This is a genomic window from Variovorax sp. J2L1-78, from assembly GCF_030317205.1.
Classification (GTDB): Bacteria; Pseudomonadota; Gammaproteobacteria; order Burkholderiales; family Burkholderiaceae_C; genus Variovorax; species Variovorax arabinosiphilus.
Genome location: NZ_JASZYB010000001.1, coordinates 2633620 through 2741574, shown reverse-complemented (window position 1 = coordinate 2741574; position 107955 = coordinate 2633620). Strand labels below are relative to the sequence as shown.

General features: G+C 68.9%; 115 protein-coding genes and 4 tRNA genes (2 of these 119 cut by a window edge). 61 read left to right on the top strand and 58 right to left on the bottom strand.

Translation table 11 applies throughout. From position 1 onward, the window contains the following. From pcaF to QTH86_RS13095, 4 genes are all read left to right on the top strand, one after another. Positions 1-420, top strand: the 3' end of a protein-coding gene (pcaF, locus tag QTH86_RS13110) for a 3-oxoadipyl-CoA thiolase (protein ID WP_286649155.1). 789 nt of this gene lie to the left of the window's left edge; only the last 420 of its 1209 coding nucleotides appear in the window; its start codon lies beyond the left edge, outside the window; the stop codon is at positions 418-420. Positions 421-472: 52 nt separating this feature from the next. Continuing rightward, positions 473-1201, top strand: coding sequence for an SDR family NAD(P)-dependent oxidoreductase (locus QTH86_RS13105; protein WP_286649154.1), 729 nt, complete (start codon positions 473-475; stop codon positions 1199-1201). Positions 1202-1360: 159 nt separating this feature from the next. Beyond that, positions 1361-2353 (top strand): Bug family tripartite tricarboxylate transporter substrate binding protein, encoded by a 993-nt coding sequence (locus tag QTH86_RS13100; protein ID WP_286649153.1) that lies wholly within the window; start codon positions 1361-1363, stop codon positions 2351-2353. 65 nt (positions 2354-2418) lie between these two features. Next, positions 2419-3180, top strand: coding sequence for a sulfite exporter TauE/SafE family protein (locus QTH86_RS13095; protein WP_286649152.1), 762 nt, complete (start codon positions 2419-2421; stop codon positions 3178-3180). 13 nt (positions 3181-3193) lie between these two features. Here QTH86_RS13095 and QTH86_RS13090 read toward each other — a convergent pair whose 3' ends face one another. The 7 genes from QTH86_RS13090 to QTH86_RS13060 are packed head-to-tail and all read right to left on the bottom strand — an operon-like array spanning position 3194 to position 11761. Continuing rightward, positions 3194-3709, bottom strand: a complete 516-nt coding sequence (locus QTH86_RS13090; protein WP_286649151.1) for a MarR family winged helix-turn-helix transcriptional regulator — start codon at positions 3707-3709, stop codon at positions 3194-3196. A gap of 11 nt (positions 3710-3720) precedes the next feature. After that, a complete protein-coding gene (locus QTH86_RS13085; RefSeq protein WP_286649150.1) occupies positions 3721-5451 on the bottom strand; it encodes an acyl-CoA dehydrogenase family protein in 1731 nt (576 codons plus the stop codon). Positions 5452-5469: 18 nt separating this feature from the next. After that, a complete protein-coding gene (locus QTH86_RS13080; RefSeq protein ID WP_286649149.1) occupies positions 5470-6459 on the bottom strand; it encodes a tripartite tricarboxylate transporter substrate-binding protein in 990 nt (329 codons plus the stop codon). A 24-nt stretch (positions 6460-6483) separates the two neighbouring features. Next, positions 6484-8208, bottom strand: coding sequence for a tannase/feruloyl esterase family alpha/beta hydrolase (locus tag QTH86_RS13075; protein WP_286649148.1), 1725 nt, complete (start codon positions 8206-8208; stop codon positions 6484-6486). A 46-nt stretch (positions 8209-8254) separates the two neighbouring features. Beyond that, positions 8255-9028, bottom strand: coding sequence for an SDR family NAD(P)-dependent oxidoreductase (locus tag QTH86_RS13070; protein WP_286649147.1), 774 nt, complete (start codon positions 9026-9028; stop codon positions 8255-8257). Between the two features lie 31 nt (positions 9029-9059). After that, positions 9060-10958, bottom strand: a complete 1899-nt coding sequence (locus tag QTH86_RS13065) for a feruloyl-CoA synthase (protein WP_286649351.1) — start codon at positions 10956-10958, stop codon at positions 9060-9062. Positions 10959-10987: 29 nt separating this feature from the next. Then, positions 10988-11761, bottom strand: coding sequence for a crotonase/enoyl-CoA hydratase family protein (locus QTH86_RS13060; RefSeq protein ID WP_286649145.1), 774 nt, complete (start codon positions 11759-11761; stop codon positions 10988-10990). A 102-nt stretch (positions 11762-11863) separates the two neighbouring features. Between QTH86_RS13060 and QTH86_RS13055 the strand changes: the two genes are divergently transcribed. Continuing rightward, positions 11864-12727 carry an amidohydrolase family protein gene (locus QTH86_RS13055; RefSeq protein ID WP_286649144.1) on the top strand — a complete coding sequence of 288 codons (864 nt, stop codon included), beginning with the start codon at positions 11864-11866 and terminating at the stop codon, positions 12725-12727. 15 nt (positions 12728-12742) lie between these two features. Here the strand turns inward: QTH86_RS13055 and kefC are convergent, their stop codons facing one another. The 4 genes from kefC to QTH86_RS13035 form a co-directional block, all read right to left on the bottom strand. After that, positions 12743-14572: a glutathione-regulated potassium-efflux system protein KefC gene (gene kefC / locus QTH86_RS13050; protein ID WP_286649143.1), complete on the bottom strand. Its 1830-nt coding sequence runs from the start codon at positions 14570-14572 to the stop codon at positions 12743-12745. A 1-nt stretch (position 14573) separates the two neighbouring features. Beyond that, positions 14574-15278 carry a glutathione-regulated potassium-efflux system oxidoreductase KefF gene (kefF, locus tag QTH86_RS13045; RefSeq protein WP_286649142.1) on the bottom strand — a complete coding sequence of 235 codons (705 nt, stop codon included), beginning with the start codon at positions 15276-15278 and terminating at the stop codon, positions 14574-14576. A 65-nt stretch (positions 15279-15343) separates the two neighbouring features. Continuing rightward, entirely contained in the window at positions 15344-16165 is an 822-nt protein-coding gene (locus QTH86_RS13040; protein WP_286649141.1) for an NHL repeat-containing protein, read from the bottom strand. Then, positions 16162-16542 (bottom strand): carboxymuconolactone decarboxylase family protein, encoded by a 381-nt coding sequence (locus tag QTH86_RS13035; RefSeq protein WP_286649140.1) that lies wholly within the window; start codon positions 16540-16542, stop codon positions 16162-16164. Before QTH86_RS13035 ends, QTH86_RS13040 begins: the two co-directional genes overlap by 4 nt. Positions 16543-16630: 88 nt before the next feature. On the opposite strand from QTH86_RS13035, the gene QTH86_RS13030 reads away from it, so the two are divergent. Together QTH86_RS13030 and QTH86_RS13025 are read left to right on the top strand one after the other, a co-directional pair. Beyond that, the gene (locus QTH86_RS13030) at positions 16631-17548 is read left to right on the top strand and encodes a LysR family transcriptional regulator (RefSeq protein WP_286649139.1); all 918 of its coding nucleotides are present in this window, start codon (positions 16631-16633) and stop codon (positions 17546-17548) included. A gap of 12 nt (positions 17549-17560) precedes the next feature. Beyond that, positions 17561-18019 carry a MaoC family dehydratase gene (locus QTH86_RS13025; protein ID WP_286649138.1) on the top strand — a complete coding sequence of 153 codons (459 nt, stop codon included), beginning with the start codon at positions 17561-17563 and terminating at the stop codon, positions 18017-18019. Between the two features lie 264 nt (positions 18020-18283). On the opposite strand, the gene QTH86_RS13020 is transcribed toward QTH86_RS13025, so the two are convergent. Then, positions 18284-18745 carry a tRNA (cytidine(34)-2'-O)-methyltransferase gene (locus QTH86_RS13020; protein WP_286644274.1) on the bottom strand — a complete coding sequence of 154 codons (462 nt, stop codon included), beginning with the start codon at positions 18743-18745 and terminating at the stop codon, positions 18284-18286. A 13-nt stretch (positions 18746-18758) separates the two neighbouring features. Further along, positions 18759-19517 (bottom strand): ComF family protein, encoded by a 759-nt coding sequence (locus tag QTH86_RS13015; protein WP_286644275.1) that lies wholly within the window; start codon positions 19515-19517, stop codon positions 18759-18761. Positions 19518-19540: 23 nt separating this feature from the next. On the opposite strand from QTH86_RS13015, the gene QTH86_RS13010 reads away from it, so the two are divergent. The 8 genes from QTH86_RS13010 to QTH86_RS12975 all read left to right on the top strand — a co-directional run bounded on the left by QTH86_RS13010 (position 19541) and on the right by QTH86_RS12975 (position 25908). Then, the gene (locus tag QTH86_RS13010) at positions 19541-20455 is read left to right on the top strand and encodes a class I SAM-dependent methyltransferase (RefSeq protein ID WP_286644276.1); all 915 of its coding nucleotides are present in this window, start codon (positions 19541-19543) and stop codon (positions 20453-20455) included. 139 nt (positions 20456-20594) lie between these two features. Further along, the gene (locus tag QTH86_RS13005; RefSeq protein WP_286644277.1) at positions 20595-21071 is read left to right on the top strand and encodes a DUF2244 domain-containing protein; all 477 of its coding nucleotides are present in this window, start codon (positions 20595-20597) and stop codon (positions 21069-21071) included. A 61-nt stretch (positions 21072-21132) separates the two neighbouring features. Further along, entirely contained in the window at positions 21133-22314 is a 1182-nt protein-coding gene (gene coxB, locus QTH86_RS13000; protein ID WP_286644278.1) for a cytochrome c oxidase subunit II, read from the top strand. A gap of 46 nt (positions 22315-22360) precedes the next feature. Beyond that, entirely contained in the window at positions 22361-23992 is a 1632-nt protein-coding gene (gene ctaD / locus QTH86_RS12995; RefSeq protein WP_286644279.1) for a cytochrome c oxidase subunit I, read from the top strand. A gap of 22 nt (positions 23993-24014) precedes the next feature. Then, positions 24015-24125: a cytochrome oxidase small assembly protein gene (locus QTH86_RS12990; protein ID WP_286644280.1), complete on the top strand. Its 111-nt coding sequence runs from the start codon at positions 24015-24017 to the stop codon at positions 24123-24125. 1 nt (position 24126) lies between these two features. Continuing rightward, complete coding sequence (locus QTH86_RS12985) at positions 24127-24750, top strand: cytochrome c oxidase assembly protein (protein WP_286644281.1); 624 nt, start codon at positions 24127-24129, stop codon at positions 24748-24750. 11 nt (positions 24751-24761) lie between these two features. Then, on the top strand, positions 24762-24974 hold the full coding sequence (locus tag QTH86_RS12980) for a DUF2970 domain-containing protein (protein WP_286644282.1): 213 nt from the start codon (positions 24762-24764) through the stop codon (positions 24972-24974). A gap of 52 nt (positions 24975-25026) precedes the next feature. Further along, entirely contained in the window at positions 25027-25908 is an 882-nt protein-coding gene (locus tag QTH86_RS12975) for a cytochrome c oxidase subunit 3 (protein ID WP_286644283.1), read from the top strand. 80 nt (positions 25909-25988) lie between these two features. Here QTH86_RS12975 and QTH86_RS12970 read toward each other — a convergent pair whose 3' ends face one another. Beyond that, entirely contained in the window at positions 25989-26210 is a 222-nt protein-coding gene (locus tag QTH86_RS12970) for a twin transmembrane helix small protein (protein WP_286644284.1), read from the bottom strand. A gap of 36 nt (positions 26211-26246) precedes the next feature. Here QTH86_RS12970 and QTH86_RS12965 point away from each other — a divergent pair, with 36 nt between their 5' ends. Genes QTH86_RS12965 through QTH86_RS12945 form a run of 5 tightly spaced genes read left to right on the top strand, consistent with a single transcriptional unit; the run spans position 26247 to position 30493 of the window. Beyond that, positions 26247-27092 carry an SURF1 family protein gene (locus QTH86_RS12965; RefSeq protein WP_444813763.1) on the top strand — a complete coding sequence of 282 codons (846 nt, stop codon included), beginning with the start codon at positions 26247-26249 and terminating at the stop codon, positions 27090-27092. Further along, the gene (locus QTH86_RS12960) at positions 27079-27759 is read left to right on the top strand and encodes an SCO family protein (protein WP_286644286.1); all 681 of its coding nucleotides are present in this window, start codon (positions 27079-27081) and stop codon (positions 27757-27759) included. Before QTH86_RS12965 ends, QTH86_RS12960 begins: the two co-directional genes overlap by 14 nt. A gap of 6 nt (positions 27760-27765) precedes the next feature. Continuing rightward, the gene (locus tag QTH86_RS12955) at positions 27766-28968 is read left to right on the top strand and encodes a COX15/CtaA family protein (RefSeq protein WP_286644287.1); all 1203 of its coding nucleotides are present in this window, start codon (positions 27766-27768) and stop codon (positions 28966-28968) included. Continuing rightward, on the top strand, positions 28965-29879 hold the full coding sequence (gene cyoE / locus QTH86_RS12950) for a heme o synthase (RefSeq protein ID WP_286644288.1): 915 nt from the start codon (positions 28965-28967) through the stop codon (positions 29877-29879). The genes QTH86_RS12955 and cyoE overlap by 4 nt, the downstream gene beginning before the upstream one ends. 17 nt (positions 29880-29896) lie before the next feature. Next, entirely contained in the window at positions 29897-30493 is a 597-nt protein-coding gene (locus tag QTH86_RS12945) for an SCO family protein (protein WP_286644289.1), read from the top strand. Positions 30494-30649: 156 nt separating this feature from the next. Here QTH86_RS12945 and rpoH read toward each other — a convergent pair whose 3' ends face one another. Continuing rightward, a complete protein-coding gene (rpoH, locus tag QTH86_RS12940; RefSeq protein ID WP_286644290.1) occupies positions 30650-31594 on the bottom strand; it encodes an RNA polymerase sigma factor RpoH in 945 nt (314 codons plus the stop codon). A 246-nt stretch (positions 31595-31840) separates the two neighbouring features. Between rpoH and QTH86_RS12935 the strand changes: the two genes are divergently transcribed. Further along, positions 31841-32230 (top strand): FHA domain-containing protein, encoded by a 390-nt coding sequence (locus QTH86_RS12935; RefSeq protein ID WP_286644291.1) that lies wholly within the window; start codon positions 31841-31843, stop codon positions 32228-32230. Here the strand turns inward: QTH86_RS12935 and ftsY are convergent, their stop codons facing one another. Next, entirely contained in the window at positions 32231-33454 is a 1224-nt protein-coding gene (gene ftsY, locus QTH86_RS12930; protein WP_286644292.1) for a signal recognition particle-docking protein FtsY, read from the bottom strand. A gap of 29 nt (positions 33455-33483) precedes the next feature. Here ftsY and QTH86_RS12925 point away from each other — a divergent pair, with 29 nt between their 5' ends. From QTH86_RS12925 to QTH86_RS12890, 8 genes are all read left to right on the top strand, one after another. Continuing rightward, positions 33484-34947 (top strand): M16 family metallopeptidase, encoded by a 1464-nt coding sequence (locus tag QTH86_RS12925; protein ID WP_286644293.1) that lies wholly within the window; start codon positions 33484-33486, stop codon positions 34945-34947. Positions 34948-34958: 11 nt separating this feature from the next. Further along, complete coding sequence (locus tag QTH86_RS12920) at positions 34959-36305, top strand: M16 family metallopeptidase (RefSeq protein WP_286644294.1); 1347 nt, start codon at positions 34959-34961, stop codon at positions 36303-36305. Between the two features lie 34 nt (positions 36306-36339). Beyond that, positions 36340-37002: an RsmD family RNA methyltransferase gene (locus QTH86_RS12915; RefSeq protein ID WP_286644295.1), complete on the top strand. Its 663-nt coding sequence runs from the start codon at positions 36340-36342 to the stop codon at positions 37000-37002. 39 nt (positions 37003-37041) lie between these two features. Continuing rightward, positions 37042-37542, top strand: a complete 501-nt coding sequence (coaD, locus tag QTH86_RS12910) for a pantetheine-phosphate adenylyltransferase (protein ID WP_286644296.1) — start codon at positions 37042-37044, stop codon at positions 37540-37542. Then, positions 37539-38189, top strand: coding sequence for a 5-oxoprolinase subunit PxpB (gene pxpB / locus QTH86_RS12905; RefSeq protein WP_286644297.1), 651 nt, complete (start codon positions 37539-37541; stop codon positions 38187-38189). The genes coaD and pxpB overlap by 4 nt, the downstream gene beginning before the upstream one ends. Next, on the top strand, positions 38186-39238 hold the full coding sequence (locus QTH86_RS12900) for a 5-oxoprolinase subunit C family protein (RefSeq protein ID WP_286644298.1): 1053 nt from the start codon (positions 38186-38188) through the stop codon (positions 39236-39238). Before pxpB ends, QTH86_RS12900 begins: the two co-directional genes overlap by 4 nt. A gap of 4 nt (positions 39239-39242) precedes the next feature. Beyond that, positions 39243-39983 carry a 5-oxoprolinase subunit PxpA gene (gene pxpA, locus QTH86_RS12895; protein ID WP_286644299.1) on the top strand — a complete coding sequence of 247 codons (741 nt, stop codon included), beginning with the start codon at positions 39243-39245 and terminating at the stop codon, positions 39981-39983. Between the two features lie 160 nt (positions 39984-40143). Then, a complete protein-coding gene (locus QTH86_RS12890) occupies positions 40144-40389 on the top strand; it encodes a hypothetical protein (protein WP_286644300.1) in 246 nt (81 codons plus the stop codon). Positions 40390-40391: 2 nt separating this feature from the next. Here QTH86_RS12890 and QTH86_RS12885 read toward each other — a convergent pair whose 3' ends face one another. Then, entirely contained in the window at positions 40392-41099 is a 708-nt protein-coding gene (locus QTH86_RS12885; protein ID WP_286644301.1) for an alpha/beta fold hydrolase, read from the bottom strand. A gap of 59 nt (positions 41100-41158) precedes the next feature. Here QTH86_RS12885 and QTH86_RS12880 point away from each other — a divergent pair, with 59 nt between their 5' ends. Continuing rightward, a complete protein-coding gene (locus QTH86_RS12880) occupies positions 41159-41842 on the top strand; it encodes a histidine phosphatase family protein (RefSeq protein ID WP_286644302.1) in 684 nt (227 codons plus the stop codon). 217 nt (positions 41843-42059) lie between these two features. Here QTH86_RS12880 and QTH86_RS12875 read toward each other — a convergent pair whose 3' ends face one another. The 8 genes from QTH86_RS12875 to QTH86_RS12840 all read right to left on the bottom strand — a co-directional run bounded on the left by QTH86_RS12875 (position 42060) and on the right by QTH86_RS12840 (position 48858). Continuing rightward, entirely contained in the window at positions 42060-42794 is a 735-nt protein-coding gene (locus QTH86_RS12875; RefSeq protein WP_286644303.1) for a GntR family transcriptional regulator, read from the bottom strand. Beyond that, positions 42766-43605 (bottom strand): ABC transporter ATP-binding protein, encoded by an 840-nt coding sequence (locus QTH86_RS12870; protein ID WP_286644304.1) that lies wholly within the window; start codon positions 43603-43605, stop codon positions 42766-42768. The genes QTH86_RS12875 and QTH86_RS12870 overlap by 29 nt, the downstream gene beginning before the upstream one ends. Before the next feature lie 5 nt (positions 43606-43610). Further along, complete coding sequence (locus tag QTH86_RS12865; protein ID WP_286644305.1) at positions 43611-44375, bottom strand: ABC transporter permease; 765 nt, start codon at positions 44373-44375, stop codon at positions 43611-43613. Then, a complete protein-coding gene (locus QTH86_RS12860) occupies positions 44372-45052 on the bottom strand; it encodes an isochorismatase family protein (RefSeq protein WP_286644306.1) in 681 nt (226 codons plus the stop codon). Before QTH86_RS12860 ends, QTH86_RS12865 begins: the two co-directional genes overlap by 4 nt. Continuing rightward, a complete protein-coding gene (locus QTH86_RS12855; RefSeq protein WP_286644307.1) occupies positions 45052-46170 on the bottom strand; it encodes an ABC transporter substrate-binding protein in 1119 nt (372 codons plus the stop codon). Before QTH86_RS12855 ends, QTH86_RS12860 begins: the two co-directional genes overlap by 1 nt. A gap of 132 nt (positions 46171-46302) precedes the next feature. Continuing rightward, on the bottom strand, positions 46303-46998 hold the full coding sequence (locus tag QTH86_RS12850; RefSeq protein WP_286644308.1) for a phosphoribosyltransferase: 696 nt from the start codon (positions 46996-46998) through the stop codon (positions 46303-46305). A gap of 48 nt (positions 46999-47046) precedes the next feature. Beyond that, on the bottom strand, positions 47047-48396 hold the full coding sequence (locus QTH86_RS12845; protein ID WP_286644309.1) for a tetratricopeptide repeat protein: 1350 nt from the start codon (positions 48394-48396) through the stop codon (positions 47047-47049). A 63-nt stretch (positions 48397-48459) separates the two neighbouring features. Next, a complete protein-coding gene (locus QTH86_RS12840) occupies positions 48460-48858 on the bottom strand; it encodes a tautomerase family protein (protein ID WP_286644310.1) in 399 nt (132 codons plus the stop codon). A gap of 106 nt (positions 48859-48964) precedes the next feature. Here QTH86_RS12840 and QTH86_RS12835 point away from each other — a divergent pair, with 106 nt between their 5' ends. Then, the gene (locus QTH86_RS12835) at positions 48965-49819 is read left to right on the top strand and encodes a LysR family transcriptional regulator (RefSeq protein ID WP_286644311.1); all 855 of its coding nucleotides are present in this window, start codon (positions 48965-48967) and stop codon (positions 49817-49819) included. A 170-nt stretch (positions 49820-49989) separates the two neighbouring features. On the opposite strand, the gene QTH86_RS12830 is transcribed toward QTH86_RS12835, so the two are convergent. The 5 genes from QTH86_RS12830 to QTH86_RS12810 form a co-directional block, all read right to left on the bottom strand. Next, positions 49990-51480 carry an ABC transporter substrate-binding protein gene (locus tag QTH86_RS12830; protein WP_286644312.1) on the bottom strand — a complete coding sequence of 497 codons (1491 nt, stop codon included), beginning with the start codon at positions 51478-51480 and terminating at the stop codon, positions 49990-49992. Positions 51481-51545: 65 nt separating this feature from the next. Next, positions 51546-52373 carry an ATP-binding cassette domain-containing protein gene (locus QTH86_RS12825; protein ID WP_286644313.1) on the bottom strand — a complete coding sequence of 276 codons (828 nt, stop codon included), beginning with the start codon at positions 52371-52373 and terminating at the stop codon, positions 51546-51548. Beyond that, positions 52370-53359: an ABC transporter ATP-binding protein gene (locus QTH86_RS12820; RefSeq protein WP_286644314.1), complete on the bottom strand. Its 990-nt coding sequence runs from the start codon at positions 53357-53359 to the stop codon at positions 52370-52372. The genes QTH86_RS12825 and QTH86_RS12820 overlap by 4 nt, the downstream gene beginning before the upstream one ends. A gap of 90 nt (positions 53360-53449) precedes the next feature. Beyond that, complete coding sequence (locus tag QTH86_RS12815; RefSeq protein WP_286644315.1) at positions 53450-54331, bottom strand: ABC transporter permease; 882 nt, start codon at positions 54329-54331, stop codon at positions 53450-53452. Between the two features lie 94 nt (positions 54332-54425). After that, on the bottom strand, positions 54426-55376 hold the full coding sequence (locus QTH86_RS12810) for an ABC transporter permease (RefSeq protein ID WP_286644316.1): 951 nt from the start codon (positions 55374-55376) through the stop codon (positions 54426-54428). Between the two features lie 62 nt (positions 55377-55438). Between QTH86_RS12810 and QTH86_RS12805 the strand changes: the two genes are divergently transcribed. Beyond that, the gene (locus QTH86_RS12805; RefSeq protein WP_286644317.1) at positions 55439-55735 is read left to right on the top strand and encodes a YfhL family 4Fe-4S dicluster ferredoxin; all 297 of its coding nucleotides are present in this window, start codon (positions 55439-55441) and stop codon (positions 55733-55735) included. Here QTH86_RS12805 and QTH86_RS12800 read toward each other — a convergent pair. From QTH86_RS12800 to QTH86_RS12765, 8 genes are all read right to left on the bottom strand, one after another. Beyond that, complete coding sequence (locus QTH86_RS12800) at positions 55732-56166, bottom strand: hypothetical protein (protein WP_286644318.1); 435 nt, start codon at positions 56164-56166, stop codon at positions 55732-55734. The genes QTH86_RS12805 and QTH86_RS12800 overlap by 4 nt on opposite strands. A 42-nt stretch (positions 56167-56208) precedes the next feature. After that, positions 56209-56844: an aminoacyl-tRNA hydrolase gene (gene pth, locus QTH86_RS12795; RefSeq protein WP_286644319.1), complete on the bottom strand. Its 636-nt coding sequence runs from the start codon at positions 56842-56844 to the stop codon at positions 56209-56211. 78 nt (positions 56845-56922) lie between these two features. Continuing rightward, positions 56923-57600 carry a 50S ribosomal protein L25/general stress protein Ctc gene (locus QTH86_RS12790; protein WP_286644320.1) on the bottom strand — a complete coding sequence of 226 codons (678 nt, stop codon included), beginning with the start codon at positions 57598-57600 and terminating at the stop codon, positions 56923-56925. 125 nt (positions 57601-57725) lie between these two features. After that, positions 57726-58700, bottom strand: coding sequence for a ribose-phosphate pyrophosphokinase (locus QTH86_RS12785; protein WP_286644321.1), 975 nt, complete (start codon positions 58698-58700; stop codon positions 57726-57728). A 169-nt stretch (positions 58701-58869) separates the two neighbouring features. Next, a tRNA-Gln gene (locus QTH86_RS12780) sits at positions 58870-58946 on the bottom strand. Between the two features lie 74 nt (positions 58947-59020). Further along, the gene (gene ispE / locus QTH86_RS12775) at positions 59021-59869 is read right to left on the bottom strand and encodes a 4-(cytidine 5'-diphospho)-2-C-methyl-D-erythritol kinase (protein WP_286644322.1); all 849 of its coding nucleotides are present in this window, start codon (positions 59867-59869) and stop codon (positions 59021-59023) included. After that, positions 59866-60366 carry a lipoprotein insertase outer membrane protein LolB gene (locus tag QTH86_RS12770; protein ID WP_286644323.1) on the bottom strand — a complete coding sequence of 167 codons (501 nt, stop codon included), beginning with the start codon at positions 60364-60366 and terminating at the stop codon, positions 59866-59868. Before QTH86_RS12770 ends, ispE begins: the two co-directional genes overlap by 4 nt. Then, positions 60363-62201 (bottom strand): tetratricopeptide repeat protein, encoded by a 1839-nt coding sequence (locus tag QTH86_RS12765; RefSeq protein WP_286644324.1) that lies wholly within the window; start codon positions 62199-62201, stop codon positions 60363-60365. Before QTH86_RS12765 ends, QTH86_RS12770 begins: the two co-directional genes overlap by 4 nt. An 86-nt stretch (positions 62202-62287) precedes the next feature. Here QTH86_RS12765 and mutM point away from each other — a divergent pair, with 86 nt between their 5' ends. From mutM to mutY, 3 genes are all read left to right on the top strand, one after another. Continuing rightward, entirely contained in the window at positions 62288-63103 is an 816-nt protein-coding gene (gene mutM / locus QTH86_RS12760; RefSeq protein WP_286644325.1) for a bifunctional DNA-formamidopyrimidine glycosylase/DNA-(apurinic or apyrimidinic site) lyase, read from the top strand. Positions 63104-63181: 78 nt separating this feature from the next. Continuing rightward, a complete protein-coding gene (locus QTH86_RS12755; protein WP_286644326.1) occupies positions 63182-65134 on the top strand; it encodes a dynamin family protein in 1953 nt (650 codons plus the stop codon). Between the two features lie 25 nt (positions 65135-65159). Continuing rightward, positions 65160-66209 (top strand): A/G-specific adenine glycosylase, encoded by a 1050-nt coding sequence (gene mutY, locus QTH86_RS12750; RefSeq protein ID WP_286646707.1) that lies wholly within the window; start codon positions 65160-65162, stop codon positions 66207-66209. On the opposite strand, the gene rapZ is transcribed toward mutY, so the two are convergent. The 3 genes from rapZ to QTH86_RS12735 are packed head-to-tail and all read right to left on the bottom strand — an operon-like array spanning position 66206 to position 69701. Then, positions 66206-67126 carry an RNase adapter RapZ gene (gene rapZ / locus QTH86_RS12745; protein WP_286644327.1) on the bottom strand — a complete coding sequence of 307 codons (921 nt, stop codon included), beginning with the start codon at positions 67124-67126 and terminating at the stop codon, positions 66206-66208. The two genes, mutY and rapZ, sit on opposite strands and share 4 nt — an antisense overlap. Continuing rightward, positions 67123-68802 (bottom strand): DNA repair protein RecN, encoded by a 1680-nt coding sequence (gene recN / locus QTH86_RS12740; protein WP_286644328.1) that lies wholly within the window; start codon positions 68800-68802, stop codon positions 67123-67125. Before recN ends, rapZ begins: the two co-directional genes overlap by 4 nt. Then, the gene (locus QTH86_RS12735) at positions 68802-69701 is read right to left on the bottom strand and encodes an NAD kinase (RefSeq protein ID WP_286644329.1); all 900 of its coding nucleotides are present in this window, start codon (positions 69699-69701) and stop codon (positions 68802-68804) included. Before QTH86_RS12735 ends, recN begins: the two co-directional genes overlap by 1 nt. Positions 69702-69729: 28 nt before the next feature. Between QTH86_RS12735 and hrcA the strand changes: the two genes are divergently transcribed. From hrcA to greB, 4 genes are all read left to right on the top strand, one after another. Next, positions 69730-70737 carry a heat-inducible transcriptional repressor HrcA gene (hrcA, locus tag QTH86_RS12730; protein WP_286644330.1) on the top strand — a complete coding sequence of 336 codons (1008 nt, stop codon included), beginning with the start codon at positions 69730-69732 and terminating at the stop codon, positions 70735-70737. Between the two features lie 27 nt (positions 70738-70764). After that, a tRNA-Ile gene (locus QTH86_RS12725) sits at positions 70765-70841 on the top strand. A 59-nt stretch (positions 70842-70900) separates the two neighbouring features. Next, positions 70901-70977: transfer RNA gene (locus QTH86_RS12720), tRNA-Arg, on the top strand. A 70-nt stretch (positions 70978-71047) separates the two neighbouring features. Continuing rightward, on the top strand, positions 71048-71614 hold the full coding sequence (gene greB / locus QTH86_RS12715; protein WP_286644331.1) for a transcription elongation factor GreB: 567 nt from the start codon (positions 71048-71050) through the stop codon (positions 71612-71614). Here greB and QTH86_RS12710 read toward each other — a convergent pair whose 3' ends face one another. The 4 genes from QTH86_RS12710 to QTH86_RS12695 all read right to left on the bottom strand — a co-directional run bounded on the left by QTH86_RS12710 (position 71615) and on the right by QTH86_RS12695 (position 75740). After that, positions 71615-73870: a RelA/SpoT family protein gene (locus tag QTH86_RS12710; RefSeq protein ID WP_286644332.1), complete on the bottom strand. Its 2256-nt coding sequence runs from the start codon at positions 73868-73870 to the stop codon at positions 71615-71617. It lies immediately after the preceding gene. A gap of 92 nt (positions 73871-73962) precedes the next feature. After that, positions 73963-74166 carry a DNA-directed RNA polymerase subunit omega gene (gene rpoZ, locus QTH86_RS12705; protein WP_021009011.1) on the bottom strand — a complete coding sequence of 68 codons (204 nt, stop codon included), beginning with the start codon at positions 74164-74166 and terminating at the stop codon, positions 73963-73965. 30 nt (positions 74167-74196) lie between these two features. Continuing rightward, positions 74197-74817 (bottom strand): guanylate kinase, encoded by a 621-nt coding sequence (gmk, locus tag QTH86_RS12700; protein ID WP_286644333.1) that lies wholly within the window; start codon positions 74815-74817, stop codon positions 74197-74199. 8 nt (positions 74818-74825) lie between these two features. Continuing rightward, positions 74826-75740 carry a YicC/YloC family endoribonuclease gene (locus QTH86_RS12695; protein ID WP_286644334.1) on the bottom strand — a complete coding sequence of 305 codons (915 nt, stop codon included), beginning with the start codon at positions 75738-75740 and terminating at the stop codon, positions 74826-74828. A 90-nt stretch (positions 75741-75830) separates the two neighbouring features. Here QTH86_RS12695 and QTH86_RS12690 point away from each other — a divergent pair, with 90 nt between their 5' ends. The 6 genes from QTH86_RS12690 to QTH86_RS12665 all read left to right on the top strand — a co-directional run bounded on the left by QTH86_RS12690 (position 75831) and on the right by QTH86_RS12665 (position 80531). Continuing rightward, positions 75831-76838 (top strand): serine/threonine protein kinase, encoded by a 1008-nt coding sequence (locus QTH86_RS12690; protein ID WP_286644335.1) that lies wholly within the window; start codon positions 75831-75833, stop codon positions 76836-76838. After that, positions 76835-77740 (top strand): PP2C family protein-serine/threonine phosphatase, encoded by a 906-nt coding sequence (locus tag QTH86_RS12685; protein ID WP_286644336.1) that lies wholly within the window; start codon positions 76835-76837, stop codon positions 77738-77740. Before QTH86_RS12690 ends, QTH86_RS12685 begins: the two co-directional genes overlap by 4 nt. Before the next feature lie 30 nt (positions 77741-77770). After that, entirely contained in the window at positions 77771-78499 is a 729-nt protein-coding gene (gene rph / locus QTH86_RS12680; RefSeq protein ID WP_286644337.1) for a ribonuclease PH, read from the top strand. 26 nt (positions 78500-78525) lie between these two features. Beyond that, a complete protein-coding gene (gene rdgB, locus QTH86_RS12675; RefSeq protein WP_286644338.1) occupies positions 78526-79125 on the top strand; it encodes an RdgB/HAM1 family non-canonical purine NTP pyrophosphatase in 600 nt (199 codons plus the stop codon). Continuing rightward, positions 79122-80369, top strand: coding sequence for a radical SAM family heme chaperone HemW (gene hemW / locus QTH86_RS12670; RefSeq protein ID WP_286644339.1), 1248 nt, complete (start codon positions 79122-79124; stop codon positions 80367-80369). Before rdgB ends, hemW begins: the two co-directional genes overlap by 4 nt. 77 nt (positions 80370-80446) lie before the next feature. Further along, positions 80447-80531 (top strand) — tRNA-Ser (locus QTH86_RS12665). 468 nt (positions 80532-80999) lie between these two features. On the opposite strand, the gene QTH86_RS12660 is transcribed toward QTH86_RS12665, so the two are convergent. The 4 genes from QTH86_RS12660 to QTH86_RS12645 all read right to left on the bottom strand — a co-directional run bounded on the left by QTH86_RS12660 (position 81000) and on the right by QTH86_RS12645 (position 83914). Then, positions 81000-81269: a hypothetical protein gene (locus QTH86_RS12660; protein WP_286644340.1), complete on the bottom strand. Its 270-nt coding sequence runs from the start codon at positions 81267-81269 to the stop codon at positions 81000-81002. A 2-nt stretch (positions 81270-81271) separates the two neighbouring features. Continuing rightward, positions 81272-81457, bottom strand: coding sequence for a DUF3606 domain-containing protein (locus QTH86_RS12655; protein WP_286644341.1), 186 nt, complete (start codon positions 81455-81457; stop codon positions 81272-81274). A 201-nt stretch (positions 81458-81658) separates the two neighbouring features. Next, a complete protein-coding gene (locus tag QTH86_RS12650; RefSeq protein ID WP_286644342.1) occupies positions 81659-82645 on the bottom strand; it encodes a Bug family tripartite tricarboxylate transporter substrate binding protein in 987 nt (328 codons plus the stop codon). Between the two features lie 42 nt (positions 82646-82687). Then, positions 82688-83914: a M20 aminoacylase family protein gene (locus tag QTH86_RS12645; protein WP_286644343.1), complete on the bottom strand. Its 1227-nt coding sequence runs from the start codon at positions 83912-83914 to the stop codon at positions 82688-82690. Between the two features lie 153 nt (positions 83915-84067). Here QTH86_RS12645 and QTH86_RS12640 point away from each other — a divergent pair, with 153 nt between their 5' ends. Beyond that, positions 84068-85102, top strand: coding sequence for a LysR family transcriptional regulator (locus QTH86_RS12640; RefSeq protein ID WP_286644344.1), 1035 nt, complete (start codon positions 84068-84070; stop codon positions 85100-85102). 19 nt (positions 85103-85121) lie between these two features. Here the strand turns inward: QTH86_RS12640 and QTH86_RS12635 are convergent, their stop codons facing one another. Beyond that, a complete protein-coding gene (locus QTH86_RS12635) occupies positions 85122-86843 on the bottom strand; it encodes an EAL domain-containing protein (RefSeq protein ID WP_286644345.1) in 1722 nt (573 codons plus the stop codon). 271 nt (positions 86844-87114) lie between these two features. On the opposite strand from QTH86_RS12635, the gene QTH86_RS12630 reads away from it, so the two are divergent. Further along, entirely contained in the window at positions 87115-87342 is a 228-nt protein-coding gene (locus QTH86_RS12630; protein WP_286644346.1) for a hypothetical protein, read from the top strand. A gap of 163 nt (positions 87343-87505) precedes the next feature. On the opposite strand, the gene QTH86_RS12625 is transcribed toward QTH86_RS12630, so the two are convergent. Beyond that, positions 87506-87652, bottom strand: a complete 147-nt coding sequence (locus QTH86_RS12625) for a hypothetical protein (RefSeq protein ID WP_286644347.1) — start codon at positions 87650-87652, stop codon at positions 87506-87508. A 104-nt stretch (positions 87653-87756) separates the two neighbouring features. Here QTH86_RS12625 and QTH86_RS12620 point away from each other — a divergent pair, with 104 nt between their 5' ends. Then, on the top strand, positions 87757-88005 hold the full coding sequence (locus tag QTH86_RS12620) for a hypothetical protein (protein WP_286644348.1): 249 nt from the start codon (positions 87757-87759) through the stop codon (positions 88003-88005). An 8-nt stretch (positions 88006-88013) separates the two neighbouring features. On the opposite strand, the gene QTH86_RS12615 is transcribed toward QTH86_RS12620, so the two are convergent. Continuing rightward, positions 88014-88538 (bottom strand): chemotaxis protein CheW, encoded by a 525-nt coding sequence (locus QTH86_RS12615; protein WP_286644349.1) that lies wholly within the window; start codon positions 88536-88538, stop codon positions 88014-88016. Positions 88539-88717: 179 nt separating this feature from the next. Here QTH86_RS12615 and QTH86_RS12610 point away from each other — a divergent pair, with 179 nt between their 5' ends. Continuing rightward, entirely contained in the window at positions 88718-89713 is a 996-nt protein-coding gene (locus tag QTH86_RS12610; RefSeq protein ID WP_286644350.1) for a Bug family tripartite tricarboxylate transporter substrate binding protein, read from the top strand. A gap of 7 nt (positions 89714-89720) precedes the next feature. Here the strand turns inward: QTH86_RS12610 and QTH86_RS12605 are convergent, their stop codons facing one another. Next, entirely contained in the window at positions 89721-90200 is a 480-nt protein-coding gene (locus tag QTH86_RS12605; RefSeq protein WP_286644351.1) for an antitoxin Xre/MbcA/ParS toxin-binding domain-containing protein, read from the bottom strand. A gap of 253 nt (positions 90201-90453) precedes the next feature. On the opposite strand from QTH86_RS12605, the gene QTH86_RS12600 reads away from it, so the two are divergent. From QTH86_RS12600 to paoC, 4 genes are all read left to right on the top strand, one after another. Beyond that, complete coding sequence (locus QTH86_RS12600) at positions 90454-92082, top strand: hypothetical protein (protein ID WP_286644352.1); 1629 nt, start codon at positions 90454-90456, stop codon at positions 92080-92082. 139 nt (positions 92083-92221) lie between these two features. Next, complete coding sequence (gene paoA / locus QTH86_RS12595; protein WP_286644353.1) at positions 92222-92872, top strand: aldehyde dehydrogenase iron-sulfur subunit PaoA; 651 nt, start codon at positions 92222-92224, stop codon at positions 92870-92872. Next, positions 92869-93825 carry an FAD binding domain-containing protein gene (locus tag QTH86_RS12590; protein ID WP_286644354.1) on the top strand — a complete coding sequence of 319 codons (957 nt, stop codon included), beginning with the start codon at positions 92869-92871 and terminating at the stop codon, positions 93823-93825. Before paoA ends, QTH86_RS12590 begins: the two co-directional genes overlap by 4 nt. After that, entirely contained in the window at positions 93822-96017 is a 2196-nt protein-coding gene (paoC, locus tag QTH86_RS12585; protein WP_286644355.1) for an aldehyde oxidoreductase molybdenum-binding subunit PaoC, read from the top strand. The genes QTH86_RS12590 and paoC overlap by 4 nt, the downstream gene beginning before the upstream one ends. Positions 96018-96058: 41 nt before the next feature. On the opposite strand, the gene QTH86_RS12580 is transcribed toward paoC, so the two are convergent. The 3 genes from QTH86_RS12580 to QTH86_RS12570 form a co-directional block, all read right to left on the bottom strand. Continuing rightward, positions 96059-96346, bottom strand: a complete 288-nt coding sequence (locus QTH86_RS12580) for a hypothetical protein (RefSeq protein WP_286644356.1) — start codon at positions 96344-96346, stop codon at positions 96059-96061. 161 nt (positions 96347-96507) lie between these two features. Continuing rightward, positions 96508-97413 (bottom strand): RibD family protein, encoded by a 906-nt coding sequence (locus tag QTH86_RS12575; RefSeq protein ID WP_286649352.1) that lies wholly within the window; start codon positions 97411-97413, stop codon positions 96508-96510. A gap of 177 nt (positions 97414-97590) precedes the next feature. After that, complete coding sequence (locus QTH86_RS12570; RefSeq protein WP_286644358.1) at positions 97591-97944, bottom strand: HPF/RaiA family ribosome-associated protein; 354 nt, start codon at positions 97942-97944, stop codon at positions 97591-97593. Between the two features lie 303 nt (positions 97945-98247). Here QTH86_RS12570 and QTH86_RS12565 point away from each other — a divergent pair, with 303 nt between their 5' ends. The 3 genes from QTH86_RS12565 to QTH86_RS12555 are packed head-to-tail and all read left to right on the top strand — an operon-like array spanning position 98248 to position 100622. Then, positions 98248-99114, top strand: a complete 867-nt coding sequence (locus QTH86_RS12565) for a methionine ABC transporter ATP-binding protein (RefSeq protein WP_286644359.1) — start codon at positions 98248-98250, stop codon at positions 99112-99114. Further along, entirely contained in the window at positions 99107-99769 is a 663-nt protein-coding gene (locus QTH86_RS12560; RefSeq protein WP_286644360.1) for a methionine ABC transporter permease, read from the top strand. Before QTH86_RS12565 ends, QTH86_RS12560 begins: the two co-directional genes overlap by 8 nt. A 28-nt stretch (positions 99770-99797) precedes the next feature. Next, the gene (locus QTH86_RS12555; RefSeq protein WP_286644361.1) at positions 99798-100622 is read left to right on the top strand and encodes a MetQ/NlpA family ABC transporter substrate-binding protein; all 825 of its coding nucleotides are present in this window, start codon (positions 99798-99800) and stop codon (positions 100620-100622) included. A 28-nt stretch (positions 100623-100650) separates the two neighbouring features. On the opposite strand, the gene QTH86_RS12550 is transcribed toward QTH86_RS12555, so the two are convergent. After that, positions 100651-100902, bottom strand: coding sequence for a hypothetical protein (locus tag QTH86_RS12550; RefSeq protein WP_286644362.1), 252 nt, complete (start codon positions 100900-100902; stop codon positions 100651-100653). A gap of 268 nt (positions 100903-101170) precedes the next feature. Between QTH86_RS12550 and QTH86_RS12545 the strand changes: the two genes are divergently transcribed. The 5 genes from QTH86_RS12545 to QTH86_RS12525 all read left to right on the top strand — a co-directional run bounded on the left by QTH86_RS12545 (position 101171) and on the right by QTH86_RS12525 (position 107528). Continuing rightward, complete coding sequence (locus tag QTH86_RS12545) at positions 101171-102172, top strand: ferritin-like domain-containing protein (protein ID WP_286644363.1); 1002 nt, start codon at positions 101171-101173, stop codon at positions 102170-102172. A gap of 159 nt (positions 102173-102331) precedes the next feature. Next, a complete protein-coding gene (locus QTH86_RS12540) occupies positions 102332-102835 on the top strand; it encodes a sigma-70 family RNA polymerase sigma factor (protein ID WP_286644364.1) in 504 nt (167 codons plus the stop codon). Further along, entirely contained in the window at positions 102832-103836 is a 1005-nt protein-coding gene (locus QTH86_RS12535; RefSeq protein ID WP_286644365.1) for a FecR domain-containing protein, read from the top strand. The genes QTH86_RS12540 and QTH86_RS12535 overlap by 4 nt, the downstream gene beginning before the upstream one ends. 114 nt (positions 103837-103950) lie before the next feature. Then, positions 103951-106497, top strand: coding sequence for a TonB-dependent siderophore receptor (locus QTH86_RS12530; RefSeq protein WP_286644366.1), 2547 nt, complete (start codon positions 103951-103953; stop codon positions 106495-106497). An 80-nt stretch (positions 106498-106577) separates the two neighbouring features. Beyond that, positions 106578-107528, top strand: coding sequence for a LysR family transcriptional regulator (locus QTH86_RS12525; RefSeq protein WP_286644367.1), 951 nt, complete (start codon positions 106578-106580; stop codon positions 107526-107528). 1 nt (position 107529) lies between these two features. Here QTH86_RS12525 and QTH86_RS12520 read toward each other — a convergent pair whose 3' ends face one another. Further along, positions 107530-107955, bottom strand: the 3' portion of a protein-coding gene (locus QTH86_RS12520; RefSeq protein WP_286644368.1) for a thiamine pyrophosphate-binding protein. 1236 nt of this gene lie beyond the right edge of the window; only the last 426 of its 1662 coding nucleotides appear in the window; its start codon lies off the right edge, out of view; it ends in the stop codon at positions 107530-107532.

Here is a 107955-nt window from a genome sequence, read left to right as displayed (position 1 = left end):
TTGCTGCTGGCCGACGAAGCCAGCGCCGCCCGGCACGGCCTGACGCCGCGCGCCCGCGTGGTCGGCATGGCCACCGCTGGCGTCGCGCCGCGCGTGATGGGCATCGGCCCGGCGCCCGCCACGCAGAAGGTGCTGGCGCTGACGGGCCTCACGATCGACCAGATGGACGTGATCGAGCTCAACGAAGCCTTCGCGGCCCAGGGCCTCGCGGTGCTGCGCCTGCTGGGCCTCAAGGACGACGACGCCCGCGTGAACATCAACGGCGGTGCCATCGCGCTGGGCCACCCGCTGGGTGCCAGCGGTGCGCGCCTGGCGACCACCGCCATCAACCAGCTGCACAAGCAGGGCGGCCGCTACGCGCTGTGCACGATGTGCATCGGCGTCGGCCAGGGCATCGCGCTGATCCTCGAGCGCGTCTGATCCGCGTTCTTCCCCGGGGCCGCGGTGCGGCCCGCTTGAAGTGAAAGTGTCTATGAGTCCACAAGAAGTCGCCCTGGTCACGGGTGGCAGCTCCGGCATCGGCCGGGCCACCTGCGAGGCGCTGCTGGCGCAAGGCCGCACCGTCGTCAACCTCGACTACAACAAGCCGGACTGGAGCCATGCCAACCTGGTGTCGTTCCAGGCCGACCTGACGAAGGAAGCCGAGACGCAGGCAATCGCACAGCAGATCACCTCGACCTATGCCGTCACGGCGCTGGTCAACAATGCGGGCGCCACGCGCCCCGGCACGATCGACACCGCGACGATGGCCGACCTCGACTATGTCGTGGGCCTGCACTTCAAGGCCAGCATGATCCTGATCCAGGCCGCGCTGCCGGCGCTGCGCGCGTCGGGCCACGGCCGCATCGTGAACGTGTCGTCGCGCGCGGCGCTGGGCAAGCCCGAGCGCATCGTCTATTCGGCCACCAAGGCCGGCCTGATCGGCCTCACGCGCACGTTGGCGATGGAACTCGGCGGCGACCAGATCACGGTGAATGCCGTGGCGCCGGGCCCGATCGCGACCGAGCTGTTCCGCAAGAGCAACCCCGAAGGCGCGCCGCAGACCAAACGCATCATCGACAGCATCGTCGTGAAGCGTCTGGGCACGGCCGACGACGTGGCGCGCGCCACGATGTTCTTCCTGTCGCCGGACAACGGCTTCGTCACCGGACAGGTGCTCTACGTGTGCGGCGGCACGACGCTGGGCGTCGCGCCGATCTGAACGGTCCGGGCTCCTGTCCCCTCCGCAGGCGAACTTTTCGCCAATTTTTTCAGGCGCAGCCCTCAAGTTCTCAGGGTAAGTGCCGATATAGAACCTGTTTCGTCCGCTTCGCTCCAGGCGCATGACCGCCTGTGTTTCCATCTTTTCCGAGGATTTCCCATGTCTGCACTGAATCGCCGTACCTTCGCGCTCGCCACCGTGGCTGTCGCCAGCGCGTTGTCGCTGGCCCCCCTGGCCGCCCAGGCCCAGGCTGCCTTCCCGAGCAAGCCGATCACGATCATCGTGCCGTTCTCGGCCGGTGGCACCACCGACATCCTGGCCCGCGTGGTCGGCCAATTCATGAGCACCGACCTCGGCCAGCCGGTGGTGGTGGACAACCGCGCCGGTGCCGGCGGCAACATCGGTGGCCAGGCCGCGGCACGCGCCACGCCCGACGGCTACACGATCTTCATGGGCACGGTGGGCACGCACGCCATCAACCAGGCGCTCTACAAGAAGATGCCTTTCGACCCGATCAAGGACTTCGCCCCGCTGTCGCGCGTGGCGATGGTGCCGAACCTGCTGGTGGCCAACCCGTCGCAGCCGTACAAGAACGTCAAGGAACTGATCGCCTATGCCAAGGCCAATCCGGGCAAGGTGAACTTCGGTTCGTCGGGCGCCGGCAGCTCCATCCACCTGTCGGGTGAACTGTTCAAGCAGATGGCCGGCGTCGACATGCAGCACGTGCCGTACCGCGGCAGCGCGCCGGCGGTGTCCGACCTGCTGGGCGGCCAGATCTCGATCATGTTCGACAACATGCCCTCGGCCATTCCGCACGTGAAGGGCGGCAAGCTGCGTCCCCTGGCCGTGACGACCGCCAAGCGCTCGCCGGCCCTGCCGGACGTGCCGACCATCGCCGAATCCGGCGTGCCCGGCTACGAAGCGACCTCGTGGTTCGGCCTGCTGGCCCCGGCCGGCACGCCGGCACCGGTCATCGCCAAGCTCAACGCGTCGATCCTCAAGGCGCTGGCCAATCCGGAAGTGAAGAAGAAGCTGGCCGAGCAGGGCGCCGAGGCCGCCGGCGAGAAGCCGGAGCAGTTCGCCGCCTTCATCGCAGCCGAGACCGCCAAGTGGGGCAAGGTCGTGAAGGAGTCCGGCGCGACCGCCGACTGAGCTTCTCGATCTGAGCGTGTGAGCGGACGGGGGAGAATCCCCGGCTTTGTCCGAGAGACCGAGCCTTGACCTTCCCCGTCATCACCGACCCGTTCTTCTACGCGGTCGCCGTTCCCGCCGTGCTGTTGCTCGGCATCAGCAAGAGCGGCTTCGGCGCCGGCTTCGGCTCGCTGGCGGTGCCCATGATGGCGCTGGCCGTGACCGTGCCGCAGGCCGCGGCCATTCTGATGCCGGTGCTGCTGATGATGGACCTGTTGGGCATCGCGGCCTTCCGCAAGGATTTCGACCGCCGCCTGCTGGCCTTCCTCATCCCCTGCAGCCTGGTCGGCGTGCTGCTCGGCGCCTTGCTGTTCCGTGTGCTGTCGGCGCATCTGGTGTCCGGCATCGTCGGCGTCTTCACGCTGCTCTTCCTGGCGCAGCACCTCGTCTTCCCGCCCAAGCCCGGCGACGCGCCGCCGCCGCGCGCGGTCGGCGCCGTGCTGACGGCACTCTCCGGCTTCACCAGCTTCATCGCGCATGCGGGCGGCCCGCCGCTCAACGCGTACCTGATCCCGCTGCGCCTCACGCCCGTGGCCTTCACCGCCACCGTGGCCTACCTGTTCTTCGTGGTCAACCTGGCCAAGTGGGTGCCGTACGCGTGGCTCGGCCTCATCGACCTGCGCAACATGGCGACCTCGCTGATGCTGCTGCCGATCGCGCCGCTGGGCGTGTGGATCGGCATCCGCATCGCGCGGCGCATCAACCCCCTGTGGTTCTACCGCTTCGTCTACTTCGGCATGCTGCTGGCCGGGTTGAAGCTGGTCTGGGACGGCTTTATCGCACCCTGAGCGGCGGTGCGCTTCATAGATAAATCTTCTGCAGCAGGCGGATCAGCGTGTCGCGTTCGCGTTCGGTCAGGCGCGCGCTGGCGTCCTGCTCGAGCTGGATGACGGCTTCTTCCGCCTGGGCCACCAGCTGGTGGCCGGCCGGGGTGAGGTGCAGGCCGAGCGCGCGGCGGTCGTGCGGATGGGGCCGGCGCTCGATGAGGCCGCGCCGGTCCATGTCGGCGACGATGTTGACGAAGTTGGGCGGCAGGATGTCCAGCGTCGCGCACAGCTGGCGCGAGGTGGCGCCGGGGTTGTGTTCCAGCAGCGAGAGCACCGAGAAGTCGACCGGCTTCATGCCGTAGACCGCCATGCGTTCGGCGAAGGTGGCGCTGATCACCAGGTACGCGCGGCGGGCGTTGTAGCCCACCAAGCCCTCGAGCACGCGGGTGTCGAGCGGCTCGGGCCCGGCGCTGCCATTCGGTGCGGTGGTCGTGTGGGCTGGGGAAGCGAGGGAAGCAGCGCGCTTGCGCGGGCGGGGTGCGGTGGCCATCGGCCCCGAGCCTAGCGCATCGCCCCGGCCTGCTGCGCGATCGTCTCTTCGCAGGCGCGCTTGACGATGCCGGCCCGCATCTCGAACTCCGGCAGCACCCAGCGCCGGAAGGCCGCGGCCGCGCGGGCATGGCCCTCGTCCGCGCCCGGTGCCTGCTCGATGCGCGCCCAGGCCCAGGCCAGCATCGCGAGCATCACCAGCCGCAGGTAGTCGTCGGCCACCTCGTAGGCCAGGCGCGGGCGGGCGTGGGCGGCCATGGCGAGCTGGGTGGTGAGGTAGCGCAGCTGCGCCAGGCGGCGCTGCACGTCGGCATCGGCGTCGCGCGAGGCGTCGAGTTCATTGCGCAGCGCGAGCAGCGTCGCGGCCAGGCCGGCGCCGGCGTCCGGCAGCACCTTGCGCACCAGCAGGTCGATGGCCTGGATCTCGTTGGTGCCCTCGTAGATCATCGTCACGCGCGCGTCGCGCACGATCTGCTCGATGCCCCACTCGCGCACATAGCCGTGCCCCCCGAAGACCTGCAGGCAGGCGCTGGCGCCGTCGAAGGCCTGCTGCGTGCAGGCGGCCTTGAGCACCGGCGTCACCAGGTTGCACCAGCGCTGCGCGGCCTCGCGGGCGGCGGCGTCGGCGCCATGGCGGGCGATGTCCAGCTGCATCGCGGTGCGGTAGGCGATGAGGCGGGCGCCGTCGATCCAGGCGCGCTGGGTGTCGAGCACGCGCGCGACGGCGGGGTGCTCGACGATCAGGCTGGCTGCGTCGCCGGTCGCGCCGGGTGCCCGCATCTGGCGCCGCTCATGGGCATACGCGTCGGCCTTCTGCCAAGCGGCGTCGAGCAGGCCGATGCCCTGCAGCGCCACATGCAGCCGGGCGGAATTCATCATCACGAACATGGCGGCCAGGCCGCGGCCGGGCTCGCCCACCAGCCAGCCGGTGGCGCCGTCGAAGCGCAGGACGCAGGTCGGGCTGCCGTGCAGGCCCATCTTCTCTTCGATGCGCTCGCAGTGCACCGCGTTGCGCGTGCCGTCGTCCAGTTGCTTGGGCACGAGTGCCAGCGACAGCCCCTTGGGGCCGGCCGGCGCCTGTACTTCAGATCCTTGCAGGCGGCACAGCACCAGGTGCACGATGTTGTCGGTCAGATCGTGTTCGCCGCCGGAGATGAAGATTTTGGTGCCGGTCACGCGCACGCTGCCGTCGGCCTGCGGCTCGGCGCGGGTGCGCACCTGGCCCAGGTCGCTGCCGGCATGCGCTTCGGTCAGGCACATGGTGGCCAGCCATTCGCCGCTGGCGATCTTCGGCAGGTAGCGCTGCTTGAGCGCCTCGCTGCCGTGGTGGCGCAGGCATTCGAAAGCGCCGTGGAGCAGGCCCGGCGCCATGGTGAAGCCGTGGTTGGCGGCGGCCAGCCATTCGTACAGCACCGCCTCCAGCACCGCGGGCAGGCCCTGGCCGCCGTCGTCGACCGGCACGGCGAGGCCGGGCCAGCCGCCGGCCACGAAGGCGCGGTAGGCCTCGGGGAAGCCGGGCGGCGTCTGCACCGCGCCGCCTTCCAGCCGGCAGCCGACTTCGTCGCCGGTGCGCTGCAGCGGCGCGACGATGTCCGCGACGAAGGTGGCCGCCTGGTCCAGCACCTGGCCCTGCAGTTCGGCGTCGACCTCGGCGAAGGGCGGCAGCGCGGCCAGCTGGCGCGGCGCGTCCAGCACGGCCTCGAGCAGGAAGCGGGTCTCTTCGGTGGAGGGGCGGTAGTTCATCGTGGCGGTGCGGCGGTTTCAGGACTCGGCGGTGAAGCCGATCTGCTTGACCAGCGGCGCCCAGCGCTCGAATTCCGCCTTCTGGTCGGCGGCCATCTCCTGGGCGCTGCTGGGGTGTGCCAGCAGGCCGACCAGCGCGAGCGAATCGATCACCGCCTTGTCCTTGAGCGCCTGGTGGATGGCGGCGTTGGCATTGGCCAGCGTGGCCGCGGGGGTGCGGGCCGGCGCATAGAAGCCGAACCATTCTTCCGACGTGACGTCGGGGTAACCCAGTTCGGTGAAGGTCGGCACGTCGGGCAGGTAGGGCGAGCGCTGCCTGCCCGAGGTGGCCAGCACCCGCACGCGGCCGGCCTTCATGTACTGCAGGTAGTCACCGCTCGGGTTCATCGCGGCCGACACCTGGCCGCCGACCAGGTCGGTGATGCTGGGCACGGTGCCGCGGTAGGGCACGTGACGCAGCGGCACGCCGGCGCGCAGGCCGAGCAGGGCGCCCAGCAGGTGCGGCATCGAGCCGGCCCCGGGCGAACCGTAGTTGGCCTTGTCCGGGTTCGCCTTGGCCCAGGCCAGGAAGTCCTTGAGCGTCTTCACTTCGGCCGGCACCGCCGGGCCCACCGCCAGGCCATGGAACATCACCGCGCCGATCGAGACCTGGGTCACGTCGTCCGGCTTGTAGCTCAGCTTGGGGTAGATGTGCGGGTACACGGCCAATGCCGAGACCGGCGCCAGTGCCAGCACCGAGCCGTCGGCCGGCGAGGCCTTGAGCGTCTCGATCGCGATGCGGCCGCCGGCGCCCGGCTTGTTCTCGACCACGCCCGGGTTCTTGGTGTACGCCGTGCCGGCCAGCTTCTCGGCCACGCGGCGGGCCACGCTGTCGCCGGCACTGCCGGGCGGGAAGCCGTAGAGGATCTTCACCTGGTCGAGACCCTGGGCCAGCGCCGAGAACGGGGCCAGCGCGCCGAGGGCGGCGGCGCTGCCGAGGGTGTGGAGGAAGTGGCGACGATGTGGCATGGCGTTGTCTCCTGGGTGAATGGCTCAGCGGCAGCTGAAGCTGGCGGCGTCTTCCAGACTGCCCACGCCGTTGTAGCGGGCGACCTGCGGATAGGGGCACAGGGGACGACTGCGGTTGGGCGCCCAACTCGCCGGCACGTCGGCATTGACGCCGCCGGCGTTGCCGGCACCGCGCGCGGTGGCGAGCACGCGTTCGGGCGCCTGCCCTTGCTCGACCCAGCTCACCAGGGCGCTCAGCATGTCGAACTGCTCGGTGGCCGGGCCGCCGCTGCAATGGTTCATGCCCGGCACCAGGTAGAGCCGCGCGAAGTTGGCGGCATCACCTGCGTTGTCGGCGCGCAGCTTCTGGTACCAGTCGACGCTGTCGTCGCTGGAGAAGATCGGGTCGGATGTGCCGTGGTAGACCATGAGCTTCGCGCCGCGCTGCTTCAGCGCCGGCAGCTTGCCGTAATTGGGCGGCGTCATGAAGGAGAGCGCGTTCTCGGTGTAGACCGCGTCGGTCGCCTGGATCTTCGTGAGCAGGCTGTCCAGGTTGCTGGTGAGCGAGAAGGCCGGCCCGTTGAAGCCGGTCGGGTTCTCCGGTGGCACCTGCCACACGAACGCGACCGCGCCCGAATCGAGGTTCAGCGAGTTGGCGAACTTCCAGCCGGCCCAGCCGTTCGTCGCCAGGCCCGCGTCGTAGGGGAAGCTGGCATAGATCGTCTTGCCGCTGCCGGTGATCGCGCCCTGGAACAGGCGCGCGATGCTGTTCTTCTGCGCGGCGCTGAGGCAGCTGCCGTCGCGCGTGCCGCTGCAGGTCGGCACGTCGCGCGCCAGGTCGAAGCTGGCCTGGCAGGCGGCGGTGTCCTGCACCAGCCCGTCGGCGGCGCCATCGAGCGCATCACAGCGGGCCAGCACCGCCTGGCTCACCAGCGTGCGCTCGGCGACGGTGAAGCCGGTGGCCGGATCACCGGGCGTGGTGGCGAGGGCGTTGTAGGCCTGCGCACCGGCGATGTTCGCGATGGCCGCCAGCGGCAGGCGGGTGCCGGGGTTGCCCGCCAGCACGCCGTCGTACTGGTCGGCGTAGCGGGACGCGGCGACCATCGCATGGCGGCCGCCGTTGGAACAGCCACCGATGTAAGAGCGATCGGGTGCCTTGCCATACGCGGCCTGGATCGCGCCCTTGGCCATCGGCGTGAGCGTGCCGACGGCGCGGTAGCCGTAGTCGAGGCGGGCCTGCGGATCGAGGCCGAAGAAGGGGCCGAGCGCGCCGGCATGGCCTGCGTCCGAGCTCAGCACCGCGAAGCCCATGTTCAGCGCGTTGTTCAGCGGACCGCCGCCGCCGATGCCGCCGCTGGCGACGCCGATGCTGCCGTCGAGCCCGCCGTTGGCCTGGTAGAAGAAGCGGCCGTTCCAGTTGCGCGGCAGGCGCATCTCGAAGCCGATGGCATAGCTGCGGCCGTCGACCGCGCTCACCCGGTCGTTCATGCGGCCCGTCACGCGGCAATGCTCGCCGACGTCCTGGCCGGCGATCTTGAGCGTGCCGGCCGGCACCAGCGCGGCGGCCGTCACCGTGGTGGCTGCGAAGTTGAACTGGCTCGCGAGTTCGGCGCATTTCTGCAGGCTCGCCGGGGTAGCGGCGGACAGTCGCGGCAATGGCTCCGCCGCCGAGGAACTGCCGCCATCCGAGCCGCCGCCGCAGGCCGCGAGCAGCAGCAGCGGCGAGGCGGAAGCCCACTGACGCAGGCGCGAAAAACGATCGATCGTCATGGCTGTGTCTCCTTCTGTGGATGGATGGGGGGTGGCCCCGCTGCGGTCAGCGCGGCGCCATGCGCAGCGCGCCGTCGAGGCGGATCACCTCGCCGTTGAGGTGCCCGTTGGTCACGATGTGGCAGGCCAGCTCGGCGAACTCCGACGGCTTGCCCAGCCGCGGCGGAAAGGGGATCGATGCCGCCAGCGACTGCTGCACCGGCTCGGGCAGCTCGAGCAGCAGTGGCGTGGCGAAGATGCCCGGCGCCACGGTGCACACGCGGATGCCGTGCTGCGCCAGGTCACGCGCCATCGGCAGCGTCATGCCGACCAGGCCGCCCTTCGACGCGCTGTAGGCCTGCTGGCCGACCTGGCCGTCGAAGGCCGCGACCGAGGCGGTGAACACCATCACGCCGCGCCCTTCGCCATCCTTGCCGTCCAGCGGGTCGAGCTTCGCGCAGCGCGCCGCGAACAGGCGGCTCATGTTGTAGGTGCCGATCAGGTTGACCGTGATCACCTTGGAGAAGTCCTCCAGCGGCGCCGCGCTGCCGTCCTTGCCGACGATGCGCTTGGCGCTGCCGATGCCCGCCACGTTCATCAGGATGCGCGCGGGCCCGTGCGCCGCGGCGGCGGCCTCGAGCGCGGCCTCGACGCTCGCGGTGTCGGTGATGTCGCAGGCATGGGCGCTGCCACCGATGTCGGCGGCCACCTGCCGCGCGCGGTCGATGTTGCGGTCGAGCACCGCCACCTTCGCGCCCAGCCGGGCCAGTTCGCGGGCCGTGGCTTCGCCCAGGCCCGAGGCGCCACCGGTCACCAGGGCGGCTTGTCCGTCGATCTTCATGGTCTCGTCTCCTTCGTCGGGTCGGGGTGGGTCACTGCCACTGCGGCTTCAGGGTGAAGGGCAGGGCGTCGGTGTGCAGCGCCTGCACCTGCGCATCGCGGTGCTGGAGCACGGCGCGCTGGTTGATGGAACCCTTGTCGGTGACCTCGCCCTTGTCGATCGACGGCGGCTCCGCCACCAGTGCCGCGCGGGCGATGCGGTTCGCGCTGCCGGTGGCGTCGGCCGCCAGCCGGTCGAGCACCTTCTGGAAGTGCAGCTGCACCGCCGGGCTGTCCACCACCGCACGCATGGGCGCGTCGGCGGGCAGGCCGGCGAGCTCGCGCACCGCCTGGGTCGGGAAGATCAGCGCGCCGACTTCCTTCAGGTTGATGCCGGTGAGCACCGCGTCCTGCACGTAGGGCGCACCGAAGGCGATGATCTTGGCGCGCAGCGGCCCGACGCTCACGAAGGTGCCGGTGGCGAGCTTGAAGTCTTCCGCGATGCGGCCGTCGAAGCGCAGGCCCAGGTGGATGTCGGTCGGGTCGATCCATGTCACGGCGTCGCCGGTGCGGAAGAAGCCTTCCTCGTCGAAGGCCTCGTGCGTGGCCTCGGGCAGGCGCCAGTAGCCCGGCGTCACGTTCGGGCCGCGGTAGCGGATCTCGGTCTTGCCGTCCACCGGCACCAGCTTGATCTCCATGCCGGCCGTGGGCAGCCCCAGGTCGCCGGTGCGCACTTCGGGGCGGGTGATGTACAGGCCGAAGGGGCCGGATTCGGTCATGCCCAGCCCGGTGCCGATGACCAGGCGTTCGCCGAGCTCGGCTTCCTGGATGCGGTGCAGGTCGTCCCACAGCGATTGCGGCAGCGCGGCGCCGGCGTAGAAGAACAGCTTGCAGCGCGACAGCAGCGTCTTGCGCAGGACGGCGTCCTCGGCCATCGCCTGGGTGATGTACTCGAAGCCGGTGGGCACGTTGAAGTAGACGGTGGGCGCGATCTCGCGCAGGTTGCGCAGCGTCTCGGCGATGCCGTTCGGCGTCGGCCGGCCGTCGTCGATGTAGAGCGTGCCGCCGTTGTCCAGCACGATGCCCACGTTGTGGTTGCCGCCGAAGGTGTGGTTCCAGGGCAGCCAGTCGACCAGCACCGGCGGTTCGTCGCCGAGCGCGGGGATCGACGCGCGCAGCTGCGCTTGGTTGGCGCACCACATCCGGTGCGTGTTGATGACGGCCTTCGGGTTCTTGGTGGAGCCGGAGGTGAAGAGGAACTTGGTGATGGTGCCGGGGTGCGTCGCGTGCATCGCGGCTTCGACCGCCGACGTCGGCTCGGTGGCGATCAGTTCGCCCAGCGGGGTGACGGCACGGCCTTCGAGCGTGCCGCTGCTCATCACCACCTCGACCTCCGGTGCCACGGTGGCGGCGATGGCGTTGGCATAGCGCGTGTCGGTGGCGAACACCAGGCCGGGTGTCAGCGTCGCCATCACGTGGCGCAGCTTCTCGAAGTCCTTGCTGACCAGCGAGTAGGGTGGCGACACCGGGCAGTAGGGGATACCGACGTAGAGGCAGCCGAGCGCCAGCATCGCGTGCTCCAGGCTGTTCTCGCTCAGCAGGGCCACCGGCCGCTCGGGCGAGAGTCCGCGCTGCAGCAGGGCCTGGCCGATGGCGCGCGCGGTGTGCAGCGCCTCGCGGTAGCTGATGCGGACCCAGTCGCCGCTGCTGCCGTCGGCATTGCGCGCCCGGCGTGCGACGAAGGTGCGATCGGGCGCCACCGCGGCCCAGTGCACCAGGCGCTCGGTCATGCGGTGGGCATAGGCGCCGAGCGGCTGGTCGGCCTGCAGGTACTGCACGCCGCCGTCGCCCTCGCGCAGCACCCCCCGGGTGATGCCGAACGCAAGTGGCCGATAGCGGGGTGCGCCAACACCGGCGGCTGCCGTGGTCGGCATTTTGGTTGTCTCCGGCATGTTCTTCTCCTGCGGTTTGTGAAGCGGGCTCAGCCCTTGGCGACCTTGGCGGCCTTGCCTTCGAGGAAGGCCCGGACGCGGGCCTTCGCTTCGGGCGCGTCCTGCGCGATGCCGGCCATCAGCGCTTCGGTGAAGTAGCCGTGGTCGGCCGGCTGGTCGGCGATGCGGGGCAGCGCATGCATCAGCGCGTAGTTGGTGAGCGGCGCGTTGGTGGCGATGCGCTGGGCCAGTTCCACCGCCTTGTCCAGCGCGGCGCCTTCGGCGACCAGGTACTGCGCGAAGCCGACGCGCTCGCCGTCCTCGGCGTTGTAGACGCGCCCGGTCATCATCATGTCGGTCATGCGGGCCACGCCGATCAGGCGCGGGATGCGCACCGAGCCACCGCCGCCCACGAAGATGCCGCGGCTGCCTTCGGGCAGAGCGTAGAAAGTGCTCGCATCGGCCACGCGGATGTGGCAGGCACTGGCCAGTTCGAGCCCGCCGCCGACCACCGCGCCGTGCAGGGCGGCCACCACCGGCACCGGCCCGTGCTGGATGCTCTCGAGCGCGTCGTGCCACATGCGCGAATGGCGCAGGCCGGCGCCGGCGTCGCGCTCGCTCAGCTCCGACAGGTCGAGCCCGGCGCAGAAGTGCGGGCCCTCCCCGTCGATGACGGCCGCGCGCACCGTGTCGGGTAGGTTCTGGAAGGCGTCGCGCAGCGCCAGGATGAGCCCGTCGTTCAGCGCGTTGCGCTTGGCGGGGCGCGTCAGGCGGATGATGGCGATATCACCTTGGTGATCGATGCGAAGGTCTGTGTTCGTCATGATTGCGTTCCCGAGTTGCATCGATTATGGTTATGAAAAATAACCAATTCAACCGCCGCACGTCCGCCAGCGGTCGGTGTTTACCCGAACCGGAGACACAGCATGGACATCGCCAACCTCGTCGCCATCGACACCCACACGCACGCCGAAGTGAGCTGCTGGAACCCCTTCGACAACTACGGCGAGGAATACGACCGCGCGGCCGACAAGTACTTCCGTTCGAGCAAGCGGCCCACCATACAGGAGAGCATCGACTACTACCGCGAACGCAAGATCGGCTTCGTGATGTTCGGCGTCGATGCCGAGAGCAACCTCGGCCGGCGCCGCATCCCGAACGAGGAGATCGCCGAGGCCGCGCAGAAGAACCCCGACGTGATGATCGCGTTCGGCAGCGTCGATCCGCACAAGGGCAAGATGGGCGCACGCGAGGTGCGGCGCCTGATCGAAGAGCACGGCGTGCGCGGCTTCAAGTTCCACCCGACGGTGCAGGGCTACCACCCCTACGACAGGATGGCCTGGCCGCTCTACGAAGTGATCGCCGAGCACAAGCTGCCGGCCGTCTTCCACACCGGCCACAGCGGCATCGGCTCGGGCATGCGCTGCGGCGGCGGGCTGCGGCTGGAGTACAGCAACCCCATGCACCTGGACGACGTCGCCATCGACTTCCCCGACATGCAGATCATCATGGCGCATCCCAGCTTCCCCTGGCAGGACGAGGCGCTGTCGGTGGCCACGCACAAGCCCAACGTCTGGATCGACCTGTCGGGCTGGAGCCCGAAGTACTTCCCCAAGCAGCTCGTGCAATACGCCAACACGCTGCTGAAGGACCGCATCCTGTTCGGCAGCGACTACCCGCTCATCACGCCCGACCGCTGGATGAAGGACTTCCTCGAGGCCGGCTTCAAGCCCGAGGTGATGCCCGGCATCCTGAAGGACAACGCGGTCCGGCTGCTGGGCCTGAAGTAGCCCCGCCACGCGCGGTCAGTCGTCGGCGCGGTCCCAGTCGCTGCGCACGCGCTTTTGCCGCTCCTCGCGTTCCCGCGCCATCTGCTCGGCGAACTGCTGGCGGCCTTCCTTCGCGACGGCGATGAGCTTGGCGCGGTCCTTGTAGTGCGGATAGCCGTCGGCCGTGAGCTTGATGTTCCGCTGGCGGAAGCGCATGGCCGATTCGCGTGCCTCGTGCGCCGGCCAGCCCAGCACCTCGAGCACCGACCGGGCGCTGCGCAGCGACGACTCGAACAGCTCGCGCTCGATGAACTCGACCTTGCGGTCCTGCAGCTGGTAGAGGTGGCCGACATTGCGCGCCCGCGCGACCAGCCGTGCCTGCGGGAAGTGTTCGCGCACCAGATCGACGATCTCGAGCGACTGTTCCACGTCGTCCACGGCCACCACCACGGTGAGCGCGGTCGCGGCGCCCGCGGTGCGCAACACGTCGAGCCGGGTCGCGTCGCCGTAGAACACGCGGAAGCCGAATTCGCGCAGGCCGGCCACCGTGTCGGGGTCGTGGTCGAGCACCGTGACCTTGATGCCCTGAGCGCTGACCAAGCGGCCGACGATCTGCCCGTAGCGGCCGAAGCCGCAGATCAGCACCTTGGGCTCCTGCTGCTCGGAGATCTCCTCCATCGCCGGCGCGCTCGACCGGCTGTAGCGCGGCAGCACGTACTTATCGATCAGCACCAGCAGCAGCGGCGAGATCAGCATCGACAGCGCGACCGCGCCGATGAGGAAGGACGCCACGCCCGGCGGCAGCACGTTCGGCCCGGCCGCCTGGAACACCACGAAGGCGAACTCGCCGCCCTGCGCCAGCAGCAGCGTGAAGACCGGCCGCTGCTGGTAGGGCACCTCCATCGCCTTCGCCAGGGCGTAGATGACGCCGAACTTCAGCACCAGGAAACCCGCCACCACCAGCGCCATCAACCCCGGCTGCGCCATCAGCACGCCGAAGTCGATACTCATGCCGACCGCGATGAAGAAGAGGCCCAGCAGCAGGCCCTTGAAGGGCTCGATGTCGGTCTCGAGCTCGCGCCGGTACTCGCTCTCGGCCAGCAGCACGCCGGCGAGGAAGGCACCGAGCGCCATCGACAGGCCGACCAGCTGCATCAGCGCCGCGATCGCCACCACCAGCAGCAGGGCCGTGGCGGTGAAGATCTCGGGCGTGTTGCTGCGCGCGATCCAGCGCAGCAGGGGGCGCAGCAGCAGCCGGCCGCCCAGCACGATGCCGGCGATCACGCCGACGATCTTGGCGGCCTCGAAGGCACGTTGCGCGTTGCCGATGGGCTCGTGCGCATCGCCCACGGCCAGCAGCGGCAGCAGCGCGAGGATCGGGATCGCCGCCACGTCCTGGAACAAGAGGATCGAGAAGCCGGCCTGCCCGCTGGCGGTGCGCAGCAGGTTGCGTTCGCCGAAGACCTGCAGCGCGATGGCGGTGGACGACAGCGCCAGCCCCAGCGCCGCGACCAGCGCCACGCGCCAGCTCGCGCCGGCCAGGTAGCCCACGGCGAACAGCACCGCGGCGCAGGCCACGACCTGCGCCGTGCCCCAGCCGAAGATCGGCCGTCGCAGGTTCCACAGGCGGGCGGGCTCGAGCTCGAGACCGACCAGGAAGAGCATCAGCACGACGCCGAACTCGGCGAAGTGCAGCACCTCTTCGACGCTGGACACCAGCCCCAGGCCCCACGGGCCGATGGCGATGCCGGCCGCGAGGTAGCCGATGATGGAACCGAGGCCGAGTGCCTTGGACAGCGGCACCACCAGTACGGCGGCGCCCAGGTAGATCAGGCTGCTGGTGAGCCAGGCAGGTGCGTGGCCCATGTCAGCGGGCCTCGCTGCTGGCGGTGGCGCGCGCGATGGCGTCGCTCATCGAACGATAGAGGCTCGGGCCTTCTTCGGCGGTAGGCGGCCGGTCTTCCGACGGCACGCTGCAGGTCGGGCAGTCCTCGAGCGCGTCCATCTCCGGCCAATCCGGGTAGCTGGCGAGGCGCTGGGCGAAGGTGTCGACGTGCGCGTCGACCTCCGAAGCGCTCGCGCTGCGCGCGCCGTGCAGGATCAGCGGCGGCAGGAAACGCATGCCGCACAGCACGGCGGTCTGCTCGTAGGGCGGCAGGAAGGCGTCGAAGAAATAGCGGTTGTAGCTCGACGGGTGGTAGCTTTCCTCGGGGCCGCCGGTGGTGGCCGCCAGCCACAGGTCCTTGCCCGCGAGCGCGTTGCCGCCGGCGCCGTAGGCCCAGCCGTAGCGCAGCACGTCGTCGAGCCAGAGCTTCTGCAGCGGCGGCATCGAGTACCACTGGATCGGATGCATCAGCACCAGCAGGTCGGCGCGCGCCAGACGCTCGCGCTCGGCGTCGGCGTCGATGGCGTAGTCGGGGTAGCTGGCGTAGAGGTCATTCACGTCGACTCCATCGACCTCCCGCGCGGCCGCCAGCAGGCGGCGGTTCACGCGTGACTCGCGCCAGTGCGGATGGGCGCCGATCAGGTAGATGCGGGGCCCCTCGGTGCCCGTGTGTGTTGTTGTCGTCATCCCGCGAACATAGCGCAGCGCGGGCGGGTTTGCGCTGCGGGCGCCGTGTTGTCGCTTCTACGCGGTCATGGCCGGTGGATCCGGAACGCCGCGTTGGCTCCCCACGTCGCCACCACCAGGCCGCCATCCGGGGCGAGCGCCAGACCCACCGGGCTGCTCAGCCCGTCCGCAATCACCGTACGAACGCCTCGCCGGTCGACGCGGCTGACGGTGGTCCCGCCGTAGTCCACGACATAGACGGCGTCCGCGCCCGCCGCGACGATGCCCGGGCCGGGGCTGCGCAGGTCGGCGTTGATCGTCCTGGCCTTCCGCCCGCCGGACACCAGGGCGATGCCGCCGGCGATGTTGCTGACCAGCAGATCGCCACCAGGCAGTTCGACAGCACCGACCGGTGTCTGCAGGCCTTCGGCGGCGACCTCCATGCTTCCGTCCGGATGCGCGGCAAGAATCTGGTGCGTCCGCCGGTTGGCGATCAGCAGGCGACCCCGCGCATCGAAGGACAGCCCGGCAGGCGTTGCCAGCCCGCGCACGAAGACCGCCTTGTCGCCGTTCGGTGCGAAACGCCACACCAGGTCGTCGTTGTAGGAGGCGACGTAGACATCTCCCTTGCACGAGATGGCCAGCCCCGAGGGGCCGCTGAGCCCGCTGGCGAAGACCGTCTGCTCGCCCTTGGGGGTGAAGCGCATCACGGTGCCCGCAGACCAGTTCGCCACATAGAGGTTCCCGCCCGCGTCGTAGGCCATGCCGACCGGCGCGCTGAGTCCTGCATGGCTTGCCGTGCGGTCCAGCGTCCACATGCCATCCGGTCGCGCCTGGGCGAAGGCTGGCTGACCCTGCGCCGTCACCATGAAAAGCGCCAAGCCGACGGCGTGGAGGTTCCGCTTCATGCCGGCGCCTCGTGGGAGAAGATTTCCTTGGCCGCAAACAGGCCGTTGAGCGCGGCGGGAAAGCCGGCATAGACGGCCATCTGCATGATGACTTCGACGATCTCCTGCGGAGTGCAGCCGACGTTGCGGGCGCCGTGGATATGCACCTTGAGCTGCGGCGCAGCGTTTCCCATGGCCGTGAGCGCGGCCACCACGGCGAGTTCGCGCACCTTCAGGTCGAGCCCCGGCCTCGAGTAGATGTCGCCGAACGGAAACTCGATGATCAGCCGTGCGAAGTCGGGGGCGATGTCCTTGAGGCTTTCGATGACGTTCTCGCCCGCCTGGCCATCGACCTCCTTGAGCTTTGCCCAACCCCGTGCATACCGTTCGTCATTCATGAATCTGCCTTTCGTCGCTGTGGATCGGCGTCACTCTACGAGGGGCTCGTCAACGCCTCCAATACCTTTTGTGTGATACCTTTTCGGTATGAATGGATCGATCGACCTGCGACAGTTCCGGTACTTCCTGGCGGTCAGCGAGGAGCTCAACGTTGGGCGGGCCGCGGCGCGCTTGCACATCTCTCAACCACCGTTGAGCCGGCAGATTCGTCAGTTGGAGGAGCAGCTCGGCGTCGAGCTGTTCGTGCGGACCCAGACCGGCGTGACGCTGACGAAGGCAGGGGTCGCATTTCTGCCTGAAGTCAGGCGGACGCTGGCGCAGGCGCGCAAGGCCGTGGCGGTCGCGAAGGCGGCGCAAGGTGCCGAGCGTGGCCAGTTCGTCGTGGGCTACACGACGGTGTTCGATCGAAGCGCCATTCCCGATGTGACCGGGCCCTTGCAGCAGGGCTTTCCGAGCTGGCGGATCGTCACCCAGGGCAGACACTCCATCCGCCTCGTGCGAGACATCAAGAACGGCGCGATGGACGTGGCCTTCATCGGCTTGCACACCGAGACCCGAGGTCTCGAGGTCGAGACACTGCGCGAGGAGCCGGTCATCGTCGCGCTGCCCGCCAGCCACCCCCTGGCGCACAAGCGCCGGCTCGGGTTCGACGACCTTCGCGGGGAGTCGATCTTCCGGTTCGAGCGTCGGCTGAATCCGGGCTTCTACGACCACTGCCAGGCGTTCTTCGAACGGATCGATTTCAAGCCCCGCACGATTCCGGAACCCGACGACCACCACATCCTGCTGGGCCTCATCGCCGAGGGGCGAGGCATCGCGTTCATCTCTGCCTCGCTGCAGAACGTCAAACGCAAAGGGGTTGTCTTCCGACCGCTCAAGGAAGAGGCAGGGCCGCTGACCAGCGGGATCGCCGTGGTCTATGCGGCCGGCGACCCCTCACCCATCCTGGCGCAGTTCCTGGAACTCGTGAGAGCCTCGGTGCATGTCGGCCGCATTCGGTGCTAAGGTCTTGGCGACATGAAAAAGACCTTCCAGACCCTTCAGGATCTGGCCGCCTGTGTCGGCCAGGAAGTGGCGGTCAGCGACTGGATCGAGATCACCCAGGCCCAGGTGAACCAGTTCGCCGATGCCACGGGCGACCACCAGTGGATCCACGTCGACGTGGCGCGTGCCAAGGCCGGCCCCTTCGGCGCGCCGATCGCGCACGGCTTTCTCACGCTGTCGCTGCTGCCGAAGTTCTACGAGAACGCGTTCGAGGTGGTCGAGTCGCGCATGGGCGTGAACTACGGACTGAACCGGGTGCGCTTCATGGCGCCGGTGCCGGTGGGCAGCCGACTGCGCGGGCGCATGAAGCTGCTGTCGGCGGAGCCGATCGACGGCGACGGCCTGCAGATGGTCTGGGAAACCACGATCGAGCTCGAGGGCGCGGCCAAGCCGGCCTGCGTGGCCGAATCGGTGGTGCGGCGCTACCGCTAGGGCCTGTTAACGCTATTCCCGGAGATTGCGTTGCCCGGCCCAGGAGCTGGATGCAAGGCGCCCGGGCGCAGCAAGGCTGAAGCCTTGCAAGCGCGGGCAACGCCGTAGACGGCCCCTGGGCCGGGCAACCCGAAGGGAAGGCATGCCCAGGCCGGCCACTCGGCGTTGCGCTCCTTGCATGTGCCGACGCACATGCGGCGTCACGCGCCTTGATTGGCCCGCCTGGGCATGCCTTCGCAACTCCGGAAATAGCGTTAACAGGCCCTAGGCGAAGCCGTTCTGGCGCCAGGCCTCGAACACCGTCACCGCGACGGCGTTCGACAAATTGAGGCTGCGCTGGCCGTCGCGCATCGGCAGTCGCAGGCGCTGCAGCGGGTCGAAGCGCTCGCGCAGCTCGGGCGCGAGGCCGCGGGTTTCCGAACCGAAGACCAGCCAGTCGCCCGCCGCGAAGGCCACGTCGTGTACCGGGCGGCTGCCGCGCGTCGTGAGGGCGAACATCCGATCGGCTGCCGGCGCTTCGGTCTCGAGCAATGCGGCCCAGCTGGCGTGGCGCCGCACCTCGGCGTACTCGTGGTAGTCGAGGCCGGCACGGCGCAGCAGCTTGTCGTCCATCGAGAAACCCAGCGGCTCGACCAGATGCAGCGTGCAGCCGGTGTTGGCCGCCAGGCGGATCACGTTGCCGGTGTTGGGAGGAATCTCGGGCTCGACCAGGACGATGTGGAACATCGGCCGATTGTCCCTAATGTCCCTCGTGCCGTTCGCCCGGCGGATCGGTGCGGGCCAGCACCAGCGCGGTGACGTGCGCCGCGCCGGCCGTCTTGAGCACCTGGGCGGCCGTGAAGGCCGACGCGCCGCTGGTCATCACGTCGTCGACCAGCAGGACATGGCGGCCGCGCACTGCCGCCGCGCGCAGCGGCTCGAGGGCGAAGGCGCCGCGCAGGTTGCGCAGCCGCTCGGCGCGCCCGAGACCGCTCTGGGCTGGCGTGTCGCGCGTGCGCAGCAGCAGCGCCGCCTCGGTCTTGCCGGGCGCCAGCCGGCGCGCCAGTTCGAGCGCCTGGTTGAAGCCGCGCTGGCGCAGCCGCGCGGTCGACAGCGGCATCGGCAGCACGAGGTCGGCCTGCTCCACCGCGGGCTCGGCCCACGGCATGCTGCGCATCAGCATCGCGAAGGGCGCGGCCCAGCCGGCGTGGCCCTGGAACTTGAACTCGCCGATCGGGCCGGGCCAGGGCCAGGCATAGGTGCAGGCGGCCAGGCAGGCGTCCAGCGGCGGCGGGTGGCGCACGCATTCGCCGCAGCGCGCCACGCCGGCCGGCACGGGCAGGGCACAGGTCGTGCAGCGTGGTGTCGGCGGGGCGAAGCGCGCCACGCAGGCGTCGCACACCGGTTGCGAGGGCCAGGCGCGGCAGACCGCGCACTGGCTCGGCAGGCGGTCGAGGAGCGACGAGAAAAGGGACGGAAGAAAGGACGGTAAAGGCCGTGCAGCCGAGCCGAAGCGCATGGCTCAATATACTGAGCTTCTCCATGTCCAACGATCCCGTTCAGCGCCCGCCGACCATCGATCCTCCGGCCGCCGCGCGCTGGGCCGGCCTGCCACCGGGCGCCGCTTCGCCCTGGCTGCACGAGGAAGTCGGGCGCCGCATGGAAGACCGGCTGCAATGGATCACCGCCCGGCCCAAGCGCTGGGCCGACTGGTCGCCCTTGCGCGGCGGGCGCGAGGCGCATGCGCTGGTAGCGCGGCGCTACGGCCAGGCCGTGCCCTATGTGATCGAGCCGTCCGATGCACTGGCGGCGCCCACGGCCGAGGCACTGGGCGCGCCCTGGTGGAGCGCGCGGCGCTGGCAGGGGGCTCGGGCGCGCTTCGATGCACCGCCGGAAGAGGGCGTTGACATGCTCTGGGCCAACATGGCCCTGCACATGGCGGCGGATCCGCAGACACTGATCGCGACCTGGCACCGGCACCTGGCCACCGATGGCTTCCTGATGTTCTCCTGCCTCGGGCCGGACACCCTCGCCGAACTGCGGGCGCTGTACGCGCGCTTGGGCTGGCCGCCGGCCTGCCACCAGTTCACCGACATGCACGACTGGGGCGACATGCTGGTGGGTGCCGGCTTCGCCGAGCCGATCATGGACATGGAGCGCATCGTGCTGACCTGGGCCACGCCCGAGGCCGCACTGGCCGAGCTGCGCGACCTCGGGCGCAACCTGCACCCCGGGCGCTTCCCCGGCCTGCGGGGGCGGCACTGGCAGGGCGAACTGCGCGCCGCACTGGCGGCCTCGGCCACGCCGTCCGAACCCGGCAGCCCACCCCGGATCTCGATGACCTTCGAGATCATCTACGGCCATGCCTTCAAGCCGCCGCCGCGCGTTGCGCTGTCCGGCGAAAGCGCGGTTTCGTTGCGTCAGATGCGCGAGATGCTGCAACGTGGGCGACCTTGACCCAGGTCAATGCCTGCAACCGAACCGCTACAATCCGCCGCTGCGTGAACTCCCGGGGCTTTTCCCGCGATCGGCACCTGTCGAACCCTGGTAAATCGGGCTCGGCGTGTGTCGATGAACCGATCTGCCGAACTCGTCCGTGTCGAATTTCGTGTTTCGTTTTGCCACCGTCTCAGGCCAGAGCATCCACTGGTTCCTGAAGCGCAACTGTTCGGTCACGCCGAGCCAGTTGGGGTGGCTCTACGCGTCGCTGTGCGTGGTATCGCTCGGCGTCGGCACGGTGTTCTGGCTGCATGGCGCACCGATGGTGCTGCCGTTCGCCTGGATCGAGCTCGTGGCGGTCGGCTTCGCCTTCGTGCTGTACGCCCGGCATGCGACCGACGGAGAGCGGATCGCGTTGCAGGGTGGGCGGCTGGTGGTCGAACTGGAAAACGGCGGGCACTACGAGCGCACGGAATTTTTGCCGCACCAGGTGCGGATCGAACCTCAGGCCAGCGACCGGTCGCTGATCGAGGTGTCAGGACAGGGTCGGTCGGTCAAGGTGGGGCGCTATGTACGCCCGGAATTGCGGGCGGCGCTGGCACGCGAGATTCGGATGGCACTGCGTGGCGCCTGAGCGGCACGCGGCCGGCGAGGCAGACCGCTGGGTTCAACGGACACATGAAAAAGTAAACACGATGAAGAGCAATTGGCGCACGAAGTTCAAGCCCGCACAGGTGTTGCTGGCAGCCGGCACAGCCTTCAACGGCATGGCCCATGCCGTTCAGGATCTGCCGGGTGGTCCGACGGTGCGTCAACTCAACATGCCGGTCGGCGTGACCAAGATCGCCCAGGAGCAGCACTTCCTGCACACGGTCATGATGATCCTGTGCACCGTGATCTTCATCGCCGTGTTCGCGGTCATGTTCTATTCGATCTGGAAGCACCGTAAGTCGGTGGGCCACAAGGCGGCCAACTTCCATGAATCGGTGGTGGTCGAGGTCATCTGGACCATCGTGCCCTTCCTCATCGTCATCCTGATGGCGCTGCCGGCCACCAAGGTGCTGGTCGCCCAGAAGGACACCACCAACGCCGACCTCACCGTCAAGGCCACGGGTTACCAGTGGAAGTGGGGCTACGACTACATCAAGGGCGAGGGCGAGGGCCTGGGCTTCATCTCGACGCTCGACAGCTCCCACCGGGCCATGTCCGACGCGGGTGCCAAGGGCGAGATTCCCGTGGACTACCTCTTCAAGGTCGACAACCCGCTCGTGGTGCCGGTCGACAAGAAGATCCGCGTCATCACGACGGCCAACGACGTGATCCACGCCTTCGCCGTGCCGCAGTTCGGCATCAAGCAGGACGCGATACCCGGCTTCGTGCGCGACACCTGGTTCCGCGCCGAGAAGGTCGGCGACTACTACGGCCAGTGCCAGGAACTGTGCGGCAAGGAACACGCCTACATGCCGATCCACGTGAAGGTGGTCTCGGCCGCCGACTACACGGCCTGGGTCGACACCAAGCGCAAGGAAGCCGCCGCCAAGCAGGACGATCCGAACAAGGTCTGGGCGCTGCCCGAGATCATGGCCCGTGGCGAGAAGGTCTATGCGGCCAACTGCGCCGCCTGCCACCAGGCCAACGGCAAGGGTGCCGGCCCGATCAAGCCGCTCGACGGCTCGGCCAAGGTGCTCGACGCGGACCACACGATCCAGATCGACGTGCTCCTCAAGGGCCAGAACAACGGTGCGATGCCCTCCTGGAAACAACTGAGCGACACCGACCTCGCCGCCGTGGCCAGCTTCACCAAGAACAGCTGGTCGAACAAGACCGGCCAGCTGGTGCAGCCGGCCGAGGTCAAGGCCGAACGGGCCAAGCTGTAAAAGAGGCCGCAGGCCCCGCGACGAAGCAATTGCAAGGAACATCGACATGAGTGCAGTCCTCGACCCCCACGGTCACGCCTCCGGCGACCACGCGCACGACGACCATCACGGCGCGCCCACCGGCTGGCGCCGCTGGCTCTTCGCGACGAACCACAAAGACATCGGCACGCTGTACCTGCTGTTCTCGTTCACCATGCTGATGGTGGGCGGGGTGCTCGCGCTGCTGATCCGCGCCGAGCTGTTCCAGCCCGGCCTGCAATTGGTGAACCCCGAGCTCTTCAACCAGTTCACCACCATGCACGGCCTGATCATGGTGTTCGGCGCGATCATGCCGGCCTTCGTGGGCTTCGCGAACTGGATGATCCCGCTGCAGATCGGTGCGTCCGACATGGCCTTCGCACGGATGAACAACTTCAGCTTCTGGCTGATGATCCCCGCGGCCATCATGCTGGTCGCGTCCTTCTTCATGCCCGGCGGCGCACCGGCGGCCGGCTGGACGCTCTACGCACCGCTGACCCTGCAGATGGGCCCGTCGATGGACGCCGGCATCTTCGCGATGCACATCCTGGGTGCCAGCTCGATCATGGGCTCGATCAACATCATCGTGACCATCCTCAACATGCGCGCCCCCGGCATGACGCTGATGAAGATGCCGATGTTCTGCTGGACCTGGCTCATCACCGCCTACCTGCTGATCGCCGTGATGCCGGTGCTCGCCGGCGCCATCACCATGACGCTGACCGACCGCCACTTCGGCACCAGCTTCTTCAACCCCGCCGGCGGCGGCGACCCGGTGATGTACCAGCACATCTTCTGGTTCTTCGGCCACCCCGAGGTCTACATCATGATCTTGCCGGCCTTCGGCATCATCAGCCAGATCGTGCCGGCCTTCGCCCGCAAGAAGCTCTTCGGCTATGCCTCGATGGTGTACGCCACCTCGTCGATCGCCATCCTGAGCTTCATCGTCTGGGCACACCACATGTTCACCACCGGCATGCCGGTGACCGGACAGTTGTTCTTCATGTACGCCACGATGCTCATCGCCGTGCCCACGGCCGTGAAGATCTTCAACTGGGTCGCCACGATGTGGCAGGGCTCGATGACCTTCGAGACGCCGATGCTGTTCGCTGTCGGCTTCATCTTCGTGTTCACCATGGGCGGCTTCACCGGCCTGATCCTGGCCGTGGCACCGATCGACATCCAGCTGCAGGACACCTACTACGTGGTGGCCCACTTCCACTACGTGCTGGTGGCCGGCTCGCTCTACGCGATGTTCGCCGGCTTCTACTACTGGTGCCCGAAGTGGACCGGCGTGATGTACAACGAGACGCGCGGCAAGATCCATTTCTGGTGGTCGCTGATCTCCTTCAACATCACCTTCTTCCCGATGCACTTCCTGGGGCTGGCCGGCATGCCGCGCCGCTACGCCGATTACCCGATGCAGTTCGCCGACTTCAATGCGGTGGCCTCGGTCGGCGCCTTCGGCTTCGGTCTGGCCCAGGTCTATTTCTTCTTCTTCATCGTGCTGCCCGCGATGCGCGGCCAGGGCGCGCCCGCCTCGGCCAAGCCGTGGGAAGCGGCCGAAGGCCTCGAATGGGAAGTGCCGTCGCCGGCGCCTTTCCACACCTTCGAGACGCCGCCGCGCCTGGACCCGACCGCCACCAAGGTGATCGGCTGATCGGCCGAATGCTGGAGCTGCGATGACACCGGAACAGAAGAAGAACAACCGACGCATGGGGCTCACGCTGGCTTCCATCGCGGTGCTGTTCTTCATCGGATTCTTCGTCCGCATGGCGTGGATCGGTGTCTAGCATGGGCATCGGCCAACGCATCCGCCGCGAGAACGTCCGCATGGTCGGCAAGCTGGCCGTGGTGGCCGCGGGCATGTTCGCGTTCGGCTATGCGCTGGTGCCGCTGTACCGCGCCATCTGCGAGATGACGGGCATCAACATCCTCGCGCTGTCCGAGCTCGAGGTGCCGGGCGGCGCGTCGGGCGGCAAGAACGTGCGCGTGCCCGACAACACCCAGGTCGACATCAGTCGCACCATCACGGTCGAGTTCGACGCCAACGTGCGCGGCCTGTGGGACTTCAAGCCCGCACAGCGTTCGATGCAGGTGCACCCCGGTCAACTGAACACGGTGATGTACGAATTCCAGAACGTGCAGAACCGCCGGATGGCCGCGCAGGCCATCCCGAGCTACGCGCCGCAGCAGGCGGCGCCCTACTTCAACAAGCTCGAATGCTTCTGCTTCAACCAGTACACCCTGGATGCGGGCGAGAAGAAGCAATGGCCGGTCGCCTTCGTGATCGACCCCAAGATTTCCAAGGACGTGAAGACCATCACGCTGTCGTACACCTTCTTCGAGGTGGGTGGCAAGACGCCGGCGGCACCGACGGCGTCGGTCGCGCCGCTGGTGGCGGAGCCGCGTTCGTGATGGCCACTGAGATGCCGGACACCCCCGAAGAGCCCCGCAAGGGCTCGCTGTGGCGCACCCTCAAGGCCGTGGCCTGGGGCTTCTTCGGCGTTCGCAAGAACAGCGACTACCAGGAAGACATCGCCAGGCTGACACCGCTGCACATCGTGATCGTCGGCCTGGTCGCGGTGGCCTGCTTCGTCGGCGCGCTGATCCTGCTGGTGAAGTACGTCGTCGCCGCCTGACCGCCACGCCATTGCCCAACGAAACGACAAAAGAGAAAAAGCAGGAGCTGATATGAGTTCAACCACCCACGGCACCACGCCCTACTACTTCGTGCCCGGGCCGTCGCGCCACCCGATCATGGCGGCCATCGGCTTGTTCTTCGTGATCCTGGGGGCGGGTCAGTGGATCAACGACCACCAGTGGGGTGCCTACTCGCTGGCCTTCGGCCTGCTGTGGTGGTGGGCTGTGCTCTTCCAGTGGTTCCGCGAGGCCATCGGCGAGAGCGAGAGCGGCCAGTACAGCCACAAGATCGACCTGTCCTACCGCTGGAGCATGAGCTGGTTCATCTTCTCGGAGGTGATGTTCTTCGGCGCCTTCTTCACGGCCCTGTGGTGGACGCGCACCCACGCGCTGCCGGCGCTCGGCAGCCTCGACAACGCGCTGCTGTGGCCCGACTTCAAGGCCGTGTGGCCCAGCGTCGCCGCCGGCGTGACCGGTTCGCCGGCCGACATCGTCGAACCCTTCCAGACCGTCGGCCCGTTCTGGCTGCCGACCATCAACACCGCCCTGCTGCTGAGCTCGGGCGTGACGCTGACCATCGCCCACCACGCGCTGCGTGCCGGCCACCGGGCCCAGTGCATCCGCTTCATGTGGCTCACCGTCTTGCTGGGCATCGTCTTCCTGAGCGTGCAGGGCTACGAGTACTACCACCTCTACACCGAGCTGAACCTCAAGCTCAGCTCGGGTGCCTACGGCTCGACCTTCTTCATGCTGACCGGCTTCCACGGCCTGCACGTGTTCGTCGGCATGCTGATGCTGCTGTTCATCACGCTGCGCCTGCAGAAGGGCCACTTCACGCCCGAGCGCCACTTCGGCTTCGAGGGCGCGGCCTGGTACTGGCACTTCGTCGACGTGGTGTGGCTCGGCCTGTACTTCCTGGTCTATTGGCTTTGAGCGAAGCACCGACCGGCACCCAAAAAAAGCGCCGCAAGGCGCTTTTTTCATGGCGCTCGTGGACCTGGAACGAGCACGATCTACTTGCCGACGGGAAGCCCGCCGGGCTGGATGTAGCCCAGCTTCCAAGCGAGCAGCACGCACAGGAACAAAAGCACCGACAGGCCGATCCGAATGGTGAGCGCGCGCACCATGCCGCCGCTCTTGGCGCGGCCGTCCCGCCCGTCCTTGAGCATGAAGAACAGCGCCCAGCCCAGGCTGGCCAGGATGCCCGCGAACGCCAGGGCGAGGATGTATTTCATGAAGCCCATTATCGGCCGCCAGGGCAGGCCGACGTGATGCGGGAAACCTTGCGTCCCGCGTCACCGTCATTGTCGAAGTCGCGCCGCCGCGGGCGCTTCTGGATCGTCACGCTGGCCGCGCTGCTCACGCTGGCGGCGACCGTGTCGCTCGGCCGCTGGCAGCTGTCGCGGGCCGCGCAGAAGGAAGCGCTGCAGGCCGAGATCGAAGCCCAGCGGCAACGCCCGGCGCTCGACCAGGAGGCCTTCCTCGCGATCGACAAGCCGGCCGACGCACTGCACCGCCCGGTGCACCTGCGCGGGCTGTGGCTCGCCGACCAGACCGTCTACCTCGACAACCGCCAGATGCACGGCGTACCGGGCTTCTACGTGCTGACGCCCTTCGCGCTCGAAGGCAGCGAACAGACGGTGATGATCCAGCGCGGATGGGTCCAGCGCAATTTCAACGACCGGGCCCAGCTGATGCCGGTGGAGACGCCGGCTGGCCTCGTCGAGGTGACCGGGCGCATCGCGCCGCCACCCGCGCACCTGCTGGAACTCGGCAAGCCCGCCGCGCCAGCGTCCGCCCCCGCATCCGCACCGGAAGGCACGCCGGCCGGCGAGGCCGCGCAGCCTGCCGTGGGGTCTTCGCCCATCCGGCAGAATCTGGACCTCGAAGCGTTCCGCAGCGAGACCCGTCTGCCCTTGCGCACCGACCTCACGCTCCAGCAGATCGGCGCGGCCTCCGAAGGCCTGCAGCGCGACTGGCCGGCGCCCGCGCTGGGGGTCGACAAGCACTATGGCTATGCATTCCAGTGGTTCGGCCTCGCGGCCCTCGTCGTCATCCTCTATGTCTGGTTCCAATTCATCGCACCCCGGCGCAAGCCCCGCCATGGCGAACGCTGACGAGCCGCTGGGTCTGACGGTGCACTCGATGCCGTCACCGAACCAGGCGCTCGACGGCAGCGAAGGCCGCCGCACCGCGATCGGCCGCTGGAAGATGATCGCCGTGATGCTGTGCTGCGCCGCGCCGGTCATCGCCTCGTACTTCACCTATTACGTGATCCGCCCGGAAGGCAAGCGCGTCTATGGCGAGCTGATCGACCCGCAGCGGCCGCTGCCGGCCACGAGCGCGATCGCACGCGACGGCACGCCGACCACGCTGCGCGCGCTCAAGGGCCAGTGGCTGCTGATGACGGTGGCCGATGCCGCCTGCGATGCGCTGTGCGAGCGGCAGCTGTACCTGCAGCGCCAGCTGCGCGAAAGCCTGGGCCGCGAGAAGGACCGCCTCGACCGCGTCTGGCTGGTGAGCGACGACGCCCCGGTGCCGCACCGGCTCGACAACGGCCTGCATGGCGCGACCGTGCTGCGCGTGCCCGCGGCCCAGATCGCCCAGTGGCTTGCGCCCGCCGCCGGCCATACGCTGGCCGAGCATTTCTACGTGGTCGATCCGCTGGGCAACTGGATGATGCGTTTCCCGGCGCGCATGGACACCGAAGGCGCCGGCCGCGCCAAGCGCGACCTCGACCGGCTGCTGCGCGCATCCGCCTCCTGGGACGAAGCCGGCCGCTAGCACGTCATGGAAAGCCAGTCCCTCTACGACCTGACCCCCATCGCCTGGCTCATGGCCATGGGCGTGCTGATCGCGCTCGGGCCGCTGGTCTGGGTGTGGCGCCGCCATGTGGGCGCCGGGCCGGCCCGTCGCCTGCACGCGCTGACCGTGCTCACGCTCTTCCTGACCTTCGACCTCACCCTGTTCGGCGCCTTCACCCGCCTGACCGACTCCGGCTTGGGCTGCCCCGACTGGCCCGGCTGCTACGGCAACGCCAGCCCGCTCGGCGCGCGCCACGAGATCGCCATGGCGCAGTCGGCCCAGCCGTCCGGCCCGGTCACGCACAGCAAGGCCTGGGTCGAGATGGTGCACCGTTACCTGGCGACCGGCGTCGGTGTGCTGATCCTCAGCCTGGCGGTGGCGACCTGGGTGGTGCGGCGTCGGCAACGCAAGCTGCCGGCGCGTGCGCAGGCTGCGGGCGACCCGGCCGCGCTCAGCGCCTGGTGGCCCGCGACCACGCTGGTGTGGGTGTGCCTGCAGGGCGCATTCGGCGCGCTCACGGTCACGCTCAAGCTGTTCCCGGCCATCGTCACGCTGCACCTGCTCGGCGCCATCGTGCTGCTGGCGTTGCTGTGCATCCAGGCCGTGCGCTACCGGCAGTCGGCCGCGGCGCGCGGCCCGGTGGCCATCGCGTCGCCGCTGCGCACGCTGCTCGTCGCCACGACCGCGCTGCTGGTGCTGCAGATCGCCCTGGGCGGCTGGGTCAGCACCAACTACGCGGTGCTGGCCTGCACACAGTTCCCGACCTGCCAGGGCAGCTGGTGGCCACCGATGAACTTCAGCCAGGGCTTCCAGATCTGGCGCGAGCTCGGCGTGGATGCCGGCGGCACGCCGATCGAGTTCGCCGCGCTCACCGCCATCCATTACGTCCACCGGCTGATGGCCTACGTCGTGTTCGTCGCGCTCGGCGTGCTCGCCTGGCGCCTGCGCCGCATCCCGTCGCTGCAGCCCCAGGCGCGCTGGCTGGCCGGCCTCGCGCTGCTCCAGCTCGCGACCGGCCTGGGCAACGTGCTGCTCGGCTGGCCGCTGGCTGCGGCCGTGCTGCACACCGGTGGCGCCGCCGCTCTGGCGGTGGTGCTGACCTGGACGCTGTGCGAAAGCCGCCGCGCCCCCCGCGAAGCCGCCGTGCGCACGCCCGGCACCGCTTCGGGCAGGATGGGGGCCGCATGAGCCGACCGCTTCCCGCCACCTCGCCCGCGAGCGCCAGCACCGCCAGCGTGCTGCGCCAGTTCTACGCGCTCACCAAGCCGCGCGTGGTGCAGCTCATCGTCTTCTGCGCGCTGATCGGCATGGTGCTGGCCGTCCCCGGCGTGCCGGGCTGGGCGGACGTGCAGCGCGGGCTGCTCGGCTGCATCGGCATCTGGCTCGTGGCCGGCGCCGCCGCCGCCTTCAACTGCCTGGTCGAGAAGGGCATCGATGCCAAGATGAAGCGCACCGCCTGGCGCCCGACGGCGCGCGGCCAGTTGAGCGACCGCCAGGCGCTCATCTTCTCGGCGGTGCTCTGCGCCGCGGGCTCCGCATTGCTGTGGTTCACGGTCAACCCGCTGACCATGTGGCTCACCTTCGCCACCTTCGTCGGCTACGCGGTGGTCTACACCGTCATCCTGAAGCCGCTGACGCCGCAGAACATCGTGATCGGCGGCGCCTCGGGCGCGATGCCGCCGGTGCTCGGCTGGGCCGCGATGACCGGCGACGTCGGCCCCGAGGCGCTGATCCTCTTTCTCATCATCTTCCTGTGGACGCCGCCGCACTTCTGGGCCCTGGCGCTCTACCGCGTCGAGGACTACCGCAAGGCCGGCCTGCCGATGCTGCCCGTGACGCACGGCAACGAATTCACGCGGCTGCAGGTGCTGCTCTACACCTTCATCCTGTTCGCCGCCTGCCTGATGCCCTTCATCTACGGCATGAGCGGCTGGCTGTACCTGGCGGTGGCGGTCGCGGTGAGCATCGGCTTCAGCGGCTACGCCTTCGCGCTGTGGCGCCACTATTCCGACGCGCTGGCGCGCAAGACCTTCCGCTTCTCCCTGATCCACCTGAGCGTGCTGTTCGCGGCGCTGCTGGTCGATCATTACCTCTACTGATCTCGATGGGCGCACGCATGAACAAGCGCGATTTCCTCCGACTGGCCGGCGCATCGGCTGCGGCGGCTGCCATGGCCGGCTGCACCGACCCCAAGCCCAGCTTCAACGCCGTCGACATGACCGGCGCCGATTACGCCAAAAACTTCGCCCTGAAGGATGCCGACGGCAAGGAGCGCACGCTCGCCGACTTCAAGGGCAAGGTCGTGGTCCTGTTCTTCGGCTACGCCCAGTGTCCCGACGTCTGCCCCACCACCATGACCGAGATGGCGCAGGTCAAGCAGCAGCTCGGCAAGGACGGCGACAAGCTGCAGGTGTTGTTCGTCACCGTCGACCCCGATCGCGACACGCCCGAAGTCATGAAGGCCTACATGGGCGCCTTCGACCCCGCCTTCGTCGCGCTGATCCCCACGCAGGACCAGCTCGCGGCCATGGCCAAGGACTACAAGGCCTACTACAAGAAGGTCGACGGCAAGACGCCGACGAGCTACTCGATGGACCACTCCGCCGCCAGCTACATCTACGACACGCAGGGCCGGTTGCGCCTCTACGCGCGCTACGGTGCCGGCGTCGCGCCGATGGTGGCCGACGTCCAGGCGCTCATCAAGCAGGGCTGAGCCGATCGGCGCGCCATGAAAAAGAGCCCCCACGTTCACTCACTGCGTGTAGCTCTCGGCCCCCCGAGGGGGCGCTTCATGCCTTGGGGCGGCCCGGCGGCATGAAAAAAGCCCGGTGCATGCACCGGGCTTTTTCGTTGGGAAGTGCGCTCAGGCTCAGGCGTAGTCGGCCAGTGCCTTCTTCATCTTCTTCATCGCCGCGACCTCGATCTGGCGGATGCGCTCGGCCGAGACGCCGTAGTCAGCCGCCAGTTCGTGCAGCGTCATGCCGCCCGAGCCGTCGTCGTTGACCTTGAGCCAGCGCTCTTCGACGATGCGGCGGCTGCGGTCGTCCAACGCTTCGAGCGCGGTCGAGATGCCATCGCTCGACAGCCGGTCGCGCTGGCGCGACTCGAGCTGGGCGGTCGGCTCCTGCGTGGCGTCGGCCAGGTAGGCGATCGGGCCGAAGGCCTCGTCGCCATCGTCGGACGGGCTCGGGTCGAGCAGCACGTCGCCACCGGACAGCCGCATCTCCATCTCGAGCACTTCCTCGCGCTTGACGTTGAGCTTCTCGGCCATCTGCGTGACCTGGCTGTCGGTCAGCGTCGCGCGGTGCGTGTCGCCATCGGCGGCGGCATCGTCGGCCTTGAAACCCTGCTTCATCGAGCGCAGGTTGAAGAACAGCTTGCGCTGGGCCTTGGTCGTCGCGACCTTGACCATGCGCCAGTTCTTCAGGATGTACTCATGGATCTCCGCCTTGATCCAGTGCATGGCGTAGCTCACCAGCCGCACGCCCTGGTCGGGGTCGAAGCGCTTGACGGCCTTCATCAGGCCGATGTTGCCTTCCTGGATCAGGTCGCCGTGCGGCAGCCCGTAGCCCAGGTACTGGCGAGAGATCGAGACGACCAGGCGCAGGTGCGACAGCACCAGCGCGCCCGCGGATTCGAGGTCGTTGTGGTCGCGCAGACGGCGAGCGAAGCCCTGCTCTTCTTCGAGCGTGAGCATCGGCAAGCGGTTGGCGGCCGAAATATAGGCGTCCAAGTTGCCCAGCGGCGGCACCATCGACCACGGGTTGGCGACGGCGAGTTGGTGGGTCGTAGAGGCTCCAGACAGACTTGTCATTGGGGAAACTCCTTTGTTCATCGACATATTAGCACTCGGTTAGAGGGAGTGCTAAGGCAAGGGTTCCCCAACGGTGAGGGCCAAAACCGGCATCGAATTGTTCACGAAAGTTCTCATTTTTGAGGCGTTTCACAGTTCGACGGGCTCCGTCAATCAATTGTGGCTGAAAAATGGCGGCCGGCGCGACCGGTGGTGCGCCAGCGCCCGCAGAGGCGTTTTTTCCAGCAGCAAGGGAGTTCGTCAGCCATGCCACGCCTCATCATCCTGTCCAAGGCCGGGACCCCCCGGCAGATCAACCTGGCCGAGGGCCGGACCACCATCGGTCGAACAGACCGGAATACCCTGGTGCTCGACAGCCCCCTGGTCAGCCGGGCCCATGCGGCGATCGACGTCGTCGGCACCTCCGTCACGGTGACCGACCTGCGCAGCAGCAATGGCACGCTGGTGAACGGCCGCAAGATCGGCGTGCATCCGCTGAAGAACCGCGAGGTGCTGGAGATCGGCGATGTGCAGCTGCGCTTCCTCTCGGTGGTGGAGGCGGCACGGGACGCCGAGCCGCTCCGTCTGGCGCCGCGGACGGATTTTTCGCCCTTCGACGAAACCGCCTACCCGCGCACCATCTTCCCGCGCCGCTGATCAGCCGAGCAGGGCCTGCGCGAACTCGCGCGCGTCGAAGGTCTCGAGGTCTTCCAGCTTCTCGCCCACGCCGATGAAGTAGACCGGGATCGGCCGCTCGCGGGCGATGGCACACAGCACGCCGCCCTTGGCCGTGCCGTCGAGCTTGGTGACGATCAACCCGGTCAGGCCCAGCGTTTCGTCGAAGGCCTTGACCTGCGCCAGCGCGTTCTGGCCGGTGTTGCCGTCGATCACCAGCAGCACCTCGTGCGGCGCGGTGGCGTCGGCCTTGGTGACCACACGCTTGATCTTCTTGAGCTCGTCCATCAGGTGCAGCTGCGTCGGCAGCCGGCCGGCGGTGTCGACCAGCACCACATCCTTGCCGCGCGCCCGGCCGGCATTGACGGCATCGAAGCTCACCGACGCCGGGTCGCCGCCCTCGTTGCTCACGATCTCGACCGTGTTGCGGTCGGCCCAGACCAGCAGCTGCTCGCGCGCCGCCGCCCGGAAGGTGTCGGCCGCGGCCAGCAGCACCGACGCGCCTTCGTTCGCCAGGTGCTTGGTGAGCTTGCCGATGGAGGTGGTCTTGCCGGCACCGTTGACGCCAGCCACCATGATCACGGTCGGCGTGTACTGGCCGATGACCAATGGCTTTTCCAGCGGGCGCAGCAGGTCGGTGATGGCCTCGGCGAGCAGGCGACGCACCTGCTGCGCGTCGGTCGCCATCTGGCGTTTGACGCGACCGCGCAGGTCCTCGAGCAGGAACTCCGTCGCTTTCACGCCGGTGTCGGCCATCAGCAGGGCGGCTTCCAGTTCTTCGTAGAGCGCCTCGTCGATCTGCGCGTTGACGAACACCGCCTGGATGCCGGTGCCGGTCTTTCGCAGGCCGGTCTTGAGCTTGTCGAGCCAGCCGGTGCGCGACGGGGCAGGGGGCGCGATGACGGGCGCAGGGGCCGGCACTGCCACGGGGGCCGGTGTCGGGATCGACGGGGGTGTCGCCACGGGGGGCGTGGGCGGCACGACCGGTGCTGGCACAGGCACAGGCGGTAGCGAGGGCGCAGGAGGCGCGGTCGGTGCAGGCGGCGCCTCGCCCCGGAACCAGCTCGACGGCGAGAACATCGACTTGGCGGGCGGCGGTGCCACGGGCACCTCGACGGCTGGCGCTGGCGCCGGAGCAGGCGCGACAGGGGCATCGACCGGCGGTGGGGCGGCCTCGGCCGGCTTTTTCTTGAAGAAACTGAACATCAGATGGTTTTTACAATCCGACCCATTCTATGAAACACCCCTCGCCACGCCGCACAGCGTCCGGTGCGGTGCTGACCCTGGCGCTCGTCGCGCCATGGACGCTCCCCGCCCTGGCCCAAACGCTCCCGACTCCCGCCCCCTCCACCGCCGACGCCCGCGCACCTGTGGCCGGTGCGTCGACCCAGGCGCGCCAGTTCACCCTGTCGAACGGCATGACGCTGATCGTTCAGCCCGACCGCCGCTCGCCCACCGCCGTCCACATGGTGTGGGTGCGGGTCGGCTCGATGGACGAGGTCGACGGCACCTCCGGCGTGGCGCACGCCCTGGAACACATGATGTTCAAGGGCACCAAGCACATCAAGCCGGGCGAGTTCTCGCGCCAGGTCGCAGCCCTGGGCGGGCAGGAGAACGCCTTCACCACGCGCGACTACACCGGCTACTACCAGCAGATCCCCAACGGCAAGCTGGAAGACGTCATGAAGCTCGAGGCCGACCGCTTCGCCGACAACCAGTGGCCCGATGTCGAATTCCAGCGCGAGATCGAGGTGGTCAAGGAAGAGCGCCGCATGCGCACCGAAGACCAGCCGCGCGCGCTGCTGGGCGAGCAGCAGAGCGCGGCCGTCTTCGTCGCGTCGCCGTACCGCCGGCCGGTGGTCGGCTGGATGAGCGACCTCGACGCCATGACGGCCGACGATGTGCGCAGCTTCCACCGCCAGTGGTACGTGCCGGCCAACGCGGCGGTCGTGGTCGCGGGCGATGTCGACATCGAGCGCGTGCGTGCGCTGGCCGAGAAGTACTACGGCCGCATCCCGGCCCGCGCCGTGCCGGCGCGCAAGCCGCGGACCGAGCCCGAGCAGCGTGGCATCCGCCGCATCGAGTTCAAGGCGCCGGCCGAGCAGTCCTACGTGTCGCTCGCCTTCCGCGCGCCGCGGCTGGAAAGCCTCGACGGCGAGAGCGACGTCTGGGCGCTGGTCGTGCTGTCGGCCCTGCTCGACGGCTACCCTGGCGCGCGGCTCGACCGGGCGCTGACGCAGGGGCCCGACCGCGTCGCCGACGAAGCGGGCTCGTACGCCGGCCTCACCGGCCGCGGGCCGCAGCTCTTCGAGCTCGACGGCGTGCCGGCCGCCGGCAAGACGCCCGAGGCGGTCGAGGCCGCACTGCGCGCCGAAGTCGCCCGCGTGGCCCGCGACGGCGTTGGCGCGGCCGAGCTGGCCCGCGTCAAGACGCAATGGGTCGCCAGCCAGACCTACAAGCTCGATTCGGTGATGGCGCAGGGCCGCGAGCTCGGCGCGAACTGGGTGCAGGGCCTGCCGCTGGACGCCAGCGCCCGGATCGTCGCGCAATTGCAGAAGGTCACGGCCGCGCAGGTGCAGGCCGTCGCCGCGAAGTACTTCGGCGACGACCAGCTCACGGTCGCGACGCTGCGGCCGCTGCCGCCCGAAAAGAATCCGCGCCCGCGCGGCTTCAACACCCCCGCCGGACCGCTGCGCTGAAAGACCGCCCCATGCTGACCCTGAAGAAGATCGCCGGCGGTGCCGTCATCGCGAGCACCGCCCTGCTGGCTGCGCTGAGCGCGCAGGCCGCCATCCCCATCCAGCACTGGACGCTGGCCAACGGCGCCAAGGTGTACCTCGCGGCCACCGACGCGCTGCCGATCGTCGACGTGCAGATCGACGTCGACGCCGGCAGTCGGCGCGACCCGGCCGCGCAGGCCGGCCTGGCCAGCGCCAGCGCGGGCATGGTCGAGAAGGGCGTGCGCGCGAGCGACGCCGGCCCTGCGCTCGACGAGAACGCGCTCGGTGAAGCCTGGGCCGACCTGGGCGCGAGCTTCGGCGCGGGCGCGGGTGCCGAGCGCACCAGCTTCTCGCTGCGCTCGCTGTCCGACCCGGCGCTGCTCGACCGCGCCGTGGCCCTCGCCGCGCGCGAGATCGGCGAGCCCTCGTTCCCTGCCGACGTGTGGCAGCGCGAGCGCGAGCAGATCAACGCCGCGCTGAAGGAGGCGAACACCAAGCCCGGCACCGTCAGCGCCCGCACCTTCTCGCAGGCGGTGTACGGCACGCATCCCTACGGCCAGGAGACGACCGAGGCGACGCTCGCGAAGATCGACGTCGAGACGATGCGCACGCGCTACGCGCAGCTGATCCTGCCGTGTCGCGCCAAGGTGAGCATCGTTGGCGCCGTCACGCGCGCGCAGGCCGATGCCATCGCCACGCGCCTGCTGGCACGGCTGCCCGCGCAGGACGGCCGCTGCGAGCCGCTGCCGGCCGTGCCCCCCATCGCCGTCCTCACGGCGCCGAAGGAAGAGCGCATCCCGTTCGCGTCGGCGCAGGCCCATGTCGTCATCGGCCAGCCGGGCTACCTGCGCACGGACCCGGACCACTTCGCGCTCACGATCGGCAACTACATCCTGGGCGGCGGCGGCTTCGTCTCGCGGCTGATGAACGAGGTGCGCGAGAAGCGCGGTCTGGTGTACGGCATCTCCAGCGGCTTCGCACCGGGCCTGCATGCGGGCGCCTTCCGCGTCGGCTTCCAGACGCGGCCCGACCAGGCCGACGCCGCGGTCCAGGTGTCGCGCCAGGTGCTGGCCCGGTTCGTCGCCGAAGGCCCGACCGAGGCGGAGCTGAAGGCCGCCAAGGACAACCTCATCGGCGGCTTCCCGCTGCTGCTCGACAGCAACCGCAAGCTGCTGGGCAACGTGTCGAACATCGCCTGGAACGACCTGCCGCTGGACTATCTCGACACCTGGACGGCACGCATGAACGCGGTCACTGTGGCCGACATCAAGGCCGCCTTCGCGCGCAAGCTGCAGCCCGACCGCATGGTGACGGTCGTGGTCGGGGCCAAACCTTGACGACCTGGGCGCATTCGCGGGCTATGCTCGGCCCATGAAGAAGGTTCCCACCAAGACACCTGCCAAGGTGCCGCAACACGACAAGCGCCCCCACGAAGTCCGCATCATCGGCGGCCAATGGAAGCGCACCCGCCTGGCCGTGGCCGACAAGCCGGGTCTGCGCCCCACGCCCGACCGCGTGCGCGAGACGCTGTTCAACTGGCTCGCCAGCCTGGCCGGCGCGGGCGGCGGCGAGCTGCCGGGCTGGCACTGCCTCGACGCCTTCGCCGGCACGGGGGCGCTGGGCCTGGAAGCCGCCTCGCGCGGCGCCGCCTCGGTGCTGCTGTGCGAGCAGGACGCCGATCTGATCGCGCAGCTGCAGAAGGCCAAGGCCAAGCTGTCGGCCGACGCGGTGCGCATCGAGCGCGGCAACGGGGTGACCGCGCTGGAGCGCGTGCCGGCCGGCAGCTTGCAACTGGTGCTGCTCGACCCGCCCTTCGAGAGCCCGGCGCTGTACGAGCCCGCACTGCGTGCGGCCGCGCGCGCGCTGCATCCCGACGGCGCGGTCTACCTCGAGGCGCCGCGCCGCTGGGCCGACGACGAGCTCGCCGCCTTCGGTCTGGCCGCCTTCCGCCACCTGAAGGCCGGCGCCGTGCACGCGCATCTGCTGCGGCCCCTCGCCGCTGCGCCTGCGGACCCCGCACATGCCCCTGCATAATCCGCCGACCCCGGCCGCTGCGGCCGACAAGGAGTACCTATGTCCAGCGTGATCGCGGTCTATCCCGGCACATTCGATCCCATGACGCTGGGCCACGAAGACGTGGTGCGGCGCGCCACCCAGCTCTTCTCGAAGGTCGTCGTCGCGGTCGCGGCGGGCCACCACAAGAAGACGCTGTTCTCCCTGCAGGAGCGCATCGAGATGGCGCGCGAAGCCGTGGCGCCCTACAGCGACCAGGTGGTGGTCGAAAGCTTTTCCGGCCTGCTGCGCGACTTCGTCGTGGCACGCGGCGGCAAGGCGATGGTGCGGGGCCTGCGCGCCGTGACCGACTTCGATTACGAGTTCCAGCTGGCCGGCATGAACCGCTCGCTGATGCCCGACGTCGAGACGGTGTTCCTCACGCCCAGCGACAAGTACCAGTTCATCTCCAGCACCTTCGTCCGGGAGATCGCCATGCTCGGCGGCGAGGTCGACAAGTTCGTCTCGCCCTTCGTGCAGGACAAGCTCGTCGCCAAGGTGCGCAGCCTCGGCCGCGAATGACGCCCCGACTCCATTCCCTGGGCGACGCCGCACTGCTCTGCGAGCTGCCGCCGCCCGCCACGCTCGCCCAGCAGCAGCAGATCTGGGCGCTCGCCAACGAGGCCCTGCAGTGGCCCGCCGTGCAGGAAGCCCTGCCGGGCATGAACAACCTCACCTTGATGTTCGACCCGGCCCGCATCGATGCCGCCGAGCTCGAGATGCAGGTGCTCGCGGCCTGGCCGCAACTGGCGGCGACGGCCATCGAAGGCCGCACCATCGAGATCCCCGTGGCCTATGGTGGCGAGCACGGTCCCGACCTGGCCGACGTCGCGGTGCACACCGGCTTCACGCCCGCTGAAGTGGTGCGCCGCCATGCCGCGGGCGAGTACGTGGTCTACCTGCTGGGCTTCCTGCCCGGCTTCGCCTTCATGGGCGGGCTGGCGCCCGAACTGGCCACGCCGCGTCGCGCCGAGCCCCGCGTCGCGGTGCCGGCGCGCTCGGTCGGCATCGGCGGTGCGCAGACCGGCGTCTATCCGCTGGTCTCGCCCGGCGGCTGGCAACTCATCGGCCGCACGCCGCTCGAGATGTTCGACCCCGCCGCCGCGGAGCCGACCCTCTTGCGGCCGGGCGACCGCGTGCGCTTCGTCGTCGAAAGCGTGCAGACATGATCGCCGTCCTCAAGCCCGGCATGCTCGCCTCGGTCCAGGACCTGGGCCGCCACGGCCACCGCCAGAGCGGCATCTGCCCCGGTGGCGCGCTCGACACGCTCGCCCTCACCATGGCCAACCGCCTGGTCGGCAACCCTGACGAAGCCGCAGGCCTCGAACTGACCATGGGCGGTTGCGAACTGCGCTTCGACACCGCCACCCGCATCGCGCTGGCGGGCGACGACTTCGGCGCCCAGCTCGACGGCGTGCCGATCTGGCCGTGCTGGAGCGTGCCGGTGCAGGCCGGCCAGACCCTGAAGCTGGCCGGCGCCAACGTCGCGGCGGGCAAGAAGGGCCTGCGCACCTGGCTGGCGGTGGCGGGCGGCATCGACGTGCCGCCGGTGCTCGGCTCGCGCAGCACCGACCTGAAGGCCGGCTTCGGCGGCCTGGCCGGCCGTGCGCTGAAGAAGGGCGACCGGCTGCCGCTCGGGGCGCCGACCCTCAACAGCGCGCAACTCGCGCGGCGCCGCTTCGGCGTGCGCCCGCCCGACTGGGTGATCGACGACCGCGAGTTTGGCGAGGCGATCCCGCTGCGCGTGATGCCGGGCCCCGAGGCCGGCCTGTTCACCCCGGCCTCGCTGGCGGCGCTGTGGCGCGAGCCCTGGCGCGTGACGCCGCAGAGCAACCGCATGGGCAGCCGGCTCGAAGGCCCGGTGCTCGAGCGCAAGCGCGCCGGCGACATGCTGTCGTCGGGCGTCATCCCCGGCACGATCCAGGTGCCGCCGTCCGGTCAGCCGATCATCCTGATGGGCGACGCGCAGACGACCGGCGGCTACCCGCGCATCGGCGTGGTGATCCGGGCCGATCTCTGGAAGCTCGCCCAGGCGCCGCTCGGCGGCATGCTACGGCTGGTGCAGGTCGACGCGGCCGAGGCGCTGCAGGCCTGGACCTTGCAACAACGCCACCTGATGCAAATGACCCAGGGCCTGGCCGCGAGCGGCTGGCCCGTGCCGCCCACGGCGGCGCAGCCAGCGGTCGAACCATCCGACGGAGCCCCCACGAAGGAGTGACCCCATGCAGATCGACTTGAACGCCGACCTCGGCGAAGGCGCCGGCAGCGACGAAGAATTGCTCAAGCTGGTGAGCTCGGCCAACATCGCTTGCGGCTGGCATGCGGGCGACGCCAGCACCATGCGCCAGTGCGTGCGCTGGGCCATCGACAACCACGTCGCCATCGGCGCGCACCCGAGCTTTCCCGACCGCGCGAACTTCGGCCGCAGCACCATGCATCTGCCGCCCGAGGAGATCGTGGCCGGCGTGCTCTACCAGATCGGCGCACTGGCCGCGATCGTCAAGGCCGAGGGTGGCACGCTGGCGCACGTCAAGCCGCACGGTGCGCTCTACAACCAGGCGGTGAAGGAGCCCGAGCTGGCCGCCGCGATCGTCGATGCGGTGCGCCGTTTCGACCCCGGCCTGCGCTTCTTCGGGCTGGCCGGCAGCGGCATGATCAGCGCCGCCGAACGCGTTGGCCTGAAGCCGGTGGAAGAGGTCTTCGCCGATCGCGGCTACATGCCCGACGGCAGCCTGGTGCCGCGCAGCCAGCCGGGCGCGCTGATCGAGGACGAGGAACAGTCGCTGGCGCAGACGCTGTCGCTGGTGCGCGACCACCGCGTCACGGCCATCGACGGCAGCGTGGTCGCGGTCAACGCGCAGTCCGTGTGCCTGCACGGCGACGGCGCGCACGCGCTGGCCTTCGCGCGGCGCATCCGCTCGACGCTCGAGCGCGAAGGCATTGCCGTCATGGCAACGGCCTGAGTTCGAAGCCGCCTGCGCGGCTTTTTCTCGCCCGCGCACCCGCGGGCCTTCTTGTTCCCGATCCTGGACAAGCGCCACGCGCGAGCGTGACCTTTGTCCTTGGTGGCCCCGCACCCAGCGGCTAAAAGGGCGCCATAAAAATCGGACAGGGAGTCGTCACATGGGTCATCTCGAATTGCGAGACCTCGCGCTGAGCGTGCGCGAGCTGCCCGACCGCAGCTTCGGCTGGGTCATCCTCGAAGGCACCGGCGAGCAGAGTGTCTTCGCCAACTACACCGTGATGCAGAGCGCCGAGCAGGGCTATGCGAGCTATGCCGACGCGCTGCTGGCGGGCTTCGTCGCCCTGCGCGGGCTCACCGGGCGCAATGGGCCGCGCGGCGTGGGCCGGCTGCACCACGACCCATGAATTCAGACGGGCTGCAGCTCGCGCAGCCAGTCGACCAGGGCTGCGTTCACCGCGGCGGGCTGCTCCATCGTGAGCATGTGGCCGGCGCGTTCGATCCACCGCAGCCTGGCGTGCGGCACCAGCGCCGCGATCTCGCTGCTGCAGTCGGGCGGCGTCAGCCGGTCGGCATCGCCGCACAGCACCAGCACCGGACAGCGGACCTGCGGCAGGTGCCGGCGCGCGTCGGGCCGCTGCATCACCGCGCGGTTCTGGCGGATGAGCTGCGCGGCGCCGCCGTGCAGCACCATCTCCACATAGCGCCGCATCAGCGCCTTGTCGGCCGCCTGCGCCGGATGGAAGGCGAAAGCGGCGTTGAACTCGATCACGTCGCGCGCCTCGCCGCGTTCGAAGAGCTCGATGGCCGACTCGCGCAGCTGGAACATCTCGGGCGTTTCCGGCCGCGCGTTGGTGCCCAGCAGCGCGAGGCCGACGATGCGCTCCGGCGCCTGGCGCGCGGCCTCCATCGCGATCATGCCGCCCAGCGACGCGCCGCAGAGGATCAGCGGGCCGTCGTTCTCGGCCAGCACCGCCGCGGCCATGCCTTCGATGCAGTCGTGCCGCGCATGCACGTCGGCCACGCGGACGTCGAGGTGGGGAGGCAGCGCAGGCCGCTGGGCCTGCCAGAGGCGCTCGTCGCAGGCGAGGCCGGGCAAGAGGACAAGTCGGGACATGGCGCCATTGTGTTGCATGGACTGCAGCGCGGTCGATGCGGGGACAATCGGTGCCAGCCATGACCACATCCCCCTCCGTTCCCACCGAATTCATCCTCATCCGCCACGGCGAAACCGACTGGAACCGCGAGCTGCGCTTCCAGGGCCACGTCGACATCCCGCTCAACGACACCGGCCACGAGCAGGCGCGCCGGCTCGGCCTGCGGCTGGCGGGGGAGGCGGTCGACCGGGTCTACAGCAGCGACCTGATGCGCGCGCAGCAGACGGCCACGCCCGCCGCGCAGCAGCTGGCCTTGCCCATCGTCACGCAGGCGGCGCTGCGCGAGCAGCACTTCGGCGTGGTGGAGGGCATGAAGGCCGAGGAGATCCGCGCGCTGCATCCGCGCGCCTGGGAGCAGTGGCTGGAGTTCCGCGAAGACCACGCCATGCCCGAGGGCGAGTCGCCGCTGCAGTTCCACGCGCGCATCCTCGCCGCGCTCGGCGCGCTGGCCACCGCGCACACGGGGCAGCGGCTGCTGGTGGTGACGCACGGCGGCGTGCTCGACATGGTCTGGCGCACCGCGCGCGGGCTCGGCCTCAACGGGCCGCGGCAGAGCGACATCCCGAACGCCGGCATCAACCGCATCCGCCTCGCCGACGCTTCCAATCCGTCGCAGATCGAGGTGCTCGACTGGGCCGACGCCCGGCACCTGGCCGACCTGCCGGCGCAGCCGAACTACGACCAGCGCCGGCACTTGAAGTAGGACGGCCGCGCGCCGCCCGCAGCCGATGAAACCGGCGCGCCCAACTGCCAGGGCACCCGCGGAACCGGCTTTGCCGGGCCGCCGGGTGCGCCCCCTTGAGGGGCTGAAGGCCGCGGCTCCAAGTCTGCCTGCGCAGACTTGGACGGCCTGAAGGGCCGCAGCCTCTGGCTGCGAGCGCAGGGCGGCGACACGCAGTGCGCAGCTTCGGGGGTGGGCCTCACCAGTCCGCGTGGTGCCGCGCGTACAGGTCGAGCACGATGTCCTTCACGCCTTCGACATGCGCGGCCACGGCCTGCGCCGCCGCCTCGGCATCGCCGCGCCGGCAGGCCGCGACGATCAGCCGGTGGTCTTCGTTCGAGCTGCGGTTGAAGCCGGCCAGCGACAGCTGCATGAAGGACATGCGCTGGATGTGGCCCTGCAGCATCGCGAGGATCTGCTTGGACAGCGGCTTGTCCGCCGCGCGGTAGAGCAGGTCGTGGAAGCGGCCGTTGAGTTCGCTGAAGGCCCAGGCGTGGCCAGCGTCGTCCATGGCGGCGATCAGGCGCTCGGCCTCGTCGAGGTCGGCGTCGGTCAGCAGCGGCGCGGCGGTGCGCATCAGGTGCGGCTCGACCATCATGCGCAGCTCGAAGGCGTCGCGCAGCTGGCCCAGCGTGAGCGCCTTGACCAGCGCGCCGCGGTTGAGCAGCAGCTCGACGAAGCCGTTGGCCTCCAGCGTGCGCAGCGCCTCGCGCACCGGGATCTTGCTGACGTGGAACAGCGTCGCCAGCTCGTCCTGCCGCAGTGCCTGGCCCGGCGCGAAGAGGCCGCGCACGATGGCCTGCTGCAGCAGATGCACGATGTCGTCGGTCGACAGCCGGCCGCCGGCCTCGCCGAGGCGCGCGCGCACCAACGCCTGCAGCGGCGATTCGGCCACGGCCGGGGCTTCAGATGGCGGTGTCTTGACGACGGGCATGGCCTTCGTGGATCGTGTCGCGCACGAAGCCGCAGATCTCGTTGAACAGCGGGTCTTCCTGCATCTCGGCGCGGCGCGGCCGCGGAAAGGGCACGCGGATGTCGGCGACGATGCGCGAGGGCCGCGCGTTCATCACCAGCACGCGGTCCGACAGGTACACCGCTTCGCGGATGCTGTGCGTGATGAAGATCGCGGTCTTGTGCACCTGGTCCCAGAGCTGCGCGAGCATCAGGTTCATGTCGTCGCGCGTGATGGCGTCGAGCGCGGAGAAGGGCTCGTCCATCATCAGGAGGCGCGGGTCGTTGATGAGCCCGCGGCAGATCGCCACGCGCTGGCGCATGCCGCCCGACAGCTCGGCCGGCCGCTTGTCGCGGAAGGCCCAGAGGTCAGTGAGCTTCAGCAAGCGCTCGGCTTCGCCCAGGTAGTCGGCGACCGGACGCTTCTGCGTGCGGATGGGGAACAGCACGTTGTCGAACACCGTCTTCCACGGCAGCAGCGTCGCGTCCTGGAAGACATAGCCGAAGTCGCGTCGCGGCGCCGTGATGGGCGTGCCGCCGACGGTGATGCGGCCGGTGGTCGGCGTCTCGAGCCCGCCGATCATCGACATCAGCGTGCTCTTGCCGCAGCCGCTCGGGCCGACCAGGCTGACGAAGTCGCCCTCGGCGATGTCGAAGTCGGCGCGCTCCACCGCATGCACGTCGCCGTTGCGCGTGGTGTAGGTCTTGCGGGCCGCCTGGACGGAGATGTAGCTGGCGTCGCGATCGGCCGCGACGCTCGTCGGTTGCAGCCAGGTGCGGCGGGTGTCGGTCATCGCGTTCATTCGCCGAAGGCTTTCTGGGTCCAGCGTTCGAGCCACGCGACCGCGCCGTAGAACAGCAGCCCGAAGGCGCACAGCACGACGATGGCGGCGAGGATCAGCGAGGTGTCGGCCTGCGAGGAGGCGAAGAGAATCAGGTAGCCGAGCCCGGCCTGCGAGGTGATGAACTCGCCCACGATCACGCCGATGATGGCGAAGGTCGTCGCGATCTTCATGCCGCTGAAGACATAGGGCAGGGCGTGCGGCAGCCGCACCGAGGCGAACACCTGCCAGCTCGAGGCGGTGAGCGCGCGGCACAGGCGCAGCAGCGACTTGTCGACGTTGTCCAATCCAGCCAATGCGGCGATGACGACCGGGAAGAAGCTGATGAAGACCGAGAAGGTCAGCCGCGACTGGAAGCCGATGCCCAGCCACACGATGAAGAGCGGCGCCAGCGCGATCTTCGGGATCAGCTGGAACAGCACGACGTTCGGGTAGAGCATCTGGCGCATCAGGCCCGAGGCGCTCAGCAGCGCCGCCAGCGCGACGCCCAGCACGGACGCGATGGCGAAGCCCGCCACGCTTTCCCACACGGTAGGCCAGGCGTGCTGCATCAGCAGCGGAAAGGTCTCGACCAGGCGCAGGCCGATGGCACTGGGCGTGGGCAGCAGCACCTCGCGGATGCCGAAGGCACGCACCACCGCTTCCCACAGCAGCAGCGTGCCGAGGGCGAAGGCCAGGGGCAGGCCGACGCGGCGGATCGGGCTGTCGGGGGCGATGCTCATGGGGTGGCCAGGCCGTCGAGCAGCGCGACCATCTCGTCGGTGCTGCTGGTCCAGCCGAAGAACTTCTCGATGTTGAACACGCTCACGTCGAACACCGCCTGCGAGCCGGCCTGCAGCGTGGCGTCGGCCACCATCACGGCGAAGAACTCGCGGTGGAAGGCGTCGCGCACGGCGGTCTCGACGCACACGTTGGTGTTGACGCCCACGAACACCAGCGTCGTGATGCCGTGCGCACGCAGCAGCATCTCGAGGTTGGTGCCGGCGAAGGCGCTGTAGCGCGGCTTGTGCACGACGGGCTCGTGCGGCAGCGGCGTCAGTTCGGCGACGATGGCGTGGTCCCAGGTGCCGCGGATCAGCAACTGGGCGCCCGGGTTGGCGCGCATGTACTTCAGCGGGTTCGACTTGTGCCACATCGGCGAGGTGGGCGGACCGGCCTCGGCCAGGCTCTCGCTCCAGCCGTTCTGCGCGTGCACCACCAACAGGCCGGCACGGCGCGCTGCCTGCAGCACGCGTGCCGCACGCGCGATCACCGGCGGCGAGCCCGACACGTCGAAGCCGGCCAGGTCGAGGTAGCCGCCCTTCGACAGGTAGCCGTTCTGCATGTCGATGACGACCAGGGCGGTCTGCGCCGGCTCGGCCGTCAAGGGCTCGGGCCGCGCCGGAATCACGAAAGGCATCAGGCGATTCCGAGCATCTTGTTGTACGGCGCGACGTTCTTCTTGATGGCGTCCCACTCGGCGGCGCTCAGCTTGATCTTGCCGACGAAGCGGTTGGTTGCCAGGTCTTCGGGGCGCAGCGGCTTGGCGTCGGCGGTGAGCGCGCCGGCCTTGGCGGCCAGCGAAATCATGCTGGCCAGCGTCGGGATGCTGCTGTAGCCCATGCCGTTCTGCATGGCTTCGGGCGCGACCATGGTGGCCTGCGCCAGGCCCTGGGAGATGACGGCGTTTTCCTTGCCGCCCTTGGCCATCGCGATCTCGGGCTGCGCCTTGTAGAGGATCTCGAGCGACGCCTGCGGGTTCTTCAGCGTGTAGACGACCGATTCGAGGATGCCGTCGACCATCGCCTGGCACAGGCCGGCGTCGGCATCGATGGTCTCGCGGCGGGCGATGACTTGCGCGGCGTACAGCTGCACGCCTGCATTGGCCCACGGGATGAAGCGCGTCTTCACGCCCAGCGAGTCGAGCACCGGGATGCTCGACGAACCGATGGCGGTGATCGCGTCGACCTGCTTGTCCATCAGCGCGCGCTCGATCAGGCGGGCGTCGAGCTGCTGCCGCGTGACCTTGGTCAGGTCGATGCCGGTCTTGGCCGCGTAGGCGGTCCAGTAGGGCGATTCGGCCGAGGTGGCGACGGTGCCGACGCGCTTGCCTTCGAAGTCCTTCGGGCCGCGGATCGGCGAATCTTCCAGCACCAGGTTGCCCATCAGCGCGTCATAGCCGACGGTGGCCAGCGCCTGCAGCGGCAGGCCGCGCGCCATGTTCACCAGCGTGCCGCCGAAGAAGACCACGCCCAGGTCGAACTGCTTGTTGGCCACGGCCTGGGCGGCCGCCACCGAGCCGTTGCCGCGCGAGACGGTCAGGTCGATGCCGCGCTTCTTGAAGTAGCCCAGTTCCTTGCCGACCATCGGCCAGTAGTTGGAGCCGTTCACCACCCAGGGCAGCGTGAGGCTGATGGCGCGCGTCTGCGCGAAGGCCGGCGCGGCGATCAGGCTGCAGGCGGCGGTGGCACCCGCCGCCTGCAGGAGGCGACGGCGCGACAGGGTGGCGGGCAGGGCGGACGAACGGATGGGGTGCATGAAAACTCCAGAATGCGGCGGCCCATCGCGCGCAGGCCCCGCGATGCACCAAAACGTATACGAAACCAGATACGCTAACGTGATGCCCTGCCGTAAGCAGGTTGCGTACCAAGCCGGCGAGTCGCCGGTCGGTCAGGCGCGCTCGACCCAGCCCTCGGGCACTGCCTGCAGCAGCGGGCTGTGGAACACGCCGATCAGGCGCGCGGCGCGTTCGGCGCCCAGCGTCTGCTGCCAGCGCTCGCCCTGCAGCATCGCCACGCCGCAGGCCAGCACCTCGGCACGGAGCGACTCGATCAGCGTCCACGGCGCCTTCAGCGTGCTGCCGCTGCTGACCGCGTCGTCGACCAGCACCACGCGCTTGCCCTGCACCAGCGGCAGCAGGTTCGGGTCGAGGTAGACGCGCTTGCCGGCCGTGGGCGTGGTGATGGACTGCACGGCGCCCGAGAGCGCCTCGTCGTACCAGAACTTGCGCGAATAGCCCATCGGCACGTAGCGCGTGTGGCCCAGGTGGCGGGCGACCACGGGCGCGAAGGTCAGGCCCAGCGTCGGGATGCCGATGACCACGTCGGGCTTCAGCGGCGCCAGCTTGTCGGCCAGCATGCGGCCCAGCGTCTCGATGACCTCGAGCGAGGCCTGGTTGCAGATCAGCGAGGCGACCGCCTGCGTCGGCTCGCTCGCGAGCTGGCGGATCGGCAGCATCAGCACGCGGCCATCGGGCAGGCGAGCGGGATAACCGTAGCGCCAGGGCGCCGCGGGGTGGGCGACCTGATCGGGCTCGATCAACTGCTGCCAGTAGGCGGTGGTCGCTTCGGTGTAGTGCGGGGTCATGGACTTGAACGGAAAGGGCGGGACTGGCGCGGCGTCGGATGGTACGCGTCAGTTCGCGGCCGGCAGGCGCAGGCCGGCGTACACGCGGTCGAGCTGGCGCTTGAGCCGCCGCGATTCGGGCTGGCCGTTGACCTGCTGCTGCAGCAGGCCCTGCGCCGCGCCCAGCGTGCGCTCGGAGCCGCGACGCACCAGTGCGTCGAGGTGGACCTGCTCGAACAGGTCGCGCTGCGCATGGCTGCCGCCGATCTCGATGAGGCGCGGCAGGGCCAGGCCCAGCCCGGCGATGGCGCCGTCCATGTCGCCGCGCGCATGGGCCAGCAGCCCGTGTGCGGCCGGGACGCAGACGCGCACCCACGCATCGCGTGCCCCGGCGGGCGCCGTCGGGGCAAAGGCCTCGATGCGCTGCAGCAGCACGTCGGCTTCCGGCCGGCCGGCACGCGCCAGGCCATAGAGGTACTGCAGGTCGAGAAAGGGCAGCACATGGTCGTCCAGTCGGGTGATCAGACGCTGCGCCACGTCCTGCCAGCGCGCGCCGACGTCGATGCCGGCCAGCTCGAAGCGCGCCAACAGCGACACGGCGCCGATCTGGTCCTGCGTGTAGTCGGGCACCACGCCCCAGACTTCGCGGTCGTACACGGCCAGCGCTTCGGCCTCGTGGCCCAGGTCGATGAGGAACAGCGCCACGTGCCACCAGTTGTGCGTGACCATGAAGGAGTTGAGGCCGGTCCAGGTGTCGCTCACGCTGCGCAGGAAATCCAGGCCCTCCGACAGTCGGCCTTCGGTCAGCATGACATGGCCCAGCGCATGGTGCGCCCAGGGTTCCTTGCGGCACATCGCGATGGCGCGTCGCGCGCTGGCCTCGGCCTCGCGCATGCGGTGGCACTGCTCGTGGCCGAAGGCCGCCATGCCGTGCAGGTAGGGTACATCGGCCGCGTGCGGCAGGGCGGCCAGGGCGAGCCGCAGCATGCCGGGCCCGTCGCCGCGGTTGAAGCAGTGGTACTGGCCGAGCTTCACCGACACCAGGTCACGCGGATGCGCCTGCGCCTGTTCTTCGTGCAAGGCGATCGCGCCGTCGATGTCGCCGTCGATCCAGGCGGCGACGGCCGCGATGAAGCGCTGCTCGCGTGCCGTCCCACGTGACGCGCCCTCTTTTGCGCGGGCGATGAAGGGCCGCGCGTTCGGTGCACCCTCGCGCGATTCGGCGAACATGTGCAGCGCGGCGCAGCAGGCCTGCACCAGCGGGCTGGTGTCTTCGGCGGCCTGGAGCACGTTCGCGGCGCGCGCCTCGCAGGCGATGAAGCCGCCGACGAAGTCGTCGACCGCCGTCAGGCTAGCGGGCTCATCGAGCGTGACGGCGTTGCCGAGGATGTCGGTCAAGGGGCGGGGCGCTGCGCTCACAGAAAGGTCCTCGAAGGTAGTGGCTCCTGCCATGGTGCCACGCTCTCGCCGCGCCCGTCGACGCTACACGCCGGCCTGCTGGTGGCGGTGCTCCTGCGTCAGCCCGCCATAGCCATAGGCGGCAGCCCGCGCGTCGATCACGTGGACGTACGACACCTCGTGCAGGTCGGGCAGCAGCGCCGCCATGGCCGCGTGCACCTCCCGCAAGTAGCGCGCCTTCTCGGCCTTGGTGTTGGTCTCGTCGGTGATGCTGATGTCGAGCTGGAAGGCGCTGCGGCCGAGCGAGGCCAGCGTCTCGCCGCCGATGAACCACTGGTCGGCGGCGATGTGCTGCACCGCGACGGCGATCACCGGCAGCTTCTTGTCGAGCACCGACTGCGTCAGACGCACCACGGCATCGACCGCCTGGCGGGTCCGGGTGGCATCGGGTGCGCCGGAGAGGTGAAGGACGATGTGTGGCATGGCGGCTCCTGGGATGGCGAATGAATGAGGGTGATTCTTCGTCGTTGAACGCCATCGGAAAAGCGGGAAGATAAGATGGATTCCATCGGAATATCGGGTGGATTCAATGGCAACCTTCGACATCGAGCAGCTGCGCACCTTCGTGGCTGTCGCCGAAGCCGGCAGCCTCACGGCGGCGGCACCCCGCGTCTTCCTCTCGCAATCCTCGGTCAGCGAGCAGGTGCGCAAGCTGGAGGAGCGCGCCGGCCGGTCGCTGTTCACCCGCAGCAAGGCGGGCGTGGCGGTGACGGAGGCCGGCGCGCGCCTCCTGGACCATGCGCGTGCCATCCTCGCGCTCAGCGAGACGGCTTACCGTGACATGCGCGACGAACAGCTGCAGGGCACGTTGCGCCTGGCCGTCACCGACTATTTCCGGCCGGCCGAACTCGCGGGCCTGCTGGCGCGATTGGGCGAGCGCTACCCGCAGGTGCGCCTGCATGTGAGCGTCATGAAAAGCGGCGACGTCGAAGCCGCGTATGCGCGCGGCGAGGTCGATGTCGGCGTGGCGATGCGCATCGCCGACACAGCCGCCGTGGCGCGCGGCGCGGTGCTGCGCCGCGAGGCCCTGGTCTGGATGGGTGCGCGAGGCCTGTCATGGCAAAAGGGCACACCGCTGCGGCTGCTGGTGCTGCCCGACACCTGCGCGCTGCACCAGTTCACCGTGAAGCTGCTGCGGCAGCGGCGCGTGCCTTACGAGGTGGCGCATGTCGCGTCGGGCGTGGCCGGCCTGCAGTCCGCATTGGCCGCGGGCCTGGGCGTGGCCTGCCTCAACGAATCGGCGTTGTGCGACGGTGTGGTGCCGCTGCGGCTGGCCGGGTTGCCGGCGCTGCCGCGTGTCGCTTTCCATGTGCTCCCGGCCCGACAGGGCGAAAGCGACTTCGTGGCACGGGCGCGCGAACTGCTGGTGGCGCAGTTCGCCTGAGCCTCTTCACACCTTTTCAGTGTTCCGCAGCGCCACACGTCACCGCAGCCGATGAAACCGGCCCGACCGAGGCCAGAGCACCCGCGGAACCGGCTCAGCCGGTCCGCCGGGTGCGCCCCCTCGAGGGGGAAGCGGCGACACGCAGTGCGCCGCTTCGGGGGCGGTCCATTTCACCCCCAGGAGAGGGCCGACAGGTCGTTCGCGAAGATCGGCAGTTCCTTCCACAGCCCCTTCACGTTCTTCTTCGCGATGGTCGGGAACTGCGGCTGGAACAGGAAGCCGTTGGCCGCGTCAGCGGCCAGCATCTTCTGCGCGTCGCCGAGCAGCTTGTTGCGCTCGGCGATGTTGCCGGTGTTCTTGATCTTGTCGAACAGCGCCACGAAGGGCTTCGACTGGTAGCCCCAGTAGTAGTCGGACTTGGCGTAGTTGCCCAGGTCGAAGGGCTCGACGTGCGACACGATCGACAGGTCGTAGTTCTTGTTGCCGTAGGTGCCGCTGAGCCACTGCGCCCACTCGACGTTCTGCACCTTCACCACGATGCCGATCTTGGCGAGCTGGGCCACGACCATCTCGCCGCCCTGGCGGGCGTAGGGCGGCGGCGGCAGCGTCATCGTCAGTTCGAGCGGCGTCTTCACGCCGGCTTCGGCCATGAGCTTCTTGGCCTTCTCGATGTCGAAGGGGTTCACGCCGGTGGTGTCGACGTAGCCGGGCGCACCGGGCACGTAGTGGCTGCCGATGGGCGTGCCGAAGCCGTCGGCTGCACCTTCGATGATGGCCTTGCGGTCGAGCGCGGCCAGGATGGCACGGCGCACCCGCACGTCGTCGAGCGGCTTCTTGGCGTTGTTGATGGCCAGGATGGTCTTGCCGCGCGAGCCGGCCAGGATGGTCTGGAACTGCGGATTGGCCTTGAACTGCGCCACGATGCGGGTGGCCGCGCGCGGGAACACGTCGACATCGCCGGCCAGCAGCGAGGCGGCCTGCGCGGCCGGGTCGGAGATGAAGCGGAAGGTGATCTTGTTGATCTTGGCCTGGCCCGGGTTGCGGAAGCCGTCCCACTTGCTCAGCGTGAGCGACGCCCCCTTGTTGTAGGTATCGAGCTTGTAGGGGCCGGTGCCGATCGGCTTGGTGGCGTTCGTATCGGCGCTCTTGGGCTCGACGATGATGGAGGTGGCCTGGCCGAGCACGAAGGGGAAGTCCGGGTCGATTTCCTTGTTCAGCAGCACGACCGTGTAGTCGTCGATCACCTGCACGCCGAGGTTGGCGAAGGTGCGCTTGTCCTTGTTGACGCTCTTCTCGCCGCCGGCGCGCTCGAAGGCGAACTTCACCGTCTGGGCATTGAAGGGCTCGCCGTTCTGGAACTTCACGCCCTTGCGCAGTCGGAAGGTGTAGGTCTTCAGGTCGGGCGAGATGTCCCAGCTCTCGGCCAGGAGCGGCGTCACGCTGCCGTCGGCGTTGATCTTGGTCAGCGTCTCGTAGATGTTGTAGAGCGTGACTTCGCTGATCGACACGGCGGCGGCTACCGTCGGGTCGAGGCCGGTCGGCTCCAGCGTCATGCCCAACACCATCGCGTCCTTGCGGCTTTGCGCGAACGCCAGCGAGGGGAGGGCCGAGGCGAGCGCGGTGGCGGCGGAAGCGGTGAGAACGGTGCGGCGTTTCAACATGGTCAGGCTCCTGGAAAGGGCGGAAGGAAGACGGGGGACGTTATAGCAAGCGCGATCAGGCGTGATCAGACGGACATCGGCTGCGCACGCGCGGGCGGCTCCGCGCGCGGCACGGCCGCGAGCAGGGCCTGCGTGTACGGGTGCTGCGCATGCGCGAAGAGCTCCTGCGGGTCGCCGCGCTCGACCACCAGCCCGCGGTGCAGCACGCACACCGCGTCGCACAGGTGGTTCACCACCGCGAGGTCATGGCTGATGAGCAGGTAGCTGATGCCGAACTGCTGCTGCAGGTCCTGCATCAGGTTGAGCACCTGGGCCTGCACCGACACGTCGAGCGCACTGACCGGTTCGTCGGCCACGATCAGCTTGGGCCGGGTGATGAGCGCGCGGGCGATGGCGATGCGCTGGCGCTGGCCGCCCGAGAACTCGTGCGGGTACTTGTCGAGGTCGGTGCCGCGCAGGCCGACGGCGGCGAGCGATTCGGCGGCGCGCTCGCGCTGTTCGCGGCGGCTGGTTTCGGCCAGCGCCTCCAGCGGTTCGGCCACGATGCGCGCCACCTTCTGGCGCGGGTCGAGCGAGCCGTACGGGTCTTGAAAAACCATCTGCACGTCGCGCCGCGCCGCGCGCAGTTCGGCACGCGGCAGCTTGTGCAGGTCGCGGCCGAGCAGCTTCACGCTGCCCGAGGTCGGTGCGTCGAGCGCCATCACCAGCCGGGCGATGGTCGACTTGCCCGAGCCCGATTCGCCGACGATGCCCAGGCTGCGGCCGGCCTCGATGCGAAAGCTCACGCCGTTGAGCGCCTTGACCTGCGGCGGCGGTGCCAGCAGCTTCTCGCGCGGCAGCGTGTAGTGGCGGACCAGGTCGGCGACCTCGAGCAGCGGTGGGGTGGTCGTCATGCGCTGGCTCCTGCGGCGGCGGCCACGGCGTCGAGCCGGATGCAGCGCACCTGGTGGCCGTGCGGCAGCGGCGTGGCCGGGGGCCGCGTGGTGTGGCAGTCGTCGATGGTGAAGGCGCAGCGGCCGGCGAAGGGGCAACCCGGCGGCAGGTCGACCAGCTCGGGCACGCTGCCGCGGATGGTGGCGAGCCGGCCGCCGCGCCGCGCACCGAGCGCAGGCCGCGCGGCGAACAGGCCCTGTGTGTAGGGGTGCGCGCGTTCGGCGAAGACCGCACTGGTCGGGCCACTCTCGACCACGCTGCCGCCGTACATCACCAGCATCTTCGACACGCTCTGCGCGATCACACCCAGGTCGTGCGAGATCAGGATGAGCGCCATGCCGCGCTCGGCCACCAGGCCCTGGATCAGGTCGAGGATCTGCTTCTGGATCGTCACGTCGAGCGCCGTCGTCGGCTCGTCGGCGATCAGCAGGTCCGGGCCGCAGGCGAGCGCCATCGCGATGCCGATGCGCTGGCGCTGGCCGCCGGAGAACTGGTGCGGGTAGGCATCGAGCCGCGAGGCTGCATCGGGGATGCCGACGCGGTCGAGCAGCGCGAGCACTTCCTTGCGCGCGGCGGCGCCGGTCAGCCCGCGGTGCAGCCGCAGCGGCTCGCCGACCTGGCGCGCAATGGTGTGCACGGGATTCAGGGCGGTCATCGGCTCTTGGAAGATCATGCCGATGCGGTTGCCGCGGATGCCGCACATCGCGCGTTCGTCGAGCCCGACGAGTTCGGTGCCGTCGAAACGGATGCTGCCGCCGACCTTGGCGCTGGCCGGCAGCAGGCCCATGAGCGACATCACGGTGATCGACTTGCCGCAGCCTGATTCGCCGACGATGCCCATGGTCTCGCCGCGTTCGAGCGAAAAGCTGATGCCACGCACGGCGTCGGCCGGGCCGCGCTGGGTCTGCAGGCCGATGTGGAGGTCGTTGACTTCGAGCAGTGGCATGGTTCAGCGCCCGCCCGGCCGCCCGAAGGGCGCTGAGCGCCCCCTCGGGGGGCAGCGATACACGAAGTGATGAGCGTGGGGGTTCATGGGTCAGCGCGCCCTCGCCAAGCGGGGGTCGAGCAGGTCGCGAAGACCGTCGCCCAGGAGATTGAGGCCGAGCACCGACAACGCGATCGCCAGGCCGGGAAACACCGCCAGCAGCGGTGCCTGGAACATCATCGTCTGCGCCTCGCTCAGCATGCGACCCCACGAGGGCTGCGGCGGTTGCGTGCCGAGGCCGAGGTAGGAGAGGGCGGCCTCGGCCAGGATGGCGATGGCGAAGCGGATGGTGATCTGCACGATCAGCACCGCCGAAATGTTCGGCAGCACATGCTGCATCGTGATGGCGAAGCCACCCTTGCCGCAGGCGCGCGCGGCGGCGATGTACTCGCGCGACCAGATCGCGTTGGCCGAGGCGCGCGTGATGCGCGCGAAGGTCGGGATGTTGTAGATGCCGATCGCGACGATTGCATTGACGATGCCCGGGCCGAACACCGCCGTCATCATGATGGCCGAGAGGATCGCGGGGAAGGCCAGCGAGAAGTCGCTGAAACGCATGATCGCTTCTTCGACCCAGCCGCGTCGCGCCGCTGCGAGCAGGCCCAGCGCGGTGCCCACGGTGAGCCCGATGCCCACCGCGATCAGCCCGACCAGGATCGACGCCCGAGCCCCCACCAGCAGCAGCGACGCGACGTCGCGCCCGAAGGGGTCGGTGCCCAGCCAGTGCGAGCCGCTGGGCTTCTGCAGCTTGATCGCCATGTCCATCTCGTAGGGCGACCACGGCGTCCACACCAGCGACACCGTGGCGGCCAGCAGCAGCAGCAGTGTGAGCACCGCGCCGATGACAAAGCTGCGGTGGTGCAGCGCCCGGCGCCAGAAACCGGGCACCGTCAGGGCGGCGGCGCTGGGCACGGCCGTTGGGAGCGCGCTCATGGTAGCCGCCGCCGGGCCGCCCCAAGGCGGGCTGAGCCTCCCCCTCGGGGGGAAGAGTTACATGCCGCGAAGCGGCGTGAAAAGCCGGGGGGCCTCATATGTCGGACGCCTTGATGCGCGGGTCGATCACGGCATAGAGCACGTCGACCACGAAGTTCACGATGACCACCAGGGCCGCCAGCAGCATCACGCAGTTGCGCACCACCACCAGGTCGCGGTTGCTGATGGCCTGGAAGATCAGCCGGCCGAGGCCGGGCAGGTAGAACACGTTCTCGACCACGATGGTGCCGGCCAGCAGTTCGGCGAACTGCATGCCCATCACGGTGATCACCGGGATCATGGCGTTGCGCAGCACGTGGGTCCAGAGCACGGCGCGCTGCGACACGCCCTTGGCGCGGGCGGTGCGCACGAAGTCTTCGCGCATCACCTCGAGCACGGCCGAGCGCGTGATGCGCGCGAGGATCGCGGCCTGCACCACGGCGAGGGACAGCGCGGGCAGCAGCAGCGACTTGATGCCGGCCAATACGCCTTCGCCCCAGCCGTCGAAGCCACCGGCCGAGAACCACTGCAGTTGCACCGAGAACACCAGGATCAGCAGGATCGCGAACCAGAAGTTGGGGATGGCGATGCCCACCTGCGTGAGGCCCATCAGCCCGACGTCGCCCAGCTTGTTGTGGCGCGCCGCCGCCGTGACGCCCACCAGCAGCGCCAGCACCGCCGTCAAGGTCATGGCCATCAGGGCGAGCGGCACCGTGAGGGCCAGGCGTTCGAGGATGAGGTCGAGCACCGGCGAGCCGTAGGCGTAGCTGTCGCCGAGGTTGCCCGTGAGCAGGCCGCCGATCCAATGCCAGTAGCGCGTCCAGGCCGGCTGGTCGAGCCCGAGCTTGGTGGCGAGCGCGGCCACGGCGTCGGGCGACGCGTCAGGGCCGAGGAGCAGCTGCGCGGCGTTGCCGGGCAGGATCTCGAGAACGAGGAAGACGATGACCGAGGCACCGATCAGGGTGCCGATCAGCGTCGCGAAGCGCTTGAATAGAAACAGACTCATGGGGCGGGGCGCAGCATAACCCGACTGTCGCAGCAAGCACGCCAGCGGCGGATAATCGCGCCATGGCCCTCATGATCACCGACGAATGCATCAACTGCGATGTCTGCGAGCCGGAGTGCCCCAACGACGCGATCTACATGGGCGCCGAGATCTACGAGATCGACCCGCGCAAATGCACCGAATGCGTTGGCCACTTCGACGAGCCGCAGTGCGTGCAGATCTGCCCGGTCGCCTGCATTCCGGTCAGCCCGGACCATGTCGAGACGCGGGAGACGCTGTGGCAGAAGTTCGAGCGGCTGACCGCGGCCAAGAAGGCCGCCGAAGATGCGACCGGCAAGTCGTCGATCGGTGCCGCCTAGCTGCCGGCGTCGGTCTTCTCAGCCTTCTTTTTCTTCGACGCGCCCGGGCCGGCGGCGGTGAAGAAGTCCGGCTCCTTGCGTCCCTTCTTCTTTTTCGCCGCGGGATGCACCGGTTCGGCCGGCGAGGCGGCCTGCGTCGGTTTCGGAAGGTGGATGAGCGGAGAGGGCGCGGCCTTTTCCTGGCGCAGCCGATCGCGCTCCATCCGGTCGGCCGCGGCCTGGGTGCGCCGCGTGTTGCGCTCCGCCTCGCGTGCCTGGTCGGCGCTCGGCGCCGCGTCGAGCGCCACGGCCTTGCCGCCCGTGCAGGGCTGATCGGTGTAGGTGTTGCCGCAGCGCCAGGCGCCGGACGCCTCCTGCCCCTGGACGGTGCCGATCCACGTGCAGAGCGCCATGCAGACGATGGCGGTGCGTCGATGTCCTGTTCTTTTCATTCTTCGCTCCCTTTCGTTTCTTCCCGGTTGGCGCCGCCCTGGCTAAGGGGCGGCGGGCTCGCCGCCGCCCTCGCCCGGTTCCCGCCGAGGCGGTTTGGGGCGGGGCGGCTTGCTCGTGTGGATCTGCAGTGTGGCCTTCTCCATCTCGCCGGCCAGCAGCGCCGGCACGGCATGCAGCGTGCGGACGATCGCGTCGTCGATGGCCTCGCGCTGTTCCTTCAGCGGCTTCTTCAGCACCCAGTTCACCACCTCGGCCTTGACGCCGGGGTGGCCGATGCCGATGCGCAGCCGCCAGTAGTCGGCGGTGCCCAGTTGCGCGTGGATGTCGCGCAGGCCGTTGTGGCCGGCGTGGCTGCCGCCGAACTTGAGCTTGACCTGGCCGGGGACCACGTCGAGTTCGTCGTGCACCACCAGGATTTCCTGCGGCTCGATCTTGAAGAAGCGCGCCAGGGCGGACACCGACTTGCCCGACAGGTTCATGAAGGTCTGGGGTTCGAGCAGCCAGACCGGTTGGCCGTGGACGTTCGCGCGCGCGGCCAGGCCGTGGTAGCTGCGTTCCGGCGCCAGCGACACCTTGAGATCGCGTGCCAGCGCATCGATCCACCAGAAGCCCGCGTTGTGCCGCGTGGCTTCGTACTCCAGGCCCGGGTTCCCCAGGCCGACGAACAACTTGATCATGTCGGGATTATCGAGGCGTCGGAAATGAAAACGGCCCGCACGAGGCGGGCCGTTGGCCGGATGGCTGCGAGAAGTGAATTACTTCTTGGCGGCAGGCGTCTTGGCAGCCGGGGTCTTGGCGGCGGGCTTGCCGCCCTTGCCGGCCGGCGCGGCGGCAACGGCTTCAGCGCCTTCGGCCGGTGCGTCGACTTCTTCAACGGCCGGGGCGGTGGCCGAGGCCAGCACCACGTTCACCTTGCCGTGGCTGACCCACTTCACGCCGCGCGGCAGCTTGATGTCCTTGAGCGTGACGGTGCCGTTCTTCTTCAGGCCCGACAGATCGACCTCGATGAACTCGGGCAGTTCGGCCGGCAGGCAGTTCACTTCGAGTTCGGTGGTCACGTGGTTGACCAGGTTCAGCTCGATCTTGACGGCTTCGGACTCTTCTTCACCCTTGAAGTGCAGTGGCACCTTCATGGTCATGCGGGTCTTGGCGTCGACGCGCTGGAAGTCGATGTGCTGCACCAGCGGACGGAACGGGTGGTACTGCACGTCGCGCAGGAGCACCTTGCTCACGGTGCCGCCGAGTTCCATCTCGAGGACGGAGGCGTGGAACGCTTCCTTCTTGAGGGCGTGCCACAGGGCGTTGTGATCGATCTCGATCATTTGCGCGGCGGCCTCGCCACCGTACACGATACCGGGCGTCTTGCCCGTGATGCGGAGACGGCGGCTCGCACCCGTGCCCTGCTTGGCGCGCTCAAAAGCGACGAATTTCATAGTTAACTCCTTGGAGCGAAGGCGCAATGCCGTTTCGCTTCTTGAGCGCCGACCGCGACCAGTGCGGCGCCGGTTTCAAAATGGCCTCCCGTACGCCGTCAAGCGCTGGGAGACCGGCTTTTTGCTCAGAACAAGTTGTCTTGGTCCGAGAACAAACTCATCACCGACTCGCCCTTGGCAATGCGCTGGATCGTCTCGGCGATCAGCGGTGCCACGGAGAGCTGGCGAATCTTTCCGCAGCCCTTGGCGCTGTCGGAGAGGGGAATGGTGTTGGTGACGACGACTTCGTCGAGGGCCGAGCCCTGGGCGATGCGCTCGATGGCCGGCCCCGAGAAGATCGGGTGCGTGCAATAGGCGTAGACCTTCTTGGCGCCGCGTTCCTTCAGCACCTCGGCCGCTTTGACCAGCGTGCCGGCGGTGTCGATCATGTCGTCCATGATCACGCAGTTGCGGCCGTCGATTTCGCCGATGACGTTCATCACCTCGCTCACGTTCGCCTTCGGGCGACGCTTGTCGATGATGGCCAGGTCAGTGCCGAGCTGCTTGGCCAGCGCACGGGCACGAACCACGCCGCCGACGTCGGGCGACACCACGATCAGGTCTTCGTAGTTCTTGGTCCGCAGGTCGCCCAGCAGCACCGGCGACGCATAGATGTTGTCGACCGGGATGTCGAAGAAGCCCTGGATCTGGTCGGCGTGCAGGTCCATCGTCAGGACGCGCGACACGCCCACGGTCTGCAGCAGGTTCGCCACCACCTTGGCCGAGATCGGCACGCGGCTCGAGCGCGGGCGGCGGTCCTGGCGGGCGTAACCGTAGTAGGGGATGACGGCACTGATGCGCTCGGCCGATGCGCGCTTGAGCGCATCGACCATGATGAGCAGTTCCATCAGGTTTTCGTTGGTCGGTGCGCAGGTCGACTGCACCACGAACACGTCGCGGGCACGGACGTTCTGGTTGATCTCGACCGTGACCTCGCCGTCGGAGAAGCGGCCCACGCGCGCGGCACCGAGTTCGGTGCCGAGATGCTGTGCAATTTCCGCTGCCAAGCCCGGATTGGCATTGCCGGTGAAAACCATGAAGTCAGGGGATTGAGCCTGCATGCGTGCGTCCAGCAATGGGAAATGGCTCTTTAGGGAGCCGCCAGTGATCTCGTGGTGTGTGCAGCCTGTCGGCTGCAACGCTTGGGGTCGCGTGACCTGTTTTCAGGTCGGCAATCGGGTCGGTTTTCGCAAAAACGCACGGCCCCTTCGGGCCGCGCGTCGTGTATTTTGGCAGGGGAGAAAGGATTCGAACCTTTGCATGCTGGAATCAAAATCCAGTGCCTTAACCAGCTTGGCGACTCCCCTACACGGGTCGGAGGCTTGCGCCCTCAACCGATATATGTCGCATCGAACCGCCGAACGGTTCGATTATCTTCTCTCTAGGCGGCCCAACCGACGAGCGGATGGAAGGCCAGATTGCTGCACTGCCGGAGCTGCCATCCCTCTGGAGGTGCTGGCAACGCCGCTTCCTGCGGCATCGCTGCAAACACGGCACTTCCGGAGCCGGTCATTCGCGCTGTGAGCCCCTGGTGACCGAGCCATTCGATGGCGTCGGCGACGGCAGGGCAAAGCTGCTGTGCAACCGGCTGCAGGTCGTTGTGGCCGAAGTCGAAGACTTCAGTTCCGCGATATGCAGCAAAGCCTGTGATTATAGCAGCGGGTGTTGCGCGTTGTAGATGGGGTGAGGAAAAAATACGACGCGTGTCCAAACCCGGGGTCGGCTTGAGCACCGCGAAGCGCCCGGCGGGCAGTTCGATCGGCGTGATCTGCTCGCCGATGCCCTCGACCCAGGCGTTGTGCCCGCGCAGGAAGAACGGCACGTCGGCGCCGAGCGAGAGGCCGATGGTCTCCAGCGTCGCGAGCGGCAGGTCGAGCGACCACAAGCGATTGAGCGCCAGCAGGCAGGTGGCGGCGTCGGACGAGCCGCCACCCATGCCCGCCTGCGCCGGCACCTGCTTTGCCACGCCGATGTGCGCGCCCTGGCCGGGCCGGGCATGCGCCTGCAGCGCGCGGGCGGCGCGCAGCACCAGGTCGTCGGGCGGCAGCGCCACGGTGAGGTCTTCGCGGCTGAGCTGGCCGTCGCTGCGCAGTTCGACGTGGAGCGTGTCGCACCAGTCGATCAGCATGAAGACCGATTGCAGCAGGTGGTAGCCGTCCTCGCGCCGGCCGGTGATGTGCAGGAACAGGTTGAGCTTGGCCGGTGCGGGCAGGTCGTAGAGCGCCTTCATGAGCGCTCGAACACGATGCGCAGGTCGCTGCGCGGCAGGGGCGACTCGCGCACCGCCTGCAGCTTGCCGGTGGACCATTGCGTCAGGTCGGGTCGCCAGCCGGTGACGGTGTCGTCGCGTCCGCCGAGCCAGCTGAACAGGGCATCGACCGGGATCGCTGCGCCGGTGGCCGCTTGGATCAGTGCGTCGACCGAGCTGTAGCGCCGCGTTTCGCTCCCGTTCTTCAGCCAGGCCTCGCCGGGCGACCATTGCAGTTCGGCCAGCGTGCTGCCGATGGGCGTGGTCAGCGTCAGCGTGCCGCGCTCGGGCGTGCCGCGCAGGTCGAACAGGGCGGCGAAGGTCTGCACCGGTTCGCTGTCGACGCGCAGCGACAGGCGCCCGCTCCAGCTCTCGGGCGGCGTCGCGCCGGCACCGGGGCGAACCGGCGTGGCGCAGCCGGCCAGCAACAGCACGCCGCAGAAGGCGGCGGTGATCACCCGGCGGCGCGCCGTGGTCACAGCTTGACGCGCAGGCGCTTGAGCGTTTCCTGCAGCGTCTCGTTCTCGGCGTCAACGAGGGAGGCCTCGCGCCAGATTGCCATGGCACGGTCGCGGTCGCCGGCTGCCCAGAGAACCTCGCCCAGATGCGCGCCGATCTCGGCATCCGGCCGCCGCTGGTAGGCCGCCTCGAGAATCTTGACCGCCTCGGCCGTGTTGCCCAGGCGGAATTCGACCCAGCCGAGGCTGTCGGCGATGAACGGATCCTGCGGCGCCAGGTCGACCGCCTTGCGGATCAGCGTGCGGGCTTCCTCAAGCCGGATCTTGCGATCGGCGAAGGAGTAGCCCAGCGCGTTGTAGGCGTTCTGGCTGTCCGGCTTCAAGGCGATCTGCCGACGCAGCAGCCGCTCCATCTCGTCGAGCCGGTTGATCTTCTCGGCCATCATGGCCTGGTCGTAGATGAGGTCCGCGTCGTCCGGGTCGGCGGCGCTCGCCTTGGCGAGCAGGTCGTAGGCGACCTGGTATTGCTTCGCATCGCGCAGCAGCTGCACCTCGGCCTGGAACTTCTGCTTGGCATCGTCGGGCGTGCGCTCGGGCAGGGCGCGAATCAGTTCGCGTGCCTGTTGCATCTTGCCCTGACGCGCCAGCAGGCCTGCGCGCCGCATTTGCGCGACCTGCGCCTCGTCGGTGCTGTCGACGCGGTCCAGCCAGCGGCCGGCTTCGGCGAAATCCTTGCGGCGCTCGGCCAGCTGCGAGAGCAGCAGGTAGGCCTGCGTCAGCCCGCGGCGGCCTTCGTCGCCGGCAGGAAGGGCTTCGGCCAGCCCCAGATAGCGCTTGATCGACGCTTCGGCTTGCGCGTCCTGCCGGCCTTGGGCCTGCAGGCTGCCCAGCAGGATCCACGGTCCCGGCAACTCCGGCTTGTCGCGGGTCAGCGTGGAGAGCTCGGCCGTGGCTTCGGCGTAGCGGCGCGCTTCCATCAACTCGCGGGCGTAGCCGATGCGCAGTTCCGGCAGGGCCTGCGGGGTGGCGAGGTAGCGCTTGACCAGCGGCTCCGCGAGCGGTCGGTCGGGGTCCATCAGTTCGAGGGCGAGCAGCGGCGGCCCCTCGGACGAGGGGTCGGCCTGCTGACCCTGGATGGCGGCCTCGAGCGCGCCGGTGGGATCGCCGGCGCCCAGGCGCAGGCGACCGACCGTCGCCCAGGCGAAGCCGGCGGTGGCAGGGTTCTTGAGGTCGTCGACCAGCGCCTGCTCAACCACCGAGGCTGCCTGCTTCTTGTCGGCCGCGCGCCCATAGGTCCGTGCGATCACGGTCATCAGGAACGGCCGTTCGGGCAGCGGTGTCGCAGCGATCTCGGCGCGCAGCGGCTCGGCGGTTTGGTCGATGCGGTTGAGGGCGATCAGGATCTGCAGTTCGAAGCGGCGTGCTTCCCGCGAGTCGGGCAGGCTTTGCTTCCATGCACGTGCGGCCGCCAGCGCCGCCTCGCCCGAGCGCGACTGCAGCGCGATCTCGACCGCTCGCTGGAACAGTTCGGGGTCGCGCGCGCGCTGCGCCGCATCGAGCACCAGCGCATAGCCGGCGCCCGGATCGCCCGAGCGCGCCGTGATCTCGCCCACGAGCACTTCGTAGAACAGTTCGGCGCTGAGCGCGGAGGCCTTGGCTTCGGCCTCCACGGCCGCTTGACGGGCTGCCCGGCTGGCAGGGCGGGGCTGAACGACAGGCGCGGGACTGGTCGGCTCGGCGGCCGGCGGTATCGCGGGGGGGCTGGACTGGACGGTCGGCTGGGCTTGCGCGGCGATGGCGATCAGGGCAGCGGAGAGGGCCGCCGCAAGGCGGAGTCGGCGGGGCAGTGGGGTCATCGAACTCATATTAATCCAAGGCTTTCGGTGTGAGCGTCTGCGGGTCATCCAGTTCCCCGTCGGCGCTTTCATGGCACGCTCGCCCCATGCCAGAACTCCCCGAAGTCGAAGTCACACGTCGCGGTTTCGCCGACCGCATCGCCGGTGCCCGCATCGAAGCGGTCCGCATGGGCAAGCCCTTGCGCTGGGCGCTGGGGGTGGCGCCCGACAGCCTCATCGGCCGCACCGTGCGTGCGGTCCGTCGACGCGGCAAGTACCTGCTGGTCGATCTCGACGCGGGCCTGCTGCTGCTGCACCTGGGCATGTCCGGCAGCCTGCGCTTCGACGCGGTGCTGCCCTCGGCCGGCTCGCACGACCACTTCGATCTGGTGACCAGCCGCGGCACCCTGCGGCTGAACGACCCACGGCGCTTCGGGGCTGTCGTGCATGTCGAAGACGAAGGGTCGCCGCTCGCGATCAAGCTGCTGGGCGGCCTCGGCATGGAGCCGCTGGAGGACAGCTTCGAGGTCGAGGCGTTCCACGCCGGGCTGCGCAAGCGCCAGGCGGCGATCAAGCAGGTGCTGCTGGCCGGCGATATCGTGGTGGGCGTCGGCAACATCTACGCGTCCGAGGCGCTGTTCCTCGCGGGCATCCGGCCGACGCTCGCCGCATCGCGCATCAGCCGGCCGCGCGCGCTGCGGCTGCACACCGCGGTGCGCGAGATTCTGGCGCGGGCGGTGGAACGCGGGGGCAGCACCCTGCGAGATTTCTCCAACATCGATGGCCAGAGCGGCTACTTCCAGTTGGAGGCGACGGTCTACGGGCGGGCCGGGGAACCCTGCCGGGTGTGCGGCACACCCATCCGTCAGATTCGACAAGGACAACGTTCGACCTACTTTTGCCCGAACTGTCAAAAATTCTAAGCAAGCGTCGTCCTTGGATGACGGCGCGCCGACGGACCCGATGCTATATTTTGTAAGCTCCACTTACAGCTTCCTCTTTTGACCCCTTCCTTCAACCAGCAGTTCGACCAGCACGGTGCCTGGCGGCGCAGTTTCGCCAAGCGCCTGAAGTGGCTGTCCGGCTGGCTCGACGAGAACGAGCTGCTGGACCAGGCCGTGGCCGAGCGCCTGAAGGAGCTCGAGGCGCAGATGCGCACGAGCAAGGTGATGGTCGCCTTCGTGGCGGAGTTCTCCCGCGGCAAGTCGGAGCTGATCAACGCGATCTTCTTTGCCGGCTACGGTCGCCGCATCATGCCGGCGAGCGCGGGCCGCACCACGATGTGCCCGACCGAGCTGGGCTACGACGCCGAGCAGCCGCCCAGCCTGCGGCTGCTGCCGATCGAGACGCGGCTGGAACCCCATTCGCTCATGCACTGGCGCGACGAGCCGGCGCGCTGGACCGACGTGCCGGTCGATGTCGACAACGCCGAAAGCCTGTCGGCAGCGATGTCCAAGGTGGCCGAGGTACGCTGGGTGCCGCTTGCCGAAGCGCGTGCGCTCGGCTTCTGGAGCGACGATGCGCCGGACGACAACCCGCTGCCCGACGACCAGGGCCGGGTCGAGATTCCGCGCTGGCGCCACGCGGTGCTGAACATGCCGCATCCGCTGCTCGAGCAGGGACTGATCATCCTCGACACGCCCGGCCTCAATGCCATCGGCGCCGAGCCCGAACTCACGGTGAGCCTGATTCCGCAGGCGCATGCCGTGGTCTTCATCCTCGGCGCGGACACCGGCGTGACCCGCTCCGACCTGTCGATCTGGCGCGAGCACCTGATCACCGAAGGCCCGGCGAGCGAGACCCGCATCGTGGTGCTCAACAAGATCGACACGATGTGGGACACGCTCAGCACGCCGGCCCAGATCGATGCGCAGATCGAGCGCCAGCGCAGGGGCGCGGCCGAGTTGCTCGGCGTGCCGCTGCCGCAGGTGCTGCCGGTGTCGGCGCAGAAGGGCCTGCAGGCGAAGATCCGGCGCGACGACCCGCTGCTGCGTGCGAGCCGCCTGCCGGGGCTCGAGGCGGTGCTGGGCGAAGGCCTGCTCGGCAAGCGCGAAACCATGCTGCGGCTGGCGGTCGACGCCAGCATCGGTGCGCTGCGCGCCGAAGCCTCGCGGATCATCAACGTGCGCCAGCGCGACCTGTCGGAACAGGTGCTGGAGCTGCAGGGCCTGCGCGGCAAGAACGTCTCCGTGATCCGCCACATGCGCTCGCGCATCGAACAGGAGCAGAACGAGTTCGAGACCAGCAACGTGCGCATCCTGGCGGTCCGCTCGGTGCAGGGCAAGCTGCTGCGCGAGGTGTATGCGGTGCTCGGCAGCACGGCGCTCAAGGCCGACATGGCGCACCTGGCGGCCGCCTTGAAGCGGCCCGGCATCAAGCTGAGCGTGCGCAAGGTGTACGGCGAAACCTTCGATGCGCTGCGCAACAACCTGCGCGAGGTGCAGGCGACGACCGGCGAGATCCAGTCCATGTTGCACGCGACCTTCCGCCAGCTCAACGCCGAGCACGGCTTCACGCTGCAGGCGCCGGCCGAGCCCGACCTGAGCGGCTTCGAGGAGCAGCTCACGCAGATCGAGCAGAGCCACATCCACTACCTGGGTGTGGGCAACCTGCTGAAGCTGGCGCAGGCCGACTTCTGCGACAAGCTGGTGCGCGCGCTGTCGAGCCGGCTGCGTGTGGTCAACGAGGCGGCCATGACCGAGGTCGAGCGCTGGAGCAAGGGCGCCGGTGCCCAACTCGATGCCCAGCTCAAGGAGCGCCGCCGCAACTTCGGCCGTCGGCTGGAGTCGGTCGAGCGCATCCAGGGCGCGGCCGGCAACCTCGACGAGCGGCTGGCCGAGATCGCAGCGCAGGACAGCGGCCTGACCGAACTGCAGCAGCGGCTCGACGAGCTCACGTCGCTGCTGACCAGCAACGACGCGCCCGTTGCCGCGACGGCTGCCAGTGCGGCCTGAGGGCCGCGCGCCGGCGGTCGCCACGATCGCCGGACCCGACGACGGGTTCGCGGCACAGATCGTCGCCTGGCAGCTGACGCACGGCCGCAGCACACTGCCCTGGCAGAACACGCGCGACCCCTACCGCGTGTGGCTGTCGGAGGTGATGCTGCAGCAGACCCAGGTGAGCACCGTGCTGGGCTACTTCGCCCGATTTCTTGCCCGCTTTCCCGATGTCCGCGCGCTCGCCGAAGCCGGCGAAGACGAGGTCTTCGGCCTCTGGAGCGGCCTGGGGTACTACAGCCGCGCGCGCAACATGCACCGCTGCGCGCAGGACGTCGTGGCGCGCTTCGGCGGCGAGTTCCCGCAGACCGCGGCCGAACTCGTGACACTGCCCGGCATCGGGCGCTCCACCGCCGCGGCGATCGCGGCCTTCTGCTTCGGCGAGCGCGTGGCCATCCTCGACGGCAACGTCAAGCGCGTGCTCACGCGCGTGCTCGGCTTCGGCGGCGACCTGGCGTCGAGCGCGCAGGAGCGGGCGCTGTGGGACCGCGCCACCGCATTGTTGCCGCCGGACGGCCAGCGCGCCGACATCGCGCGCTACACCCAGGGTGTGATGGACCTGGGCGCGACGATCTGCCTGTCGCGCAAGCCCAGCTGCATGCTGTGCCCGGTCAGCGAGCGGTGTGTGGCACGGCGCGAAGGCGAGCCGGAGCGCTATCCGGTGAAGACGCGCAAGCTGCGCCGCAGCTCGCAGTCCCTCTGGATGCTCCAGGCCGACGACGGCCAGGGCCGGGTGTGGCTCGAGAAGCGGCCCGCGCGCGGCATCTGGGCCGGGCTCTATTGCCTGCCGGTCTTCGACAGCCGCGAGGCCTTGCTCGACACCTTGCAGGCCGCCGAGCGCACGACGGTGGTGGATGCGCCGGCATTCCTCCACGTGCTCACCCACAAGGACCTGCATCTGCATCCCGTGCAGGTGGCGGCCGACGGGCGGTCGCTCGGCGAGCAGGGCGGCTGGTTCGTGCCCGATGACTGGTCGGCGCTCGGCCTGCCCGCGCCGGTGCGCAAGCTGCTGCTCGCCGCCCCAGGCGCTTAGCTCCCGTCCAGCTCCCGGTGCCGTTTGAGGGCGGCCCAGCGCGCGCCGAAGCCGCGTGCGAGCTGCTCCACGAGGAACACCGACCGGTGCTGGCCGCCGGTGCAGCCGATGGCCACGGTGACATAGCTGCGGTGGTCCTGCGCCAGCGCGTCGAGCCAGCGCGCGAGGAACTGCTCGATGTCGCCGTACATGCGCGCCACATCCTCGTGCTCGCGCAGCCAGTCGATCACCGGCTGGTCGCGCCCGGTCAGCGGGCGCAGCGTAGGCACGTAGTGCGGGTTGGGCAGCATGCGCACGTCGAAGACATAGTCGGCATCGAGCGGCACGCCGCGCTTGAAGGCGAAGGACTCGAAGACCAGCGTCAGCGCGCTCTGCGGCGCCGAGATCAGCGCCTTCACGTAGCTCTGCAACTGGGCCGGGCGGATGATGCTGGTGTCGATCACGTCGGCGCCGTCGCGCAGGTCGGCCAGCAGTTCGCGTTCGAGGTCGATCGACTGGATCAGCACGCGTTGCTGCTCCGGCGCATCGGTGCGGGCCTCGCCGCGCGACAACGGGTGGCGACGGCGCGTTTCCGAGTAGCGGCGCACCAGCGCGTCGGTGGTCGAGTCGAGGAAGAGCGAACGCAGTGCCACGCCTTCGCGCCGCAGCGCTTCGAGCTGCTGCGGCACGATCGGCAGCGACACGCCGCTGCGCACGTCCATCGCGATGGCGACGTGCGTCGCACCCTGCTCGCGCTGCAGGGCGATGAAGGGCATGAGCAGTTCGGGCGGGAGGTTGTCGACGCAGTAGTAGCCCGCGTCTTCGAGCGCATGCAGCGCGACCGACTTGCCCGAGCCGGACATGCCGGTGATCAGCACGAGCGCGAGCCCGTCGGCCGCCGTGGCCGCTGCAGCCGTGGCTGGTGGCCCATCGCTCATTCGGCCCCCACGCGCTGTCCGCCGAGCATCTCGCGCGCATGCGCCAGCGAGGTGGCCGACGGGCGCTCGCCGCCGAGCATGCGGGCGATCTCGCGGGCGCGTGCGTCGCCGTCGAGCGCGGACACGCCGCTCTCGGTGCGCGGCGCCGCGCCGCCGTCCGCTGCGGTCTGTCGCTTGGCCACCAGCAGGTGATGGTCGGCACAGGCTGCGACCTGCGGCAGATGGGTGACGGCCAGCACCTGGCGGTCACGTCCCAATTGCTGCATCAGACGGCCGACCGTCTCGGCCACCGCACCGCCGACGCCGGCGTCCACCTCGTCGAAGATCAGCGTCTGCGCCGTACCGAGTTCGCTCGTGGTGACCGCGATGGCCAGCGCAACGCGCGAGAGCTCGCCACCTGAGGCCACCTTGCCGATGGGGCGGGGCGTGCTGCCCGGATGGCCGCTGACCAGAAAAGCCACTTCTTCCAGGCCGGCGCGGCCGGGCTGCGGCAAGGCCTGCAACGCCACGTCGAAGCGGCCGCCCTGCATGCCGAGTCCCTGCATCGCCTGCGTGACCGACTGCGACAGCTTGGGCGCTGCCTGCTTGCGCAGCTTGCCCACGGCCTTCGCCTCCTTCAGGTAGGCCTGTTGCGCGGCCTGCTCACTGCGTTCGAGCGCGTCGAGATCGCTCTGCGCATCGAGCGCCTGCAGCTCGGCCTGCCAGCCGGCGAACAGTGCGGGCAGTTCGTCGGGGCTGCGCTTGTAGCGCCGCGCGAGCGACATCCACAGCCCCATGCGCTCGTCGAGTTCGGCCAGGTGTTGCGGGTCGGCGTCGGCATGGCGCAGGTAGCCGTGCAGCGAGTGGGCGGCGTCGGCCGCCTGCGCGATGCTGGAGGCAAGCACCTCGGCCAGCGTCTTGAATTCGGGTTCGATGTGCTCGCAGCCCTGCAGCAGGCCGAGCGCCCGGTTGAGGCCGACGAGCCCGCCCTGGTCATCGTCCTCGAGCGCCGCGCGGGCGCCTTCGGCGGCGTCGATCAAGGCCTGTGCGTTCGACACGCGCGTGTGGTTTGTCGACAGCTCGTCCCACTCGTTCTCTCCAGGCGCCAGCTTGGCGACTTCGGCGATCTGCCACTGCAGGCGCTCGCGTTCGCGCTGGAGCGAGTCCTGCGCGGCGCGGGCGCCGTCGAGTGCGGCCTGCGCCTGGCGCCAGGCATGCCAGGCGCTGTCGAGCGCATCGGTGCGCACGCCGGCGTAGGCGTCGAGCAGGCCGCGCACCGCGTCGGGCCGCGTCAGGCTCTGCCAGGCGTGCTGGCCGTGGATGTCGAGCAGGTGGTCGCCGAGTTCGCGCAACTGGGTGGCGGTGGCCGGGCTGCCGTTGATCCAGCCGCGGCTGCGGCCCTGCAGGTCGACCGTGCGTCGCAGCAGCATCGAATCACCGGCTTCGAAGCCGCCTTCGTCGAGCCAGGTGGCAAGCGCCGGGTCGGCATCGAACTCGGCGCTCACGTCGAGCCGCTCCGCGCCTTCGCGGACTGCACCCGCGTCGGCGCGGTTGCCCAGGGCGAGCTGCAAGGCGTCGATGAGGATCGACTTGCCGGCGCCGGTCTCGCCGGTCAGCACGGTGAAGCCCGTGGACAGGTCGATGTCGAGCGCGCGCACGATCACGAAGTCGCGCAGCGCGATGCGTCGCAGCGCCATCAGGAACCTCCCTCGTTCCAGTGCAGTTTCTTGCGCAAGGTGTCGAAGTAGCTCCAGCCGCGGGGGTGCAGGAAGCGCACGCGGTAGTCGGAACGACGCACCACCACGCGGTCGCCGATCTCGACCGATGCCAGCGACTGCATGTCGAAGTTCGCGCTGGCGTCACGGCCGGACACGAGTTCGATCGTGATCTCGTCCGCATCCGGCAGGAGGATGGGGCGGTTCGACAGGGTGTGCGGCGCGATCGGCACCAGCACCCAGCCTGGGATGGACGGGTGCATCAGCGGGCCGCCGGCCGACAGCGAATAAGCGGTCGAGCCCGTGGGCGAGGCGATGATCAGGCCGTCCGCGCGCTGGTTGGCCACGAAGTGGTTGCCGACCGACACGCGCAGCTCGACCATCCCGGAGGTCGCACCGCGGTTGACGACCACATCGTTCATCGCGAGCGCATCGAACACGCAGGCGCTTTCGCGCATCACCTGCGCGTGCAGCAGGCTGCGGTGGTCCTCTTCGTATTCGCCTGCGAGCATCGGCACCAGCGTGGCCTGGTAGTTGTCGAGCGGGATGTCGGTGATGAAGCCGAGCCGGCCTCGGTTGATGCCGATCAGCGGCACGCCGTACGGTGCGAGCTGCCGCCCGATGCCGAGCATGGTGCCGTCACCGCCGACCACCAGCCCCAGATCGCAACGCTCGCCGATCTCTTCGACCGTCAGCGCGGTGTAGCGGCTGCTGTGCAATTCGTCCGCCGTGAAGCGTTCGACCGAGACTTCGCAGCCCTGCGATTCGAGAAACGCACCGATCTCCGCCATGATGTCGTCGTCCGGTGCGCCGGACGACGCCCGTCGGCCGGACGCCTGGTACTTGCCAATGAGGGCGACATGCCGGAAGCGCGAGGTCATCTACAAATTACAACACTAAAATCAGACAATGCTGGACGACCGTGCCAAGTTGCTGCTCAAGACGCTGGTCGAGCGCTACATCGCCGAGGGGCAGCCTGTGGGGTCACGCACGCTCTCGCGCGCTTCGGGGCTCGAACTCTCGCCCGCGACCATCCGCAACGTCATGTCGGACCTCGAAGCGCTGGGGCTCATCACCAGCCCGCACACGTCCGCCGGACGCATTCCGACGGCGCGCGGTTACCGGCTCTTCGTCGACACCATGCTCACGGCGCAGCGCGACCAGTTGCCGGCACCCAGCCTGGCCCCTGACCAGCCGCAGAAGGTGATCGCCAACGCGGCGAACCTGCTGTCGAGCCTCTCGCAATTCGTCGGTGTGGTGATGGCGCCGCGCCGCACCTCGGTGTTCAAGCAAATCGAATTCCTGCGGCTGTCGGATCGGCGGCTGCTGGTGATCATCGTCTCGCCCGACGGCGACGTGCAGAACCGCGTCATCTTCCCCGAGTCGGACTACTCGCAGTCGCAGTTGGTCGAGGCCGCCAACTACATCAACGCGCACTACGCCGGTCTCACGATCGAGCAGGTGCGCGACCGGCTGCAGTCCGAAGTCGAGAAACTGCGCAGCGAGATCGCGTCGCTCATGCAGGCGGCGATGCAGGCCAGTTCGGAAGTCATGACCGAGGCGCAGGACGACGTCGTGATCTCCGGCGAGCGCAACCTGCTGTCGGTGAGCGACTTCTCCAGCGACATGGGCCAGCTGCGGCGTGCCTTCGATCTCTTCGAGCAGAAGGCGCAGCTCATGCGGCTGCTCGACGTGTCGAGCAAGGCCGAAGGCGTGCGCATTTTCATCGGCGGCGAAAGCCAGGTGGTGCCCTTCGAAGAGCTGTCCATTGTCAGCGCCAACTACGAGGTGGACGGCCAGGTCGTCGGCACGCTGGGCGTGATCGGCCCGACGCGGATGCCTTACGACCGCATGATCCAGATCGTCGACATCACATCGCGGCTGGTGACCAACGCGCTGAGCCACCGCAAGCCCTGAACAGGGCCCACTAGAATCCCGACGCGTGGGCCGTTAGCTCAGTTGGTTAGAGCAGCGGACTCATAATCCGTTGGTCGATGGTTCAAGCCCATCACGGCCTACCACGCGAAATTTGCGATGCATCCGGGACACGTCGAAAACGCATGCTATAATCGCAAGCTGTGCGGCTGTAGCTCAGTTGGATAGAGTACTTGGCTACGAACCAAGGGGTCGTGGGTTCAATTCCTGCCAGCCGCACCACTCTCTGAAGGGTCAGCTCGTGAAAACGAGCTGACCCTTTTCTTTTGCCCGCAGCGATCGACAATCAGGCATGAGCAAGGCTTTCACCAAAGAGACCGATGCCGATGATGACGACGCGGCCGAGGGCGCCGCGCCGCCCCTGCCATCGGGCACCAGGAACTACATGACGCCGGCCGGCTACGCGCGTCTGCGCGACGAGTTGCTCGCGTTGATGGACGTCGAACGGCCCAAGGTCGTCGAGGCCGTGCACTGGGCGGCGAAGAACGGCGACCGCTCCGAGAACGGCGACTATCTCTACGGCAAGAAGCGGTTGCGCGAGATCGACCGGCGCATCCGCTTCCTCACCAAGCGTCTCGAAGTGGCGGAGGTCACCGACCCCTCGGTGCACCATGGGCGCGACCAAATCTTCTTCGGCGCCACCGTGCGCTATGTCGATGCGGCTGGCAACGAGCGCGCCGTGACGATCCTGGGCATCGACGAAGCCGAGAGCGCCAAGGGGCAGGTGAGCTGGATCTCGCCGATCGCCCGCGCGCTGCTCAAGGCCCGCGAGGGCGATGTCGTGAAGCTCGCCACGCCTGGCGGCCTGCAGGAGCTGGAAATCCTGTCGGTCGCGTATCCGGCGCCTGCAGGAGCCTGATCAGGCCGCGGGCACGATCCGCGTGGCGGACAGCACCGAGGGACTCCGATTGATGGCGCGCAGCACCGCATCCAGGTGCGCACGGTCGCGCACGGCGATCACGAACCGCAGGTCGGTCGAATCCTGCGGTGTCTCTTCGGTCATCTCGACGTGGGTGATGTCGGCTTCGGCATCGGCCAGCGTCGAAGCCACCTTGGCCAGCACGCCCTTGTCGTTGCGAACCGTGACGACGATGCCCGTTTCGAAGGTGCGCACCGGCTCGTCGGCCCATTCGACCGCGAAGAAGCGCTCGCTGTCCTTGTAGTGCAGCCGCTGGCCGACGCCGCAGGTCTCGGTGTGAACCACCAGCCCTTCGCCATGGCCAAGGTAGCCGACGATCGGGTCGCCCGGGATGGGGCGGCAGCACAGGGCAAAGCGCACCGACGAGTTCTCGCTGCCGTCGAGCGTCACGGCACCCTGCGACACGCTCTCGTGCGCGGTGAAGCGTTCGCGGCTGAGCATCAGCGCGTCAGGTTTCTCGCCACGCTCGGCCAGCAGCGCCATCAGCCGCTTGGCCACGATGCTGGCGATGCGCTTGCCCAGGCCGATGTCGGTCAGGAGTTCGGCGCGGGTGCGGTTGCCGGTGAAGCGCAGCAGCTTTTCCCAGATCGACTGCTGGTCGGCGTCCTCGCCCGGCAGCGTGCCGAGGCCTTCGGCGCGCAGCGCCTGGGCCAGCAGTTTCTCGCCGAGCTCTTCGGATTCGACGTGCGCCAGCGTCTTGAGGTAGTGGCGGATCTTGGAGCGCGCGCGGCCGGTGCGCACGAAGCCCAGCCACGCCGGATTCGGCGTGGATACCGGCGCGGTGATGACTTCCACCACGTCGCCGTTCTTGAGTTCGGTGCGCAGCGGCACCTGGTCGCCATTGATGCGGGCGGCCGCGGTGTGGTCGCCGATGTTGCTGTGGATGGCGTAGGCAAAATCGACCACGGTGGCCCCGCGCGGCAGCGCCATGATCTGGCTCTTGGGCGTGAAGACGTAGACCGCGTCGGGGAACAGGTCCACCTTCACGTGGTCCCAGAACTCGGCGGCATCGCGGGTTTCGTCCTGGATGTCGAGCAGTGACTGCAACCACTTGGCGCCCAGGCGCTCGCCGTTCGCGACGCTCGGGTCGGACGCCTTGTACAGCCAGTGGGCGGCCACCCCGGACTCGGCGACGACGTTCATGGCCTCGGTCCGCAGCTGGAACTCGACGTTCACGCCGGCCGGGCCGACCAGCGTCGTGTGCAGCGACTGGTAGCCGTTGAGCTTGGCGATCGCGATGTGGTCCTTGAACTTGCCCGGCAACGGCTTGTACATCTGGTGCAGGATGCCCAGGCCGGTGTAGCAGGCGATCACGTTCGGCACGATGAGCCGGAAGCCGTAGATGTCGGTCACCTGGGCGAAGCTCAGTCGCTTCTCGTCCATCTTGCGGTAGATCGAATACAGCGTCTTTTCGCGCCCGGCGATGCGCACGTTCATGCCGGCCTCGCCGAAGGCGGTCTCGACCTCCTTCTGCACCTTCTGGATCAGGTCGCGGCGTCGGCCGCGCGCCTTGGACACGGCCTTCGACAGGATGGCGTAGCGCCAGGGCCGCAGGTGCCGGAACGACAGCTCCTGCAGTTCGCGGTAGGTCTGGTTGAGCCCGAGCCGGTAGGCGATGGGCGCGTAGATTTCCAGCGTCTCGCCCGCGATGCGCGCCCATTTCTCGCGCGGTGCGTCGTCCAGCGTGCGCATGTTGTGGGTGCGGTCGGCCAGCTTCACGAGGATGACCCGCACGTCGCGCGCCATCGCCAGCAGCATCTTGCGGAAGGACTCGGCCTGGTTCTCTTCGCGGGTGTTGAACTGCAGCTTGTCGAGTTTGGTCAGCCCGTCCACCAGTTCGGCGACCGGCGCACCGAAGCGTTCGATCAGCTCGGATTTGGTGACGCCGCAGTCCTCGATCGCGTCGTGCAGCAGGGCGGCCATCAGCGCCTGCGCATCGAGCTTCCATTCGGCGCACTGGGCGGCGACGGCAATCGGGTGCGTGATGTAGGGCTCGCCGCTGTTGCGCAGCTGGCCCAGGTGCGCCTCGTCGGCAAAGCGGTAGGCGCGCCGGACCAGTTCGGTGTCTTCGGCGCTCAGGTAGTCGAGCCGGGCGGTGAGGGCGGCGAAGCTGGCCGCAGCCGCATTCAAGGCAGCCGGACTCGGCCGGGGCATGCCTCGAGGTGCATTGGACTGGGGCTTGACGACCGCGCTCATGAGGGACACTTTAGCGCGGCGTCCACACGGCCGCGTTCAGGCATAAAAAAAGCACCGCGTGGCGGTGCTTCTTTGTTGCAGCGCAACGTCAATCAGCCTGGGACCTTCTTGAGCATCTCGATGCCGATCTTGCCTTCGGCGATCTCGCGCAGCGCGGTGACGGCCGGCTTGTTCTTGCTTTCGATCTTCGGGGCATGGCCCTGGCTCAGCATGCGCGCACGGTAGGTCGCGGCCAGCACGAGCTGAAAACGGTTAGGGATCTGCAGCAGGCAGTCTTCGACGGTGATGCGGGCCATGAGGATCTTTCGTTGCGGACGGTGGTCGATTCAGGGGATATTCAGAGCGGCGAAGGTGTCGGCACGGGCGCGGCGCTGGGCGGAGTACCGCAGCCGCTGGGCGTGGACGATGGCTTTCAGGTCGAAAAGCGCGCGCTCAAATAACTCGTTGATTATAACGAAGTCGAATTCGCTGGCGCGCGCCATCTCGTCCGCCGCATTGCGCAGCCGCAGCTCGATGACCTCCGCGCTGTCTTCGCCGCGGCGCTCGAGCCGCGAGCGCAGCTCTTCCCAGCTCGGCGGCAGGATGAAGATCAACACCGCATTCGCGAAGGTCTTGCGGATCTGGATGGCGCCCTGGAAGTCGATCTCGAGGATGACATCGACGCCTTGCGCCATGCGGTCCTCGACCGCCTTTTTCGACGTGCCGTAGCGCTGGCCGTGCACGTGCGCCCACTCGATGAAGGCGTCGCTTTCGACCATCGCGTCGAACTCGCTGGCCGAGGCGAAGAAATACTCGCGGCCGTGCTTTTCCTGCCCGCGCGGTGCGCGCGTGGTGTGGGACACCGACGGCTGGACCGCCGAGTCGAGTTCCATCAGCGCCTTCACGAGGCTCGATTTGCCGGCGCCGCTGGGGGCGGCGACCACGAAGAGATTGCCGGGGTAATCCATGGTTGGGTCTACTCGATGTTCTGGACCTGCTCGCGCATCTGCTCGATCAGCACCTTCATGTCGACGCCGATGCGCGTCATCTCCAGGGCGGCCGACTTGGAGCCCAGCGTGTTGGCTTCACGGTGCAGTTCCTGGATCAGGAAGTCCAGCCGCTTGCCGATCTCGCCGCCCTTCTTCAGCAGGCGCTCGATCTCGTCGAGGTGGGAGCCGAGGCGGGTGAGCTCCTCGGCCACGTCGATGCGGATGGCGAAGGCGGTCGCCTCGTTCAGGGCCCGGTCCTGCGCGGCTTCGGGCAGCGTGCCGCCCGTGAGGCCCATCGCGTCCTGCCAGCGCTCGAGGAAGCGGGTGCGCTGCTGCTCGACCAGTTGCGGCACCAGCGGCACGGCCTGGGTGGTGAGCTTGCGGAGCTGGCCGAGGTGGTCTTTCAGCATCGCGGCCAGGCGGGCGCCTTCGCGTTCGCGCGCTTCGACCAGACCGTCGAGCGCCTTCCTGGTCACGTCGGCCACGATGCTGCCCCAGTCGCCAGCCGAAGTCGAATCGCCTGCGGCGATGCGGAGCACGTCGGCAACGCTCAGTTCGCGCGCGCTCGGCAGCCAGGCGCGGATGCCGTCCTGCACCCCGTTGAGCCGTTGCAGCAACCGGGTGGAAGGCTCCGCGACGCCGCCCTGCGCGGTGCTTTCGACCGCGGCACGCAGCTCGACCTTGCCGCGCTTGAGCCGGCCGGTGAGCATTTCGCGCAACACCGGCTCGTATGGCCGAAGGTCTTCCGGCAGCTTGAAAGTCAGGTCGAGGAATCGGCTGTTGACCGAGCGGATCTCGACCCCCAGACGGCCCGCCGCCAGAGGGCGCGGGTCGGTTTCTGGCGGGGTTCCGGCAGGGCCGTTCTGGCCGCTGGCATAGCCGGTCATGCTGTAAACTGACATTGCGCCTCACTGTGGAAATGTTGCTCGCACGGAGGCGACGGCACAGCGTTCGCTTGCCGCCCCCTTGCCTTCGGGCGAAACTCCCGGATTATGTCAAAGGTCAAACCTTCGCCCCTGCTGCCGGACACCGTCATCGGAGGCTACCGCGTCGTGCGCCGCCTGTCGGCGGGTGGTTTCGGCGTGGTGTACTTGGCGGTCGACCACAGCGGCCAGCAGGTGGCGATCAAGGAATACCTGCCCTCGTCGCTGGCCACCCGTGGCACCGGCGAACTGGCGCCGCAGGTGCCGCCCGAGAAGCTGTCGCTCTACCGGCTGGGGCTCAAGAGCTTCTTCGAGGAAGGGCGCTCGCTGGCTCAGATTTCGCACGCGTCGGTGGTCAGCGTGCTCAACTTCTTCCGCGAGAACGAAACCGTCTACATGGTGATGAACTACCTGGAGGGCGCGACCCTGCAGGACTTCATCGTCACCGCGCGTGACCTGAAGAAGCAGAAGGTCTTCCGCGAATCGACCATCCGCTCGCTGTTCGACGAGATCCTGCGCGGCCTGCGCATCGTCCATCAGCACAAGATGCTGCACCTGGACATCAAGCCGGCCAACATCTTCGTGACCGACGACGACCGCGCCGTGATGATCGACTTCGGCGCGGCCCGCGAGGTGCTGTCGAAGGAAGGCAACTTCATCCGCCCGATGTACACGCCCGGCTTCGCGGCGCCCGAGATGTACCGCCGCGATTCGTCGATGGGCCCCTGGACCGACATCTACGCGATCGGCGCCTGCATCTACGCCTGCATGCAGGGCTACCCGCCCAACGACGCGCCGCAGCGCATCGAGAAGGACCGGCTGGGCCTGTCGTTGTCACGCCTGCGCGGGATCTACTCGGACAACATGATCGAAGTGGTCGAGTGGTGCATGTCGCTCGACCCGCTGTCGCGGCCGCAGTCGGTGTTCGCGCTGCAGAAGGAACTCAGCCGCGAAGGCGAGCGCCGCTACACCAAGCTCACGGTCGGCGAGAAGGTGCGCCTGTCGATCGACAACATCCGTTCCTTCGACAAGAAGGGCCTGCCCAAGGCGGCGGCGCCCACGACCCGACCGGCATGAAGTTCTCCGTTTTCCAGGTCAGCCGCAAGGGCGGTCGTCTCAAGAACGAAGACCGCATGGGTTACTGCTACACCCGCGAGTCCGGCCTGTTCGTGCTGGCCGACGGGATGGGGGGGCACCCCGAAGGCGAGGTCGCGGCGCAGATGGCGCTGCAGACCATCGCCGCCCTGTACCAGCGCGAAGCGCGCCCGGTGCTCAAGGACGTGAAGGCGTTCCTCACGTCGTCCGTGATGTCGGCACATCAGCAGATCATGCGGTACGCCGGCACCAAGGGCATGCTCGACACGCCGCGCACCACGGTCGTCGCGGCGGTGCTGCAGGGCACGACGGCACACTGGGCGCACTGCGGCGATTCGCGGCTGTACGTGGTGCGCGACGGCGCGCTGCTGACCCGCACGCGCGACCATTCCCACGCCGAACGCCCGCGCCCCGGCGGCGGGCCGGAGCCGGTCAACCGCAACCTGCTGCTGACCTGCCTGGGCTCGCCCACGCCGCCGATGATCGATGTCGCCGCGCCGCTGCAACTGCAGCGCGGCGACCGCCTCATGCTGTGCTCCGATGGCGTATGGGGTGTGCTCGACGACGCGCTCATCGTGCACACGCTCTCTTCCGGCAAACCGGTGTCCGACGCGGCGCCCGACCTGGCCGAGATGGCGCTGCGCAAGGGCGGCGCGCACAGCGACAACGTGACGCTCATCGCGCTCGAGTGGGAAATGCCCGATGCCCCCGGCATCGGTCGGGGCATCTCGACCGACAGCATCAGCGACGGCGTGTTCGCGTCCACCATCCAGGCCGGGATGCCGTCGGAGACCGAACTCGACGACCTGGACGAGGACGCGATCGAGCGCTCCATCGCCGAAATCAACGAGGCCATCCGCCGCTCTGCAGCGCGCAAGGCCTGACCCGTTTCTCTCTTTCTTCTCTTTCCGCCCATGACCGATTTCCTCCGCAGCGGCGCCCGCGCCGCCGACCAGCTGCGCCCCGTGCGCATCACCCGTGGCTTCACCATCCACGCCGAAGGCTCCGTGCTCATCGAGTTCGGCCAGACCCGCGTGCTGTGCACCGCCTCGGTCGAAGAGAAGGTGCCGCCGCACAAGAAGGGCAGCGGCGAGGGCTGGGTCACCGCCGAATACGGCATGCTGCCGCGCGCCACGCACACCCGCAGCAGCCGTGAGGCGGCCAAGGGCAAGCAGACCGGGCGCACGCAGGAGATCCAGCGCCTCATCGGCCGCTCGATGCGCGCCGTGTTCGACCTCAAGGCCCTGGGCGAACGCACCATCCACCTCGACTGCGACGTGCTCCAGGCCGATGGCGGCACCCGCACCGCGGCCATCACCGGCGCCTTCGTGGCGGCGCAGGATGCGGTCGCCAAGCTGCTGGCCAGCGGCGCCCTCACGGCGTCGCCTATTCGCGGCCACGTCGCGGCGATCTCGGTGGGCATCGTGCAGGGCACGCCGCTGCTCGACCTCGAGTACATCGAAGACTCGGCCTGCGACACCGACATGAACGTCGTGATGACCGGCGCCGGCCACTTCGTCGAAGTGCAGGGCACGGCCGAAGGCGCCGCCTTCACGCGCGACGAGATGGACGCGCTGCTCGGCCTGGCCGAGAAGGGCATCGGCGAACTGGTGCTGATGCAGCAGCAGGCGCTGGCCGCCTGAAAGCCGGACGGGGGCAGGGCACACGCATGAGACTCGTTCTGGCATCGAACAACGCCGGCAAGCTCGCCGAACTGCAGCAGCTCTTCGCGCCGCTGGGCGTCGAGCTGGTGCGGCAGTCGGAGCTCGGCGTCGGCGAGGCGGAAGAACCGTTCCGCACCTTCGTCGAGAACGCTCTGGCGAAGGCGCGCCATGCCGCCGCGGCCACCGGCCTGCCGGCCATCGCCGATGACGCGGGGCTGTGCGTCAACGCCTTCGGCGGGCTGCCGGGCGTCGACACCGCCTACTACGCCACGCAGTTCGGCTACCCCAAGGGCGACGCCAACAACGTGCGCGCGCTGCTCGAGCAGATGGCGACGGTCGACGACCGCCGCGCCGCGCTCGTCAGCACGCTGGTCGCCCTGCGCAGTGCCGATGACCCCGAGCCGCTGATCGCCGTCGGCCGCGCACCGGGCGAGATCACCCGCGAACCCGTCGGCGACAACGGCTTCGGCTTCGACCCCGTGATGTTCCTGCCGTCTCTCGGCAAGACCTTCGCGCAGCTTCCGCCCGACGTGAAGAATTCGCACAGCCACCGCGGCCAGGCCGCGCGAGCCATGCTGGCGCTGATGCGCGCCAACTGGCTGTGAAAGCCTCCGTCCCGATCGCCGCGGCCGTCGAGCCCGGCGCGCCGCACGCCAACGATGTGCTGCACCTGATGCGCCCCGGCCCGCTGCAGCTGGCCGCGCTGCCGCCGCTGTCGCTCTACGTGCACCTGCCCTGGTGCCTGCGCAAGTGCCCGTACTGCGACTTCAACTCGCACGAGTGGCGCGCCGGCGGCGAGGCACTGCCCGAGCAGCGCTACCTCGATGCCCTGGTGGCCGACCTCGACGCGGCGCTGCCGTTGATCTGGGGCCGCACCGTCCACACGATCTTCATCGGCGGCGGCACCCCGAGTCTGTTCTCGCCCGAAGCCATCGACCGCCTGATCGGCGACCTGCGTGCGCGCCTCAAGCTGGCACCCGACTGCGAGATCTCGCTCGAAGCCAACCCTGGCACCTTCGAGCGTGACCGCTTCCGCGCGTATCGCGGTGCGGGCGTCACGCGTCTGTCGGTCGGTGTGCAGAGCTTCAATGACGCGCACTTGCAGGCGCTCGGCCGCGTGCACGACCGCGCGCAGGCCATCGCGGCCGTCGAGGAAGCGGCCAGCGCCTTCGACACCTTCAACCTCGACCTGATGTACGCGCTGCCCGGCCAGACGCCGGCGCAGCTCGAGGCCGACCTGGCGCAGGCCCTGGCGCTGGCACCGCCGCACCTGTCGGTCTACCACCTCACCATCGAGCCCAACACCTACTTCGCCAAGTTCCCGCCGGTGGTGCCCGAAGACGACGACGCCTACGCGATGCTCGACCGCATCACCGAGGCGACGGCAGCGCTGGGCATGACGCGCTACGAAGTCTCCGCCTATGCGCGCGAGGGGCACCGCTGCGCCCACAACCTCAACTACTGGCAGTTCGGCGACTACCTGGGCATCGGCGCGGGCGCGCACAGCAAGCTCAGCTTCGCGCACCGCCTGGTGCGACAGGTGCGCTACCGCGAACCGCAGCGCTACATGGCCCAGGCGCTGGCCGGCGCCGCCGTCGCCCAGAGCGACGAAGTCGCCATCGCGGACTTGCCCTTCGAATTCATGCTCAACGCGCTGCGCCTGCGCGAAGGCTTCACGTTGGCGCAGTTCACCGAACGCACCGGCCTGTCGATCACCGCCATCCAGCGCGGCCTCGAGGCCGCCGAGAACAAGGGCCTGCTGCAGCGCGACCTGTGGCACGCCTGGCCGACCGAGCGCGGTCTGGATTTCCTGAGCGATCTGCAGACGCTTTTTCTGCCGGATGCGTAGATTCTTCGGGCGACGCGCCGGACTCGCGCCGATGCCCGCATAAAATCGCCGGCGCTGCGCCGCAACGGCGCGGCATCGGAGAGTTGGGTGAGTGGTTTAAACCAGCAGTCTTGAAAACTGCCGACGTGAAAGCGTCCGTGAGTTCGAATCTCACACTCTCCGCCGGAACGGCATCCTTTGATGAGATCCGAACAGGCCCGCCCTGATCGCGACGTCCGAGCACTTCATGCACGGCGAGCACTTCCACCGGCTCGCGGTACGCGGCAATCTCTTCCTCGATTGAAGGCACCAAAGTGCGGTTGGCGCGTCATCGCAGTGATCGGTTGCGCACGTCTGTCGACGGCGGCGATTGCTCCTGTAGTCCACAAGTACGCAGTCCTACATCGATCCACGCCATTGTGAGCCGCGCCATATTGGGAGCCGAGGTAGACCGTTGCCTTTGCCAAGGCATAGCATGGAAGACACCAGATTCAACGACGCAAGTTCACCGGACACGATCGACCATCTGAACGATGAAAGGCTTCGCAGGAGCGAGGAGGGCGCTCGAGGCTGGCGGCGGAACGGGATGGTCTTGCTGCTGGTGCTCCTGGCGGCCGTGGGCTACTGGGTGTTGCGCTAGAGACTGTTGCGCTATTTGAGGCTGCCGAACCCAAACCCAAACTGCGCGCGCTTGACCTGCTGCGTTGGCGCCTCTTCCTCGCGCGGTCCAGCGTCCAGGTCGACGATCATCTCCTGCAGGGCGCGCAGCCCTGCGGCCATCGCCTTCGCGTAGCTGGCGACGGGCCGCTTGGCCCGTTTCAACGCCGCCCACTGGGTGCCCTGCTCGAGCAGCACCCATTCGAAATCGCCGGGCTCCGGTTCCTCGACGGTCAGCGCGATGTGCCTCAGGGCACCGGCCACCCTTAGACCTCCGGCAAGCCGAGATGGGCGCGCACGTCCTTCGCCATCACGCCGACTTTGGCAACGGCCTCGCGCAGCTCGGCCTCGGGGACGTTGAGCGCCTTCGCCCAGTAGCGAAGCTCGTGCTCTTCGTTGATGTTGATGCGGGCCGCGTCAGCCGCGCCGCGCTGGGTTCTGTCGTCTGCCATGCGATACCTCCAGTGGGAACTCGAGGACTGTGCAGCGCGCCGTGGCCGGCGTGCGCCAGAACAGAAGTACAAGGCGCGTCGGAGAAGGCCGGGCGCAGATGCCCCGCGGCTTCCGCTGGCCGACCTCAGGCTGACATCGGCCAGGTTTCAGTCGCAGTTCGGCCACCCGTTCGGCACGCAGCGTGACGCGAAAGACGGGACTCAGTCCTTCATGTTCGCGAACTTCACCAGGCCGGCGAACTTGGCGACGTCGTCGCGCATGATCTTCGCGAGGTCCTCGTTGCCGGTGGCCGGCACCGAGCCGCCGGCTTCCAGGCGCTTGCGGATCGCCGGGTCTTTCAGGCCCGTGGCCAGCGCGGTGCGCAGGCGTTGCGTCACCTCGGGAGGCAGGTTGACCGGGCCGGCGAGCGCGAACCAGCCCGAGAGCTCATAACCCTTGAGCTGCGGGTTCTCGCCCAGCGCGGGCACGTTGGGCAGGCTGGCCATGCGCGTGGCCGAGGTCACGCCCAGCGGCACGATGCGCCCGCCCTGGATGAAGGGCACGGCGGCGGTCGGCGAGATCATCGCGAAGTCCAGCGTGCCGCCCACCAAGTCGGTCGTGAGCGACGAGGTGCTGCGGTACGGGATGTGCGTCATGAAGATGCCCGCGCGCTGCTTGATGAGCTCGCCCGCGAAGTGCAGCGTCGAACCCACGCCCGAGCTGCCGTAGCTGAACTTGCCGGGGTTGCGCCGAGTCAGCTCGATGAACTCGGCCAGCGACTTCACGTTGGTGCGCGGGCTCGCCACCAGCAGCACCGGCGCGGTCGCGATGAGGCCGATGGACGTCATGTCCTTGAGCGGGTCGTACTTCTGCGCCGGGTTGACCTGGCCCGTCGCAGCCATCTCGTTGCTGGAGCCGGTCAGCAGCGTGTAGCCGTCGGCCGGGCTGTTGACGAGGCGCTGCGCTGCCACTGCACCGGCGGCGCCGGACTGGTTGTCGACCACCACGGTGGCGCCGATCTGCGCGGCGATCACGTCGGCCGCGATGCGCGCGGCCATGTCGACCGAGCCACCCGGTGCATAGCCCACCACCATCTTGATCGGCTTGGCGGGGTAGCCCTGCGACCATGCCGGCGCGGTCGGCAGCATGGCGAGCGCGAGGGTGGACAGCAGGCGGCGGCGCGCGGGGAGGGCGGTGCGGAGGGTCATGGCGGCGGGCAATCGAAAAGAATGGAAAGGCAACAAGGAGCTTCAGGCGGCCGGTGCAAGAAAGCGGCGCACCAGCTGCACCCAATAGCTCGCGGCAGTCGGCAGGATGGCGTCGTTGAAGTCGTAGCCCGGGTTGTGGACCATGCAGCCGCCGGTGCGATGGCCTTCGCCTTCGCCGTTGCCCACGATCAGGTAGCTGCCGGGGCAGTGCTGCAGCATGAAGGAGAAGTCCTCGCTGCCGGTGAGCGGTTCAAGCTCGCCCAGCAGGCCGTCTTCACCGAGCCAGTCGAGCGCGACCTGCCGGGCGAAGGTCGTGCTGGCCGCGTCGTTGACCAGCGCCGGGTAGCGCCAGTGGTAGTCCACCTCGGCCGTCACGCCCAGCGTGGTGGCCTGCGACTGCACCAGCTGCGTGATGCGCTCGCGCAGCAGCGCACGGGTCTCGGGGCGGTAGGCGCGTACCGTCAGGCGCAGTTTCACCTCGTCGGGGATCACGTTGGGCGCATCGCCGCCGTGGATGGCGCCGACGGACACCACTGCCATGTCGCGCGGGTCGACGTTGCGCGCGACGATGGTCTGCAGCGCCACGATGATGTGCGCCGCCGCCACCACCGGGTCGGCCGACAGGTGCGGCGCGGAGCCGTGGCCGCCGCGGCCCGAGACGGTGACGAGCACGGTGTCGGACGATGCCATGAAGGGCCCGGCCTTGAAGCCGAACTTGCCGACCGGGAAGCCCGGCATGTTGTGCAACGCGAAGATGGCGTCGCAAGGGAATTTCTCGAACAGGCCCTCTTCCACCATGCGGCGCCCACCGCCCAGGCCTTCCTCGGCCGGCTGGAAGATGAGGTTCAGCGTGCCATCGAAGGCGCCTTCCTGCGCGATGCAGCGCGCCGCGGCGAGCAGGATGGCGGTGTGGCCGTCATGGCCGCACGCGTGCATCTTGCCGGCGTGGCGGCTGGCGTAAGGCAGTTGGGTCGTCTCGTGGATGGGCAGCGCATCCATGTCGGCACGCAGGCCCAGGCGGCGGGTGCTGGTGCCCCGCTTCAGCGTGCCGACCACGCCGGTACCGCCGAGGCCGCGGTGCACCTCGTAGCCCCATTCCGCCAGCCGCTCGGCGACCAGGTCGCCGGTCGCGAATTCCTCGAAGGCCAGTTCGGGGTGCGCGTGGATGTGGCGGCGCAGCTGGACCATGTCGGCGGCGATGGCGCTCACTTCGGGCAGCACGGTGCCTGCGGGGCGGACGGGGGGATCGAGTTCGGCAGCGACGGTCATCGGGTGGGCAGCGAGGCGGTAGGTTGCGGAGGCGCCAGCCAGTCTAGGCATGCTCTTTGCGTCGAGGCAGACAGGTAAAAACCGTTCACCCCGGGGTGCTTCCTGTCCCTCGGCAGTGCCAGGCCCCCTCATCTCTCTGCGTTCATCTTGGTCATGAAGCTCCAGCAACTCCGCTATCTCGTCGCCGTCGCGTCCGAGGGCAGCATCCGCGCGGCCGCCCGCGCGTTGTGCCTCACGCAGGCGACCGTCACGCAGGGGCTGCGCGAGCTCGAAGGCCATGCGCAGGTCCAGCTCTTTCAGCGCCACAGCAGCGGTGCGCTGCTCACGGCGGCGGGGCAGGAGCTGCTGGACCATGCCCAACGCGCGCTCTCGCAGATCCGGCAGGCCGAGGAGGCCGTGGCGCGGCACCGCAACGGCGCCTCGCCGCAGCGGCTGTCGGTGGGTGTCACGCCGTGGGTGGCGCAGACGCTCATCGCGCGCGTGCTGCCGCGCTTTCGCGCCGAGCTGCCCCACATGCAGCTGGAGCTGTTCGACGGACTCTCAGCGCTGGCGTATCCGCGGCTGCGCGCGGGCACGCTCGACTTCATGATCGGACGGATCGCTTCCGATGCGCTGATGGACGGCCTGCATGCCCAGCCGCTGTTCAGCTACGAGATGACGGTGGTGGCGCGCACCGGTCACCCGGCAGCCACAGCGAGGTCCATCGCCGAGCTGACCGACCATGACTGGGTGCTCAACTTCACGCCGGGTGAAGCGGCCTCGTTCATGCACAACCTGTTCGGCCAGCATGGCGTGGCGGCGCCCAACCAGCGCATCCACCTCGCGCACTCCGCCATGCTCATGCTGACGCTGGTGCGACAGGCCGGCATGCTCACCTTCTGCCCGTGGCCGCTGGTCGAGACGAGCAGCATGCGTGAAGGCATGGTCGCGCTGCCGCTGCGGGAGCGCTTCGACACGCACGAGGTCGGCGTGGTCCGCCGCAGCAACGAGCCGCTCTCGCATGCCGCGCAACGCTTCGTCGCGCTGTTCATGGCGGAGGTCCGCGCCTGTGTTGCCTCCGACGACCCGGAGCTCAAGCGTGTGTTCTATTCGGTGGAATTGATGGGCGAGGCCCGAGCGGCCGACGACGAACCCGGGCCGACGGCAGGCCTCGAGCGCCGGTCGGACCGAATCCTGCACGTCGTCTGACCAAGCGGCCCCTGCGTTCTCACACGACCGGCCCGCCCGCCTCGCGGATGGTCAGCCCGGTGGCGCCCAGCTTGGCTTCGTGCTTGGCCAGGGCGGCCGCGTTCGCCACGTCCTGTGCGTCCTCGAAATCCCCCGGCGCCACCAGCAGCGCACCGACCGACAGGGTGGTGAAGCCGAAGAAGCGCAGCACGCCGTGCCGGTCTTCGCCCTCGATGCCGCCGGCCTCGAGTTCGCTGTCGTCGTAGAGGCGCATCGCCGCGCTTTCGAACTGGTCGATCATCCGCAGGCAGCGCTGCTTCCAGTCGGTGCTCTGGAATAGCACCAGGAAGTCGTCGCCGCCGATGTGGCCGACGAAGTCGCGCGTCGGATCGGCGTTGCGCACCGCGATGCGGGCCAGCAGCCGGATCATCTCGTCGCCGCGCCAGTAGCCGTAGTGGTCGTTGAAGGCCTTGAAGTTGTTCAGGTCGCCGTAGCAGGCGACGAACGGGATGTTGTCGATCAGCAGTTGCTCGATGTGGATGCTGATCGGGATGTTGCCGGGCAGGAAGGTGAGCGGGTTGGCATGGCGCGCCGCTTCCACACGCAGTTCGGTCACCGCACGCAAGAGCTGATCGGCCCGCCCGAGGCCGGCATACCGTCCGTTCTCGGTGACGATGAAGCCTTCGCTCAGGTAGCGCGGGTCCGACGCCATCAGTGCGGCGACCAGTTCCTGCACCTCCGCGTCGAGTTCGACGATGTGCGGCGACGTGTTGGCCAGGGCGCGGCACGACGCGCGGCCCGACGTCTCGCGAAAGCGCGGGCGTGCGTAGGCGTTCATGAAGGCGAGGCGCCCGATCAGTGCGACCGGCCGCCCGTCCTCCACCACCGGCAGCGCCTGAAGGTCCATGTGCGATTCGAAGAGGGCGAAGACCTCGTCGTTGACCGTGTGCCACGGCACCGTGGGCGCGTCGACCATGGGCAGGCTGCGCAGCACGGTCTTGAGCGACCCCTGCGCCTGCGGCGAATCCATGTCGGGGGCCGGGCCATGCAGGGCGTCCTGCACGGCCGGGGCCAGCGCCTGCGTGGGGGCGTCGGCGGTCGCGACGCCGACGAGCAGCGGCCCTTGCGCATACGGCACGCCCATGTCGCGCAGCGCGGCGAGGTCGTCGGGGTCGGCCACGCCGGTGGCGATGAGCGTGCTGCCCATGGCGCGTCCGAGCGCCGCCACCGCGCGGGCGACCTCGAGGCGCCGCATCGAACGGGCGATCCCGCGGGTGAGGGCGCTGTCGATCAGCATGTAGTCCGGGCCGAGCTCCGCCCACAGCCGGACGTGGGTGGACTCGTCACCCAGCTGGCCGATGGCCCAGCGCAAGCCCTGGCGGCGCAGGGCGGTGACGATGCCACGCAGGTCGGCGTCCGAGCACGCGTGGACGGCCGCGCTCACGTCGATGATCAGCGGCGCCCGGGGCGTGCCGAGCGCGGCGAGCAGCTTCTGGGTCCAGCGGGCGGTCGGGCATGCGGCCGCTTCGTGCAGCGCGGCCGCGCCGGGCGCCACGATCAGCAGGGTGGTGCTGCTCGCGCCATCGAAACCTGTGGCACCGGCCGGCGCGCGGCTCGGCGCCGCGGGCAGCCGCGTACCCCATCGGCCCGGCAGGTGCAGATGGTGGCCCACGACGACGACCCGGTTCAGGTCGACGATGGGCTGGCAGCGGAGCGCGAGCGGATCCGTGTCGATCTGTTCGGGCAGGGTTTCGATGGGCATGGGGCATACACCGGTTTCATGAGCCGGTCCCTGGATATCGGCCGCGCCATGCAATCTTGAAGCGTGTCGCCCGTGCCGCGACGATTCGCGTAACGGTGGCCCCCGGGAATGTCAGTGCCTGTCTGATTGTTGAATGTGATGTTTTCCCATAGGGTGTTCGCATGCCGAATGCCTGCTGTTGCCTCCCCGACCGTCGCCCCTTGCGTGTCCCGGCGCTTCCTTGCCTCACTCTTTGGGTGCCGCTTGCCGCGAGGTGCCCACGATGAATGCCATGTCGACACTGGAAGATCTTCGCCAGGCGCTGGGGCGGTGCGCAGCCACGCTCGAGGAGCATCGGGCCGATCTGATCGAATCGCTGGGTGACCGCATGTGCGGCAGTGGCACGGGACCCCGGCCGGAGGACGTGGAGCATCTGCACCTGCTGGAGCGGATGCATGACGCGTTGCGTCTGGCCTATGCGGATGGCTTGCAGCGCGAGGGGCGGGGGAGCCACGCCTGAGGTGCTACGAAAAGTAGTACCTTGGTTTTCGTTAAAAACTCCCGCGAAACGCCAGGGATGTGGCGACAATTCGTTGACTATCTTGTGACCACAAGAAAGTGTAGGCACAATGTACTACATGACGCCTACATGCCCACCCTCATGGACTTCGAAGGGACTGCTTTCAGTCCTGCGTGACACCCTGCCGGAGCACGAACTCGCTTCGGTTTTGGCGCCAGACGCCGTGCCGGGCGCTCCGGTGCCGGGCGACGTCGAAGCCCGCCAGGCGCGCATCGACCGCATGGCGCATCGCCTCAAGCAATTGGTGCAAGTGGCTGACGCGCCTGCCGCGGCGGCCGTGACAGCATAGGTCTTCCGTTCAGGCGGCTCTTCGTCTTTTCCCGGTATCCATTCAACCTTCCAGCAGGGGCACTCATGAAATCTCAATCGGAAGCCATCCGCGACGGTTACTCCGTCGATCTGTCCGGCCCGGGCCGCCCCATGGGCGCGCGAGGCAAGTACCCCAACTACGACGTGATCCCCTTGCTGACCGACATGGAAGCCGAACTGCTCAACACGCTGTCGCTGATTCGTTCGTTGCTCGCCGAAGGCGCGCCGACCGAGGATTCGAAGCATGGCGTGGTCCAGGCGATCGACGGCTTGCTGTCGGTGGCTCGCCACTGAGGCGGGCGTCAGGCTGTTTCGGCACAGGCCGGCGCCCAGTCGTCGTCCGGTCGCGTCGAGCAGGCCGTGAGCGCTTCGGCTTCCAGGATCCGGTCGAGATCCAGCAGTCGCAGCGCGTCACCTTCTTGTGTACGGATCTCCAGGCTGTAGGCATCGTCCCGCCGCGGGGCATGCGCCATGTCGCTGCGGCGCACGCCCAGGACACCATCGGCGGTGAAGCACGCCAGCCGTGCATCGATCGCCGCCACCACCACCACGGCCGAATGCGCGAGGTCGGCGGCCGGCAGCCCAAGCGCACGGCGCAGATCCAGGTGGGGAACCATCGCCCCACGTAACTCGAGCCAACGCCGCCGCTGCACTGCCGGTCGGCTCAGGCTGGCTACCGCCCCATACCCGCGCAACTCCTGCACCTGCCGCATGTCGATGCCGCAGGCCATGCCGGCCAGCCGGAACGCCAGGCACGCCGAAGGCAGGACCGAGGCCCCCTGCATCGCGGGGGGAAACGATCGCGCGGCGGAAAAGGCTTCTCTCATCGGGGCTCCAGTGGCAGGGGGCAGGCTGCGCGAGCGACGGCTGCCGTCTCGCTTCCTTCTTCTATCGTCCCTCCCGGGAGAAACTTGAGGCCGGCATTTCGTCGAATGAAACATTTCGTTGACTTGTGTGATTGGGTTGTCGTGCGTAACGTCATGTAACTCGTTTCTTCGTCCATTCGATGATCACCAAGCGCCGCGCCCTCGAATCTCTCGCCCTGACCCTCTGCGCTCCGGCCGCCTGGGCACAGAAGCCGACCTCTTCGGGCAGCGCCAGCACCTGGCCTGTCAAGCCGGTGCGGCTGCTCGTCGGCTTCCCGGCCGGCGCGTCACCCGACCTGGCGGCGCGCGCCATCGCGGCGCCCCTGGCGAAGTCGCTGGGCCAGCCAGTGCTGGTGGAGAACAAGCCGGGCGACAGCGGCAACCTGGCGGCCGACCTGGTCGCGAAGGCGCAGGACGATCACACCATCGGCGCACTGATCAACGGCAACCTGACGATCGCCAAGCTCCTCAACCCCAAGACCCCCTTCGATCCCGAGAAGGACTTCGCGCCCGTGGCCATGGTCGGCACCGCGCCGCTGGTGCTGGCCGTCACCGGCCAGGCGCAGGGCACTACGCCGACCGAACTGCTCCTGTGGGCACGCAACCTCAGTTCGCAGGGCAAGTACGGCACGCCGGGCATCGGCACCGTCGGCCATCTCGGCATGGAACTGGTCAAGAGCCGCAGCGGCATTCTGGCGACGCACGTGCCGTTCACCGGCAATCCGCAGGTCATCGCGGCGATGCTCGCGGGTGATGTGCAACTCGCGCTGCTGCCGCCGGCGCTGGTCAAGCCGCACCTGCAATCGGGCAAGCTCAAGGCCATCGGTGTCACCTCGCCGCAGCGCAGCCCCTTGTCCGGCGACATGCCGACCCTGCGGGAAGCCAATGTGCAAGGCGCCGATCTGGAGATTTGGACCGCCATCGCAGCACCTGCAGCCATGCCGCCGGCCGCCGTGACGCGTCTGAACGAAGCCCTGGCGGACGTGACCCGTCTGCCCGAGGTGCAACAGGCGTTGCTCACGGCGGGCTGGCAAGCCCAGCCGGGCACGCCGAAGGCGCTCAGCCACCGGATGCGTCAGGACACTTCGCTGCTGGGCGGGGTGATCCTCATGCGCGGCATCAAGATCGAGGCCTGATCGTCGCTCAGTGGCCGCAGGCGAAGCGCAGCGCACGCGCCGTGTCGTGCACCCGCGCGAAGTCGGTGTCGACGAGCTGCAGCGGCGGTGCGCCGCGCAGCCAGGCGTTGGGTTCGACGAACCAGTCCGCGAGCTCCCAGTCGTCGAGGACGTCCGACAGCTCGTCGATCAGCACGCGCACCGATGGGCGCACGGTCAGATCGCCCGGCTCGAACTGAAAGACCGGCAGCCAGCGCTGCCCCGCCCAGTCGACGCTGACCACCGTGCGCGACGTGATGGCCCGGGCAAGCGCGGACAGCCCGATGACCGACTGCCGGGCCGCGATCTCGGCGCCGTCGGCGAGCCCGCCCGACGCGCGGTAGGCATTCAGCAGGCCGATGAAGTGCGCATCGCCGCCGACAACGGCATCCACCGCGCAAGGCCACGGCGCCAAGCCGGCGCCGCGCAGCGGGGAAGGGGTGTGGGATGGATTCTGGATGGCTGGCATGAGGTTCCTCGGCGGCAGTGCGGACGCGTTGAAGCCCCGATGGTGAGAGGCGGCCCTTGCCGGCCCGTGTCATTTCGCGGGCGCCATGTTTCAGCTGCAATGCGGTGCGTATCGAACCGCCACGCGAGATCGGCCTTCGCATGGTCGTTTCACCTCCGCCGCTGTGCCCCGAGGCGCATTCAAGTTTTCCACGCTGCTGCCGATAAGAAGGATGACCCGGTCATCGGGTGCCTTCTTTCGATGGGAGTTCGCAGTGATCTTCAACCTGACCACGGTCAGCCCTTCGGTGGTGTCCGCGGCGATGGGGTCGTCGCGCGCGACCAGCCCGGTGGCCGCCACGGACAGCGTGTCCTCGCCGGCGGCGGCCGCACCGGCCGCCGTCTCCGTGACCCTCGGACAGGCCACCACGTCCGCCGAGGCGCAGACCTATTCGATGCCCAGCCGAACGGCCCCCGCGACGGTGTGGGAACAGCGGCCGGACGACGAGATCTCGTCGCTCATGGCGAGCAACATCGCCTACCGCTCGCCCGGAAGCCGGTTCTACGGACTGGGCGCCGCGATGCTGGAGCGCTTCGCCGCTGAGGCGGTGGATTTCTCGCAGTCGGCGACGGTGCAGAAAACGTCCGTCGCCAACCCGGGGACGGGCGTCTCGGCTTTGCAGACGGCGATGCAGTCGCAGCTGCACACCGACGCGGACAACCAGATCACCCTGTCGATCCGGACCGCCAGCGGCGCGACGGTCGAACTGCGCCTGGGCAGCCAGGACGAGGGGCTGGCCGTGCAGGTCAAGGTCTCCGGCGCCGAGCTCACCGAAGCCGAGCGCGCGGCGCTGGTGCAGCTCTCGGGGGCCTTCCAGGAGGCCATCGACGGCCTGGGTGCGGTGCCGCCGCGTCTGGCGCTGAAAGGGCTCGCGGTATTCGATCCGGCGGTGCTGTCGTCGGTCGATTTCAAGGCACGCATCGAGACCGATGACAAGGGCGCGATCGACGCCGTCGAATTCCATGCCGACGCGCGGTCGCGGTCGGTGAGCGCCACCGGGCCCTCCGGCACGGTGAAGGTCGACGTCGATGTCTCGAACCCGGCCATCCTCGGCAATGCCGCGCAGCAGGCCCAGGCCATGGCGCGCTACCTGCAGCAGTTCGATGCCGCGGGCAGCCGGGGCCGGGGCGACACCGCCCTCGTGGAGATGTTCAAGGATGCCTTCACGCAGATGAACAGCGACTACGGCGTGACAGCCCCCGTGGAGGGCCGCGCGGCACCCGGTGTGCTCGCGCTGAACGCGGGCGACCACAGCCTGCTGAGCGGGCTGGCGGATTTCAGCGCGTCGATGGTGCAGGCCTCGGAAGCGTCGAACCCGATGCGGCCGGAAGAACTCGACACCTTCTCGTACCAGGTTTCTCAGAGCACGAGCGTGATGGGCCGCGATCCGCGCAACCGCACCATCCATCAGGAGCAGCAAGCGCAATTGAGCGCCAGCTACCACCGGCCGCTGTCGCCGGAGCTGTCGCTCTTTCTCACGCTGGCGAAGGAGTCGCAGTTCTACGAGTACATCGAGATCGACGACGAGGCCAAGGTGTCGACCGACGTCGCGTACAAGGACGGCGTGCGCATCGACGCGTCGGTCGAGCAGTCGGCGCGCCAGTCCACGCGCGTGCAACGCTACCTGATGGGCAAGCTGGAATCCGACACGACCTTTCCCTCGGACGCCACGCGTGTCGCCGACGTGCGCGCGCTGCTCAAGACCGTCGAGCAGGCGCAGCGGTCGCGCGACCCGGAGGACGCGCGCCGCCGTGACCAGGCGCTCGCCACGGCCGCTTCGCTCGCGGTGCTGCCGGACGACCCGGCCGCGCTCAAGCGACGCGTGGACACCACGCCATCCTGAGCGCGCGGCCACGCGGCTTGCGAGAGGACCAACCGAATTCCTACGCGGGGCGCACCGGCACGCCTTCTAGAGTGAACCTTCTACGCCGTTCGAACGGCGACGCCGCTTCCGTCGGCGACCACGATGAAGGATCACCACCATGGACATCTCGAGCAATCTGCCGATCACGCGGCGCGGGCTCCTCGCGGCAGGCGCTGCTTCGGCGTCGGCCACGATCGTCGCCCAGCCCGCCACGGCGCAGACCCCCGCCCGGCCCGCTGCGCAGGCGGGCACCCCGGCGCTGTCGACCGTGACGATGCAGGTCAACGGCACGACGCAGCGCCTGGACCTCGACACGCGCACCACGCTGCTCGACGCACTGCGTGAGCACCTCCACCTCACCGGCACCAAGAAGGGTTGCGACCACGGCCAGTGCGGCGCCTGTACGGTGATCGTCGACGGCCAGCGCATCAATTCCTGCCTCACGCTCGCCGTGATGCACGAGGGCAGCACCGTCACCACGGTCGAAGGCCTGGGCACGCCCGACAGGCTGCACCCGATGCAGGCCGCCTTCGTGAAGCACGACGGCTTCCAGTGCGGCTATTGCACGCCGGGCCAGATCTGCTCGGCCGTGGGCGTGCTGCGCGAGATCGAACAGGGCGTCCCGAGCCACGTCAGCGCCGACCTCACGGCCAAGCCGATGTTCTCGGCCGACGAACTGCGCGAGCGCATGAGCGGCAACATCTGCCGCTGCGGGGCTTACAGCAACATCGTCGACGCGGTCACCGAAGTGGCCAAGGGGGCCGCATGAGAGCCTTCACCTACGAACGCGCCGCCTCGGCCGAAGACGCGCTGGCGAAGGCGGCGCGCATGCCCAACGCCAGGTTCATCGCCGGCGGCACCAACCTGCTCGACCTGATGAAGCTGGAGATCGAGACGCCTGCGCATCTGGTCGACCTCAACGGACTCGGCCTGAAGGCGATCGAACCCACGCAGGACGGCGGGCTACGCATCGGTGCCCTGGTGAGCAACACCCAGCTGGCCGCCGACGACCGCGTGCGCCGCGACTACGGCGTGCTCTCGCGCGCCCTGCTGGCCGGCGCCTCGGGCCAGCTGCGCAACAAGGCGTCGACCGCGGGCAACCTGCTGCAGCGCACGCGCTGCCCCTACTTCTACGACACGAACCAGGCCTGCAACAAGCGCCAGCCCGGCAGCGGTTGCGCCGCCATGGGCGGCTACAGCAAGCAATTGGGCGTGGTGGGCACGAGCGAGGCGTGCATCGCCACGCACCCGAGCGACATGGCCGTGGCGATGCGGGCGCTCGATGCCTCGGTCGAAACGATGCGGCCCGACGGCGTGCGCCGCGTGATCCCCATCGCCGATCTGCACCGGTTGCCGGGAACGACGCCGCACATCGAGACCGAGCTGGCGCGCGGCGAGCTGATCACCGCGGTCACGCTGCCGGCGCCGGTGGGCGGCACGCACATCTACCAGAAGGTGCGCGACCGCGCCTCCTATGCCTTCGCGCTGGTGTCGGTCGCGGCCATCGTGCAGCGCGACGGCAGCGGACGCGTGGCCGTGGGCGGCGTGGCGCCCAAGCCGTGGCGCATGGACAGCGCCGACGCGCAACTGCCGCGCGGCGCCAAGGCCGTGGCCGACGCGCTCTTCGCCGGCGCGCGACCGACGAAGGAGAACGCATTCAAATTGCCGCTGGCGGAGCGCACGATCGCTTCGGTCCTGGCGCAGGCAAGGAGCCGAGCATGAAATTCGACACGCCCGCGGGCACCAACCCGATCGATCAACTGAAGGTGGTCGGCCAGCCGGTCGACCGCGTCGACGGCCGGCTCAAGACCACCGGCACGGCGCGCTATGCCTACGAGCAGCACGACGTGGTCGCCAACCAGGCCTATGGCCACGTGCTGGGCGCCGGCATCGCCAAGGGCCGCATCGCCGCGATGGACACCGCCCGCGCCAGGGCGGCACCGGGCGTCATCGCGATCGTCACGGCCGAGAACGCCGGCAAGCTGGCCAAGGGTTCGCGGAATGTGGCCAAGCTGCTGGGCGGCCCGGTCATCGACCACTACCACCAGGCGATCGCGCTCGTGGTGGCAGAAAGCTTCGAACAGGCGCGCGCCGCGGCCCAGATGATCCGCGTGGAGTACACGCGCACCGACGGCCACTTCGACCTGGCACACGCCCGCGAGACCGGCGCGAAGACCACCGACAGCGACAAGGCCGTGGGCGACTTCGCCGCCAACTTCGGCCGGGCCGAGGTGCAGCTGGATGCGACCTACACGACACCCGACCAGTCGCATGCGCAGATGGAGCCGCAGGCATCGATCGCGGCCTGGCGCGGCGACAAACTGACCATCTGGACATCGAACCAGATGATCGACTGGGCCGCGACCGACATCGCGAAGACGCTCGACATCCCGCGGGCGAACGTCCGCATCATCTCGCCCTTCATCGGCGGCGGTTTTGGCGGCAAGCTCTTCCTGCGCGCCGACATCCTGCTGGCAGCCGTCGGTGCGCGCATCGCGAAGCGGCCGGTCAAGGTGGCGCTGCAGCGGCCGCTGATCGCCAACAACACGACGCACCGGGCCGCGACGATCCAGCGCATCCGCCTGGGCGCGTCCAAGGACGGCAAGCTCACGGTCATCGGCCACGAAAGCTGGTCGGGCAACCTGGCCGACGGCGAGCCGGAGGACGCGGTACAGCAGACCACCCTGCTCTATGCCGGCGCGCACCGCCTGACCGGCACGCGGCTCGCCCGGCTCGACCTGCCCGAGGGCAACGCGATGCGCGCGCCCGGCGAAGCCCCAGGCCTGCTGGCGCTGGAGATCGCCATGGACGAGATGGCCGAGCGCCTCGGCATGGACCCGATCGAGTTCCGCGCGCTCAACGACACGCAGGTCGACCCGGCCGATCCCCAGCGCAAGTTTTCGCAGCGTCGCCTGAACGACTGCCTGCGCATCGGCGCCGAGCGCTTCGGCTGGAACCAGCGCAGCGCCAAGCCGGGGCAGGTGCGCGACGGCCAATGGCTCATCGGCACCGGCGTGGCTGCGGCCTTCCGCAACAACGTGGTGATGAAATCCGCGGCGCGGGTTCGCCTGAATGCCCAAGGCATCGTCACGGTCGAGACCGACATGACGGACATCGGCACCGGCAGCTACACCATCATCGCGCAGACGGCCGCCGAGATGATGGGCGTACCGCTGGAACGGGTCGTCGTGAAGCTGGGCGATTCGAGCTTTCCGGCTTCGGCCGGCTCCGGCGGGCAGTGGGGCGGCAACTGCTCCACCGCCGGTGTGTATGCCGCCTGCGTCAAGCTGCGTGAGCAGGTTGCGCAGCGTGCAGGCATCGACGCTGCAACCGCGAACTTCGCCGATGGCCGTATCTCCGGTGGTGGCCGCAGCATGGTGCTCGCCGAGGCCGCAGCCGGACAGGAGTTCGTCGCCGAAGACGTGCTGGAGTTCGGCGACCTGGACAAGAAGTTCCAGCAGTCGACCTTCGGTGCGCACTTCGTGGAAGTGGCGGTGCATGCCTTCACCGCCGAGGTGCGCGTGCGGCGCATGCTGGCCGTGTGCGCATCGGGCCGCATCCTCAACCCCAAGACTGCGCGCAGCCAGGTGATCGGCGCGATGGCGATGGGTGTGGGCGCGGCGCTGATGGAAGAGCTCGCGGTCGACGAGCGCCTGGGCTTCTTCGTCAACCACGACCTCGCGGGCTACGAGGTGCCGGTGCATGCCGACATCCCGCACCAGGAGGTCGTGTTCCTCGACGAGACCGATCCGGTCTCGTCGCCCATGAAGGCCAAGGGCGTCGGCGAACTGGGCATCTGCGGCGTCGGCGCCGCGGTGGCCAACGCGATCTACAACGCGACCGGCGTCCGGGTGCGCGACTATCCGATCACGCTGGACAAGCTCATCGGCAAGCTGCCGCCGAGCGAGGCCTGAACGTCACGGCGCCGGAAGGCGTCGCTGCCGGCGATCAGGCGTCAGGCGCCGACGAAGCTCATGCGCGCTTCGTGCACCACGTTGTCGCGCACGATGTCGCGCGCTTCGTCGTCGGCGAAGTCCATCAGCGCATCGCCGATCTCGTCCTCGTCGAGTGCGAACAGCAACTCGATCGCCTCCTGCTGCGCTTCCGAGAACGTTCCAGCCTGGCTCAGGCGGTTGAACGTCGCGGCGGTTTCCTGCGGGGCCAGCAGACGCATGTCGAGCAGCTCGAGGACATGGCGGATCTGCGAAGGGGTCAAGGGCTGCGGGTTGGCGAGAGGCTTCATGGCGATGGATCTTTCAGTGGGTTCGGGGACCGTTCCTTTGTGGCGAATCGTGTCTTGGGTGAGACCCGAGCGTCGCCGAAAAGGTTCGTCGGTGCGTATGCGAGCCGCTGCAAAGCAAGTGCGCTTGTGCGGAAAGTCTCGAACCCTCTCGGGGGCTGTCGTTAATCCGACACGGGGCGCGGTGGCTTGCTCAGCGCGAGATCCCACAGCACATCGCCGCCGAGCGCGAAGGTGCGCGCCGGCGGGCGCAACGCGTCGCCCATGGCGTCGGATCGGCGTACCTGCAGGCCCGGATGTCCGGCGCCGATGACCACCGGCGCCACGATGAGGTGCAGCCGGTCGAGGCAGTGCTGCTGCACGAACGCCGACACCGTCACCCCGCCGCCCTCAACGAAGAGCAGGCGCAGTCCGCGCGCACGCAACGCGCCGACCACCTCGGCCAGCGACAGCCGGTGGCCCAGCGCCGCATGCCGGGGCAGGGCGACGACGTGCGCCGCCCCCAGCCGGAGTTCGGCGCGCGCGCGGTGGGCCACGTCGCACACCAGCAGCGTCGGGGCCTGTCCGTCGGTGAAGACACGGGCGCCGGCCGGCACCCGCAACGAGGGGTCGAGCACCACGCGGGTCGGGTTGTCGCCGGGCACCCGCCGGGTGGTGAGCTGCGGGTTGTCCAGGCACACCGTGCTGGCGCCGACGATCACCGCGTCGCACAGGGCGCGCAGCCGGTGCAGGTGCACCAGCCCTTCAGGGCCGTTGACGAAGCAGGAGTCGCCGCGGTGGGTGGCGATGCAGCCGTCGAGACTCTGGCCCAGCTGGCCGATGGTCCAGGCCGCGTCATCGCCGTGGCGGTCGAGCAGGGGCTTGAACAGCGCGAAAAGGGTCCGCGCCTCGTCGTCCCAGCCGTGCTGCAGTGCATAGCCCTGCGCGCGCGACCACGAGAGCGGCAGGTCGGCGTCGACGGGGCGCAGCCCTTGGCGGCGGCGGCGCGCGATGTCGAGGCACCACTGCCACAGGGCGGCGACGTCGCCCTTGACGGGGATGGCGTTCAACGGAACCGGAACAGCGCTCACACGACCTCCTGTCGCGCCATCGTGGCGCCGGGGAGGCCCGTCCGGCGCCTCCAGGCCACGAAAGTTGTAACGGGATCCTCAACTTTTCCGGGGCGGCGCCGATGAAGTAAGTGGTTTCTCCATGGATCCCTTACCAAGATCCCTTCGGCCCGCTCCGTGCGGGCCGTTTTTTTGGGCTCAGAGGATCTCGGGCTCCGTCCGGATCGAGGTGTGGTCGCGCCGGTCGCTGAGCTTGCCGATGGCGCTGTCCAGCGCGCGCCGTGCCTTGGCCTCGGCGCCGCGGAAGGCTTCGTCCATGTTGGCGGCCTGGTGCGTCACGGCCACGGCGGCATGGCCGACCACGTGGGCTTCGATCATGCAGCGCTTGTCGTCGGCGCCACCCTTGCCGCTGTTGTCGTCCGACAGGTGCACCTCGATGCGGCGCACGTCGTTCGAGAAGCGGCCCAGGGTGCGGCGGATCTCGGCGTCGGCCCAGGCTTCGAGCGTGACCTTGTTGTCCATGCCATTGCCGGTGTTGATGTGGATTTCCATGCGGATGCGTCTCCGGGGTAGAGGCTGCGCTGGCGCAGCGGGCCGCGCAGGGAACGAAGCCCCGCGCGGTGTGTGAACCAAGCATGACCCACGTTGGCCATGGCGTGACGTAGGCCAAGGGAGGCTTTTCGCGCGCAGTCGGCGTGGCGCACGGCGAGGCGATCTCCCTCGGCCATGGGGGGCGCCATATAAGGCCAGCGAATAAGCAGATGGCGATTCGGTCGTTCGTCTCGCTGCCGGCTGCGGGCATACTCGCGTCCCTTTCTCCTGCCCGAGGGCCGCCCAGGCCCCGGCGATTGCGTCGTGACCTCCACTCCCCCGACCGATGCGGCCCCCAGGCCGCCGGTGATCCGCCTCGAAGCGGTCCAGAAATCATTTGCACTGCCCAGCGGCGAAGTCTTCGACGCCGTGCGCGCGCTGTCGCTCGACATCCCCGAGGGCGAGATCTTCGGCCTGATCGGCAAGAGCGGCGCGGGCAAGTCCACGCTGCTGCGCCTGATCAACCTGCTCGAGCGGCCCGACACCGGCCGCGTGATCGTCGGCGGCCGTGACCTGACCACCCTGTCGCGTCGCGAACTGCGCGACACGCGGCAGAACATCGGCATGATCTTCCAGCAGTTCAACCTGCTGCAGAACGCCACGGTCTTCGACAACGTGGCCTTCCCGCTGAAGATCCACGACCGCCATTCGCGCGCCGAGATCGATGCGCGGGTTCGCGAATGCCTGGCGCTGGTCGGCCTTTCGGAAAAGATCGACACCTACCCGGCGCAACTGTCCGGCGGGCAAAAACAGCGTGTGGCCATCGCCCGTGCGCTGGCGCCGCGCCCGCAGGTGCTGCTGTGCGACGAGCCCACGTCGGCGCTCGACAGCGAAACCACGCGCTCGCTGCTCGAGACGCTGCGCGACATCAACGCCAAGATCGGCGTGACCATCGTGATCGTCACGCACGAGCTGTCGGTGGTCGAGGTGCTGTGCCGCCGCGTCGCCATCCTCGAGAAGGGCCAGCTGATCGAGCAGTTCGCCGTCGACGAGGCGCCCGATGCCGAGCGGCTCACGGCGCTGGGCCGCGAGATCGACGCATTGGTGCGCCGCCGCGCGCGCGATGCGCGCGAGGCGGCCAACGCGCCGCTGTCGTCATCCCCTGCGCCTCGAGGAATTGCCCATGCCTGAGAACATCGCCGCCATCCTGCCCGAGCTGTGGCTCGCCGCCGGGCAGACCTTCCTGATGCTGGGCATCGGCCTGTCGGCCGCGGTGCTCATCGGCGGCCCGCTGGGCGTGCTGCTGTTCCTGCTCGGCCCCGGTCAGTCGCTCGACAACAAGCCGGCCTTCCTGGTGCTGAACTGGATCGTCAACACCGTGCGGTCCTTCCCCTTCATCATCCTGCTGGTGGCGCTGGTGCCGATCACCCGTGTCATCGCGGGCACCTCCATCGGCCCGCTGGCGGCGGCGGTGCCGCTGTCGGTCGCGGCCATCCCTTACTTCGCGCGGCTGGTCGACCAGTGCCTGCGCGAGGTGCCGCGAGGCGTCATCGAGGCGGCCCATGCCATGGGCGCATCGGAGCTGCAGATTGTCTGGCGTGTGCTCATCGTCGAGGCCCGCTCCGGCCTAGTGCTGGCACTCACGGTGCTCTCGGTCAGCTTCCTCTCCTACTCGGCCATCGCCGGCGTGGTGGGCGGCGGCGGCATCGGCGACCTGGCCATCCGCTACGGCTACTACCGCTTCCAGACCGATGTGATGGTCTTCACCGTCGTGCTGCTGGTCGTGCTGGTGCAGATCATCCAGTTCGTCGGCAACACCGCCGCGCGTCGTCTCGACAAACGTTGATTCTTTTTTGTTCCCTGATCCCTCTGCCATGAAAACCTCTGCGCTCCGCCGCTCCTTCCTCGCCCTCTCGATTGCCGCACTGTCGCTCGGTGGCCTCTCGCTCGAGGCCCAGGCCCAGGCCGACAAGAAGAACCTCGTCATCGGCGGCACCGCCGGCTCGAACATCGACCAGCTCAAGCTGGGCATCGTGCCGATCCTGCAGAAGAAGGGCTACACCGTGAAGCTGGTCGAGTTCAACGACTACGTGCAGCCCAACCTCGCGCTCGCGCAAGGCTCGCTCGATGCCAACTTCTTTCAGCACCTCGTGTACCTGAAGAAGTTCGCCGCCGACCAGAAGCTGGACATCGTCGAACTGGTGCAAGGCCCCATCGCGCCGCTGGGTGTGTACTCGACCAAGCGCAAGACCCTGGCCGAGGTGAAGGACGGCGACCGCATCACGCTGCCGAACGACCCGAGCAACCTGGCGCGCGCGCTGGTGCTGCTGGAACAGAACAAGCTGATCACCATCAAGCCGGGCGTCGACGCCATCCGCGCGTCGGAGAAGGACGTCGACCAGAACCCGCACAAGCTGAAGTTCATCCCGCTCGAAGCCGCGCAGCTGCCGCGTTCGCTGGGTGACGCCGAATACGCCATCATCAACGGCAACTTCGCGATCTCGTCGGGCCTGAAGCTGACCGAAGCCGTGGTGCTCGAGAAGCCGGCCGACCACTACCTGAACGTGGTGGCCGTGAAGCGTGCCGACAAGGACACGCAGTGGGCCAAGGACATCGCCGAGGCCTACCGCTCGAAGGAATACAAGGCCGTGGTCGACAGCAAGTTCCAGGGCTACGCCAAGCCCAGCTTCATGCAATAAGCAGCGCAAGCCCGGCGCGACCCGCCCCTCAGCGTCGCGCGCCGGTGAAGGCGCGCACCAGCCGGTGCAACCCGCCGCGGCCGCTGGCCGCGCGGCCGAGCAACGCACTGCCCGCGGCGCCAGCCAAGGTGCGCCCCAGGAACGACCGGCTGCGTCCCGCGGCCAACAGCAGCAGCAGGCCGGCGCCCATGACCGCCCAGTGCTCGCCCGGCAGGTCGGGCCGTTGGTCGTCGGCCTTTCGGGCTTGGTTGATCCAGGATTTCGCGTCGTTCGAGTTCATGCAGATCCTTGCAGTGGTGCATTGAGAGAAGAAGACCTGTTGATAGCCATCGCATCACCCGTGGCGTGTAGGCCGTGCCCGGCGTCGCGGGGCGTTGCGCACTGCAGGCTGCGCAGGCGATGCCCTACAGGCGGCGTCGGGCGATCCTGACCCGGCGAGGCTGCCGCGTGTTCAGGATGAAGTCCTCCACACGCTGCTGCCAACACCCGTTGCGTCAATCGATGCGTTCCGGCGGTGGCATTTCCAACCCTTCTCTCAAGGAGCCGACATGGCCAAGGAAAAAGACTTCACGACGAACGACATGAACCGCGATCCCATCACGGGCACACCGGGCGCCCACCCCGTCGGCACCGGGGTCGGCGCGGCGGGCGGCGCGGTGGCGGGCGCTGCTGCAGGGTCCGTGGCGGGCCCGGTGGGCACGGTGGTCGGCCTGGTGGCCGGTGGCCTGGCAGGGGGCCTGGGGGGCAAGGCGGTCGCCGAAAGCGTGAACCCCACGGCCGAGGACGCGTACTGGCGTTCGAGCTACAACCGCGAGAGCTACTACGAACCCGGCCGCAGCTACGACGACTATGCGCCGGCCTATGAACTGGGCTGGTCCAGCCGCGCCCGGCGCGACGACAGCTTCGACACGCTCGAGCCCACGTTGGCCGATGAATGGGCCACACGTCGCGGCAATTCCACCCTCGACTGGCCGCAGGCACGCCACGCGTCCCGCGCCGCCTGGGACCGTGCGGACCGCACCTACTTCGGCGAAGCGGCCGTGATGGCACCGCGTGAGACGGCGGTGTTCGACGCCGATCGCACCACGGGCGAAGCGATGTCGCACGACGAGGTGGTGGACGTGCTCAACGACCTGATCGAGAACTCGCACGACGGGGAGTACGGTTTCCGCACCTGCGCGGAGGAGGTGGAAAGCGCCAGCCTCAAGCAGGTGTTCTCGGAGCGCGCCGTGGGCTGCCGGATGGCGGCCAACGAACTCGCCCAGCTGGTCACGCAGTACGGTGGCACGCCGGCCGACGGGGGCACCGCGAGCGGGGCGATGCACCGTGGCTGGGTGCACGTGAAGGGCGCCGTGGGCGCCAACAGCGAGGAATCCATTCTCAACGAATGCGAGCGTGGCGAGGATGCCGGACTGGCGCGCTACCGCAAGGCGCTCAAGCAGACGCTGCCGGCCGACGTGCGCGCCGTGATCGAGCGCCAGGCGCAGGGTGCGCAGCGCAACCACGACCAGATCAAGGCGCTGCGCGACCAGGCGCGGGCCCGCAGCTGATCGAGGGCCGCTTCGGCGGCCACGTGTCCGGGACGGGAAGGGCAGATCACCCGTCGCTGGGTGGCTGCCGTAATTGAGAATAAGTCGCATTCGATAGAATGCGACTTTTTTCATGGGCGCAGCAAGTGGCGTCCTCGTCCCTTGACCGCCCGAGCGACCATGTCCAGCGCCGACTTCCTTCCGCACGAACAGCTCGGCGCGCTCTACGTCCACCATCACGGCTGGCTGCAGGCTTGGCTGCGCAAGAAGCTGGGCAACGCCTTCGACGCGGCCGACCTGGCCCAGGACACCTTCCTGCGGGTGCTGCGCGCGCCGGGTGTCGACAACCTCGCCGAGCCTCGCGCGTATCTGACGACGGTCGCCCGCAACCTGTTGATCAACCACGTCCGTCGACGCGCCATCGAGCAGGCCTACCTCGACGCGCTGGCGCTGATGCCGGAGCCCGTGGCACCGCCGCCGGAAATGCGGCTCATGGTCCTGGAGACGCTGGTCGAGATCGATCGGCGCCTGAACGGATTGCCGGTGCTCGCCAAGCAAGCCTTCCTCCTCGCGCAACTCGAGGGGCTGGGTCAGGGCGAGATCGCCGCGGAACTGGGCATCTCCGTGTCGACGGTCAAGCGCCATCTCGCGAAGGCGGCGATGCGTTGCTTCTTCCCCGAATGACGACGTCTCCCCTGTGCGGCGATGGACCGGATGGCGCCGACAAGGTCGCGCCGGCCATCGCGCGTCAAGCTGTTCGGTGGTGGGTGGCGCTGCGATCGAGCGATCTCAGCACCGCGCAACGCACGCAGTGGGCGCAATGGCGCGCTGCCGACCCGGCGCACGAAGCCGCATGGCAGCGCATCGAAGCCGTCGGGGGCCGCCTCGCGGAGATCCCGTCGCCGCTGGCCCGCGCCGCCTTGCATGCGGCCCCGCAGTCCATGCGGCGGCGCCGCGCAATGCAGCTTCTTTCGGTGCTGGTGGTCGGCGGCGGCAGCGCGATGCTCGCGCGCCAGACGACGCCGTGGCGATCGTTCACGGCCGACCATGTGGCGGCCGTCGGCGAACGCATCCCGCTGACGCTGCCCGACGGCGGGCGGGTCACGCTCAACAGCGGCAGCGCCATCAACCTGCGCTTCGACGCCGAGCGCCGCGTGCTCCAGCTGGTGCGCGGCGAAATCCTGGTGCAGACCGCCCCCGATACGCTGCACCGGCCCTTCCTGGTCGAGACCGAGGAAGGTTCGGCGCGGGCGATCGGCACGCGCTTCACCGTGCGCCAGCGCGACGATGCGCAGGTCGAGGTCGGCGTGCTTCAGGGCGCCGTCGAACTTACGCCGCGCGATGCGCCACAGCAGGCGCGCACGCTGCAGGCGGGCGAGTCGGGCCGCTTCTCGCGCACCCAGGCGATGGCGCCGACGGCCCTCGACCGTGACGCGAGCGCCTGGGCCGACGGCATGCTGGTGGCATCGCACATGCGGCTCGACGACTTCCTCGCCGAACTCGGCCGCCATCGCCCGGGGCGCCTGGGCTGCGACCCGGCCATCGCCGGCCTGCAGGTCTCTGGCGCCTACCCGCTGGCCGACACCGATCGCGTGCTGGCGGCGTTGACATCGGCGTTGCCAGTCGAGGTGCACACGATCACGCGTTATTGGGTGAGCGTGCGGCCGCGCCGAGGTCGCATGTGAACGGCGAAGAAAAATAAGTGAGCTGATTCGGCGGGGTCGACGGTCAAGGAAGGGAAGGCACGCTAACGGCGCCCGATCTCTTCCCGCAAATCTCCCATCGTCGAAGGCATTTCCATGTTCCAGCACACCGGCCGGCTCGCATCCGTTTCAGCCCTGAACTCGATTCCCCCGCTCGCCAACGGTAGGCCGCGCCTGCATGCACTGGCACACGCATCGCGAAGCGCCTGCCTCGGTGCCGTGGCCGTGTGGCTGGTGGCCGGCGCCGTCGCGCCGAGCAGCGCCTTCGCGCAGCCGGCCCCAGCAAGCAGCCAGGAAGCCCGCAGCTTCGACATCCCCGCCGGGCCGCTCGAAGGCGTGCTCAACCGCCTGGGCCGCGAGACCGGCGTGCTGATCACCTTCGGCTCGACGGTCGCCGACGGCGTGAGCAGCCGCGGCGTGCGCGGCACCCATACGGTCGCGGACGCGCTGTCGCAGGCGCTCGCCGGCACCGGCCTCGGCGCGGTGCGTGCGGCGGGTGGCGGCTACGCGCTGCAGCCGCTGCCGTCGGGCGCGCCATCGGCAGCGTCGGGGTCCGCGACGAACACCCTCGACGAAGTGCGGGTCACGGCCGCGGCCGAGGGCCCGTCGGAAGGCACCGGCGCCTACACCGTGCGCTCGACCAGCACCGCGACCCGCTTGGGGTTGTCGCCGCGCGAGACGCCGCAATCGGTCAGCGTCATCACGCGCCAGCAGATGGACGACCAGGCGCTGGTCAGCGTGCCCGAGATCCTCGAGAAGACACCGGGCGTGACCGTGGGGCGCAACGACAGCGAGCGCGCGACCTTCTACGCGCGCGGCTTCGCGATCGAGAACCTGCAGTTCGACGGCGTGCCCAGCACGCTCGACACGTCGAACCAGTACACCGCCGCCATCGGCGACAGCGTGATCTACGACCGCATCGAGATCGTCAAGGGGGCCACGGGCCTCCTGACCGGCGCGGGCTACCCCTCGGCGACGATCAATCTGGTGCGCAAGAAGCCGACGGCAGAGTTCGCCAGCAACCTGTCGCTCGGCGCGGGCTCGTGGGACCGCCTGCGCACCACCGCCGACTTCTCCGGTCCGCTCAACGCGAGCGGCAGCGTGCGTGGGCGCATCGTCGCCGCGGCGCAGAACGCGAACTCCTACGTCGACGACTACAGCCGCGACACGCGCAACCTCTACGCCGTCGTCGAAGCCGACCTGACGCCGAGCACGCTGCTGACGGTGGGCGTGGACCACATGGAGACGCGCGCCGACGGCGCCACCTTCGGCCACCTCCCGCTCTTCTACAGCGACGGCACGCGGACGAACTTCCGGCGTTCGCTCAATCCCGCGGCGCGCTGGTCGTACTGGGACAACGACAGCACCAACACCTTCGCCAGCCTCAAGCACGAGTTCGGCGGCGGCTGGAAGCTTGACGTGGCGGCCAGCCACCTCGACCAGTCGAAGGACGTGTTCTACGGCTCGGCCTACAACGGCAGCGTGAACCGCGCCACGGGCGCCGGCATCCGCATGCTGTCGGGCGCGCTGCCGACGCAGTCGAAGACCGACGCGCTCAACATCGCGCTGACCGGTCCGTTCACCCTCGGCGGCCGCACCCACGAACTGATGCTGGGTGCCGGCTACTCGCGCCAGCACCAGGAGGCGCAGCTGCACAGCTCGACCTACACGGCCATCCCCAACTACTTCGCGTGGGACGGAAACATCGCGCAGCCCGCGTCGCAGAAGCGCAGCGACCGCGATATCACCACGCGCGAGAAGGGTTTGTCGGCGGCGGTGCGGCTGCGGCCCACCGACGCGCTGTCCGTCATCCTCGGTGCGCGCGCGAGCTGGTACGACCTGCGCGATGAGAGCACCAGCCTGGCCGGCGTGACTACGCTGAGCGACGAACTCGACATCAACGCCAAGGTCGTGCCTTACGCCGGCGTCGTCTACGACCTCGACCGCACCTGGTCGGTGTACGCGAGCCACACCGACATCTTCAAGCCGCAGACCTACTACAAGGACGCGAGCGACCGGGCCATCGCGCCGCTCACCGGCAAGAGCTCCGAGGTTGGCGTGAAGGGCGAGTTCCTCGAGAAGCGGCTCAACACCAGCCTGGCGCTGTTCCACATCAAGCAGGACAACTCGGCGCAGTACGTGGGCGTCAACCCCGCCACCGGCGACGAGATCTACACCGCGGTCGACGGCATCACCAGCAAGGGCATGGAGCTCGAGATGGCCGGCCAGATCACGCCGTCGTGGAACTTGGCCGCGGGCTACACCTACAGCACGTCGAAGAAGCCGCAACAGCCGAACGTGATCCTGAGCGCGGTCAACACCAACCAGCCCAAGCACCTGTTCAAGCTCAACACCAGCTACCGCCTGCCGGGCGCATGGAGCCAGCTGGTGGTCGGCGGCTCGCTGTCGTGGCAGAGTGAAACCTACTACCAGACCTCCGACGCGAACCAGTGGCGCGCCACGCAGGCGGCCTACGCACTGGTCGGCCTCATGGCGCGCTACGAATTCGACCGCCACCTGAGCGTCTCGCTGAACATCAACAACGTGTTCGACAAGACCTACATGCCGGGCCTGGGTTCCTATGGCACCGGCGTGTACGGCGATCCGCGCAACGCGCTGCTGACGCTGAACTACAAGTTCTGAGCACGGGGCGGCGGGGGACCGATCTTCGCTGGAGCGGCGCTGTAGGATGCCCGGATCCGCGGGCCCGCCGCGCGCCGCCCATGAACTCCGACGATCTCGACTTCTTCGCCCTCGTTGCCGACGCCGGCAGCATTTCCGCCGCCGCGATGAGGGCGGGCTGCGACGCATCGACCATCAGCCGGCGCATCACGCAGTTGGAGCAATCGCTCAATGCGCGCCTGTTCAGCCGCAGCGGGCGCGGCGTCGTGCTCACGCCGCAGGGCGAGGTGCTGATCGACCACGCACGGCAGGTCGGCGCGGTGATCGCCTCGGCGCGCGCGGCGCTGAGTACCCTGAGCCGCCAAGGCCCGGCGCGCGTTCGCATCGCCGCCCAGCCGACCATTGCCAAGGTGCTGTTCGGCGCGCTCTTCCATGCCATCCGCGGGCGCTACCCCGACACGCAGATCCATTTCACCGAAGGCCTGGCGAGCCAGATATTGGCCGAGCTGCAGGCGGGTGACATCGACATCGCCATCCTCTACAAGCCGGCCTACCCGGGTAGCCTCGCCTACGAGCCCTTGCTGTTCGAACAGCTGTGTCTGCTCACGCCGGCCGACAGCGAGGTGACGGCCGAGCAGCTGCGCGCTCGGGGGCTGGCCGACATTCCCCTCGTGCTGCCCAGCACGCACCACGGCTTGCGGGTGCTGGTGCAGGCCATGGCCGCGCGGCGTGGCTTCACGCCGCAGATCGTGCTGGAGAGCGACAGCTCCATCGCCATCACGCTCGACCTGGTCGCGAAGAACTGCGGCTGCACGGTGCTCCCGCTGGCGGCGGCCGAAGCCGAGATCGCCGCGGGCCGGCTGCGCGCCTTTCCGCTCGACGGCGAGGACGCCGAGCGCTGCATCGCGCTGGTGCTCGGCAAGACCCGCACGGCCACGGCCGACCTGTGGGTGCTCAACGAACTGATCCGCGCGGTGGCCACACAGCTGGTGCACGCGCAGACCTGGCCCGGCGCGCGGGTCGCACCCCGCGAGCATCCGCCGCCGGCCTGAGTCAGCGCTTCGCCAGGCGCGACTGCGGGCCGATCTGCAGCGGATCGGTGCACAGCTCGATCACGGCCGCCTTGCCCGATGCGCGTGCGCGTTCGAACGCGGCCGGAAAGTCGGCATCGTTCTCCACGCGTTCCGCATGCGCACCGAAGGCCTGCGCGAAAGTCACGAAGTCCGGGTTCAGCAGGTTCGTGCCCGACACCCGGCCGGGGTACTCGCGTTCCTGGTGCATGCGGATCGTGCCGAGCATGCCGTTGTTGACGACCAGCACGATCACCGCCGCGCCGAACTGCATGGCCGTCGCCAGCTCCTGCGGGTACATCATGAAGCAGCCGTCGCCCGCGAAGCAGACCACGGTGCGCGCCGGATGCGCGAGCTTCGCCGCCACCGCCGCGGGCAGGCCGTAGCCCATGGCGCCGTTGGTGGGCGC

Bases quoted from the DNA above. Each gene is read 5' to 3' on its own strand.
- QTH86_RS13080 (WP_286649149.1), bottom strand. From the start codon at position 6,459: ATGCCACATCGTCGCCACTTCCTCCACACCCTCGGCAGCGCCGCCGCC.
- QTH86_RS12850 (WP_286644308.1), bottom strand. From the start codon at position 46,998: ATGACCCCGCACTACACCGAAGCGACCACCGCCTACTGGCAGCAGTTG.
- pxpB (WP_286644297.1), top strand. From the start codon at position 37,539: ATGACGCCCCGACTCCATTCCCTGGGCGACGCCGCACTGCTCTGCGAG.
- hrcA (WP_286644330.1), top strand. From the start codon at position 69,730: ATGCTGGACGACCGTGCCAAGTTGCTGCTCAAGACGCTGGTCGAGCGC.
- coaD (WP_286644296.1), top strand. From the start codon at position 37,042: ATGTCCAGCGTGATCGCGGTCTATCCCGGCACATTCGATCCCATGACG.
- QTH86_RS12545 (WP_286644363.1), top strand. From the start codon at position 101,171: ATGGCCAAGGAAAAAGACTTCACGACGAACGACATGAACCGCGATCCC.
- QTH86_RS12590 (WP_286644354.1), top strand. From the start codon at position 92,869: ATGAGAGCCTTCACCTACGAACGCGCCGCCTCGGCCGAAGACGCGCTG.
- recN (WP_286644328.1), bottom strand. From the start codon at position 68,802: ATGGCGCTGCGACGCATCGCGCTGCGCGACTTCGTGATCGTGCGCGCG.
- QTH86_RS12735 (WP_286644329.1), bottom strand. From the start codon at position 69,701: ATGACCTCGCGCTTCCGGCATGTCGCCCTCATTGGCAAGTACCAGGCG.
- QTH86_RS12620 (WP_286644348.1), top strand. From the start codon at position 87,757: ATGAAATCTCAATCGGAAGCCATCCGCGACGGTTACTCCGTCGATCTG.
- QTH86_RS12860 (WP_286644306.1), bottom strand. From the start codon at position 45,052: ATGCCTTTCGTGATTCCGGCGCGGCCCGAGCCCTTGACGGCCGAGCCG.
- pxpA (WP_286644299.1), top strand. From the start codon at position 39,243: ATGCAGATCGACTTGAACGCCGACCTCGGCGAAGGCGCCGGCAGCGAC.
- ispE (WP_286644322.1), bottom strand. From the start codon at position 59,869: ATGAAGGCGCTCTACGACCTGCCCGCACCGGCCAAGCTCAACCTGTTC.
- QTH86_RS12690 (WP_286644335.1), top strand. From the start codon at position 75,831: ATGTCAAAGGTCAAACCTTCGCCCCTGCTGCCGGACACCGTCATCGGA.
- QTH86_RS12810 (WP_286644316.1), bottom strand. From the start codon at position 55,376: ATGAGTCTGTTTCTATTCAAGCGCTTCGCGACGCTGATCGGCACCCTG.
- QTH86_RS12650 (WP_286644342.1), bottom strand. From the start codon at position 82,645: ATGACCCTCCGCACCGCCCTCCCCGCGCGCCGCCGCCTGCTGTCCACC.
- QTH86_RS13040 (WP_286649141.1), bottom strand. From the start codon at position 16,165: ATGAAGCGGAACCTCCACGCCGTCGGCTTGGCGCTTTTCATGGTGACG.
- QTH86_RS12525 (WP_286644367.1), top strand. From the start codon at position 106,578: ATGAACTCCGACGATCTCGACTTCTTCGCCCTCGTTGCCGACGCCGGC.
- QTH86_RS12875 (WP_286644303.1), bottom strand. From the start codon at position 42,794: ATGCCCGTCGTCAAGACACCGCCATCTGAAGCCCCGGCCGTGGCCGAA.
- ctaD (WP_286644279.1), top strand. From the start codon at position 22,361: ATGAGTGCAGTCCTCGACCCCCACGGTCACGCCTCCGGCGACCACGCG.
- QTH86_RS12815 (WP_286644315.1), bottom strand. From the start codon at position 54,331: ATGAGCGCGCTCCCAACGGCCGTGCCCAGCGCCGCCGCCCTGACGGTG.
- QTH86_RS13025 (WP_286649138.1), top strand. From the start codon at position 17,561: ATGAAAAAGACCTTCCAGACCCTTCAGGATCTGGCCGCCTGTGTCGGC.
- QTH86_RS12935 (WP_286644291.1), top strand. From the start codon at position 31,841: ATGCCACGCCTCATCATCCTGTCCAAGGCCGGGACCCCCCGGCAGATC.
- QTH86_RS12985 (WP_286644281.1), top strand. From the start codon at position 24,127: ATGGGCATCGGCCAACGCATCCGCCGCGAGAACGTCCGCATGGTCGGC.
- QTH86_RS12550 (WP_286644362.1), bottom strand. From the start codon at position 100,902: ATGAACTCGAACGACGCGAAATCCTGGATCAACCAAGCCCGAAAGGCC.
- pth (WP_286644319.1), bottom strand. From the start codon at position 56,844: ATGATCAAGTTGTTCGTCGGCCTGGGGAACCCGGGCCTGGAGTACGAA.
- QTH86_RS12865 (WP_286644305.1), bottom strand. From the start codon at position 44,375: ATGAGCATCGCCCCCGACAGCCCGATCCGCCGCGTCGGCCTGCCCCTG.
- cyoE (WP_286644288.1), top strand. From the start codon at position 28,965: ATGAGCCGACCGCTTCCCGCCACCTCGCCCGCGAGCGCCAGCACCGCC.
- QTH86_RS12920 (WP_286644294.1), top strand. From the start codon at position 34,959: ATGCTGACCCTGAAGAAGATCGCCGGCGGTGCCGTCATCGCGAGCACC.
- QTH86_RS12825 (WP_286644313.1), bottom strand. From the start codon at position 52,373: ATGACGACCACCCCACCGCTGCTCGAGGTCGCCGACCTGGTCCGCCAC.
- QTH86_RS12970 (WP_286644284.1), bottom strand. From the start codon at position 26,210: ATGAAATACATCCTCGCCCTGGCGTTCGCGGGCATCCTGGCCAGCCTG.
- QTH86_RS12820 (WP_286644314.1), bottom strand. From the start codon at position 53,359: ATGCCACTGCTCGAAGTCAACGACCTCCACATCGGCCTGCAGACCCAG.
- QTH86_RS12640 (WP_286644344.1), top strand. From the start codon at position 84,068: ATGAAGCTCCAGCAACTCCGCTATCTCGTCGCCGTCGCGTCCGAGGGC.
- QTH86_RS12980 (WP_286644282.1), top strand. From the start codon at position 24,762: ATGCCGGACACCCCCGAAGAGCCCCGCAAGGGCTCGCTGTGGCGCACC.
- QTH86_RS12855 (WP_286644307.1), bottom strand. From the start codon at position 46,170: ATGCACCCCATCCGTTCGTCCGCCCTGCCCGCCACCCTGTCGCGCCGT.
- QTH86_RS12710 (WP_286644332.1), bottom strand. From the start codon at position 73,870: ATGAGCGCGGTCGTCAAGCCCCAGTCCAATGCACCTCGAGGCATGCCC.
- paoC (WP_286644355.1), top strand. From the start codon at position 93,822: ATGAAATTCGACACGCCCGCGGGCACCAACCCGATCGATCAACTGAAG.
- QTH86_RS12685 (WP_286644336.1), top strand. From the start codon at position 76,835: ATGAAGTTCTCCGTTTTCCAGGTCAGCCGCAAGGGCGGTCGTCTCAAG.
- paoA (WP_286644353.1), top strand. From the start codon at position 92,222: ATGGACATCTCGAGCAATCTGCCGATCACGCGGCGCGGGCTCCTCGCG.
- QTH86_RS12530 (WP_286644366.1), top strand. From the start codon at position 103,951: ATGTTCCAGCACACCGGCCGGCTCGCATCCGTTTCAGCCCTGAACTCG.
- greB (WP_286644331.1), top strand. From the start codon at position 71,048: ATGAGCAAGGCTTTCACCAAAGAGACCGATGCCGATGATGACGACGCG.
- QTH86_RS13015 (WP_286644275.1), bottom strand. From the start codon at position 19,517: ATGCGCTTCGGCTCGGCTGCACGGCCTTTACCGTCCTTTCTTCCGTCC.
- QTH86_RS12880 (WP_286644302.1), top strand. From the start codon at position 41,159: ATGACCACATCCCCCTCCGTTCCCACCGAATTCATCCTCATCCGCCAC.
- QTH86_RS12870 (WP_286644304.1), bottom strand. From the start codon at position 43,605: ATGACCGACACCCGCCGCACCTGGCTGCAACCGACGAGCGTCGCGGCC.
- QTH86_RS13060 (WP_286649145.1), bottom strand. From the start codon at position 11,761: ATGACGAACACAGACCTTCGCATCGATCACCAAGGTGATATCGCCATC.
- QTH86_RS12925 (WP_286644293.1), top strand. From the start codon at position 33,484: ATGAAACACCCCTCGCCACGCCGCACAGCGTCCGGTGCGGTGCTGACC.
- QTH86_RS13090 (WP_286649151.1), bottom strand. From the start codon at position 3,709: ATGGCCACCGCACCCCGCCCGCGCAAGCGCGCTGCTTCCCTCGCTTCC.
- QTH86_RS12695 (WP_286644334.1), bottom strand. From the start codon at position 75,740: ATGTCAGTTTACAGCATGACCGGCTATGCCAGCGGCCAGAACGGCCCT.
- QTH86_RS13085 (WP_286649150.1), bottom strand. From the start codon at position 5,451: ATGAACTACCGCCCCTCCACCGAAGAGACCCGCTTCCTGCTCGAGGCC.
- QTH86_RS12960 (WP_286644286.1), top strand. From the start codon at position 27,079: ATGGCGAACGCTGACGAGCCGCTGGGTCTGACGGTGCACTCGATGCCG.
- QTH86_RS12540 (WP_286644364.1), top strand. From the start codon at position 102,332: ATGTCCAGCGCCGACTTCCTTCCGCACGAACAGCTCGGCGCGCTCTAC.
- gmk (WP_286644333.1), bottom strand. From the start codon at position 74,817: ATGGATTACCCCGGCAATCTCTTCGTGGTCGCCGCCCCCAGCGGCGCC.
- rdgB (WP_286644338.1), top strand. From the start codon at position 78,526: ATGAGACTCGTTCTGGCATCGAACAACGCCGGCAAGCTCGCCGAACTG.
- QTH86_RS12835 (WP_286644311.1), top strand. From the start codon at position 48,965: ATGGCAACCTTCGACATCGAGCAGCTGCGCACCTTCGTGGCTGTCGCC.
- QTH86_RS12580 (WP_286644356.1), bottom strand. From the start codon at position 96,346: ATGAAGCCTCTCGCCAACCCGCAGCCCTTGACCCCTTCGCAGATCCGC.
- QTH86_RS12615 (WP_286644349.1), bottom strand. From the start codon at position 88,538: ATGAGAGAAGCCTTTTCCGCCGCGCGATCGTTTCCCCCCGCGATGCAG.
- rph (WP_286644337.1), top strand. From the start codon at position 77,771: ATGACCGATTTCCTCCGCAGCGGCGCCCGCGCCGCCGACCAGCTGCGC.
- QTH86_RS12965 (WP_444813763.1), top strand. From the start codon at position 26,247: ATGCGGGAAACCTTGCGTCCCGCGTCACCGTCATTGTCGAAGTCGCGC.
- QTH86_RS12900 (WP_286644298.1), top strand. From the start codon at position 38,186: ATGATCGCCGTCCTCAAGCCCGGCATGCTCGCCTCGGTCCAGGACCTG.
- QTH86_RS12975 (WP_286644283.1), top strand. From the start codon at position 25,027: ATGAGTTCAACCACCCACGGCACCACGCCCTACTACTTCGTGCCCGGG.
- QTH86_RS13010 (WP_286644276.1), top strand. From the start codon at position 19,541: ATGTCCAACGATCCCGTTCAGCGCCCGCCGACCATCGATCCTCCGGCC.
- QTH86_RS12790 (WP_286644320.1), bottom strand. From the start codon at position 57,600: ATGAAATTCGTCGCTTTTGAGCGCGCCAAGCAGGGCACGGGTGCGAGC.
- QTH86_RS12635 (WP_286644345.1), bottom strand. From the start codon at position 86,843: ATGCCCATCGAAACCCTGCCCGAACAGATCGACACGGATCCGCTCGCG.
- QTH86_RS12785 (WP_286644321.1), bottom strand. From the start codon at position 58,700: ATGCAGGCTCAATCCCCTGACTTCATGGTTTTCACCGGCAATGCCAAT.
- QTH86_RS13035 (WP_286649140.1), bottom strand. From the start codon at position 16,542: ATGAATGACGAACGGTATGCACGGGGTTGGGCAAAGCTCAAGGAGGTC.
- QTH86_RS12535 (WP_286644365.1), top strand. From the start codon at position 102,832: ATGACGACGTCTCCCCTGTGCGGCGATGGACCGGATGGCGCCGACAAG.
- QTH86_RS12805 (WP_286644317.1), top strand. From the start codon at position 55,439: ATGGCCCTCATGATCACCGACGAATGCATCAACTGCGATGTCTGCGAG.
- rpoZ (WP_021009011.1), bottom strand. From the start codon at position 74,166: ATGGCCCGCATCACCGTCGAAGACTGCCTGCTGCAGATCCCTAACCGT.
- ftsY (WP_286644292.1), bottom strand. From the start codon at position 33,454: ATGTTCAGTTTCTTCAAGAAAAAGCCGGCCGAGGCCGCCCCACCGCCG.
- QTH86_RS12560 (WP_286644360.1), top strand. From the start codon at position 99,107: ATGCCTGAGAACATCGCCGCCATCCTGCCCGAGCTGTGGCTCGCCGCC.
- rapZ (WP_286644327.1), bottom strand. From the start codon at position 67,126: ATGAGCGATGGGCCACCAGCCACGGCTGCAGCGGCCACGGCGGCCGAC.
- QTH86_RS13030 (WP_286649139.1), top strand. From the start codon at position 16,631: ATGAATGGATCGATCGACCTGCGACAGTTCCGGTACTTCCTGGCGGTC.
- mutM (WP_286644325.1), top strand. From the start codon at position 62,288: ATGCCAGAACTCCCCGAAGTCGAAGTCACACGTCGCGGTTTCGCCGAC.
- kefC (WP_286649143.1), bottom strand. From the start codon at position 14,572: ATGGGCCACGCACCTGCCTGGCTCACCAGCAGCCTGATCTACCTGGGC.
- QTH86_RS12800 (WP_286644318.1), bottom strand. From the start codon at position 56,166: ATGAAAAGAACAGGACATCGACGCACCGCCATCGTCTGCATGGCGCTC.
- QTH86_RS12610 (WP_286644350.1), top strand. From the start codon at position 88,718: ATGATCACCAAGCGCCGCGCCCTCGAATCTCTCGCCCTGACCCTCTGC.
- QTH86_RS12885 (WP_286644301.1), bottom strand. From the start codon at position 41,099: ATGTCCCGACTTGTCCTCTTGCCCGGCCTCGCCTGCGACGAGCGCCTC.
- QTH86_RS13055 (WP_286649144.1), top strand. From the start codon at position 11,864: ATGGACATCGCCAACCTCGTCGCCATCGACACCCACACGCACGCCGAA.
- QTH86_RS13105 (WP_286649154.1), top strand. From the start codon at position 473: ATGAGTCCACAAGAAGTCGCCCTGGTCACGGGTGGCAGCTCCGGCATC.
- QTH86_RS12765 (WP_286644324.1), bottom strand. From the start codon at position 62,201: ATGACCCCACTGCCCCGCCGACTCCGCCTTGCGGCGGCCCTCTCCGCT.
- QTH86_RS12945 (WP_286644289.1), top strand. From the start codon at position 29,897: ATGAACAAGCGCGATTTCCTCCGACTGGCCGGCGCATCGGCTGCGGCG.
- QTH86_RS13070 (WP_286649147.1), bottom strand. From the start codon at position 9,028: ATGAAGATCGACGGACAAGCCGCCCTGGTGACCGGTGGCGCCTCGGGC.
- QTH86_RS12990 (WP_286644280.1), top strand. From the start codon at position 24,015: ATGACACCGGAACAGAAGAAGAACAACCGACGCATGGGGCTCACGCTG.
- kefF (WP_286649142.1), bottom strand. From the start codon at position 15,278: ATGACGACAACAACACACACGGGCACCGAGGGGCCCCGCATCTACCTG.
- QTH86_RS13100 (WP_286649153.1), top strand. From the start codon at position 1,361: ATGTCTGCACTGAATCGCCGTACCTTCGCGCTCGCCACCGTGGCTGTC.
- QTH86_RS12605 (WP_286644351.1), bottom strand. From the start codon at position 90,200: ATGCCAGCCATCCAGAATCCATCCCACACCCCTTCCCCGCTGCGCGGC.
- QTH86_RS12630 (WP_286644346.1), top strand. From the start codon at position 87,115: ATGTCGACACTGGAAGATCTTCGCCAGGCGCTGGGGCGGTGCGCAGCC.
- QTH86_RS12645 (WP_286644343.1), bottom strand. From the start codon at position 83,914: ATGACCGTCGCTGCCGAACTCGATCCCCCCGTCCGCCCCGCAGGCACC.
- coxB (WP_286644278.1), top strand. From the start codon at position 21,133: ATGAAGAGCAATTGGCGCACGAAGTTCAAGCCCGCACAGGTGTTGCTG.
- QTH86_RS12890 (WP_286644300.1), top strand. From the start codon at position 40,144: ATGGGTCATCTCGAATTGCGAGACCTCGCGCTGAGCGTGCGCGAGCTG.
- QTH86_RS13075 (WP_286649148.1), bottom strand. From the start codon at position 8,208: ATGACGATCGATCGTTTTTCGCGCCTGCGTCAGTGGGCTTCCGCCTCG.
- QTH86_RS12840 (WP_286644310.1), bottom strand. From the start codon at position 48,858: ATGCCACACATCGTCCTTCACCTCTCCGGCGCACCCGATGCCACCCGG.
- QTH86_RS13020 (WP_286644274.1), bottom strand. From the start codon at position 18,745: ATGTTCCACATCGTCCTGGTCGAGCCCGAGATTCCTCCCAACACCGGC.
- QTH86_RS12955 (WP_286644287.1), top strand. From the start codon at position 27,766: ATGGAAAGCCAGTCCCTCTACGACCTGACCCCCATCGCCTGGCTCATG.
- QTH86_RS12655 (WP_286644341.1), bottom strand. From the start codon at position 81,457: ATGGCAGACGACAGAACCCAGCGCGGCGCGGCTGACGCGGCCCGCATC.
- QTH86_RS12915 (WP_286644295.1), top strand. From the start codon at position 36,340: ATGAAGAAGGTTCCCACCAAGACACCTGCCAAGGTGCCGCAACACGAC.
- rpoH (WP_286644290.1), bottom strand. From the start codon at position 31,594: ATGACAAGTCTGTCTGGAGCCTCTACGACCCACCAACTCGCCGTCGCC.
- QTH86_RS12570 (WP_286644358.1), bottom strand. From the start codon at position 97,944: ATGGAAATCCACATCAACACCGGCAATGGCATGGACAACAAGGTCACG.
- QTH86_RS12555 (WP_286644361.1), top strand. From the start codon at position 99,798: ATGAAAACCTCTGCGCTCCGCCGCTCCTTCCTCGCCCTCTCGATTGCC.
- QTH86_RS12830 (WP_286644312.1), bottom strand. From the start codon at position 51,480: ATGTTGAAACGCCGCACCGTTCTCACCGCTTCCGCCGCCACCGCGCTC.
- QTH86_RS13065 (WP_286649351.1), bottom strand. From the start codon at position 10,958: ATGCCGGAGACAACCAAAATGCCGACCACGGCAGCCGCCGGTGTTGGC.